Consider the following 112,926-nt stretch of genomic DNA (forward strand, 5'->3'; position numbering starts at 1 on the left):
GCACCGGCATGGCGCCACCCCGCGTGATAGCGGCTTGTCCGGCGAACCGGACCATGCCGCGCGTGCTTTGAGCCTGGGGCAACACGACTGCCACCCCACCCAACCTCCCCTGCACCAACCACTCGTCATGATCTCGCTTCGGTGCAGCGGACGAGGGGGAGAATCGCATGGGTGCGGAGTGAGGGGGACAAAATTCTGCGCGCCACCGACAAGCCACTGATATTCCAGTCACTCTCGGTGTCATCCCCGCGAAAGCAGGGACCCAACGCGCAGCCCGCGCCGGTGGAGAGATGGATCCCGGGTCGAGCCCGGGATGACAGCAGTGGGTGGGGCTGAATGGTGCACCACACTGGTGTCATTCCCGCGAAAGCGGGAACCTAGTGCGATGCGTCAGGGCTCACTGGCCGTGGAGACATCCCACTGGGTTCCCGCTTTCGCGGGAATGACGCCGGGTGGAGCTTGGTCCTCGCGGCAGCGAGGCCTGACGCAACTGGGTGGGGTGGGGCATTGCCTGTGCAACGACGAGGGGGGAGGGTCGTTCCCACACTCGGTGTCATCCCGGGCTTGATCCGGCATCCATCTCTCGGCCGGCACCGATCCCCACATTCACTGGGCTGGCTTGGGACGCCAGCTGCGCAAGCGGTGAGGATGGTGGAGGGCCGCCGGCCATGCGGCGCAAGCTGCATTGCCCCCTCGTCTCCAAACTTGTAGATCGGGGTCCGGGCTCCCACTTTCGTGGGCAAATCCAACGCACTCGGACCCTCACATCCATGACCGATCTCAAGCTTATCGCGCTTGACAGCGAAGACCTCGACGTCATTTCGGCCACCACGCAGGACGCGATCGTGCGGGTCGGCGACATGGGATTTGCCAAGGCTGACAAGCGCTTCGCGCTGCTGATGAACCGCTATGCGTGGGAAGACGGCAAGGCCGGCAAGGCGGGGATACGCAAGCGCGCGGCGCTGCATTTCGACCATGTCGCGTCGGTCAAGGTGGCCGGAATCGACACCAATTCGGTGGAGGGAGCGCTCGAGCTGCTGACCATCCGGTTCACCCAGGGCGAAGCGCCAAGTGGTTGGATCGACTTGGCTTTTGCCGGCGGCGGGACGGTTCGACTGGAAGTCGACGTGCTGGAGGCGCGGCTGGCGGACCTGGGGTCGGCCTGGGCGGCCAAGGCCAAGCCCGAGCACGCCGCCTGATGCCGGTCCGTCTCGACAGCCGGGATGCCGGCTTTGCCAAGTCATTCGAAACGCTGTTGAATTCGAAGCGCGAGGCCTCGCAGGAGGTCGGCGATGCGGTGGCCGCGATCCTCGCCGACGTGAAGGCGCGGGGCGACAAGGCGGTCGCCGAATACACCGAACGCTTCGATGGCCACGCTGGAACTCAGGGCTCCTTTCGAGTCGAAGACCACGAAATAGCTACCGCAAGATCACGAACTTCCGCTGGAGTTCTGGACGCGTTGACGATCGCGCATGACCGCATCAGGGCGCACCACGAAAAGCAGCGGCCGCTCGACCAGATCTACCAGGACCACCTCGGGGTCACGCTGGGGACGATCTGGACCCCGGTGGAGGCGGTCGGCGTGTACGTACCCGGCGGGCTGGCGGCCTATCCCTCGTCGGTGCTGATGAACGTGGTGCCGGCCAAGGTGGCGGGCGCGAGCCGCATCGCCATGGTGGTGCCGACGCCCGGCGGGCAACTGAACGACGCCGTGCTGGCGGCGGCGAGCATTGCCGGGGTCACCGAGATCTACCGGATTGGCGGGGCGCAGGCGATCGGCGCGCTGGCCTACGGCACCGAGACGATCGCGCCGGTGAGCAAGATCGTCGGGCCGGGCAACGCCTATGTGGCGGCCGCGAAGCGCCAGGTCTTCGGCACGGTGGGCATCGACATGATCGCCGGACCGTCCGAAGTGCTGGTGATCGCCGACGGGTCGGCCAACCCGGCCTGGGTGGCGGCGGACCTCTTGGCGCAGGCTGAACATGGCGGGGGCGCCCAGTCGATCCTCGTCACCACCGACCAGCGTCTCGCCGACCTGGTGGAGGACGAGGTGTGGCGGCAGATCGAGCTGTTGCCGCGCGCCGAGATCACCCGTGCCGGCTGGGAGGAGTTCGGCGCGATCATCACCGTCGCCTCGCTGGACGAGGCGGTGGAGCTGGCCAATCGCATCGCCTCCGAGCATGTCGAGCTGGCGCTCGATGATCCGAAGGCCCTGCTCCCCAGGATCCGCAATGCCGGTGCGATCTTCCTCGGCCATCACACGCCCGAAGCGATCGGCGACTATGTCGGCGGCTCGAACCATGTGCTGCCGACGGCGCGATCGGCCCGCTATGCGTCCGGCCTCGGCGTGCTCGACTTCATGAAGCGCACATCGGTGCTGGGATGCGACCCGTCCTCGCTGGCCGAACTGGCCCCGGCGGCGGTGACGCTGGCCGAGACGGAAGGCCTGCAAGCGCATGGCCGCTCGGTCTCGATAAGGCTGAACCGGTAGCATGGCCCCTTCACCGCGACAGTTCGATCCCAGAACCGATCACATCGTCGCCGTGACGCTCGACCCCAACACCATCACCTCGGCCAATCCCGACGAGGTGCATGAGTGGCGGATCGCCATCTATGACCTGGTCGAGGAAAACCTGTTCGCCCCGGCACGGGTGAAGGCCACCGGCCCCTATGCGCTGCACGTCTCGATCGTCGGCAACTACATCGTGCTCGACGTGCGCAACCCGGATACCTACGAGCCGATCGCGGCGCACTATCTGTCGCTCACCCCGTTCCGCCGCTTGATCCGCGACTACTTCCGCATCCGCGAAAGCTACTACGACGCCATCAAGACCGGCTCGAGCTACCAGATCGAGACCGTCGACATGGCGCGGCGGGGCCTGCACAACGAGGCGGCGGAGCTGCTGCGCACCCGGCTCGACAACAAGCTCGGGATGGATCTCAACACGGCACGCCGGCTGTTCACCCTGATCTGCGCGGTGCAGCCATTCGCGAGCCGTATCGACGAGCGGGAATCGAACCTGCCGACGGTGCTGTTCGTGTGCTCGATGAACTCGGTGCGCTCGCCGATCGCGGCCGCGCTGGCGCGCAAGTTCTTCCCCGGCCGGCTGATCGTGCGCTCGGCCGGCGTGCGCTCGGGCAAGGCAGACGGCTTCGTCGAGGAGGTGATGGAGGAGATCGGCATCGACATGAGCGTGCATACGCCGCACACCATGGACGAACTGGTCGCCAACCATTTCGACCTCGTCATCACCCTGTCGGCCGACGCCCCCGAGGCGTTCCGGCGGCGCGGCATCGAGGCCGGCGCCATCGAGCACTGGCCGTTGCCCGACCCGACCGAGACCGAGGGCAATCGCGAGGCGGTGCTGAGCGCCTATCGCACGCTGCGCGACACGCTGCAGCAGCGGGTGCGCGAGCGGCTGGAGCAGCTGGTGGCGGGGACGCCGAATGCCGCTTGAGGTTGCAGTCTGGTGGCAAATATGCCACCATGTTGCCGATGGCAATTCGGCAAACTCGCATCATTTCGTGGATCAAGGCTGCTCGGAAAGACTTCGATGCCTTCCCTCGGCCCGCTCAGGACGATGTCCTGTCGGCCTTGACCATGGCAGCAGATGGCGGATTTCCGACGACTGCCAAACCCATGAATGGCCTCGGCGCAGGGGTTTATGAGATCGCGCTGCGTCATCGCACCGACGCCTACCGCGCGGTCTACACCTTGCAGTTCAAGGACACGCTCTGGGTGGTTCACGCATTCCAGAAGAAATCGAAGACCGGCATCAAGACGCCGAGTGCGGAGATAGACCTGGTGGCACAGCGGCTAAGGCGGCTCAAGGAGATGTTGAAATGAGCGATGATGATATCGAACTGGTCCATGGCAGCGGCAATGTCTTCCGGGACTTTGGCCGGGCCGATGCAGACCTGCTACAGGCCAAGGCTCTGCTTGCAGCCGAAATCGCGCGAGTTCTCGACAGTCGGGGATGGACGACCCGGCAGGCGGAAGATGCGACAGGAGTGAGCCACGCGGATTTTTCGCGTGTCCGGGGTGCGCGGCTGGAGCGCTTCACGCTCGATCGGCTGATGGGCATCCTGGGAAAGCTCGGGCAGAAGGTCGAACTCTCGGTGAGCGTGCGCCCGGCGGCCTGATCCTCGGGCATTGCGACAACGCCACGCCATCCCCATATAACCCCCGTCCTCACCCCAACTGGTGGTTCACAAAGCGGGTGGCTTGCAGTATAGCTGCCCGCCAATCTCGCCCCCGACATTGTCAGTAGCGTGTTTCGTGGGGCCGTCTCAGGAGAGAGAATGGCTAAGGAAGAAGTGCTCGAGTTTCCGGGCGTGGTGACGGAACTGCTGCCCAATGCGACCTTTCGGGTGAAGCTCGAAAACGAGCACGAGATCATCGCGCACACCGCCGGCCGCATGCGCAAGAACCGCATTCGCGTGCTCGCGGGCGACAAGGTGCTGTGCGAGATGACGCCCTACGATCTGACCAAGGGCCGGATCACCTACCGCTTCAAGTAAGGGCAGACATGGCCAGCCGTCCCGAGCTCATCCTCGCGTCCGCATCGCCGCGGCGGTTGGCGCTCCTCAACCAGATCGGCATCGAGCCAGAGCACCTGGTTCCCGCCCATATCGACGAAACGCCGGAAAAGAACGAGCTGCCGCGCAAGCTGGCGCAGCGCCTCGCCGACCAGAAGGCGATGACGGCACAGCACAAGGCCAAGACCTCGGGCATTGCCGGCAATGCGCTGGTGCTGGCCGCCGATACGGTGGTGGCCGTGGGGCGTCGCGTGCTGCCAAAAGCCGAGACGATGGAAGAGGCCTCCGAGTGCCTGAGGATCCTCTCGGGCCGCTCGCATCGCGTGTTCACGGCGGTGACGATGATCACCACTTCGGGGGCGATGCGGAAGCGGCTGGTCGAGACGCGGCTGCGCTTCAAGCGGCTGTCGGCGCGCGAGATCGAGAGCTACCTCGCCAGCGCCGAGTGGCGCGACAAGGCCGGCGGCTATGCCATCCAGGGCATTGCCGGGGCATTCGTGCTGAAGCTGCAGGGTTCCTATTCCGCCGTGGTCGGCCTGCCGCTCAACGAGACGGTGTCGCTGCTCGCCGGCGAGGGCTACCCGGTGCATTTCAACTGGCTCAACCAGTCGAGCCTGTCGGCAGTCTGAGACGCGGCTGCGGCAAAGCAAAATCCACGGAGTCATTCCCGCGCAAGCGGGAACCTCGGTTTTCGTCATTGGCGACCAAACGGAGATCCCCGCGTTGGCGGGGATGACCCGGTGAGAAGGGGAAGCCCGAGACAAACTCGTGCAGACGAGTTGGTCCGCTGCATCAGACAGGACGCCGCAAATGGCCGAAGTCATCAAGCTCAGGAAACCGGTCCCCTGCCCGATCTGCGGCAAGCCATCGAGCCAGCAGTTCCATCCGTTCTGCTCGGCGCGCTGCCAGGACATCGACCTCAACCGCTGGCTGAGCGGCAGCTACGTGATTCCGGCCCGCGATGACGAGGACGAGGTGCTGCCGCAGGAGGATGGCGGAGACGAGGAATAGGCGGCCCGGCCGCTGCCCCCTCGCTGGCGAAAGCCCTGAACCCCGCCGCAGGGCACCGGGCTCGAAGGGGCGACCGGCGTGCCATGGCACCGCGCCCTGCCCTGCCGTTTTCCACAGGCGGCGAGATGGCAAAACGCGCTTGCGCACCCCGGCAATGCCCCCTATAAACCGCCCGACTTAGCGCCCTCGGGCGCCACGGTTGCCCGGGTAGCTCAGTTGGTAGAGCAGCGGATTGAAAATCCGCGTGTCACTGGTTCGATTCCGGTCCCGGGCACCATTCTTCACACACAATAGCTGCACTGTTGTCGCTCAGGGCGTCGTGGGCGTGGCGAGGAAGCGGGCTTTGCCGGCTTCGTTGTAGTAGCGCTCGGTGCTACTGCGCTCGCACAATTGCGTGGCTTCGCGCGTGACGGCAGAGGCGGCGGCGGCGACGCCGTAGCGATTGGCCGAGTCGAGCGTCCAGCCGCGCGCCAGGGCGAGGGTGAGCGCAGCGACATAGCTGTCGCCGGCGCCGACCATGCTGCGTACGGAGACCTCCGGCGGAGCGATGGTGAACTGGCTGTCGCGGGTGGTGACCAGCGAGCCCTTCTCGCCCAGGGCGAAGACGACGACCTCGGCCATCCCGGTGGCGACGAGGCGGGCCGCGCCGGCGGGCAGATTGTCGCTGCTTTCGCCCGTCAGGTCCTGCGCCTCGGCCTGGTTCAGCCGAACCAGGAAGGGCCGGCCGGCGATGCCGCGCACGAGGGCTTCGCCATGGCTGTCGAGGATGAGGCGGGCGTCGTGCCGGCGGACAAGCTCGCCGAGGCGGGCGTAGAGATCCACGGCGATGCCGGGCAGCAGGCTGCCGCTGGCGACCACGTAGCTGCCGGCGTCGATGATCCGGTCGAGTTCGGCGAGGATCCGGTCGCCGAGGCCGGGGTCCTGCGCCGGGCCGGGCAGGACGAAGCGGTAGTGGAGGCCGGTGTCCTCCTCCATCACGGTCATCGAGGTGCGCGTCTCGCCGGCGAGGCGATACTCGATGCACTCGACCCCGGCGGCCTGCAGCAGGTCGATGTATGCGCGTCCCGTATGGCCGCCGAGCGCGACAAAGGCGCGGCTGGTGCCGCCGAGCTCGCGGATGGCGCGCGAGACATTGGCGCCGCCGCCGCCGGGATGCAGGATCGCCGGGCTGCAGCGGAGCTTGCGCTGCGGCTCGAGCCGGGCCACCGACGTGGTGGTGTCGAGCGCCGGGTTGAGGGTGACGGTGAGGATCGCGGCCTGGGTCATCGGACCTGTCCGGCCGTGGCGGCGGCGATATGCAGGGCGGCGATGCGCTCGAGCATGGCGAGGGCTTCGACGCGCGGGCGCTGGAAGGTATTGCGGCCGACGATGGAGCCGTGCCCTCCGCCCGCCGCGATGGCGCCGACTTCGGCATAGACCGCATCGAGATCCTTGGCCGGGCCGCCCGAGAAGACGACGAGGCGGCGGCCGGCGAAGGCGGCGTCGCGCACGTGGCGGACACGATCCTCGAGGCGGGACAGGTCGGCGGTATAGGCGGGGCGGGCCTGGGCCGTCTCGATGCGGGCGGTCGGCGGCTTGACCTTGATGATATGGGCGCCGAGCTGGGCGGCGATCTGCGCGCCCCAGGCGACGACGTCGAGGGCCGTCTCGCCCTCATGGCTCAGGGTGCCGCCGCGCGGATAGGCCCAGATGACCACGGCGAGGCCGCTGGCCTTGGCCTCGGCAGCGCCGGCGCGGACTTCCTCGAACATTTCGTACTGACGGTCGGAGCCGGGATAGATGGTGTAGCCGATGGCGCTGCAGCCGAGCTCCAGCGCATCGCGGACCGTGGCGGTGACCGCTTCATCCTTGATGGCGCCGAGGCCGTTGGCGTTGTTGGCCTTGAGGATCAGCGGCACGGCGCCGGCATAGCGGTCGGCGCCGACGGCGAGGAAGCCGAGCGGGGCGGCGAGTGCGCTGACCCCGGCTTCGATCGCGAGCTCGAAATGGTAGCGCGGATCATAGGCCGGCGGGTTGGGGGCGAAGCTGGCGGCGGGGCCGTGCTCGAAGCCCTGGTCGACCGGCAGCACGAGCAGGCGTCCGGTGCCGGCGGTCCGCCCGTGCATGAGCAGGCGGGCGAGGCTGGCCTTCACGCCGGGCCTCTCCCCGTCGTACCAGCCGAGCACGTGGCGCACGGGTTCGGGGATATGCATGGTCCCGCCCCGTCAGGAGGCAGCGCGCGAAACCGGACGATGCGCCGGTGCCGCAGCCTGCAGGGAGCGGGCCATGGCCAGCGCCGCGCCGCGCAGGCCGGCATCGGCGGCCGTCTTGATCACGTAGACCGGCACCTTCGAGATGTACTCCGAGCGCAGGCCGCGGTGCTCGAAGGCCTCGCGGAAGTGGCCGGTCTGCAGGGCGGGGATGGTGTTGGCGATCATGCCGCCGCCGAGATAGAGCCCGCCTCGCGCCCCATACAGCAGGGCAATGTCGCCGGCGACCCGGCCGAGCCAGGTCGCCATCACCTGCAGGCTTCGCGCGGCCACCGGGTCCTTGCCGGATAGGCCGGCCGCCGCGATCTGCCGGGCGCCGGCCGCAGCGGCGGGAGCCTTCTCGGCGGTGGCGAGGGCGCGGTAGAGGGCGACAAGCCCCTTGCCGGTGAAGATGTCATTGCAGCTGAGATAGCTGCCGGGGGGAAAGGTGTCGCCGAGATCGACGCCATCGGCGGCGGCCGGCGCGAAGCGCATGAAGCCGCCTTCGCCGGCAACCGGCATCCAGCTGTCGCCGACGCGCACCAAGCCGGCGATGCCGGCGGCGGCGCCGGCCATCAGAACGGCCTTGTTGCCGTAGGGCCTGGCCTTGCCCGGGATGAGCTCCTGCACGTCGTAGGCGGAGAGGTTGGGCAGGGCCAGGGCGGTCGCCTCGATGTCGTTGATGAGGCAGACGTGATCGGCACCGGTGGCGGCGCGGACATCGTTGCGGGTGAGCGTCCAGTCGCGGTGGGTGAAGGTGGCCCCGTCGCCCTCGACCTCGCCGGCGAGCGCGATCGACACCTTGTTGGGGCAGCGGGGAATGGAGGTGAGGTAGCGCTCCACGGCCTGCATGGGCCGCTCGAAATCGGCGGTGTTGAGGAGGGCGAAGCTGGACACCGACAACTCGTCGATGTCGGCGATGGCAAGGCTGATATAGGTGGCGCCGAACGCACCGACCAGCGCCTGCCTCGAATGTTCGGTCATCGGGAGTCCTCCTCAAGCTGCACCTTGGGGGCAGGATGACGCCGATGGCGGGCGCCGATTTGATCTGGATCATTTGACGCCGATCAATGAGAGCCCCCGCGCGGCGCGCCAGCATCGAACGCCCGAGGCCCTTCCGGGTCTCGCCCCACAGGAGCGCTCCGATGCTGCAGCCGACCGATCAGATTGCCTGGTTCGAGACCCTTCGCCGCAGCGATGTCGGGCGCGTGGGCGGCAAGAATTCGTCGCTGGGAGAAATGGTGCAGGCGCTGGCGGCGAGCGGCATCCAGGTTCCGGCCGGGTTTGCGACGACCGCCGATGCCTATTGGGGCTTCATCGAGGCCAATGACCTCAGGAGCCGGATGACCGAGTTGCTCGCAGCCTGGGACGACAAGCGGGCCAGCCTGGCCGAGACGGGCGAAGCGATCCGGCGCCTGTTCCTCAAGTCGGCGTGGCCCGAGCCGATCGCGCAGGCGATCCGCGCCAGCTACCGCGAGCTGTGCCGGCGCAGCGGCGGCGGCGAGATCGACGTCGCGGTGCGCTCGAGTGCCACTGCCGAGGACCTGCCCGATGCGAGCTTTGCCGGCCAGCAGGAAACCTTCCTCAACATCAAGGGGGAGGACGCGCTGCTGGCGGCGTGCCGGCGCTGCTACGCCTCGCTGTTCACCGATCGCGCCATCAGCTACCGCAAGGCGAAGGGCTTCGACCACATGAAGGTGGCGCTGTCGATCGGCGTGCAGCGCATGGTGCGCGCCGACCTCGGCGCCTCGGGCGTGATGTTCTCGATCGACACCGAGACCGGGTTCGACAAGGTGGTGCTGATCGACGGCGCCTGGGGCCTGGGCGAGAACGTCGTGCAGGGCGCGGTCGATCCCGACGAATACGTGGTGTTCAAGCCGTTCCTCGGGCGGGACGGGGTGGTGCCCATCATCGAGAAGAAGCGCGGCACCAAGGCGATCAAGATGATCTACGCCGCCGGCGAGACGCCGACGCGCAACGTGCCGACCTCGAAGGCGGAGCGCGCCAGCTTCGTGCTGTCGGATGCCGAGATCGTCCGGCTGGCGGGCTGGGCGGTGGCCATCGAGCAGCACTACGGCTGCCCCATGGACATGGAGTGGGCCAAGGACGGCCGGACGGGCGAACTGTTCATCGTGCAGGCGCGGCCGGAAACGGTGCAGGCGCGGCGCGGCAGCGGCGTCCTCAGGTCGTACCATATCCGCGAGCACGGTCGCACGCTGCTGACCGGCCTCGCCATCGGCGAAGCGGCGGTGAGCGCCCCGGTGTGCCTGCTCGAAAGCGCCAAGGACATCGACCGGTTCATCGATGGCTCGGTGCTCGTCACCTCGACCACGGACCCCGACTGGGTGCCGATCATGAAGCGGGCCGCCGCCATCGTCACCGACCACGGCGGGCGCACCTCGCACGCGGCCATCGTCAGCCGCGAACTGGGCCTGCCGGCAATCGTCGGCACGGGCAAGGCGACCGAACTGCTGCATGACGGCCAGGAGGTGACGATCAACTGCGCCGAGGGCGACGAAGGCGCCATCTACGAGGGCCCGGCGGACATCGCGATCGAGACGCTGGACCTTCAATCCCTGCCGCAGACCGGCACCAAGGTGATGCTGAACCTCGCCAACCCGGGCGCGGCGTTCCGCTGGTGGCGCCTGCCGGCCGACGGGGTCGGCCTGGCGCGCATGGAGTTCGTCATCTCCAACGCCATCCGCGTCCATCCGATGGCATTGGTGAAGTTCGACCAGCTGCGCGACGACGCGGCGCGGCTCGAGATCGAGCGGCTGACCACCGGCTACGAGAGCAAGACGGAGTACTTCGTCGACCAGCTGTCGCGCGGCCTCGCGCGGATCGCGGCGGCGGCCTATCCCAAGCCGGTCATCATCCGGATGAGCGATTTCAAGACCAACGAATATGCCGGCCTGATCGGGGGCGCGGGGTTCGAGCCGCTCGAGGAAAACCCGATGATCGGCTTCCGCGGCGCATCGCGCTACTACTCACCGCGCTATCGGGACGGCTTCGCGCTCGAATGCCAGGCGATCGCGCGGCTCAGGAAGCAGCTCGGCTTCGACAATGTCGTGGTGATGATCCCGTTCTGCCGCTCGGTGATCGAGGCCGACCGGGTGCTCGAGGTGATGGCCGGGAACGGGCTCAGGCGTGGCGAGGACGGGCTGCAGGTCTACGTGATGTGCGAGATACCGTCCAACGTGGTGCTGGCCGCCGAGTTCGCCAAGCGTTTCGACGGCTTCTCGATCGGCTCGAACGACCTGACCCAGCTGACGCTGGGCGTCGACCGCGACTCCGAGGAACTGGCCGGGCTGTTCGATGAGCAGGACCCGGCGGTCAAGTGGATGATCGACAGCGTGATCAGCGCCGCGCACAAGGCGGGCGCGAAGGTCGGGCTGTGCGGCCAGGCGCCCAGCGACCACCCGGAGTTCGCCCGCTTCCTGGTCGAATGCGGCATCGACTCGATGTCGGTGAGCCCCGACAGCTTCGTCGCCGTCAAGCACCAGGTGGCCGCCGCGGAGGCGGCAAGGAAACCATGACCCCGAAGGACCCCGCAAGATGAACGATCTCGACCACCGCGAGCAGGCCCAGCTTGGCCTCAAATACATCGAGGACTCCGTCGTCAACCTGCTGACGCGGCACCCCAAGGGGCTCAGCGCGCCGGCGATCGCCGAAGTGCTGGGGCTAAGCGCGGAGCTGGCGCCGAAGCATCGCGACATGATCGCTTCTGGGGTGCTGGAGCTGCTGGTGCGCTCGGGCCGGATCCTGTGGAACGAGGCCAGCCGCACCTATGTCGACAACCCCGACAAGTCCTGACAGCGGGGCACCGGAACATCCCGCATCTCCGCAATCGCGCCCGCGAAAACTGAGGCCCCGCTGCCGCGGGGATGACCGGTGGTGGGCGGCAATCGCCTGTGATCCGCGTTCACGGGAAAGGCCCCCTCACCCGGCCTTCGGCCGACCTCTCCCCCAGAGGGAGAGGTGAAGGCCACCCTCGTGTGCCGTACGTGCCGACGGCGTCATATGCCGCCGGTGGGGTGGGCGGCGGGAACGCGGCTGGCGGTGCCTCAGAGGACGGTGATGCGGTTGTCGACCTGCGTGACGCCGGGAACGCACCAGGCGGTGCTTTCGGCCAGCCCCTTCTCGTGCCACGAGGTGACTTCGCCGGCGAGCGTGACCTTGCTGCCCTCGGCCGTGACACGGATGCGCTCGGCGTCGAGCGGGGCAATGTCGGCCAGCGCCCGCTTGATCTTCTCGTGCACCTTCTCGGCCTGGATCGGCGGCCGGATCTGGGCGTCGCTGCGGATCTCACGCACTCCCTCGAGGGCGCGCAGGTCGTCGATGGCGGCCTGCAGCTGGAAGTGCCAGTCGACATCGCCATGCAGCGTGATGGTGCCATCCTTGACGGCGAAGTGCAGCCGGTCGAGCGGCACCGACACGTTGGAGGCCAGGCGGGCATAGGCGCGCTCCGCGATCTGCTCGTCGGAGGTCCGGTTCTCGCCGGCGAGGTCGACGAGCAGTTCGTTGATGACGGCCTTCACGCCCTTGACCTGGCCTGCCGCCCGCTCGGCACTGGAGCGTTCCAGCAGGCTCGGCACATGACCCGAGATGGTCACGATCCCCTCCCGGGCACCGACACCGATCCGGCTCGAATTGATGGCCGGATCGAAATCGAGGCGCGACTGTACGGCCGCCTGCAGCTTGTGATCTTCACGCATCTGGTGCTCCGAAATCCTGTGCCCGCCACGCTATATACGCCGCCGCTGCCGGGTTTGACCAAGCTCAAACGGCATGACCCGCGGCGCGTGAGGACGAGGCGGGGCGTTTCGGGTGCAAAGGCACCGGCGGTGACGTGCTAGTGCGACATGAAGACCGGGAGGCGCCGTTCGTCGAGCACGCCCCGGGTGGCGCCGCCGAGGATGAATTCGCGGACCCGGCTGTGCCCATAGGCGCCCATCACCATCAGCCCGGCCCCGCTTTCGATCGCCGCCTGCTGCAGGGCCGCGCCGACGGGCTGCTCCGCTCGGGTGAACAGCCGTGCCTCGGCGTCGATGCCGTGGTGGCGGAGCTGGTCCTGCAGGTGGCCAACCGAGGTCGGGCCGATCGTCTTGTCATCGGTGGCGCACAGGATCGTCACATGCCCCACCGTCTCGAGCATCGGCATGGCGTCGCGCACCGCCCGCGCCGCGGCGCGCCCTCCGTCCCAGGCTACGGCCGCGGATTCGAGATGCGCCGTCGCCTCGCCGTCGGGGAAGACCCAGGCCGGTCCTCCCGACTGGAACAGCACCGCCTCGGCGACGGCGGCCTGGTCGTCGCTGGCGCGCGCCGGCATCAGCAGCGAACAGTCGAAGGTCCTGGCCTCGCTCGCGACGAGAGCGGCGGCAGCATCGGGGCGGGTCCTTGCACGGCGCACGGTCAGCGGAATGCGGAAGCGGCGCGCCAGGTGCTCGAGTTCGACCGTCAGTTCCGCCGCCGCGGCATGGCTGCGCGCTTCCGCGGCGGCGATCATGGCGGATACGTCGATCAGCATATGGGCGAAGGCGCTGCGGACCTCTTCGATATCCACCTCGTGCACGAGTGCCGTGACCTCACCGCCCAGGCTGGCCGCCATGTCGACGGCGCGCAGCAGGCCCGCAGTCGGCGTCGGGTCGGGATAGGTGCTGACCGGCAGGAAGAAGGTCATGGGCATGCCGGCCTCCTAGACGGCTTCGGGAGCCGGCGGAATGGCGGCTGGTGCCGGCTGCTGGTCGCGGGGGCGGAACCGGCCCAGAATGACGCTGGCGACGACGCCAAAGCCGAAGCAGAGGATCACGAGGGTGAGCAGCCAGCCGATCACCGGGATCATGCCAAGCAGCCCGGCCACAACGATCGACAGGGCCAGGACGACGATGCGCCTGAGATTGGTTTCAAGCGTCACCAGCCCCCTGGCGATGCCGGCCCCGAGGAGGTAGGCGCCGGCGAGATAGGCCAGGGCCCAGACGATCACGACGAACAGGACGGCGAAAGGAACGAGGAAGATGCCGACAAAGGTCATCACGAGGACCGGGACGAGGCCGATGACGGCGGCAAGGGTCACGAAGCCGAGGCCGAGGCGCCGGAACGGGTGGGCGCGGGCGGCCGACTCCAGCGCCTGGGTCAGGCGCGGCAGCAGGGCGATGAAGACGACGCCGACGACGAACAGCAGCAGCCACCAGATGCCTGTCGCCCACACGGCCGGCCAGACGCCCCGGATCACATGCTCGGCGGTCTTGCCGGCCTCGGCCGAATAGTCGGGGGTGACCAGTTGCTCGAACTTGACGCGATCCGCCGACGCCACCGAAGCGGGAACGGCGATCTGGCGCGGAGCATGGATGGTGACGGTGCCGTCGACGCGGGCATCAGGGCCGAAATTGAGATTCTCGCCGACGAAGTTCAGGTCGCCCTTGACGGCTCCCCCGAGGGTCAGCGTCTGGGCGGTGACCAGTGCGGCGCCGTCGATCCCGGAGGAGAGGGTCACGGTCTGGCCCGCGATGCGGACGTTGCCGCCGACGGGTTGCGCGGAGGTCACCGACACGGAGTTGCCCATGGCGGTGACGTCGCCGCCGACATTGCCGGTGACGGAGACGCTGTAGCCTGCCGCATAGAGGTCGCCGACGACGTCGGCCCCCTGGCTGACGTTGAAGCCGGCCAGATGGGCATCGCCGCTGACCGGGGCCCGCAGCGCGACGTCGTAGCCCGCCGCGAAGACATCGCGCGCCACCGGTGTGTCGACCAGCGCGGATTGGCCCGCAATGAAGTGATCACCGCCGAACGTCATCTGGTTGGTAGCCGGCGGGCCGTCCTGGGCCTGCGCCTCCACCGACAGGACGAGCAGGGCGGCTACCAGCAGCATCAGCACCGATCGCATGGCGATCTCCTCGCGTTTGGCCAAGTCTGATTGACACCGGTCGGATCGGAAAACATGCCGGCAGGTGCCGATGCGCTACAGAACCGCAGCCGGCGCGGCGTTGATCTGCGTCAACCGTCCTGTCGCGGCGGAGGTGCGCTGGACCAGGCGCTGGCCCGGGTGGCGAGAGCCCGCTTCACCGCCTCCGACAGGGCGGGCCCGAGGAACGGCTTGGTCAGCGTCCGGAAGGTGTAGCCCGCCATGGGATGGGCGGGAGTATTGGCCAGCAGCACCACCGGCTCGAACTCCTTGAGAAACCTTCGGCTCTCGGATGTGAACGACGTGAGCCCATGGTGATCGACCACGGCGCAATCGAAACTCGCCGCCGGCTCGTCCAGATCATCGACCGAAGTCACCGCCGTCACGGTGTAGCCTTCTGCCTCCAGCGCGAACCGGAGCGAATTCCGCAGCGATGAGCTTGGCGCAACGACCAGCAGGTGGACCATTTTGGTCTCTTTCCCTCTGCATCGAACGGGAACGATGCAGCCCAACCGTAGCGCCGGCCCTCGCGACTTTTCTTGCTGTAGATCAAGCGAGATGCTCGCGATTGTGCGGTTGGCAGAGATCCCCGGCCATCAGCCCTCTGGCTGGCAGTCAGGCGGCGCGGGCGACCGCGCGCCGGATGGAGCGGATGATCGCGTCCTGGCTGAACGGCTTCTCGATGAAATCGATCGCGCCGTTCTGCATCGCCTCGGCTGCCATTTTTGCGTCGCCATGCCCGGTGACGACGATGGCGGGTAACAGCGTCCCGGCCGCCCTGAGACGACGCAGCAGTTCCACGCCGTCGATGTCCGGCATGCGCAGGTCGGTGACGAGGCAGCCGTTGCGGACCTCGGCGGCGATGTCGAGGAACGCCTGCGCCGTGGCATAGGTGCGCACGACAAAGCCGGCCGTATCGAGCAGGAAGGCGAGCGAGCTGCGCACCGATTCCTCGTCGTCGACGATGTGGACGGCGACATCGGCACTGGTCATGGCGCAGCCTCCTCGACGATCGGGAGGTCGAACGTGAAGGTCGCGCCACCCCTGTCGTTGCGGGCGACAGTGATAGCGCCTCCATGTGACGCAATGATGCGCCGCGAGATCGACAGGCCGATGCCCATGCCGTTGGCCTTGGTGGTGACGAAGGGCTGGAACAGGTGCGCGGCGAGATCGTCGTCGATGCCCGGCCCGGTATCCGCCACCTGCACGACGACGCTATGCCCCTCCTTGCGGGTGCTGACGCTCAACTCCTTGACCTCGCTGTCCTTCATGGCTTCGACGGCGTTGCGCATGAGGTTGGTCAGGACCTGCTGGATCTGCACCCGGTCGACCAGGACCCGGGTGTCGCCGGAGCCGAAATCGAAGGTCGAGCGGACCCCGCCCTGGCGCGACCCGATGAGGGCAAGCGTCCCCGCCTCCTCGACCAGGCGCTTGACGTCCTCCGGCTGCTTCTCGGTGTTGCCATGGGTGACGAACTCCCGGAGGTGGCGGATGATCTCGCCCGCCCGCAACGCCTGCTTGGCGGCCTCGGTGAGCGCGCCCCGCATCTTGACGGCGTATTCCTCGCCGACCTGGTCCAGCATCAGGGCACAGCCCTGGACGTAGTTGGCGATGGAGGCCAGTGGCTGGTTGAGCTCGTGCGCCAGGGTGGACGCCATCTCGCCCAGTTCGTTCACGCGCGCCAGGCGAGCGAGCTCGGCCTGCGCCTCCTCCAGTTGCGCGGCGCGCTCCTGGCGTTCCGTGAGGTCGCGAATGAAGCCGGTGAAGTACCGCTTGCCGGCGGTGCTCGTCTCGCCGACGGCCAGCGTCATCGGGAAGGTCGACGCATCCTTCCGCCGGCCCACGACCACGCGGTCGACGCCGATGATCCGCTTCTCGCCGGTGGCGAGGTAGCGCTCGATGTAGCCGTCATGCTGCTCGCGATAGGGCGAGGGCATGAGCATGCGCACGTTCTGGCCGATGACTTCGCCGGGTTCGTAGCCGAACTGCCGGACGGCGGCCTTGTTGAACGTGATCATCGTGCCATCCACCTCGATGACGATCGTCGCATCGGGCACGGTATCCAGCACCGACTGCAGATGCGCCTCGCGAACCTGCAGGTCGGCGAGCGCCTGCCGATTGCGGACCAGCGCGCGCTGCAGCAGGCCCCCGAGCCAGGCCACCGTTGCGCCGACCAGCACGAACAACGCGATGTTGACCCCGATCGACAGCGCCTGTTCCGACCGCGCGGCCAGGAAGTAGTAGATCGCCGGCATGGCGGTCAGCGTGGCGAAGACGCCGGGCAGCAACCCACCCATGATCGAAGCCACGAGCACCGCCGGAACGAAGACGAGGCCGACAGCCGAGCCCGCCAAGAAGCCGTGGATGAAAAAACGAAGAAGAAAGGCCGCCAGCACCAGCATCAGGGCGGCGAGATACGGTGCCCAGGGGCTCCTGGAAAAGCCGAACACAGGCCTAGCCTGGTTGGGTTCGGCGGCGAGAACCATCTTCTGGCTCCTTGCGTTGGCTCGCAATTGTCGGGGACTATGCGTTCCCGGCCCGCATGAGCGGGCTCACCTGTGTCCGGGCTCAACTGTACTGCGCGCGCACGCGTTTGACACTGCCCAAAGAGGATTACATCGGACTTTCTGCGTCACGACTTCGAGCGCTCGGACCGACGGGTTGGCACCATCCAGAAGACGGGGGACTGTCCAGAAGCAGATCCGGCCTAGCGGCCTGCCGCAAGGCCCGGGATCGCGACCCTGACAGCCGCGGCAAAGGCCTCCACCTTCCCAGCCAATGCCGGACCGCGAAGGTCCGCCTCGCGGAAGACCTCTGTCGCGGCGATCGGCCTCGCCGCAGCCGCCTGCATCTCGGCGAGAGCCGGCTCGGGTGGCGAGCCAGGGTTGTCGCCCCTGCACGTCACGAACAGGGCCACGGCCCCGGCGTCGGGCAGGTGCCCGATCCCGCTCAGGACCGGAGGCGCGGCGCGAGCGGCCCAGACCGGCCCGCCGACCAGCACCAGGTCGTAATGCGCATGCTGCGGGGCGACGACAATGACCGGCGGCCGGTGGCGGGTGAACACGTCCCAGGCCATGGCAACGGGGCCGTACCAGCGCAGGTAGGTCTGGCAGGTGATTTCCGCGAGTTCCGCGCCAAGGCTGTCCGCCAGCGCCTGGGCGACCTTCCGGGTGTTGCCGGTGTTGGAATAGTAGAGAACCAGTACGCGCATCCTGCACTCCTCGCCGCGCGGACCTGAGCATGGCCCGGGCCCGGCCGCGTTGATCTGGCTCAAGCTGCCAAGCCCCCGCCGTGACATCGTCGCCCGCGCAAGGCAAGCTGCACCGATGCCGCTTGCCCCCAACAGCCAGGCCAGACATGACGATACGCAACCTCGACCAATGCTTCCGCCCCGGTTCCGTCGCTGTGGTCGGAGCCTCGCCCAAGCCGCAGTCGGTCGGTTCGATCGTGCTGAACAACATCCGCTCCGGCGGCTTTGCCGGCCCGGTCTACCCGGTGAACCCCAAGTATGACCGGATCGACGGGCTCGCCTGCTATGCCAGGGCGTCCGACCTGCCCCAGGCCCCGGACGTCGCCATCATCGTCACGCCGCCGCAGGTGGTGCCGGGGGTGATCGCCGAACTGGGCGCGCGCGGCTGCACGGCCGCCGTGGTGATCACGGCCGGGGTCGGCGCAGCCAGCGGCCTGCGACAGGCCATGCTGGACGCGGCACGACCGCACCTGATGCGCGTCGTCGGCCCCAACACGATCGGCATGCTGTCGCCGCTGGTCAGGCTGAATGCCAGTTTCGCCCACCTGCCCGCCCAGGCCGGCAAACTGGGGCTGATCTCGCAGTCGGGCGCGATCGTCAGTTCCATCCTCGACTGGGCGGCGGCGGACGGGGTGGGCTTTTCGCAGCTCATCTCGCTGGGCGACATGGCCGATGTCGACGTCGGCGACTGCCTCAACTGGCTGGCGGCGGACGACGCGACCTCGACGATCCTGATGTACCTCGAGTCGGTGCCGGAACCGCGCAAGTTCATGTCGGCCGCCCGCGCCGCGGCGCGGATCAAGCCGGTCATCGCGGTCAAGCCGGGTCGCCATGGCGAGGCAGCCCAGGCGGCGATGACGCATACCGGCGCCCTGGCCGGCTCGGACACGGTGATTGAGGCGGCGCTGCACCGGGCCGGCGTCATCCGGGTGCGCAACCTGGAGCAGCTGTTTTCGGCGGCCGAGGTGACAACGCGCTTCCGGCCCCTGACCTCGGGACGCCTCGGCATCGTGACCAACGGGGGCGGCGCCGGCGTGCTGGCGGTGGACGACCTGCTCGACCTCGATGGAACGCTGGCGACGCTGTCGCCTGAAACCCTCACCGGGCTCGATGCCGCCCTGCCCGCCACCTGGTCGCATGCCAACCCCGTCGACATCATCGGCGACGCGCCGCCGGAGCGCTATGGCGCGGCGGTGGCGGCGGTGGCAGCCGATGCCGCGGTCGACGCCCTGCTCGTCATGAACTGCCCGACGGCGCTGTCATCCCCGCTGCAGGCCGCCGAGACCGTGGGACGGCTGGCGACGAACGGGCTGATCGGCGGCAAGCCGACGGTCGCCTGCTGGCTGGGCAAGCAGACGGCCGAGCCGGCCCGGGTGGTGCTGCGCGAGGCGGGGATCGTCGCCGTCGACACGCCGGCGGCGGCGGCGGAGGCGGTGGATTTCCTGACCCGCTGGTCGCGGCTGCGCCAGCGGCTGGAGCGCGTTCCGCCAAGCGCCGGAGCGGTCCGGGGCGACGCCGAGCGGGTGCGGGACATCCTGGGACAGGTGGCGCGGGATGGCCGCACGCTGCTGACCGAGCCGGAGGCGAAGGCCGTCATCGCCGCCTACGGCATCCCGGTGCCCGAAACCCATGTCGTCGTGAGCGACGAGGAGGTCGGGACCGCAGCGGCCGATCTGCTGACGCGGCACGAGGCCGTGGTGGTCAAGCTCTACTCGCGCCAGATTTCGCACAAGTCCGACATCGGCGGAGTGGTGCTCGACATCACCAGTCGCGAACAGGCGATGGTAGCGGCCGCCGGCATACGCGACCGCGTGAAGGCCGCCGGCCTCGGGGCGTTCGAGGGGTTCACGGTGCAGCCGATGATCACGCGCCGCCATGCGCACGAACTGCTGCTGGGCCTCAAGACCGATCCCAGCTTCGGCCCGGTCATTGTCTTCGGCGCGGGGGGCGTGGCGGTCGAGGTGGTGCGCGACACGGCCACCGGGCTGGTGCCGCTCGACGAGGTGCTGGCCGGCGACCTGATCGACGGAACCCGCATTGCCCGGCTCCTCGCCGGCTATCGCGACCGGCCGCCGGCGGCACGGGAGTCCGTCGTCGCCGCACTGCTGGCGCTGTCGCAACTGGCTGTCGAGCAGCCGGCGATCGTGGCGATCGACGTCAATCCGCTGCTGGTCGACGACAAGGGGGCCATAGCCCTCGATGCGCGCATCGAGATCGACGGTGGGCGGCTGCGCGAGCCTGCCCCCAACCACAGGCTCGCCGTGCGGCCCTACCCCTCGGGCTGGGACAGCCGCGCCGACTGCGAGGGCCGATCGTTCGAGCTCAGGCCCATGCGCCCGGCGGACGCGGCGCTGTATCCCCGATTCCTCGAGCGCGTCTCGGCGGAGGACATGCGGTTGCGCTTCCTCGTGCCGACGCAGCGGCTGTCGCGGGAGGTGATCGCCCGGCTCAGCCAGCTCGACTACGACCGCGACATCGCCTTCGTCGCGCTGGAGGCCGACACTGGCGACCTGGCCGGGATCTGCCGCTACAGCTCGGATCCCGACCACGAGCGGGCCGAATTCGGCATCCTAGTGCGCAGCGACCTGCAGGGGATCGGGCTGGGGAGCGCGCTGATGCGCCGGCTGCTCGACTATGCCAGGGCCGACGGCCTCAGGCGGATCGACGGCCTGATCCTGCGCGAGAACCGGGACATGCTGGACCTCGCGGCGCGCATGGGCTTTGCCGCGGTGCCGCAGGCGACGGCCGGCGACCCGATCAGGATGTCGCTTTCGCTCTGACCGGCCAGATCAGCCGCTTGAGCAGTTCCGAGGCGACGGCGTAGGCGACGACGATGCCCATCAGCATCAGGATCAGGCCGGGCGGCAGCGGCACGAAGCCGGTGATGCTCCCCAGCGGCAGCATGACCAGGACGATGCCGCACAGCGCCGAGAAGGCGGCAATGCCGATCAGCCAGCCGCTCGGCCGGCTGTCGGTGAGACGCAGCCGCGTGCGCATGACGAAGATGATGGCCAGTTGCGTGAGCAGCGACTCGAGGAACCACCCGGTCTGGAAGATGGCGGGGGTCTCGCCGGCCAACCAGAGCAGCAGGCCGAAGGTCAGCACGTCGAACAGGGAACTGACGGCGCCGAAGGCCAGCATGGAGCGCGTCAGCTGCCTGAAGTCCCACAGGCCGGGCCGCCTGAGGATATGGGCGTCGACCCGATCGGTCGACACCGCGAGCAGCGGCAGGTCGGCGAGGAAGTTGTTGATCAGGATCTGCTTGGAGAGCAGGGGCAGGAAGGGCAGGAAGATCGACGCCAGCGCCATGCTGATCATGTTTCCCAGGTTGGCGCTGAGCGTGATCGAGACGTATTTGAGCGTGTTGGCGAAGGAGGCGCGACCGATGACGATGCCGCTGAGCAGGACATGCAGGTCGCGGTCGAGGAGCACGATGTCGGCAGCCTCCCGGGCCGCGGCCACGGCGTTGTCGACGGACAGGCCAAGGTCGGCGGCGCGCAGTGCGGGGGCGTCGTTGATGCCGTCGCCGAGGTAGCCGACAACCTTGCCGGCGCGGCGATAGGCCTCGATGATCCGTTCCTTCTGGTCGGGCGTGACTTCCGCGAACACATCGGTATGGGCGAGGCGGCGGGCGAGGGCGCGGCGGTTCATGCGGCCGACCTGCTCGCCGGTCAGTACCGCCTTGGTGGACAGGCCCATGGCATCGGCGACATAGGCCGCCACATGCCGGTTGTCGCCGCTGATGATCTTGAGCTTGACGCCGTGCTCGCGGAGTTGGGCGACCGTCTCGGCCGCGCCCTGCTTCACCTGGTCCTCGAACAGGACGTAGCCGACGAGGGTCAGGCCGGCCTCGTCTTCGGGCCGCAGGGCGGCTTCGGCCGGGATGGGGCGGGTGGCCACGGCGATGCAGCGGATGCCGTTGCCGCTCCACTGCTCCAGCCGCTTCAGTTCCTGGGCGCGGCGGGTCGCATCGAGCTCGACCGTGCTGCCGCCGACCATGATGTGGGAGCAGCGGTCGAGGACCTGGGGCACCGCCCCCTTGCAGACGAGTTGCGCTCCCTCTCCGACGCTGACCGCCACCGACAGGCACTTGCGCTCGAAGTCGTATGGCAGTTCGCCCAGCTTTTCGACCGGCTCCGACAGGGCCGCCGTTCCCTCCATCAGGGCTTGGTCGAGCGGGTTGTCGAGCCCGGACTGGAACTGGGCGTTGATCCGGGCCCAGCGCTCGACGCGGGCGCCGTCGCCATCGTCGACAAACCTGGCGACGCGCAGGTTGCCTTCGGTGAGGGTGCCGGTCTTGTCGGTGCACAGCACGTCCATGGCCCCGAGATTCTCGATGGCGACGAGGCGCCGGACCAGCACGCCGGCGGCCGCCAGCTTGCGGGCGCCGCGCGACAGCGTGACGGTGACGATGGCGGGCAGCAGTTCGGGGGTGAGGCCAACGGCGAGGGCGGCGGCGAAGAGGACGGATTCGACGAGCGGGCGCCCGAGCAGCACGTTGACCGGCAGGATGATGAGCACGATGACCACCATGGTCCGGGTCATCATCATGCCGAAGCGACGGACGCCGCGGGCGAAGCTGGTTTCGGGCTCGAGCCGCTGCGCGTGCTGCGCGATCTCGGCGTACTGGGTGGCCGCGCCGGTGGCGGTGACGACCATCCGCCCGGTGCCGCTGCGCACCGAGGTCCCCATGTGCATCAGGGTGTCCGGGCCGGGCTCGGCCCCGGCGAAGGCGGACTTGGCGACCGGGAAGGACTCGCCGGTGAGCGGCGCCTCGTCGACGTGCAGGCTGTTGCATGCGAGCGCCACGCCGTCGGCCGGGATCATGCTGCCGGCCTCGAGCAGGACGATGTCGCCGGGGACCAGCTCGGCGGTCGCGACATCTACGGTGCGGCCATCGCGGACCACCGAGGCGACGCTGCGCAGGCGCGCGCGCAGGGCGGCGAGGGTGTTGGCGGCGCTGTACTCCTGGAAGAAGCCGAGGGCGGAACTGGCAAGAACGATGGCGGCGATGATCAGCCCTTCCTGCACCTCGCCGATGACGAAGGAGAGGCCGGCCGCGGCAAGCAGGATGAGCACGAAGGGGGAGCGGAACTGCTCGAACAGCACTGCAAGCGGCAGTCGGGCGGCGTCGCTCCTGAGCTCGTTGCGACCATAGAGCCGGAGCCGATCGGCGGCGACGGCGGCGACGAGGCCGTGCGGGTCGACGGCCTTGAGGTCGATCGGCGGCGACGGCTTTGCAGGCGCGGACTCGGACACGGCGGGATCGCGCCGCAACACGGCTAGAACCCCGCCGGCAGGTCGCCGGCCGGCTCGCGCGCCTTGGGCTCGTCGGGCACCTCGGTCATGGTCGCCTCGGTCAGCAGCAGGGTGCTGGCCACGCTGACCGCATTCTCGAGCGCGACGCGAACCACCTTGGTGGGGTCGATGATGCCGGCCTCCATGAGGTCGACATAGGTCTTGCGGGCCGCATCGAAGCCGAGCGCGCCCGAGCCCTCGAGCATGCGGGCCACGACCACGCCGCCATCGACGGCGGAGTTCTCGGCGATCTGCCGGGCCGGCGCCTCGAGGGCCCGGCGCAGGATCTGCAGGCCGGTGCGCTCGTCGCCCTCGCTCGCGGCGATCTCGGCATCGACGGCAGGAGCGCAGCGCAGCAGGGCAAGGCCACCGCCGGGCACGATGCCCTCGGCCACGGCGGCCTTGGTCGCGCTGATGGCGTCGTCGAGTGCGTCCTTCCTCGACTTCATCTCGGCCTCTGTGGCGGCGCCGACGCGGACGACGGCGACGCCGCCGGCGAGCTTGGCCAGGCGCTCCTCGAGCTTTTCGCGGTCGTAGTCGCTCGTGGTCTTCTTGATCTCGCGGCGCAGCTGCTCGGCGCGGCCGGCGATCGCCTGCTTGTCGCCCTTGCCGCCGACGATGGTGGTGGTGTCCTTGTCGACGACGATGCGGGCGGCCCGGCCGAGCATTTCGAGCGTGACGTTCTCGAGCTTGATGCCGAGATCCTGCGAGATCACCTGCCCGCCGGTGAGGATGGCGATGTCGGCCAGCATCGCCTTGCGGCGGTCGCCGAAGCCGGGCGCCTTGACGGCACAGTTGCGGAAGGTGGCGCGCAGGGTGTTGACGATGAGGGTCGCCAGCGCCTCGCCCTCCACCTCCTCGGCGACGATCAGCAGGGGCGCGCCGGACTTGGCCACCGCCTCGAGCAGGCCGAGCAGGTCGGCGAGGGTGCTGACCTTGCCGTCGACGATCAGGACGCAGGCATCCTCGAGCACCGTCTCCATGCGCTCGGGATTGGTGATGAAATACGGAGAGATGTAGCCGCGGTCGAACTGCAGGCCCTCGACCACCTCGAGCGAGGTCTCGGTGGTCTTGGCCTCCTCGACGGTGATGACCCCCTCCTCGCCGACCTTGTCCATCGCATCGGCGACGATCTTGCCGATGCCGGCGTCGTTGTGGGCCGAGATCGCGGCCACCTGCTCCTTCTCGCCGCGCTTGCGGATCGGCCGGGACAGCTGCCTGAGCGCCGCGACCGCCGCCTGCAGGCCACGATCCAGGCCGCGCTTGATGTCGATGGCGCTGGCCCCGGCGACGACGTTGCGCACGCCGTCGGCGAACATGGCGTGGGCGAGGATGGTGGCGGTGCTGGTGCCGTCGCCGACGATGTCGCCGGTCTTTTCCGCCGCCTGCCGCAGCATGCGGGCCCCGAGGTTCTCCTCGGGATTCTTCAGGCTGAACTCCTTGGCGATGGTGACGCCGTCGTTGCAGACGATGGGAGCGCCCCACTTCTTCTCGATGAGCACCGATTTCGAGCGCGGCCCCAGGGTGATGCTCACGGCATCGGCGAGCTGCGCGGCGCCGCGCAGGACACGTTCGCGCGCCTCGGACCGGAACAGAACCTGCTTGTACGCCATGACGACAGTCTCCCTGCCAGACCGGGCAAGTCTGCCGGGACGCGGGGCCCGTCACTTTGATCCGCGTCAATCCGGCCTTGCCCGGAGGCCTTGACCTGCATCAACATCGATCGCGGCTCGGGCGATACCGTCGCCACGTCGAGACACTGCCGGAGGGTGAGCGTGGAGATCGTACCGCCTGAGGCCGGCCTCGAGTTGGGGCTTGCAACGGTCGAAGCGCAACGGCGCCTGGCGGCGATCGGGCCCAACACCCTGCCCTCCGCCAAGCCGGTTACCGTCTGGGGCCGGATCCTGCGCCTCGCCAGCGAGCCGATGCTGATCCTGCTGCTGCTCGCCGCGGCGATCTATTTCGTGCTGGGCAGCCTCACCGAAGGCATCATGCTGATGCTGTTCGCGCTGTTCTCCATCTCGCTCATGCTGTTCCAGGAATGGCGCAGCGACAATGCGCTGGCGGCGTTGCGGCAACTGTCGGCGCCGCTGGCGCGCGTCCGCCGCGACGGCGAGGAAATCAGCCTGCCTTCGGCCGATCTCGTGCCGGGCGACGTGGTAGTCCTGAACGAAGGGGAGCGCGTGCCCGCGGACGGGGTGCTGCTGACGGCGAGCCAGCTGGCGGTCGACGAGTCGCTGCTCACGGGCGAGAGCGTGCCGGTGAGCAAGGCGGCGGACGGCGCCATCCCGTCCAGGCCGGCCGGCGTCTATGGCGGCACGCTGGTCGTTGCCGGCCACGGGACGGCCCGGGTGACCGAGACCGGAGCCCGCACCGAGGCCGGCAGGCTCGGCGCCTCGCTCTCGGCCATCGCCGCCGATGAAACGCATCTGCAGCGCACCACCGGCCGGCTGGTGCGCGTGTTCGGCGTGCTGGCGCTGGTGGTGTGCGGCGCGCTGACGCTGTACCAGGGCCTGCTGCTGGGCAATTGGCTGCAGGGCATCCTTTCCGGCATCGCGCTCGGGATGGCGATGCTGCCGGAGGAGTTTCCCGTCGCCCTCGCCATCTTCCTCGCCATCGGCAGCTGGCGGATGGCAAGGGTCGGCGTACTGGTGCGCCGGGCCGCGGCGGTGGAAGCGCTCGGCGCGGTGACCTGCCTGTGCGTCGACAAGACCGGCACCATCACCGAGAACCGCATGCGCTTGCGGTATCTCGACAGCGATTCCACGCGCCTTGACGTGCGTGACACCGGCACGGTCCCGTCCGGCTTCGTGCCGCTGCTGCAAGGCGCCTGCCAAGCGTCGCGGCGCGGGAGCCACGACCCGATGGACCGCGCGGTGTTCGACGTGGCCGACGGCGCGCTCGGGGTGGAGGTCGAACAGGGCTGGACCCTGGTGCGGGAATACGGGGTCACGTCAGAATTTCTGGCCATGGCGCAGGCCTGGCGTGGCAGCGGCGACGGCCTGCTGGTCGCCACCAAGGGGGCGCCCGAGGCGATCACCGCGATGTGCGCCATGGACCCGGCCGCCGCGCAGGCGATCGTGGATCGCGCCCGCGGCCTCGCCGGCGAGGGATTGCGGGTGCTCGCCGTCGCCGACGCGGCCTGGACGGGGGAGGCGTTGCCGGACGATCCCCGCCAGCTGAGCTACCGTTATCTTGGCCTCATCGCGTTCGAGGATCCGGTGCGGCCCAGCGTCCCCGCCGCGGTGGCCGCGGCGCACACGGCCGGCATCAAGGTGAAGATGATCACCGGCGACTTTCCCTCGACGGCCCGCGTCATCGCCCGCGCGGCGGGAATACCGCACGAGTTGGTCGTCACCGGCGACGAACTGCGCTCGGCCGGGAGCGAGCAGGTGCAGGAGTGGGTCCGCACCGCCAGCGTCTTTGCCAGGGTGCGGCCGGAGCAGAAGCTCCAGCTGATCGACGCGCTGCAGGCAATCGGGGAGACGGTCGCGATGACCGGCGACGGCGTGAACGACGCGCCGGCCCTCAAGTCGGCCGACATCGGCATCGCCATGGGCAAGCGCGGAACCGACGTGGCCCGGGAGGCGTCCGATATCGTGCTGCTGGACGAGGATTTCGGCCGCATCATCGACGGCGTGAGGCTGGGCCGGCGCGTCTTCGACAACCTGCGCAAGGTCATCATCTACATTGCCGCCATCCACGTGCCGATCGCCGGCCTGGGCCTGCTGCCCGTGCTCCTGGGCATGCCGATCGCCATCTGGCCCCTGCACGTGGTGGTGCTCGAGATGCTCGTCGACTCGATGTCCTCGATCGCCTTCGAGGACACGCCGGCCGAGCCCGACGTGATGCGCCGCCCGCCGCGGCCGCGCGGGGAACGGGTGGCGGCGTTGCCGCAGCTGATCTTCGGCCTGGTCCAGGGCGCCGCCGTGCTCGCCGCCGCGTTCGGCCTCTATGCCGGCGCCCTGGCGCTGGGGCTGGACGAGGACGTCGCCCGGGCGATGACGCTGCTGACCACGGTGCTGGGCAATCTCGGCCTTGTCCTCAGCGACGCGAGCCAGCGCTCGGTGCTGGCCGGGGCGCCGCTGCGGCCGCAACCGCTGTTCCTGCCGATCGCCGCCGCGGTGCTGGCGCTGATGCTCTTGGCGATCTACGTGCCCGGGCTCGGCGAGATCTTCCAGTTCGGTGCGCTCACTTCCGAGCAACTCCTGATCTCGGCTGCTGCCGCGATCGCTTCGTGGCTGCTGGTGGAAACGGCCAAGCTGCTGCCGCCGGTGCGCCACATCCTCGGCGCCGCATAGCCCGCCGGAGCCTTCGGTCGCTCACTCGAAGGCGGGGGGGTAGACGCCGGCCGGGCCCTCGCTGCCATCGCAGCGGGCCCGGCGTCGAGGCCTCACCGACTGTCGCCGAACCCGTACACGAGCCGATGGGTCTGCATCTGGTGACCGAGCGTCAGGAGCAATCCGACGCGCAGGCTCGCATCCTCCACCGAGCCGATGGCGGCGAGAGCATGGGCCACCACGTCATCAGCGCGGGCCCCCGCCATGCCGAACGCAGTCCCCGCCGCAAAGGCCTGGTGGAACAGCGCCGGCGTGGAGGAGCCCATGGGCCTGAGCACCTCCGCTTCATCGCCCGCGGCCATGCGGAAGCCGTCGAGACTGAGCGACAGCAGGTCGACTCCCTGCGGAACGGCGAGCATGGTGCCGCTCTGCTCGATCGCCTCGAGCCGCGCCTGCAGGGTCTCGAGGTCGCGCCGGCTGCTCTCCAAATCGCCCAGGGCCACCCGGGAGAAGGCGCTGGCGAAGGCGGCGGCGAAGTACTCCTGCGGGTCGACGTCGATCCAGCGCGTCGAATCCAGCCAGTAGCGCGCATCCCGCGTCGTCGCGCCATCCCCCGCGAGCGCAGACTCCGTCGTCACCGCCGCGAGGGCATTGAGCCGGACCCAGGGTTCGGGGATGGCGGTCGCCTGCTGCAGCGCCTGCCCATAGCTGCCGTCGCGCAGCAGGCGCTGCACGAGGGCCGCGCGCGCGACGCTCTGCACGGGGCTGCCGACCACGTTGAGCACCGCGAGGAGATTGTCGGCAGCGACCGACGGAACGACCTCGACGAGGGCCCTCGCCTGCTCCGGCGCGGTAAGCGACAGAAGCGAGGAGCGCGCCAGGTCCGGCCATTTGCGGCGCAGGAACGACTTGAAGATCTCGACCGTTGCCGGCTGCTTTAGAGCCATGTCGAAAGTACTGATCAGCTGCAATGCCGGCGACGTCTGGTCCTGCCTCGCATAACCAGCCGCGACCTCGACTCGCGCGGCGGACAGCACTGCCCGAGACCTTCGCCGACACATCCTCGGCCATGGCAGGGTCGCCGATGGCCAGCGCCGCGCGCATGACGGCGAGGGCCAGCTCGGTGCGGGAGTCCTCGTCGAGGCCGCCGAAGGCCGGTGTTGCGAGCGCCCGCCGGGCCGTCCCGACCGAAGCCAGCGCCGGATCATGCACGCCAGCCGCCTCGCACAGGCGCACGATGGCCAGCCAGCGCGCCAGCGCGGCGCGGCGCTCGGCGGCCGACGCGGACGTCAACGCGGGCCAGCCGGCGAACGGATCGAGCAGGTGCAGGCTCTCCTCGACGAGCGGCCGGATCGCCGTCGTCCGCGCCAGGGCGGGAGCCCGGCCGGCGGCATCGAGCAGGATGGCGGCGCGTTCCTCGGCGCTGCTGGCGGCATTGCGCACCACTGCGACGGCACGCTCGCCGGCCCCGGCCTCGACGAGGCCGACGACGGTCTGCACCGCGAGCCGCAGCAGCGCGGGGCGCTCGACATAGGCCAGCAGCTGGTCGCCATCGGTCCCGGTCCCGATCGCGATGGCATCCGCCGCAAGGCCGAACACGCACTGCGGCGTGGGAGTGGCGGCGCAGGCCTCGAAGGCGGGGATGGGTTCGGCCGCCACCCCCGGCAAGGCCGGCATCGAGAACAGCGCCACCAGAGCCACGCCCAGCGTGGATCGACGACATGCATTGCCCGTCCTCGGCATCATGGCGCGCCTCCCAGGAGGTTGTGGAATGGTCGTGATGCCGAAATGCCCCGATCAGGCAGCTGGCCCGAGCCGATGCGGCAGTCGAGCGGTGTGTAGGAGCGGTCCTTGGCCTCGAGCACGAGTTCGGACAGGCGCGGATCGGGGCGCCACATGGTCGCGTCGGCCGAGAGCACGGCGCGGCAGAGCAGCCCGAAGGGAACAGACGAGAAATCCGCGGTCGAAGGGGGAACCGTGACGTGGTCGATCCGACCGAGCGTCGAGACGAGCGCGGCGTGCAGCGCCAGGTCCTGCCCCAGCTTCGCGCGCATGGCGGCAATGTCCCCTGCCCCCGCCTTCAACCGGACCTGGGCCGACTGCAGCAGGATGGCGCCGCGCAGATCCTGAAGGGCGGCGGGCAGATCGTCGCCTTCCGTCGCCGCCCGGGCGCGGATCGTCGCGGGGTAGTCGGGTGCGGCTGCGAGCACCGTCGAGAGCTCCCGGTCGGCCAGCGCCGCATAGCCGCTGGCGTCGACCAGCATGGCGAGCCGCAGGTGATAGGCCGGGCTATCGAGGTCGAGCGGCTGCCACTCGCTGTCGCGATGGCCGTCGGCGCACGTGACACGGTCGACGAAATTAGTGCGGCCGACACAGAACAGCCTGTCCTTCCAGGCCGGACGGTTGTCGGCCATGAGCTGGGTCAGCGCGACGATGCGATCGCCGGTTGCCGGATGGGTGGCGAAATAGTCGCGCAGCATGTCGGAAACGCCCACGAGCACCTCCGTCACCGGGCCGCTCGCCCTGGCGGGGGTCGTCGCTCCTCCGAGGCCGGCCTGCTGCACGGAGGCGAACATCTCGATGGCCTCGAGCGGCGAGTAGCCGGCCTCGGCCATGGCCAGCAGCCCGGCGCGGTCGGCCTCGCTTTCCTGCTGCGTGCTGTAGGAGACGTTGACGAGGCCGTAGCCGAGCCGGACGATCGCGCCCAGGTCGCCGACGATGCGCCGCAGCGTGATCTCGTACTGCAGCCGCTCCACCACGTGCCGCAGGTCGACATGGGCGATCTCGTGCCCGAGGATGGAGGCCAGTTGCGCCTCGCTCTCCATCATGGCGACGAGGCCGGTGGTGACGAACACATGGCCGCCCGGCAGGGCCCAGGCGTTGGCGTAGGTCGTGTCGAGGACGTGGAACTTGTAGACGACATCCTTGCGATGCAGGCCGCCAGCCTCGACCAGCCGCTCCCCGACGGCCGACACATAGGCGGTGAGCCCGGGATCGGTATCGAGGCCACGCGGATAGAATTCGGCAACGATGGCGTCGCCGATGCTGGTCTCCTCCTGCGTCGACAGGCGCGTGACGACGAGCCCGATCCGGTCGGCGTCGCGGGCGAAGTCGGCCCAGATGGCGAGCACGCTGTCGAACCCGACCCGATAGTCGCTGCGGCTCATGGAGATCGCGGCGGCCGAGGCGAGGCCGAGCCCGAGCAGGACGACGACGACGATGTTGCGCACGGCACCGTTGAGCATCACAGGTACTTCTCGATGAGGCCGCGGTAGCGGGTGTAGCCAACCGAGGCCGCCAGCAGGATGAGGCCGAGGATGATGAACGAGGCGATGCGATAGATCTCCTCGACGCCGGCAAGATCGACGAACACGGCCTTGACCAGCGTGGCGAACAGCAGCAGCAGGCCGAGCACGCGGTAGCCGCGCTCGCGCAGCACGAAGCCGCTCACGAGGACGACCAGGCCTTCGAGCGCGAGCCCGATCGACACGAAGTCGGCCGGCAGCTCGTAGTAGAGCAGGACGCCCAGGAAGGCGGCGCCGAGGGCCGCGAAGTAGGTGACGGCGTGCTGCTCGGCAAAGCCGATCAGGCGCACGATCCGGCCGGCCGGCATGGGCGCAGCGGTCGCGGCCGGCCCCGGAGCGCCGCGGCAGAGCAGCGAGGCGGCCAGCAGGGCAACGATCATCGGCAGCGTCGTCGACAGGCGCTCGTCAAGGCCGAGCCAGAGCCCATCGAGATAGATGTTGGTGGACCAGCCGCGGAACAGCGCATAGGCGCCCAGCACGTAGCTCTGGAACCGCAGGTTGCGATCGTCGAGGCGACGGCCGAGGTAAAGCATGGCGAGCAGCAGCGGGGCCCAGGCGGCCACCGTGTGGGCGCGGCCGAACTCGAAGCGGAAGAGCATGACGACGAGGATGGCGCTGGCCCAGGAATAGAGGCCCGCCGCGAGTGCCGGCTCGCGACGGAGCAGCGCCGCGACGAGGCCCTTCGGCTCCGGCTGGGGGGCGGCGGGGACCTGGTAGCGCAGGTAGATGAGGATCAGGATGACCGGAACCACGGTCAGCAGCCGGAAGGAGACGCCGGCGAGGTCGCCATCGACGACGAGGTTGGCCATGAACAGGCGCACGAATACGGCCGCCATGGCGATGTGGGCCTGCACCCGGAGCAGCGGAGACTGGAAGCGCGGCGCGGCCTCGAACAGCATGAGGCCGAGCACGGCCCAGACCGGGGCGACGGCGAGCGAGGGCAAATCCTTCCAGGTGGCGAGCGCAACCAAGAGGCTGGCGAGCGCCGCAGCGGCATCGCCGGCCCAGGGCACCAGCCTCGGTGGCACGGCGGCGTCCCGGCTCCGCACGAAGTAATAGAAGAGTCCGGCCGCGACGACGACCGAGGGGGCCCAGCCGGGCAGCCACGACGGCATCGCCGCCCCGTCGTCCAGCCCGGCACCGTAGAAGTTGACCACCAGCGCGGCGCCGGCGGCGAGGATCATCAACGCATAGCCCTGCAGCTCATGTCCGCTCCTGCGGCGCAGGCCGAGCTCGAGCAGGGCCAGGCCCAGGGCCATCCAGACGGGCGCGGCCAAGGCATGCGGGACGTGTATCCAGACGAGGCCGGCCAGCATGAGGGCCGCGGCAAGCCCGAACAGTCGCGCCGGGTAGCCGAGGTCGAGGTTGTCGCGCCGCAACAGCTCGGCGGCCACCTGGAAAGCGGCGATGGTGGCCAGGGTCGCGAACCATAGCACATCGATGCTGGTCGCGTCGGGTTCCCAGAACCTGACCAGCATCACGTTGAGGAAAGCAATTGCGCTGGCCGCGTAGCCGGCGAGGCGCAGCAGCAGTTCCCTGGTGCGCAGGCCGACGACGACGGTGACGAGACCGCCGGCCGCGAGGTAGGGCGCGACCCAGCCCCAGTGCCAGCCGTACTCCTCGATCGCGAGCGGCAGGGTAGCGCCGAAGGCGGTGAGCGACAGGGCGGCGTTGGCGAGGAACAGCAGCCGCTGCTCGAGGCGCCGGTCGATGAATGCAAGCCCGGCGCAGGCGATTGCCACCGGCGCGGTGACGGCCCACAGGTAGTGCGCGCCGAACGCGTAGTGCACCTGGGTGTAGAGCAGCGCCACGAGGCCCAGGGTATTGGCGACGCTGACGACCAGGTAGAGGGAGGCGTCGGCACCCCGGTTGTCACTGACCCGGCGCAGCGAGGCCCAGGAAAACAGCAGCCAGTAGAACACGAGGATGCCGCAGCTCAGCCAGAACACGGCCTCCGGCGGCAGCGCGGCGTCGAGCCAGTTGCCGGCGACCGGAGCCGTCGCCACGGGGGCCGGGGCGGCGACCTTCTGCAGCCAAATCCAGTGGTTGGCGTAGGTGCCCGCCACGCCGACCACGGCAAGGTAATGCCAGGACAGGACGCGTGCGACCGCGACAAGACCGGCGGCGAGCACGGCGGCGGCAACAAGGCTGGCGACGGTGACGGGGGTCAGCACGATGGCGAGGAAGGCAAGGCCGAAGGCGAGCGCCGTCACCAGCTGGGCGCGATAGCGCAGCGAATGGGCGATGACGCCCGCCGCCACCACGACCAGCACGACGAGCGCCAGGCCGGGACTGTCGATCACCTTGGCCTGCTCGACATTGTAGGCAGCATAGGCGTCGAAATAGGCGAGTGCCCAACCGCCGCCGATCAGGGTACGGCCGATCCAGCGATAGGCTTCGCTGCGCTCGAGCAGCATCCCGCCGACCAGCATGGCAAAGGCGAGGCCGGCGCCGAACGCGACCTTGCCCAGCGGCGGCAGGTAGAGCAGCGCCTGCTGCGACAGGAGCGCGATGCCGACGACGAGGACGAGCATGCCGAGCAGGTTCAGCCAGCGTCCGCCGACCATGGCCTCCCAGTTCACCGGCTCGCCTGCCTTGAGGCCGAGGATACGGCCGAGGGCCTGGGTGAACGCGGCCAGCCCGCGGCGGATGAAGCCGGGCTGGCGCGGCCCCGGCTTGGGCCGCTTGAACGGGATCGTGCCCCAGGCCGGGGGCTGTTCCGGGACGCCGATGGATACGAGCGGCTCGGGCTGCTCGGGACCTGGCACAGGGGCCGGCGGTGCGGGCAGCTCCGCCGGCGGGGGGAGTGCCTCGGGCAGCGCCTCGGCGATCCCGGCCGGGGCGGCCGAGATGGTCGGTGCGGCAACCATGGCAGCCTGTCTGGCGCGCCGGCGAACCGTGGCGGGGGCAGGCGCCGCCGCACCGGGGACAAAACCGGCGGAAGACATCTGCCGGTGCATCTCCTCGATCTGGCCGGTGAGGCGGCCGACGGTGGCGCGCAGGTCGGCAAATCCGTTCTCGAGCGCCTGCAACTGCTCCCGCTGGTGCCGGCGTCGCCGGACTGTCCTGACCCGGCTCACGATTGCGAGGACTATGACGAGAACCAGAACAAGAAGTACAAATGAATAGAAATTCATGTGCCCCTGCCTCCAGTACGGCATCATGAGCCGCCTCGCGACGGCAGGGTTGACGCAGATCAAACCCGATCCACGACGGGCCAGGACCGCCGCCACTATCGGCAGTTCGGATCACGCCATTTGCTGCAAATCAATCGCCTCTTCGGCGGTCATGCAAGACTATCATTCGATCGGGACAGTCGCCTGTCCGCCACGGCAATGTGAGGTCGACATGAGACGGGTGCTTTACTGGCTTGCGGGTCTCGCCGTGGTCTTGGTCGTGGGATACGTGGCCGTGATCGCCTATTTCTACATACGGCAACGAGATTTCCAGTATGATCGGGAGGGCAAGGTCTACGCGATCGCGGAGACGACACTGCAGAGGACGCAGGTCGTCTCGATCAGGACGGCGGACGGGTCCGGCCTGCTCGGCTGGTACGCGCCGCCGACCGCGAGCCTCCCGACGATCCTCTACTTCCGCGGCAAGACCGGCAGCTTCTCGCGCGAATACGCGCGGTTCGAGGCTTTCGAAGCGGCGGGCTACGGCTTCCTCGCCTTCGACTATCGCGGCTTTCCGGGGTCGCCGGGCGAACTCACGGAGGAGAACGTGCTGGCCGATTCCCTCGCGGCGTTCGACTGGCTGCAGCCGAAGGGCGGCAAGATCGTGCTATGGGGCCGCTCGCTCGGCTCGGGACCCGCGACCTATGTCGCGAGCGAGCGCGATGCCGCGGCGCTGGTGCTGGAATCACCGTTCCGGTCGGCCGTTGCGGTGGCCGAGAAGAGCTACGGCTGGCTTCCGGTCAGTCTCATCATGCTCGACCAGTATCCGGTCGAACGCTGGATACGCGCGGTGCAGGAACCGGTGTTCGTCGGCCACGGCACGCTCGATCCCGCGATCGACGTCAGCAACGGCAGGCGGGTGTTCGAGCTGGCGCCGCACGGCGTGACGCTGTGGATCGACCCCGAGGGCGATCACGACAACCTGTGGGATCACGGCATCTGGCAGCAGGCCCGGGCGTTCATCGCCAGTTCCACCTGAGCGGCGCCGGGGCCGGTCAGCCCGGGTTGGCGGCGATGACCGGTGCGGCCGGGGCATCGGGCGCCGCTTCGGCCCGGCGCAGCGCCGGGAAGTCATCGGGAGTGATGACTTCCTTTTCGAGCAGCAGGTCGGTCCCGTTTCTCAAAGCATCCATCCGCCCCTCGAGGATGCGCCGGGCCCGGTCGAAGGCCTCGGCGATCAGGTCGCGGACCGCCACATCGAGCTCCCGCGCCGTCGCCTCGGAATAGTCGCGCGACGCCTTGGCGAAGGGTGACTCCAGATAGGGCTGGGCGACCTGCTCGAGCACCGAATGGCCGATCGTCTCGCTCATGCCGAAGCGGGCGGCAAACTGGCGCGCGATGTCGGTGGCCTTGGCCAGGTCGTCGGAGGCGCCGGTGGAATAGTCCCCGAAGGTGAGGTGCTCGGCGGCGCGACCGCCCATCAGCACGGCCATGCGATCCTTCAGCTCGCCGGCGGTGATGACGTAGCGATCCTCGGTCGGGCGCTGCATCGTGTAGCCGAGCGCGCCGATGGAACGCGGGATGATCGAGACCTTGTGCACCGGGTCGGCGCCGGGGATGGCGGAAGCGACGAGCGCATGGCCCAGCTCGTGGCAGGCGACGCGGCGCCGTTCCTGGGGCTGCAGCAGGCGGCTGCGCCGCTCCGACCCGGCGACGATGCGTTCGACCGCGGCGGTGAAGTCCTGCATCGCGACATCGGTGCCGCCGCGGCGTGTCGCCGTGATCGCCGCCTCGTTGCACAGGTTGGCGAGGTCGGCCCCGGTGAAGCCGGGCGTGATGGCGGCGATCTGGTCGACATCGACGCCGGCGGCGAGGCGGATCTTCTTGAGGTGCACGGCGAGGATAGCGGCGCGTCCCTTGCGGTCGGGCCGGTCCACCGTGACCTGGCGGTCGAAGCGCCCGGACCGGAGCAAAGCCGGGTCGAGGATCTCCGGGCGGTTGGTGGCGGCGAGCAGCACGATGCCGACGCGCGGATCGAAACCGTCGAGCTCGGCGAGGAGCTGGTTGAGCGTCTGCTCCTTCTCGTCGGCCCCACCCATGCTGCCCATCGGCGTACGGGCCCGGCCAAGCGCATCGAGCTCGTCGATGAAGATGATGCATGGCGCCGCCTTGCGGGCCTGCTCGAACAGGTCGCGGACGCGCGCCGCGCCGACGCCGACGAACAGCTCGACGAATTCGGAGCCCGAGATCGAGAAGAAGGGCACCCCGGCCTCGCCCGCGACCGCGCGCGCCAGCAGCGTCTTGCCGGTTCCGGGCGGGCCGACCAGCAGCACCCCCTTGGGGATGCGGGCGCCGAGGCGACCGTAGGTCTGCTTGTCCTTGAGGAAGGCGACGATCTCCTGCAGCTCGGCCTTGGCCTCGTCGACGCCGGCCACGTCCGCGAAGGTGACGCCGGTGTCGGTCTCGACATAGACCTTGGCCTTGGACTTGCCGATGGCGGTGAGGCCGCCGAGGCTGCCGCGATCGGCCAGGCCGCGAAACACGAAGTACCACAGCCCGACCAGGATGAGCGCCGGGGCCACCCATGAGATGATGGTGCTCAGCCAGTTCTGGTCGCTGCCGCCGGAGATGTCGACGCCGGCATCGGTGAAGATCTGCACGAGCTGGGGGTCGACGCGGCGCGAGACGAAGTAGTCGTAGCCGTTCTGGGTGGTCTTGTAGCGCCCCTCGATCATCGACTCGGTGATCGTCACTTCGGCGATCGTGCCGGCCTTCAGCCGGTCGAGCAGCTGGGAATAGGTGACGGTCTCGATCGACCGGTAACTCATCCATAGCTGGAAGGCGCCAAACAGCAGCATGGCGACGACGAAGTACCAGAGGTTGTAGGTCCGACGCTTGTCCATGCGATGTCTCCGCTGCGCCGGCTGAGAGTAGGTGGCGGGGCCGGCGCCCCGGTTGACGAAGGTCAAAGCGCCGGTGGTCCGGTGGGTGCCCGGCCTGGTTTGAGCCAGATCAAAGTCCCGTGGACCCCAGGCGACAGACTGCCGCCGGTGCAGGCACCGGAGGATGAGATGAAGGACAGCGCGCTGCGGCAGGACATTCTCGACGAGCTCGAGTTCGCGCCCAACATCGACGCCAACGACATCGGGGTCGCAGTCGAGGACGGCATCGTGACGCTGACCGGCCATGTCCCCAACTTCAGCCAGAAGCAAGCGGTGGAGCGGGCCGTGGCCCGGATCAAGGGGGTGCGCGCCATCGCCCAGGGCATCGAGGTGCGCTTCCCGACGAGCGAGAGCGACGCCGACGACGAGATCGCGCGGCGTGTTCTCGATACGCTCAAGTGGAGCACGCTGGTACCGGACGAGCGCGTGCAGGTGAAGGTGGAGGATGGCTGGGTGACGCTGTCCGGCAACCTCGAATGGAACTACCAGAAGGTGGGGGCGGCCGACGCCATCCGCCACATCGCCGGGGTGCGCGGGGTGAGCAACGCCATCGCGCTGGCGCCCAAGCCCGCCTCGGGCGACGTGAAGAAGCGCATCGAGGACGCGTTGCGGCGGCATGCCGAGGTCGAGGCCCACAACATCCGGGTCGAGGTGAGCGGCAACAAGGTAACGCTCACCGGCACGGTCCGGGCCCTGGCCGAGCGGTCGGCGGTCGAGGACGCCGCCTGGGCGACGCCCGGGGTCCATTCCATCGACGACCGCCTCATCGTCTCCTGACGCTTTCGGAAGGCCAATGGTGATCGATGCTCCGCACAACCAGGGGACCGAGGTCGCGACCTGGGAGAAGGTCCGCTTCCTCAGTTCGCCCGAGGCCTATCCCGGCCATCCCGCGGTGACGGTGCTGGAGACCCACATGTCGTGGGTCTTCCTGGCCGGCGACCTGGTCTACAAGTTCAAGAAACCCGTCCGCTATCCGTTCCTCGACTTCACGTCGCTGGCCCGGCGTGAGCGCCACTGTGCCGCCGAGCTGAGGCTTAACCGGCGGCTGGCGCCGCGCGTCTATCGCCGGCTCGTTGCCCTGCGCCTCAAGCGAACGGGGGAACTCGCCCTGGGCGACAGCGGGGAGCCGGTCGAGTGGCTGGTCGAGATGGAGCGCCTGTCCGAAGGCGACATGCTCGATCGGCGGATCAAGGCAAACACCGTGTCGACCGAGGCCGTGGTGGCCATCGGGGACAAGCTGGGCCGGTTCTACGCCGCGGCGCGCTCCGAGCGGCGCCGGGGCCGCGCCTATCTCGAGCATCTCGTCACCGAGACCGCGGTCAATCGCAAGCTGCTGCTGCTCGAAGGCTGCCCGGTACGCCCGGGCCGCGCCGAGCCGCTCCTCGCCCGCGTCGAGAAGCTGCTCGAAGCGCACGCGCCGGCCATCGCCGCCCGGACCGCGGACGGCCTGATCGTCGAGGGGCACGGGGACCTGAGGCCGGAGCACGTGCATCTTGGGACCGAGCTCGACATCATCGACTGCCTCGAGTTCGACCGGACGATGCGCCTGCTCGACCCCTATGACGAGGTGAACTATCTCGGCCTCGAATGCGAATTCCTCGGGGCGGGCTGGATACGGCCAATCCTGCTCCAGGTGGTCGACGACCACCTCGGCGGCCACCGGCCCGCGCCTCGCCTGCTGGCGACCTATGGGGCGTTCCGCGCCGTGCTCAGGGCCCGCATCTGCGTCGCGCACCTGCTCGATCCCGAGCCGATGGAAGCGGAACGCTGGCCGGGCGAAGCCGAGCGCTACCTCGAGCTCGCCGAGCGGGAGTGCGCTACGGCAGAGGATTGAGCAGGCGGCGGATCGAGCCGCCGGCGTGCAGGCGCTGGATGGCGTCGGCCAGAAGCGGGGCGCAACTGACGATCTCGAGCTTGCCGAAGGCGCCCGGCTCGAACGACAGCGGCACGCTGTCCGACACGGTGACGGTGTCGATCTCGGGGGCGAACAGGACCTCCGACGTGGTGGTCATCAGTCCATGCGTCGCCATCGCGTGAACATGGCGGGCGCCGCGCTCGCGGCAGGCCTTGGCGGCACGCACCATCGTGCCGCCGCTGGCGATCATGTCGTCGAAGACGAAGACCTCGGCGCCCTCGACATCGCCGGCGAAGAGTTCGCCGGTGACGACGTCGCCGCTGCGGTGCTTCTCCATCATCGCGAGGCCGACCGGAGCGTGCGCGTGGGCGGCATAGGCCTCCTGCAACAGCCCGACGCGGCGCATGCCACCGGTATCGGGGGACAGCAGCACTACGCGCCCGCCGCGCGCGAGCGCCTCGATCCTGGGCAGGAAGGCATTCCGCAGGCTGAGCAGCGTGCTGTGCCGGAAGCCGTTCTGGAAGGCGGCGACGTTGTGGACGTCGACCGTGACGACCATGTCGGTGCCCACCGCGTCGAACAGCTGCGCGACATAGCGGGAAGTGACCGGGTCGCGCGGCTTGGTCTGCTGGTCCTTGCGCATGAAGGCGAGGTAGGGCGTCACCGCCGTGACGCGGGCCGCGCCGTTCTCCTTGCAGGTGGCGATGAAGAACAGCAGCCGGGTCAGCCGGTCGGCGGCCGATTGCCCGCCGCCATGCAGGGTGTGGAGAACGAAGACGTCCTCGCCGCGGACGCTGACCAGCGGGCGCGACTTGTGCTCGCCATCGGAGAATTCCCGCTCCTCCAGGGCGTCGAGCTCGACGTTCAGCGAGGACGCGACGGCGGCGCCCAGGCGGTCCGATCCACGTAAGGCGAACAAGCGCATGGCATTTGCTCCACGATGCTGGCGGGCACCATGCGCGACCGGCCGCGCGGCCGCGTTGACGCGGATCAAGCCGACATCCGTTTGACCGGTGTCAAAGGCCGCGCCGGCCGAACCCCTAGGCTGGCGGCATCAGAACGGGAGGTTCCCATGTCCGTCGGCATCTCAGTACTGGATGGCGCCCCGCAGCAGGCCGGGATCTGGATCGACGAGGTCGACCAGGCAGCGCGCTGCGACGACAGGCAGCACGCCTACCGCCTGCTCCGCGCGACGTTGCATGCGCTGCGCGACTGGGTCGAACCGAACCAGGCCGCCGATCTAGGCGCCCAGCTGCCGGTGCTGATCCGGGGCATCTATTACGAGGGATGGAACCCCTCGAGCACGCCGAAACACCCGCACGGCAAGGATGAGTTCGTCGCCGCGGTGCAGGCGAACTTCTCCCGCGACCCGCTGCACAATGCGGACATGCAGATCGCGGCGGTCCTTTCCGTGCTCAACCGGCATGTCTCCCCCGGACAGGTCGAGCAGATGCGCAATGCCCTGCAGAAGCCGCTCCGCGCCCTGTGGCCGGAGCCGACGGACAACACCTGAGGCAACTCCAGATGGAAATTCGCGAAATCCTCGTGCACCTCGACATCGACCAATTCTCGCCGGCGCTGGTCGATTGCGCCGTCGACCTGGCCCACCGCTTCAAGGCCGCGCTGGTCGGGCATTCGGCCGCCGAACCCGCCACCATCGGCGCCGGGTATGACGGGGCTGCCGCCGTTGCCGTGTACTACGAGCACGAGCAGCGGGCGATCGAAAGCCGTCTCGAGGATCTGGAGCGCCAGTTCCGCAGCGCGGTGCCGAGCGACATCCAGGTCACCTGGCGCGGCCGCACCGCGCAGCCCAATGCCAGCGCCGCCATGACGGCCCGGTGCGCCGACCTGATCGTCACCGGCTCCAATTTCGGCGCGCGCAATCCCAACCCGCAGCGCTCGATCGACACCGGCGAGCTGCTGGTGAAGGCCGGGCGTCCGGTGCTGATCGCGGGCATGGGGCTCGAGCGGATCGCGGCGGACACCGTCATCGTCGGCTGGAAGGACAGCCGGGAGGCGCGCCGCGCCGTGGTCGACGCGCTGCCGTTCCTCAAGACGGCGAAGCAGGTCACGGTGGCGACGATCCACGAGGGCGACTTCGCCGACGAAAAGACCAGCCTCGACGATGTCCTCGCCTGGATGCGCCGCCATGGCATCGAGCCCAGGGGCGACGTGCAGCCGGCGACGGCCGGCGGCGCAGCAGAAACGCTCGAGGCACTGGCCAAGGAGCGCGGCGCGGACCTCATCGTCACCGGCGGCTATGGCCACGGCCGGATGCGCGAGTGGCTGTTCGGCGGCATGACCCGCGACCTGCTAAGCGACAGGACCGTGCACCGCTTCATGTCGAACTAGAGAGCTGCAAGGGCGCTGTCGGTCTGGTTTGCGCGTACGACAGCGCCCTTCAGGGGCTCGCACCGGCCGGCGGCCCGGCCCACTGGCTGGCCGGATCGGCCTCGAGTACGGCCATCACGTTGCCCTCGGTGTCCTTGAAGGTCACCAGTTGGCCAACGCCGGGAATGGCGGTCTTGGGGATGACGATGGAGCCGCCGGCTTCCACGATGGTATTCGCGGCGGCATCGGCATCGGCGACATCGATGGTGGGCACCGTCCTCTGCCAGGGCTCGCTCCGCTGTCCGATACCGGCGCCGAGCGCCGTCGGGTCGGCGGGATCGACGGCGACCAGCCAGTACGGCATCGGCCCGGGCAGCCTGGTGACGACCCAGCCAAAGGCCTGCCGATAGAATTCGGCCGCCCGCTCCGGATTGTCTGCTGCAATGTCGATGTGGACAAACCTGGGCATCGTGTCCTCCCCGTTTGGAACAGGCCCGCACGATGGCAGCCATCGCCGACGGCGCGTTTGACCGGGATCAAAGGCCCGGCGACTGGGCGGCGCATGTTCATCTCGATCGAAGGCCGCCATGCGACGGCAGGATTGGCGCAGGGAACGAACGAAATGCAGGTCCCGACCGAAATCGTCTTTCAGAACTGCGAGCCCTCCGAGACGTTGCGCGCGGAAGTCGAACGGCAGGTGGCGCGCCTCGAGAAGTTCAGCGGGCGCATCACCAGCTGCCGGGTGGTGATCCGCGCCCCGGAGACGCGCCATCGCCACGGCGACGCCTACAGGATCGAGCTGCGGATCGCGCTGCCGGCGCACCAGGACGTCGTGGTCAATCGCACCCATGGCGACGAGGAAGAGGACGAACACCCGCTCGTTGCCGTGTCCAAGGCCTTCGCCGCCGCGCAGCGGCAGATCGAGGACGCCATGCGCGAGATGCGCGGCGACATCAAGGAGCACGTGGCGCCCGACCACGGCCGCGTGGCCCGTTTCGTCGCCGGGGAGGACTACGGCTTCATCGAGGCATCCGATGGGCGCGAACTCTACTTCCATCGCAATGCCGTGCTGAACAACGCGTTCAACTCGCTGGCCGTCGGTGACGAGGTCCGCTTCGTGGAGAGCGAGGGCGAGAAGGGCCCGCAGGCGAGCAGCGTGAGGCCGATCGGCAAGCACCACCTCACCTGAAGGGGCCGGCGATGAGCTTCAGGGACCGCAAGGACGCAGGACGCCGCCTCGCCGCAGTGCTGATGCGCTACCGGGACGAGCGGCCGATCATCCTCGCGCTGCCGCGCGGCGGCGTGCCGGTCGCCGCCGAGGTCGCCGAGGCCCTCGATGCGCCGCTCGACCTGCTCATCGTGCGCAAGATCGGCGTGCCGCAGCAGCCCGAACTCGCCGCCGGCGCCGTGGTCGACGACACGAAGCCCATCGTCGTGCGCAACGAGGACGTCATCCGCATGGCCGGTGTATCCGAAGCGGATTTCGAGCGCGTCAGGACGGCCGAAGTCGCCGAGATCGGCCGCCGCCGCTCGCGCTATCTCGGCGACCGACCGCATCCGGAATTGAAGGATCGCACGGTGATCGTCATCGATGACGGCATCGCCACGGGGGCGACGGCGCGCGCGGCACTCGAGGCCCTGCGACGGCGCCATCCGCGCCTGCTGGTGCTGGCGACCCCGGTCGCGCCCACCGACACGCTCGAGATGCTCGGCAAGCAGGCGGACCGGGTCGAATGCCTCGAGTCGCACACGATCTTCGGCGCCATCGGCAACTTCTATGACGACTTCCGCCAGGTCTCCGACGAAGAGGTGATCTCGGCCCTGTCGCGGATCGGCCCCAAACGCAGCTGAGGCCTCGCCGCCGGCTGCTTGACATGCATCAAGCCGGGCAGCGCGGCAGCGTGCTCAGTGGCGTGGTCGACTTGCACTGGAGGTCAAGATGAACAACATCCTCGTCGCCACCGACGGCTCAGTCATGTCGAGCCGGGCCCTGGGCAAGGCTATCGAGCTCGCTCGGCAGTCCGGCGCCAGGCTGACGATCGTGAACGTTCTCGACATTCTACCCGTGGGCCCGTCGTTCCGCCGCTTCGCGCAGACCGAGCTGCGCGGCGGCACGGCGACGACGCTGGCGCCCATGCCGATCCGCCTGCCCGGAACGCTCGGCCTCGACACCACGGAGTCCCTCGAGACCCTGGACCAGCAATCACGCGCCGTGGCGCAGCTGGTCTCCGACCGCGTCCTGCTCGAGGCCAAGGCGGTGGCAGAGGCAGCGGGGCTGACCGGTGTCGAGACCGTCTCGGCCGACGGAGACCCGGCGCAGCAGATCGTCGCGACCGCCAGGTCGATCGGCGCCGATCTCGTGGTGGTGGGGCGCCGCGGCCTCGGCGGACTGGACGAGATCCTGCTCGGCAGCGTGTCGCAGAAGGTCCTGCATCGCTCGCCGACGGACGTCTATATCGCGGCCTGACCCGACGGCACGCTGTGCCGGCGCCAGCTTCGCCGGGCGCCGGGGCCATGCTAGACCTGTGCCCGCGCCGCGACAGCTGCGGTGCCGGCATCGGCGGGTTGACATGGCAGACGCACAGATACGTTTTTCCGACGGCGCCAGCTACGACGCGATGATGGGCGCCTGGAGCCGGAGCGTGGGCGAGATCTTCCTCGACTGGCTGCGGCCGCCCGGAGGGGCCGACTGGATCGATGTCGGCTGCGGCAGCGGCGCGTTCTCGAGCCTTGTCATCGAGCGCCAGGCCCCCCGATCCATCCTCGGCATCGATCCATCGGAAGCCCAGATCGACTTCGCCCGGCAGAGGGGGCTGGGACCCCTCGTTCGCTTCGAGCGCGGCGATGCGATGCAGTTGCGGCTGGCCGACCGCTCCGTGGACGTCGCCGTGGCGGCGCTCGTCGTGCACTTCATGCCGGAGCCGGCGACCGGCGTCGCCGAGATGGCGCGGGTCACGCGCCCGGGCGGCCTCGTCGCGGCCTATGCCTGGGACCTGGCGGGCGGAGGCTTTCCCTACCAGGCCGCACACGAGGCGATGCGCGATTTCGGGCTCCGGGCTCCCGATCCGCCGCATCCCGAGGCGGCCAATGCCGACGAACTGCTGCGGCTGTGGACGGGCACCGGCCTTGCCGGCGTCGCGCAGCGCCAGATCCACGTCACCCGAAGGTTCATCGACTTCGACGACTACTGGCTGATGGCCACGCGCTCGCGGCGCATTGCCGAGGTCGTCGAGCGGCTCGATGCGCAGGCCAGGTCGAAACTCATGGAAGCGACCAGGGCGAGCGTGCCCTCGGCCCCTGACGGCAGCGTCACGCCCGCAGCGCGCGCCAATGCAATCCTGGGCCGCGTGCCGGCGCCGTAGTCCATCCTGGAGCCGGCACGACGTCGGCGCCGCCGCCAATACATTGACCCGCATCAAGGAACGAGCGGCCCGGACTTGCTGCTGTGTCCATCGCCAACAATTGGAAACCCATCATGGACCAGACTGCGACCGATAGGCTGAAGACGGCGCTGATCGCGCTGGCGATCGGGGGACTGGTGCTGGGGCTCGTGCTGCAGTTCTCCGGATTCCCGGACCTGGCCAGGCTGGCCTGGACCGTCGGGGTGGTGCCGGTGCTTCTCGCCCTGCTGGGCGAGATCATCGTCAGCCTGCAGCGCGGCGAGGTCGGGCTCGATATCGTGGCCGCACTGTCGATGGCCGCGGCGCTCGTTGCCGGGGAGACCCTGGCGGCGGCGGTCGTCGCCGTCATGTACTCGGGCGGCACGTTCCTCGAGAGCTTCGCTGAAGGGCGCGCCCGGCGCGAGATGCACGACCTGCTGTCGCGCGTGCCGCGCACCGCGACCCGGCATCGCGATGGCGGCCTCGAGGAGTTGCCGCTCGAAGCAGTCCGGCCGGGCGACAGGCTGCTGATCCGGCAGGGCGACGTGGTTCCGGTCGACGGCACCGTGGCGTCCGATACCGCCTTTGTCGATACCTCGGCGCTGACCGGCGAGCCGCTGCCCGTCAGGCTCCGGCGGGACGAGGAGGCGATGAGCGGCTCGACCAACGCTGGCGATGCGTTCGACCTGCTGGCCACCCGAAGGGCGGAGGAAAGCACCTATGCCGGCATCGTGCGGCTGGTCGAGTCGGCGCAGCGCTCCAAGGCGCCGATGTCGCGCCTGGCCGACAAGTGGTCGCTCGGCTTCCTCGCGGTCACGGTGGCGATCGCCAGCGCCGCGTGGGCCCTGACCGGCGATCCGATCCGGGCCGTGGCAGTGCTGGTCGTCGCCACCCCCTGCCCGCTCATCCTCGCCGTGCCGGTGGCACTGGTCGCCGGGCTGTCGCGGGCGGCGCATTTCGGCGTGCTGGTGAAGGGTTCATCGCCGCTCGAGACCATGGCGCGGATCAAGACCCTCGTACTGGACAAGACCGGGACGCTGACCGAAGGAAGCGCGCAGGTGGTCTCGATCGACCGCCACCTCGAGCTGCCGGAAGCCGAGATCCTGCGCCTCGCGGCCTCCCTCGACCAGGTGTCCAAGCATCCGGTGGCCCAGGCGATCGTCGCGACCGCAAGGGACCGCGACCTCATCCTGACCGTGCCCCAGCAGGTCGTCGAGGTTCCCGGGGACGGCGTCGAGGGCATGGTCGGGAATACGCACGTCATCGTGGGCGGACACCGGTTCGTGGAGCGCCGGATCGATGGCGACGGCAGCGACCATCCCGCGCTCGCGGCCGGATCGGTGCTCGTTGCCGTTGCGGTGGATGGCCGGCTTGCCGGACACATCGTGATGAGCGATCCCCTGCGCGGCGATGCCGAGGCGGTTCTCGATGGACTGCGCCGGGAGGGCGTGAATCGCATCCTGCTCGCCACCGGCGATCGCGAGCAGGTCGCACGGGAGCTCACGGCAGGCCTCGGCCTCGACGGGATCCGGGCCGGGCTGACGCCCGACCAGAAGGTGCTGGTCGTGCTCAGCGAGCGCAAGGGCGGCCCGGTGATGATGGTCGGCGACGGGGTCAACGATGCGCCGGCCCTGGCCGCCGCCGACGTCGGGGTGGCGATGGGGGCCCGCGGCGCGGCGGCCTCGGCCGAGGCGGCCGATGTCGTCCTGCTCGTCGACGAACTGGGACGCCTCGTGGCGGGCATGGAGATTGCGCGGCGCGCGCGGCGGATCGCGGTCGAAAGCGTCGTCGTGGGGATCGGCCTGTCCGTGCTGGCCATGATCGCGGCGGCCTTCGGCTACATCACGCCCGTGCAGGGCGCGGTGTTCCAGGAAGTCATCGACGTCGCGGTGATCCTCAACGCGCTGCGGGCGCTGCGCCTCAATCCGCGCGATATCCAGGCCCGCCCGCACGCCGCCGAGGCAGAGTAGTGCCGCAGCACCGGACAGTATTGGCGTGTGATCCAGATCAATCACGCCGGATGACCTCGCCGTATTGTTGAGGCCGGCTCACAGGAGATGCTGGCGATGGTGCAGGTTGTCGTACTCGGAGCAGGTCTGGGCGGCACGCTGATGGCTTACGAGCTGCGTGACGCGCTCGGCCGCGAACATGGCGTTGCCGTGGTGAACAAGGGGACCCACTACAGCTTCGTGCCCTCCAACCCGTGGGTGGCAGTGGGCTGGCGCGAACGCCAAGCCGTGGAAGTCGACCTGCGGCCGGTATTCGAGCGCCGTGGCATCGGATTTCACCCGCAGGGGGCCAGGCGGCTCAACCCGGCCGAGAAGCGCATCGAGCTCAACGACGGCTCGAGCGTTCCCTACGACTATCTCGTCATCGCTACCGGCCCCGAGCTCGCCTTCGACGAGATCGAGGGATTTGGCCCGGCGGCGCAGACCCAGTCGGTCTGCCATATCGACCACGCGCTCGGCGCCAAGGCGGCCTTTGACCGGCTCGTGGCCAAGCCCGGACCGGTCCTTGTCGGGGCCGTCCAGGGCGCCTCCTGCTTCGGGCCGGCCTACGAATTCGCCTTCATCCTCGACAAGGCGCTGCGCGACGCCAAGGTGCGCGACCGCGTGCCGATGACCTTCGTCACCTCGGAACCCTATATCGGCCACCTGGGACTGGACGGGGTCGGCGATACCAACGGGCTGCTCGAGAGCGAGATGCGCCAGCGCCATATCCACTGGATCACCAACGCCAAGGTGGACCGGTTCGAAGACGGCAAGGCCCATGTCAGCGAGATCGCCGCGGACGGCAACGTCAAGCAGGCCCACGAGATCCCGTTCGTCTATGCCATGATGCTGCCGGCCTTCCGCGGCGTCGAGGCGGTCCGCGGCATCGAGGGGCTGACCAACCCGCGCGGCTTCATCCTCGCCGACAAGTACCAGCGCAACCCGGCGTTTCCCGAGGTGTTCTCGGTCGGGGTGTGCGTCGCCATCCCGCCCCTCGGCAAGACGCCGGTCCCGGTCGGCGTGCCCAAGACCGGTTTCATGATCGAGTCGATGGTCACCGCGGTGACGCAGAACATCGCCAGCCTCGTCGCCGGCGGGCCGGCCACGGCGGTGCCGACCTGGAACGCGATCTGCCTCGCCGATTTCGGCGATGGCGGCGTCGCCTTCGTCGCGCAACCGCAGATACCGCCACGTAACGTCAACTGGTCGAGCTCGGGCGCATGGGTGCACGCCGCCAAGATCGGCTTCGAGAAATACTTCCTGCACAAGATCCGGTCGGGGACATCCGAGCCGTTCTACGAGAAGCTGGCCCTGCAGATCCTCGGGATCGACAAGCTCAAGGCCGTGCAGCAGGACACGGCGCCATGAGGCCAGGGCAACGACGCCCGGCGCCGCCTACCGGCTGAACGGGACCGAGGCCGTGAGGATGTGGCCCGAATTGTTGAACTCGACTTCGAAGTCCACGATGATCGAGTTCGGAACCAGGGTAATGCGCGAGCCGATGCGGACGTCGTTGCCGCCGCGATCGACCTGCTTCTCGCTCAGGTCGAAGCTGATGCCCTGGCCCCGCTTCTGCCCGACGGCGAGGCCGGTGAATCCGGCATTCGAGCTCATCACCGCCATATAGTGGCGCGACGCCTCGTCAAAGGCGATGGTGCCGCTTACCGACAGGTTCATGCTCACGAGGCTGCAGCGGCCGGCATAGTTGATCTTGGCCTGCTTGCCGCGGGAGATGTTGAGCCGGCAGCGGAACGGCTCGGGCTTGTCGCCTCCGACCAGCGCCCCTGCCCCTTGCCAGCCGCCGACATAGGACAGCAGCAAGTCGAGTTCGGGCGCCGCGGCACGCGCCGGAACGGCCGCAAGGCCAGACAAGGCGGCGATAAGAAGCGCCACCAGCGAAAAGCGTTTCCACATTTGTTTATCCGTCTTGCGTAGCCGATGGTCGGTGATCAATCTGCAGAACCCTGACTGTCCCGGGCGCTGTCGATTCTCGCGTCCGCAGCAGTCATCCCTTGGAATCGATACTTACCGCAAGTCCCTCGCACGATGCTTGACAAAAAGACCGCCACCGCAATGCAAGGAACGGCGCCAATCATCGCTGCGACCGGCGTCGGCTATACGCTGGACGTCGCTTCGCGGCCGCTGCAGATTCTCAAGGATGTCAGCCTTCGGGTGCAGCCGGCCGAAGTGGTGGCGATCATCGGCCCGTCGGGCAGCGGCAAGACCTCGCTGCTCATGCTGCTGGCCGGACTCGAACAGCCGACGGCGGGCGAGATCGTCGTCGCCGGGCAGCGGCTGAACGATCTCGGCCAGGACGAGCTGGCCCTGTTCCGGCGCCGCAACGTGGGCATCGTGTTCCAGAGCTTCCATCTCATTCCGTCGCTCTCGGCGCTCGACAATGTCGCCCTGGCGCTGGAGATCGCCTCGCCGCGGCTCGGGCTGGCCCAGAGCCGGGCTGCCGCGGGCGACGCGCTGAAGGCCGTGGGCCTGGGCGATCGGCTGACGCACCGGCCGTCGGCCCTGTCGGGCGGCGAGCAGCAGCGCGTCGGGCTGGCGCGCGCCATGATCGCGGAGCCCAAGCTGCTGCTGGCCGACGAGCCGACCGGCAATCTCGACCAGGCCTCGGGGGCGGTGGTGATCGACCTGATGTTCGATCTCGCCCGCACGCGCCGGACCGCGGTGGTGCTGGTGACGCATGATGCGACGCTCGCAGCCCGGGCGGACCGGGTCTTTTCCATGACGCGCGGGGAACTGACCGAGACCACCGGGACGCACGCCTGATGCGCGGCCTGATCGCTGCCATCCATGTCGGCCTGCTGGACATGCGCGGCGACCTGCGCCGCTTCGTGCTGCTGATCGCCTGCCTCGCGGTCGGTACGGCGCTGATCGCCGGGGTCAGTTCGGTCGGGGCGAGCATCCGGCAGGCGGTCGAGGAAGATGCGGCGCTGCTGATGGGCGGCGATGTCGAAATCTCGCGCACCGACCGGGTCGCGACCGCGACCGAACTGGAGCAATTGCGCGCCTTCGGCGAGGTCACCAGCGTCGTCGACACCAATGTGCGGGCCCGCGCCAACGACAAGGATGCCTTCGTCGACCTGATCTCGATCGGGCCAGGGTACCCGCTGCTCGGCCAGATCGGCAGTCCGGCGCTGGCGCCGGGCGATTCCGCTTACGAGCTGCTGGGGTTGCGCGATGCCACCTTCGGCGCGCTGGTCAACCCGCTGATGCTGGACCAGCTCGGCCTCGCGGTGGGCGACCAGATCGAACTGGGCGGTACGCTGCTCGACGTCCGCGGCGTGCTGAACGGGGTGCCGGACGGAGCCGTGCGCGGCTTCCGCCTCGGGCTGCCGGTCCTCATCACCACCGATGCGCTCGCGGTACTTTCCGACCGCACCTCGCCGCTGCCCGGTCTGGGCACCTACTTCCGCTACAAGGTGCTGCTCGACAAGCTTGCGCCGGAAGCGGGGCGGGCGGCGATCGGGGAGCAGTTCGGCAAGTCCGGCTGGACCGTGCGATCGGCCCGCGAAAGCCTGGGGCCGATGGTGCACTACTATGACCTGTTCCTGCGCTTCCTGGTCATCGTCGGGCTCGCCTCGCTGCTGATCGGCGGGGTGAGCGTGTGGACGTCCATCTCGGCCTATGTGGCCGAGCGCTCCAACGTGGTGGCAGTGCTGCGCAGCATGGGGGCCACCCGGGCCCGCGTGTTCATCCATTTCTTCGCCCAGATCGCCGCACTCACCGCGATCGGCGTCGGCATCGGCGTGGCCGTGGGCGCCGGCGTGGCGCAGCTGGCGCTGCCGGTCGTGGGGCGGGCCGTGGGCATTGCACTGCCGGCCGGGATGCATGTCCTGCCGCTGCTGGTGGCGGCGGGAATCGGCGCGGTGACGGCGTTCGCCTTCTCCTACGTACCGCTGCAGCAGGCCATGAGCATCCAGCCCGTCAGCCTGTTCCGCGCCAAGGGGCTGGCGGCGCCGCCAGTCGACTGGGGGGCGCTGCTGCGCTCGCTCAGCGTCATTCCGCTCATCCTCAGCGGCGTTGCCTTCGTGTGGCTGGCGACGGTGATGACCGACGACTTCATGCTGGTCGCGGCGTTCACCCTGGTGGGCGCGATCGCGGTCGTGGTGTTCCGGATGTCGATCACGGCGGTCCGGCGCCTGCTGGCGCGCTCGCCCGAGCCGTCCAACCACCTGATCCGCTATGCGTTGCGCGGCATTTCCGGCCACGGGTCCGGCGCGCCGTCCGTCGTGGTCTCGGTCGGCATGGCGCTCGCCATGCTGGTGGTGGTGCTGGTGCTGCAGGTCAACCTCGGCAATGAGTACCTGGGCGCCTCCGTCTTCGACGCCCCCACCCTCGTCGCTTCCGACCTGTTCGAGGACGAGGTCGCGACGATCGAGACCATGCAGGCGGAGGGGGACGATATCGCGGCCTTCACCACTACGCCGATGCTGCGTGGCCAACTGCTCCAGATCAACGGCAATCCGGTCACCGCGGAACAGGCGCGGGGATCGGAGGCGCTGTTCCTGCTGTCGGGCGAGGTGCCGCTGACCTACCGCCAGGCCTTGCCGGCCTCCTCCAAAGTCGTCGAGGGCAACTGGTGGGCCGACGGCTATGCCGGCCCGCCGCTGCTGTCGCTTCACGAGAGCCTCAGGTCCGGGCTGGGCCTGAAACTGGGCGACAGGCTGACCTTCGACATCTTCGGCGACCAGATCACCGCCGAGATCAGCAATTTCCGCGAGTATTCGTGGCAGGGCGGCATCGACTTCCTCGCCACCTTCTCCCCCAACGTGCTCGAGGACTATCCTTCGACGCTGCTGGCGGCGGTGACGGCGGTGCGCGGCAAGGAACAGGCGCTCGAGGCCCATCTCGCGACCGCCCTGCCCGACGTGCGCTTCATCGCCATCGGCCAGACACTGGAGCTGATCACCTCGGCGCTGACGCAGCTGTCGCTGGCCACGTCGCTGGTGGGCGGGCTCGCCGTCGGCAACGGCCTGCTGGTGCTGATCGGAAGCCTGGCCGCCGGGCAGCAGCAGCGCCAGGCCGACGCGGTCATCAACAAGGTGCTGGGGGCATCCCGGCTCGAGATCGTCGCCGTGACGGTGCTGCAATACGCGTTGATCTCGCTGTTCGCGGCGGTGATCGCGATGGCGCTGGGCGTGGCGCTGGCCCGCATCCTGACCGGCGTGCTGCTCGACGTGGAGTTCACCGTCAGTGTGCCGGTGGTGCTGGGGGTCAGCGCCTGCGCCGTGCTGCTGACGGCGCTGCTGGGTGCGCTGTCGATCCGGCGTGCCCTGTCGTCGCGGCCGGCCCTGCTGCTGCGGGCGATGGGCAACGGCTGAACGGGTCGCGGGCACGCGAGGGTTTGACCCTGATCAAAGCTGCGGCGGCCCGGCGGGCCATGATCCTCCACGCCAGTAATTGGAGGATTCAATCATGGCTGAGACAGTGACCAGGCTTCCTGTGAAATCCGAAGGCAGGAAGACGACACCCGTGGCGCCGTGGCACCCTCTCGAGGATCTCCGTCGCGAGGTTGACCGGCTGTTCTCCGACTTCAACGGCGGATGGCTGAGCCCCCTGTCGACGCGCATGGCCGGCTTCGACCCGATGCGGGTCGAATGGAACGCGCCCGCGGTCGACGTGGTCGAGAAGGACAAGGCCTTCGAAATCACCGCCGAACTGCCGGGGATCGACGCCAAGAACGTCGAGGTGACGCTGCGCAACGGCAACATCGTCATCAGGGGTGAAAAGCAGGAGGAGAAGGAGGAGAAGTCCAAGGACTACTACCTGCAGGAGCGGCAGTTCGGCTCGTTCGAGCGCTCGTTCGCCCTGCCGGACGGCATCGACACGGACAAGATCGATGCCAGCTTCTCCAAGGGCGTGCTGACCGTTACCCTGCCCAAGTCGGCGGCGGCGCAGAAACCGGAGAAGAAGATCTCCGTGAAGGCCGCCTGACCCCGGGGCTGCGGCCCCTCCCCCAGGGCCGCAGCCGCCGCATCGACGGGACGCCCCTGCCGGGCTGGATCGCGGTCCAACCCGGCCTGCCGTGCGCAACGCACATGATTGGAGATGATTGAGTTGGAACGCATTCACATTACCCAGCACACCTCGCTCGGCGCGCTGTGGTTCGCCGGCTGGCTGTTCACCATCGGCTACCTCAAGCTGCAGTTCTGGATGGGCCTGCTCGGGCTGATCATCTGGCCGTATTTCCTCGGCAGCCACTTCGCGCCGCAATAGGAGACGGCCGTGATCAAGGATATTGCGGTCCACCTGACCGGCTCGCCCGAGGATGCAACGCGACTGGCCCATGCGGCCGGCGTGGCGCGGGTCTTCGACGCCCATGTGACGGGCCTGCAGCTGCATGAGCTGCCGGAACTGCTGGCCATCACCGACCCGAGCGGATCGGAGTTCCTGCGCCAGCTGATCGAGCAGTCGAACCAGCGGGCCCAGGCGGTCGGCGCGGTGATCGAGCGCCAGTGCGACGAACTGGGCCTGCGAAACGAATTGCGCCGCCTCGATGCCTATCCCGGCCGGGCCGGACAGGTGCTCGCGGCGGCGGCGCGGCAATCCGACCTCTTCCTCGGAACCCGGCCGTACGGCGATCCCGGCAAGGCCGAGTGGATCGAGGAGACGGTGATGTTCGAGTCGGGCCGGCCCTGCCTATTCATCCCGCCTGGCTACCCGGCAGGCGCGGAGTTCCGGAACATCCTGGTGGCCTGGAAGGACACGCGCGAGGCGGCCCGGGCGGTCGCCGACGCCCTGCCGTTCCTGCGCAAGGCCGGTTCGGTGGTGGTCGCCATCGTCGAGGAAGGCCCCGCCTCGGAACGGGAGGGCAGGGCGCCGGCAGGAGATATCGGGCGCTACCTGAGCCGGCATGGCGTCAAGGCCGAGGTGCATGTCGTCAACGGCTGGAACAAGGTTGGCGACGCCATTCTCAACGAGGGGGTGCGGACGGGCGCGCACCTGATCGTCATGGGCGCCTACGGGCATTCGCGGGTGCGGGAGTGGATCCTGGGCGGCGCGACCCGCGAGGTCCTCAGCCATGCTTCGATCCCGGTGCTGGTGGCGCACTGAACCATGCGCGCCATGCGGCTGCACGGGCAGAGCCGGTCCCTCGTCCTCGATGAGGTGCCGGTGCCTGAACCGATGCCCGGCGAGGTGCTGATCAGGGTGCTGGCCTGCGGGGTATGCCGCACAGACCTGCACATCGTGGACGGCGAGCTGCCGGCGCATCGGCTCCCGCTCGTGCCCGGGCACGAGATCGTCGGCGTGGTGACGCAGGCCACGGAGGGGACCGGGGACCTGGCGATCGGGGACCGGGTGGGCGTGCCCTGGCTGGGCGGGACCTGCGGCCATTGCCGCTATTGCCTCGCCGGCGAGGAAAACCTGTGCGACACCCCCCAGTTCACCGGTTATGACCGCGACGGCGGCTATGCCGAATATTGCGTCGCCCGCGCCGCCAACTGCGTGCGCCTGCCGCCCGAAGGCGACGCCGCGCATCTGGCGCCGTTGCTCTGCGCCGGACTCATCGGTTTCCGATCCTACCGGCGCACGGGCAGGCCCAGGACCCTCGGGCTGATCGGTTTCGGCGCGGCGGCGCATATCATCGCGCAGGTGGCACGGGACGACGGCGTCGCCGTCCATGCCTTCACCCGGCCCGGCGACACGCGCACGCAGGCCCTGGCCCGGCGGCTCGGAGCACATTGGGCGGGTGGCAGCGACGAGCGGCCGCCCGAGCCGCTGGACGCGGTGATCATCTTCGCGTCGGCGGGCCAGCTGGTTCCGCTCGGGCTGACGCTGGTCCGCAAGGGCGGGCGGGTGATCTGCGCGGGCATCCACATGAGCGACATCCCGGCGTTCCCCTATGCACACCTGTGGGGGGAACGGGAGATCGCCTCGATCGCCAACCTCACGCGCGCCGATGCCGCGGACTTCCTGGCCCGGGTCGCGGCCCATCCGATCGTCACGGAAGTGACGACCTATCCCCTCGAAGAGGCCAACGCCGCGCTCGCGGCGCTGCGCAGCGGCGACCTAGTGGGCGCCGCGGTCCTGGTGCCCTGAAGCGACGGCGTCGCGATGCACGATCCCGGCCGCACGTACATCTTTCCTGTTCGTTCCATATAGCGGAACCGCATCTTCTTCTCAGTCCCGCTAAAATGGGTCACTTTTGCTCTGAAAACGCACACTGGCCGTCAAACGCCTATGCAGTGTGCAGGACAACGATGTGCAATTGAAACACGCATTCTACATTGTGGAACATTCCGGAGCGGGTTGCGCGGCGCTCACGGAGACAACCGGCACAGTGGGGATGACCGCGCGAAATTCTACCAGGGACAATCGGAAGGGACGATTCGACATGCAATTGAAACGCACGTTCGCACGTAGCCTCGGCGGCATTGCCGCGGCTGCGATCATGCTGGCGGCCTTCGGGGGAGCCGAGGCGATGGCCGCCTCGCCGCGCGCCGCCGAGAACAAGGTCGTGCTCATCGCGCGGCAGGATCCCGGCACGCTGGACTACGTGACGAGCGGCCTCACCGCGGTGCGCCTGTGGATTCCGGCCAACGTGGTCGAGCCGCTGGTCTATTTCAACAAGGACGGCTCGGTCGACCCGGGCGTTGCCGAGTCCTGGACCATCAGCGACGACAAGCTCACCTACGAGTTCAAGATCCGCAAGACCAACTTCTCGGACGGCACCCCGGTGACGGTCGAGGACGTGATCTACTCGCTGAACACGATGAAGACCTCGCCGGTCTCCGACTACGCGGCGGCGTACAATGCCGTGTCGGCCATCGAGAAGGTGGACGACTCGACCGTGAAGGTGACGCTGTCGCGTCCGAGCCAGGCGTTCTGGGCCGGCATGGGCGGGCTGCCGGGGCTGATCCAGCCCGAGCATGCCGCCGCCGACCGCGCCACCAAGCCGATCGGCACCGGCCCGTACGTGCTCAAGTCGTACACCACGAACTCGTCGTTCGAGTTCGAGGCCAACCCGAACTACTGGGGCGAGAAGCCGTCCATCACCTCGGCCACCGTGCGCGTCGTGACCGACGGCACCGCCGGCCTCAACGCGCTCGAAGCGGGTGAAGTCGACGCCGTCCCGGTGATCACGATCGACCTGTGGGAACAGCTGACCAATCGCGGCCTCGACAAGAAGTTCACGCTCGTCACCTATCCGCAGATCGGCGAGCCGACCTACGCGGTGTTCAACCAGAAGCTCGACCCCGAGCTGCGCAAGGCGCTGGCGATGACGCTCGACCGCCAGGCGTTCAACGATGCCTACGGCGCCAGCTGGGGTGCGGAGAACACCTGCACGTTCGCTCTGCCCAACCGTCCCTGGTACGAGCCCGAGAACGCGGAAAGCTGCCCGTATCCGTATGACTACGAGAAGGCGACCGCCGAGGCTGCAAAGTTCGCCTCGACGCCGCTCGAGTACGCCTCGCTGAGCGACGTTCCGGACCTGTCGCTGCCCGCCGACATCATGATCCCGGTCATGCAGGGCGCCGGCTTCAACGTCACCCGTAACGCCATCGACCTGGCGCGCTACAGCCAGCTCATCTTCCAGGGCCGTCCGCCGCAGTTCGACATCACCGTGATGTCGGGCCCGGATGATCCGGCACAGTGGGCTTGCCCGTCGCCGGACAAGGCCGGCTGGTCGACCTACTGCAGCCAGCCCTACACCGATGCGCTCGCCGCCGCCGACTCCGCTCCGACCCAGGAAGAGTACCTGGCCAAGATGAAGGAAGCCGCCAAGATCCTGCGCGACGACGCCGTCATCGTGCCGCTGATCGCCAAGAAGGGCGTCGGCCTGTTCGACCCCGAGCTCAAGGGCTTCCTCGAGCCGCGCGTGCTGGTCGCGATCGAACTCGCGAAGCTGCACTGGTAAGAACTGACTATTGAACCCGCGGGCCGCCGGCTCCACGCTGGCGGCCCGCAGACTTGGTGACTTCGGAGTAGGCGACATGGTGATCTACGTACTGCGCAAGCTCGCGTTCTTCATCGGCGCGGTGTTCGTCGCCTCGGTCGCCATCTTCCTGTTGCTGCGCGCCGCCGGCGGCAACGTCGCCGCCATCGTGCTGGGCAAGGACGCGACCGCCGAGGCGATCAACGCGCTGGCGCACAGTTGGGGCCTCGACCGTCCGTTGCCGATCCAGTATTTCGACTGGATCTTTAAGATGTTCACCGGCGACCTGGGGCAATCCTTCCGCACCAAGGAAGCCGTCGCCAGCCTGGTGACCGACCGGCTGAGCGTCTCCATTCCCCTCGCCCTTTCCGGCCTGCTGCTTGGCCTCGTCATTGCCATTCCCGTCGGCACCTACGCCGCGCGCAACGTCGGCAAGCCCTCGGGCGCCGTGCTGGCGCTGCTGAGCCAGATCGGCGTCGCGGTCCCGGTGTTCTGGGCCGGCATCCTGCTCTCCGTGCTGTTCGGCGTGCGGCTGGGCTGGCTGCCCACCGGCGGCTGGATCGACTGGTCGCAAAGCTGGGTGGGCGCCATCCGCTCGCTGGTGCTGCCGGTGCTGTCGCTCGGCCTCATCATGGCGGCGGTGCTGATCCGCTACGTGCGCTCGGCCGTGCTCGACGTGATGAACCAGGACTATGTCCGCACCGCCCGCGCCGTCGGCATGACGCGCACGCAGGCGCTGCTGCAGGTGGGCCTGAGGAACGCCGCGCTGCCCATCGTCACGATTGTCGGCCTGCAGATCGCCGAGTTGATCGGCGGCACCGTGATCATCGAGATGGTGTTCTCGCTGCCCGGCCTTTCCCGCATGATCCTGGCCAATGTGGCGGCGCGCGAAGTGATCGTGGTGCAGTCGACGGTGATGCTGATCATCGTGTTCGTGATCTTCGTGAATTTCGTGGTCGACCTGCTCTACGGCATTCTCGACCCGCGCATCCGCAACGCCGCGTGAGGAGGCAGAGATGACCGATACCGCTTCCCCAGCCGTTGCCGCAGCCAGCCCGCGTCGGCGCGTCGAGATCAACGCCTCGCTGGTCGTCGGACTGGTGCTGACCGTCGGTTTTCTTGCCGTCGCGCTGGTCTCGTTCTTCTGGCTTCCCTCGAACCCGAACATCCCCAACATCAAGGCGCGCATGCTGCCGCCGTTCCTGCCCGACCACTGGCTGGGCACGGACGGGCTGGGCCGCGATATCGTCGCCCAGCTGATGGTGGGGGCCCGCACCTCGATCCTCGTCGGCGCCGGCGGCGCGTCGATCGCCCTGCTGATCGGCACCGTCGGCGGACTGATCGCGGCGGCCTACGGCAAGCTCGCGGACGAGACGATCTCGCGCGGCGCCGACATCATGCTGTCGATCCCCGGCATGGTGACGGCGCTGGTGCTGGCGGCGACGATGGGGTCGGGCGCCTTCACCACCATCCTGGCGCTCACGGCCTTCTTCACGCCGTCGTTCATCCGGGTGATCCGCTCGGCCGCGATGGCCGTGCTGCAGGAGGACTTCATCACCTCCGCCAAGCTCTACGGGCGCGGACGGCTGTTCATCCTCGCCCGCCATGTCATTCCCAACATTGCCGGCGTCATGATCGTGCAGTTCACTCTCTATTTCGCCGCCGGCATCCTTACCGAAGCGGGCCTGTCCTATCTCGGCGTCGGGGTCACCCGCCCCTCGATCTCGTGGGGCATGATGCTCAACGAGGCGCAGCAGACGGTGGGCATCTCGTCCCCGCTCGCCATCTGGCCGGGCCTCGCCATCGTGTTCGTGGTGCTCGGCCTCAACCTGCTCGGCGACGGGCTGCGCGACGTGCTCGATCCCAAGCTCAAGCGGAGGAGCGCATGACCGGCTCCGCTCCAGCCATCGAGGTCAAGGACCTCAGCGTCGGCAACGGCGTCGTCACCGCGGTGCGTGGCGTCTCCTTCACCATCCCACAGGGCGGCCGCATGGGCCTCGTGGGCGAAAGCGGCTCGGGCAAGTCGATGACCGCGCTGGCGCTGATGGGCCTGCTGCCCATGGGCTGGTCGACGCACGGCTCGGTGCTGCATGACGGGGTCGACCTGGTCAAGCAGTCGGACCGTGCCTTCTCCAGCCGGCGCGGACGCACCATCTCGATGGTGTTCCAGGATCCGCTGAGCTCGCTCAATCCGGTGCGCCGCGTCGGCGAGCAGATCAGCTGGGTGATCCGGCGCCATACCGGGGCCGACAAGAAGGCGGCCGAGCAGCAGACCATCGAGCTGATGACGCAGATGAAGCTGCCGCGGCCCGAGCAACTGGTGCGCGCCTATCCGCACGAGATTTCGGGCGGGCAGCGCCAGCGCATCATGATCGCCATGGCGCTCGCCTGCTACCCGCAGCTGATCATCGCGGACGAACCCACCACGGCGCTCGACGTGACCGTGCAGAAGCAGGTGCTGCGCCTGCTCAACGGCGCGGTGAACGAGCGCGGCTCGGCCCTGCTGATGATCACCCACGACCTGCCGATCATTGCCGCGATGTGCGACACGGTGGCGGTGATGTATGCCGGCCGCATCGTCGAGATGGGACCGGTGCAGGAAGTCTTCCGCAATCCGCGCCACCACTACACGCGCGGGCTGCTCGACAGCCAGCCGACCATGGACAACATCGCGCTCGACGGCTCGGCACGGCTCGTGTCGATCCCCGGCATGGTGCCGCCGCTGCACAACCTGCCGACCGGCTGCGCCTTCAACCCGCGCTGCCCCGCGGCAACCGACAAGTGCCGCACGGTGATGCCGGAGCTCGCGGGCGAGGGCCTGCAGGCGGCCTGCTGGCACCCCGTCGACAGCGCCAGCGAGGTGGCCGCGCAATGACCGCCGTCACTCCCTTCCCGGCCGATGGGCGCCCGCTGCTCGAAGTGCGCCAGCTGAGCCAGCAGTACTTCCTGCGCCGGCAGAAGCTGTTTGCCCCGCGGCCGATCCTCAAGGTCCTGCAGGACATCGATTTCGCCGTCCGTCCGGGCGAGGCCGTCGGCCTCGTGGGCGAGAGCGGCTCGGGCAAGACCACCCTCACCCGCATGCTGACCGGGGTCGAGAAGCCGCATGAGGGGCACGTCGTGTTCGACGGCGTCGACGTCTGGTCCGGAGGCGAGGCGCATCGCAGGTTGTTCCGGCGCTCCGTGCAGGTGGTGCTGCAGAACCCGCGCTCCTCGCTCGATCCGCGCATGCGGGTCGGGACCTCGCTGCTCGAACCGCTGCGCAGCCTCAAGATCGAGGGCGACCACGCGGCACGCGTGCTCGAGGTGCTCGACCAGGTCGGGCTGCAGAAGAGCGCGCTGGAGCGCTTCCCGCACGAGTTCTCAGGCGGACAGCTGCAGCGCATCGCCATCGCCCGCGCGCTGATGCCCAATCCGCGCGTACTGATCGCCGACGAACCGGTGTCGGCGCTCGACGTGTCGATCCAGGCGCAGGTGCTGAACCTGCTCAAGGACCTGGTGCGCGACCTCGGGCTGGGCCTCGTCTTCATCGCCCACGACCTGTCGGTCGTCGCCTACACCACGAGCAAGGTCTACGTGATGTCCTCGGGCAAGATCGTCGAGGTCGGCAAGCCGCTCGACCTGTTCCGCAATCCCTCGGCCGAGGCGACGCAGAACCTCGTCGGCGCGGTACTGAGCGTCGAGAGCGGCCTCGCCGGGAATGCACTGGCATGACCCAGTGCGTCGCCATCACCGGCTCGACCACCGGCATCGGCTACGCCATGGCGGAGGCGTTTGCGCGCGCCGGAGCCCGGCTGGTCATCAACTCGCACCTTGCTGACGATGGCGGGGCGGCGGAACGCCTCGGCGCGCTGACTGAGTGCCACTTCGTGCAGGCCGATCTGTCGACGGTGGCCGGTGCGCAGGGCTTCGTCGCGGCGGCGCGCGCGAAACTTGGTCGGCTCGATACGCTGGTCAACAACGCCGGCACCTACCTCGACACCACTTTCGACGACCTCACCGAGGCCGTCTTCGACCGCACCTTCAACCTCAACGTGAAAGGCTACCTGTTCGCCGCGCAGGCCTTCGTCAAAGGTCTGGCGCCGGGGCAGGAGAACCCGAGCATCATCTGCACCGGCTCGACCAACTCACTGGCGGCCGAAAAGAACAGCGTCGTCTACGACACCTCGAAGGGCGCCGTGCTGATGCTGGTCCGCAACCTTGCGGTCACGCTCGCCGAGCGCGGCATCCGCGTCAACGGCATCGGGCCGGGGATCGTCGAGACGCCGCTGTCCGCGAAGGGGCTGGCGACGCCCGGCGTCCGCCCTGCCCTCGAGAAGCAGATCCCGCTCGGGCGGGTCGGCATGCCCGACGAAATCGGCGGCGCCGCCGTGTTCCTCGCCTCCCCCGCCGCCCGCTACATCACCGGGCAGATGCTCTATGTCGATGGCGGCATCCTCGCCAACCAGATGTCGTGGGCGCCGCAATCGTGATCAACGTGCCCCGACCCCTCACCCGTCCCGGCTTCGCCGGTCCACCCTCTCCCCGACGGGGAGAGGAACACCCAGTCGCGCCGTCGGCGCTCTGTTCTTCTCCCCGTCGGGGAGAAGGTGGCGCGCAGCGCCGGATGAGGGGTTCGGCCACCCATCCATCCATCATTCGGGCCCAAAGATGAAATCTCGCTGGACCAACGTCACCGTCGTCACGCCAAGTGCTGAAGTCGCCGCCGACCTGCTGATCGACGGGGAGCGCATTGCCGGGCTCGTGCCCGCCGAAACCAACGTCGGCGACGACTGGCAGGTGATCGACGGGGGCGGCGCGATCCTGTTTCCCGGCAGCATCGACCTGTTGCAGCACGGCTATGGCGAGCACCTCTACAACGACACCGAGCAGGGCGCGGTGGCGGCCAACTCGCAGGTCCTGCTCCGGAACGGCGTGACCGGCTTCCTGCCCTCGATCTCGTGCCTGCCCCCCAAGGACATGGAGCCGACCTTGCGCCGGCTCGCTGCCCAGACCAGGGAAGCCACCGGCGCCCGGGCCCTCGGCGTCCACAGCGAGGGGCCGGTGTTCGGCTCTCCGGGCGCGCACAACCCGGAAAACATCCAGCTGCCCAGCGTCGAGCTAGCCGAGCGGATGCTCGCGGCGACGGACGGGCGGCTCAAGGCAGTGACGCTGGCGCCGGAAAAGCCGGGGGCCGAGGGCTTCATCCGGACGCTCAAGGCAGCCGGCGTCTCGATCCATTTCGGCCACAGCATGGCCCGGCCCGAGGATATACCGCGTTATGTCAGCTGGGGGATCGACGCGGTCACGCACATGTACAACGTGATGCCGACCTATCCGCCGGGCAACATGGGCGTGCACGTGGTGTCGCTGACCGACGCGCTGATCGCCGAACCGACGCTGGCGCTCGGCCTCGTCTGCGACGGCATCCATGTCGAGCCGCAGATGGTGCGACTGCTCGCGCAGCTCCCGGCGGACCGGGTGTTCCTCGAGACCGACGCGATGAAATATGCCGGCACGCCCGGCGCCACCTTCGAGTTCTATCCGGGCTATTTCGTCACCAGCGCGCCGGGCAAGGCGGTGCGCGAGGCCAAGAGCGGCGGGCTTTGCGGCTCGTCGCTGACGCCGGACGAGGCGCTGCGCAACTACCTCAGGTTCTCGGGCAAGGACCTGGCCCGCGTCGCCAACGCCACCAGCCTCGTTCCGGCCCGCGTGCTCGGCATGGAGCGCGACCTGGGCAGCCTCGAACGTGGCAAGCTGGCCGATTTCGCCGTGCTCGAGCGGGCGACGCTCAAGGTCGCCGCGACCTGGGTCGGCGGCAAGGAAATGTGGAGGGCCTGATGGGCGAGAAACTGCGCTATGCCGAGGAAGGCGAGGTCCATCTCGATTTCCATGGCGCCACCAATACGACGATCGACTTCATCATCGACCGCTTCGGCGTCGAGGCGATGGACGAGATCTTCAGGAAGGTCGGGCGCGACGTCTATCGCTCGATCCACGAGGATCTCGTGGCCGGCGACACCCGGCAACTGGTCGAGCACTGGCGGCACTTCTTCACGCGCGAGGACTGCGACTACGATATCGAGATCGGCCGCGACGAGATCGTGCTGACCGTGCGCCGCTGCACCGCCTGGCACCATGTCGCCAGGCTGGTCGGCACGCCATCGCCGCACTTCTGCGACCAGACGATCCGCACCAACGAAGCGCTGGCCGAGGGCTCGCCCTTCGCATTCGAAACCACGATCACCGGCCCGGGCGCGTGCCGGCAGGTGATCAGGAGGCGCTGATGATCCCGTCCGACCACTTCACCCGCTTCTACAACGAGGTGTTCAAGTTCCTCGAATCCCAGGGCGAGGCCGAGCTCGAGGCCTACTTCCTCGCCATCTCGAAGAACCAGGAAAAGCACATCCTCGAGCTCATCCAGACCAAGGGCCTGGCGGGGATGGAGGAGTACTGGTCGCATATCAAGGTCGAAGAAAACTGCGACATGGACATCGACCGCTACGATGACCACATCGAGCTCAGGATGAATGTCTGCCCCAGCCTCTCCAAGGTGATGGACAACGATGCCGAGCCGATGGGCCGCTACTGCGACCACTGCGCCGGCTGGATCGGGCCGATCCTCGACAAGACCGGCTATCACCTGGTCTACGACGTGATCAGCCGTACCGAGCCGCGCTGCGTGATGCGGGTGTTCAAGGACGCAGCGAAGGCCAGGGAAGCCGAAAAGGATGTGAAGCTGCTTATGGGGTGGCCCGGGCACAAGGTTTAGGGGGCGGCGCGTGGGCCCCACCCCCACCGAGCTGCGCTCGTTCGCTCCGCTCACAGGGGCGGGTCAGGCTGCCAGTTGCTGGGAGATCCGCGACGCCGCGACCTTGAGCGCTTCGGCGGCCTCGCTCGTCCGCTCGGGCCGCATGCGACGCTCTGGGGCGGACATGCTCATCGCGGCGACCGGATGGCCGGCGCGATCGAGGATCGGCACGCCGATGCACATCAGCCCGTCCTCGTTCTCACCCACCTCGACGGCGTAGCCGCGGCGGCGCACGTCCTCGGCCTGGCGACGCAGCTTGGAGACTTCGGTCAGCGTCTTGATCGTCATCTGCTCGAGCTCGCCGCCCGGCAGGCGGTCCACCACCTCGGGCAGGAAGGCCAGCATGGCCTTGCCAAGCGAAGTCGAATGGGCCGGGTGGCGCAGGCCGATCCTGGCGCTGGCGCGCAGCGGCCGGGCCGGCTCCAGCATGTCGATATAGACGATGTCGCTGTCGTCGAGGATGGCGAGGTTGACCGTCTCGTTGAAGGTGGCGACCAGCTGGCGCATCTCGGGCTGGGCCAGTTCGCGCAGGCCCGAGAGGTCGTTGTCGACCCGCGCCAGTTCGCGGAAGTTGGCGCCGACGCCATAGCGGTCATGCCAGACGTCGTGGGCGAGGAAGCCGGTGGCGGACAGCGTCTGCAGGTAGCGGAACACCGTGGTCTTGGGGAGCTTGAGCTCGTGGACGATCTCGGTGAGGGTCACCATGTGGCCCTGGCGCGCCACGTAGTCGAGCACCTGCAGTGCCTTGACCACGGGCTGCACCATGTAGTCGCCCTCGAGCTTGTCCATCGCCTTCACCCCGTTCGCTTGTCCCTTTGGCTAGAAGAAGGTCTTGAGCGCCTCGGTGACGCGGTAGTCCGCGTCGACCAGAAGCAGCATCTGCCATTTGTCGAAAGTCGTGCACGGATGCCCGATCCCGAAGGCCACCATATCACCCGGCCGGAGCGGACTCGAGGCCGGCACTTCCATGTGCCCGTGCTGGTCGTTCAGCGCCACGATCTTGTGGCCGGCCGGCACCGGTTCCGGCGCTTGCATCGTGCCCGGCCGGTACCAGTGCAGCGGCACCGGCATGCCGGCATCGAAGCTGATGTCGCGCTTGCCCATGGTGACGATCAGCCGCCCGTCCTCGGGGCGCGACTGCACATAGGCCCAGACCTCGAGCGCGGCTTCGAGCCGCCCCTCGGGCAGCTTCAAAGTCGTCTCGGAGAGGATGCGCTCGTAGGCGGCGGCATAGGAAATGGAATCGTGCGTCAGGTAGCAGCCGGAGCGCAGCACCTTGACCACCGGCCGGCTGAAGCTGGTCGCGTTGAAGCGCTCGCCGACCCGGTCGAAGAAGGCCGTGCCGCCGGCGCTGACCACCACCGGGTGGTCGGCGGCGAACAGGCCCTCGGCCAGCGCCATCTGGGCCAGCGCGGCGACATCGTCAATCAGACCGTCGGCGGCCTCAGGAGTGGGAAGCAGGCCCTCGAAGCACTCGAAGCCGCCCAACGCCAGCCCATCGGTCGCCACGACCTTGCGCGCCACGTCCATGGCGGTGTCGCGCGAGCGGGCGCCGGCGCGGCCGCCGACGAACCCCATCTCGACCAGCACGCGCAGCGGGTTGCCGACCGGCGGCGGGTTGCGCCGGGCGCCGTCGGCCAGCATGGCGACGCCGTCCGCGCCGTCGGCGAGGCAGTAGAGCTCGAAGCCGGGCACATGCAGGGCGCGGAAGCAGGCGTCGATCGCCTGCTGCCCGATCGGCTGGTTGGCGATGATGACGCGCCCGACGCCGAACCTCAGGCAGACCTGCAACTGCTGCACAGTGGCGACGGTGATGCCCCAGGCGCCGTCGGCAACCTGCAGGTCGAACAGGACGGGCGACATCGTGGTCTTGCCGTGCGGGGCAATGACGAGGTCGTTGGCGGCGGTGAAATCGCGCATCCAGGCGCTGTTGGCGCGCAGCACATCCTCGCGGATCACCGCCAGCGGCAGCGGCAGGTCGCCGGCCAGCACGCTCCAGCCCTGCTTGCCGACCTCGCCGACCTTCAGCGGCTCGGCGTCGAAGGGCAGCCCCTTGGTCAGCGGATCAAGCGGCTGGTCGGCGAGCGAGGCCAGATCGAGGCGGGGCAGGAAGGGCATCGTTCAGAATCCATCATTCTACAATATGGAACACCAACCAGGCGTTTGTGACAATCTAACGTCACCGCGATCAGGCCTGTCAACTGCCACGCATGCCGCACCGCAATGGAACGCTTGCATCACGCTCGGGGCTGATATCATATCGCTGAGCCGCAGCGACTCCGCGCTGTCGTTCTATATTGTGGAACAACCTTCAAACGGCGACCTCCCAGCGATGCCCAGAGCTGCAAGCACCGGAAAGACCACGCTGGCCGCCCCGACCGCGGATGCCCGCATCCAGTCGGTGGCGCGCGCCAAGGCGCTGCTCGACGCGATGTCGGGCGGCGAATGGGTAACGCTGCGGCTGCTCGCCGAGCGCACCGGGCTGGCCAAGACCACGGCGTTCAACCTCGTCACGGCGCTGGTCGATGTGGGGCTCACCGAGCGCGACGCCAGGGCCGGGGCCTACCGGCTCAGCATGCAGCACCTGGTCTACGGCAAGGCGGTCGAGCGACGGCTCGACATCACCGAGATCGCGCGGCCGCACCTGATCCGGCTGTGTGCCACAACGCGCGAAACGGTGAACCTCGCCATCCCCGGCCCGACCGATGCGATGATCATCGAGAGCCTCGAGGGAACCCAGTCGCTGCGCCTATCGTCCTACGCCGGCACGCGTGCCGCCTATCACTCTACGGCCTGCGGGCGCGCGCTCCTCGCGCACCAGCCGGAGAGCTTCCGCAGGCTGGTCTACTCGATCGGCCACCTGCCCGCCGCGACCAACCGCACCATCACCGACCCGGACACGCTCGAGGCCATCCTCGAGCGCTGCCGCAGCATCGGCTGGACCACCGAATTCGAGGAGAATGAGACCGGCGGCGCCTGCGTTGCGGCTCCGATCTTCAACCGCGACGGCGAGGCCGTGGCGGCCGTCAGCATCGCGGGCCCGTCGAGCCGGTTCGAGCCCGAGGCCATCGAGAGGCTGGGGCGGCTGCTCGTCGCCAGCCTCGCCGACATCACCCAAGACCTTCCCGACCACTACGCCCCACCTGGTTCCAGCAAATGACTCAAAGCCGCATCCTGCTCGCGGGCCTCTTCCACGAGACCCATACCTTCGTCGATGAAGTGACGGGGCTGAGCGAATACACCATCAACCACGGGCCGCGGATGCTGGCCCGGCGCGGCGACGGATCGACCATCGACGGGTTCCTCGAGGTGGCCGACCGCGAAGGCTGGCTGGTGGTGCCGGTCTGCGATTTCTCGGCGCTGCCGTCGGGGACCACGGACCACGCGGTGTTCGAGCTGTTCTGGAAGGAACTCGAGCAGGGCATCCGCGCGGCGCTCGCGGAGGGCGGCCTCGACGGCATCTGGCTGGCGCTGCACGGCGCCATGGTGACCACCGAGAGCGTCGACCCGGAAGGCGAACTGCTGGCCCGCATCCGGCGCATTCCGGGCATGGCCGAGCTGCCGCTGTTCGGCGTGTTCGACCTGCATGCGACCTTCACGGCGGCCATGGCGGCCGGGGCGAGCGGACTCGTCGCCTATCGCGAGAACCCGCATATCGACGCGCGCGACGCCGCGGTGCGTTCGGCGGACCTGCTGGCCCGGGCGCTGCGGGAGGGACGGGCGCCGCGCATGTTCGCGCGCAACGCCCCGATCATCTGGCCGCCCACCGGCACCGGAACGGCCGACCGGCCGATGCGCGACCTCGAGGCGCTGGCACGGCAGATCGAGGCCGAAGATCCCGACATCTGGACCGTCAATGTCGTGGCCGGATATTCGTTCTCGGATGTGCCCGACGCCGGCGTTGCCTTCTCGGTGACGACGGTCGGCAGCGAAACCGACGCCATGGCGGCGCTCGACCGGCTCGAGGCCCTCGCGGTCGAGTTGCAGCCGCTCGGCCTGCCGCAGGAGTGGTCGCTCGACGCGGCGCTGGAGGAAGCCCGGCGCAGCCCCGACGGGCCGAGCATCATCGTCGAGCCGAGCGACAATATCGGCGGCGGCGCCCCGGGCGACGGCACGGCGGTGCTGCGCGGTTTCCTCAGGCACGGCATCCGCAACGCCGCCGTGGCCATCGCCGATCCGGCGGCAGTGACCGCCCTGACGGTCGTCCCGATCGGCAGTACGGCCCGTATCTCGATCGGCGGCAAGGGCAGCCGGCTCGACGAGGGCCCGGTGGAGCTCGACGTGACGCTGATCAGCCGCAGCGACGGCGCGTTCACGCTCGAGGATCGCAACAGCCACCTCGCCGCGATGCAGGGCGTCTACATCAGCATGGGGCCATCGGCGGTGGTCGAAGCCGAGGGCATCAAGATCCTGCTCACCAGCATCAAGACGCCGCCGTTCGACCTCGGGCAGTTCCGCTCGCAGGGCATCATCCCGGAGGAGCTGTCGGTGATCGGCGTCAAGGCGGCGGTCGCGCACCGCCGGGCCTACGACAAGATCGCCAAGCGCAGCTTCACGGTGACCACGCCCGGCCCCTGCACCAGCGACCTCAGGAGCCTGCCCTACCGCCGGCTGCGCCCGAACGTCTTTCCGCTGGTCTAAGTCGGCCCGCTGCCGACGCAGCCCCGTCACTTCTCCCTTTCACCGGGTGTCATCCCAGCGAAAGCTGGGATCCAGCTCACAGCTGGCGCGGGCGGAGAGTTGGATCCCTGCCTTCGCAGGGATGACAGCCAGTGGAGGGCGGCAAGAATCGAACTTACACATCCCAAAGGAGCCCATCATGATCGAGTATCCCAGCGCGCCGGATACCCCGCGCTCGCACCTGCCGTTCAGCCCCGCCACCAAGGTTGGCGACCTGATCTTCGTCTCCGGCCAGGCTTCGGTGGATGCGACCGGCAAGATCGTGTCGGGCACGTTCGAAGAGGAGATGCGGCGCTCGATCGAGAACCTCCGCAAGGTGCTCGAGACGGCGGGCAGCGACCTCAAGCATGTCGTCCAGACCCGCAACTATGTGCGCGACAATGACGACCTGCCGCTGTTCAACAAAATCTACCCCGAGTACTTCGCGGCGCCGTTTCCGGCACGGACGACCATTACCAATTGCCTCGGCCCGCAGTTGCGCTACGAAATCGAGTGCATCGCAGTTGTGAGCAAGCCGGGGAGTTGAGCCGGCGCCAGCCGTTTTTCCGTGTCGCGAAACCGGCGAGCATTTACAGTTCATGGTCTCGTAGGGCCTCTTGCGCGACAAGAACCTAAGGAGTCCGCCTTGTCCGTCCCCAACGCCACCACGCCGCACACCGATGACGCAGCGGAGCTCCTGAGCTTCGACAAATCGGTTGCGGCGATCCGCAAGCACGCGCAGTGGATCTCGGGCGGAGTGAACAGCAACTTCCGGCTCAACATCTCGCCCACCCCACTGGTGTTCGAGCGTGGCGAAGGCCCCTACCTGTTCGACGTCGACGGCAACCGGCTGATCGACTACTACCTCGGCATGGGCCCGATGATCCTCGGCCACAAGCCGCAGGCGCTGGTCGATGCGGTGAAGTCGCAGATCGACAAGGGCATCCTGTTCGCCGGCCAGACCGAGATCGAGGCCGAGGCCGCGCGGCTCGTGTGCGAGATGGTGCCGTCGGCCGAGCGGATGCGGTTCGGCTCGTCCGGTTCGGAAGTCGACCAGGCCGCCATCCGCCTCGCCCGCGCCGCCACTGGCAAGCGCAAGATCATCAAGTTCGAGGGGCACTACCACGGCTGGTTCGACAACGTGCTGTGGTCGACCGCCCCGGCCGTCGCCTCGGCCGGCCCGGCCAACGCCCCGACGCCGGTGATCGGCTCCAAGGGCCAGCTGCCCGAGAGCGCCGACGACCTGACCGTGCTGCCGTGGAACGACCTCGAGATCCTCGAGGCGCACCTCAAGGAGGGCGACGTCGCCGGCGTCATCATGGAAGCGGCGATGTGCAACCAGGGTTCGATCCACCCTGCCGCCGGCTACCTCGAAGGCGTGCGCGCCGCCTGCACCCGGCACGGCGCGATCCTCATCTTCGACGAGGTGATCACCGGCTTCCGCCTCGCCCCCGGCGGCGCGCAGCAGCTGTTCGGCGTCACGCCCGATATCTCGACCTTCGGCAAGGCCATCGCCAACGGCTTCCCGGTGGCAGCGATCGCCGGCCGGGCCGACCTCATCGACATGTTCACCAATGGCGGGGTCGTGCATGGCGGCACCTACAACGCCCAGCCGGTGGCAATGGCGGCGACGGCGGCGACGCTGCGCTCGCTGACCCCTGCCGTCTACGACAAGATCGGCAAGTCCGGCACGGCGCTGATGGAGGGCTTCCGCGAGGTGTTCGCGCGCCATGGCGTCACGGCGCAGGTGGTCGGCTTCGGCCAGGTGTTCCATGTCGCGCTTGGCCTCGACGCACCGGCGAAGAACTATCGCGACCTCGCGCGGATGAACAAGCCGGCCTATGTCGCGCTCACCACCGCCCTCCTCCGCCGCGGCGTGCGCGCGCTCGAGCGCGGCGCCTGGTTCCTGTCGAGCGAGCATGATGCCGGCGTCATCGACGAAACCGTGGCGGCGATGTCCGATGCGGTACGCGAGCTCAAGGCCGCCGGCACGCTGTAGCACCGGCGCGACAATGCGCCCTCCCCTCTCCCCCAAGGGGAGAGGGCCTTGTGGCACTGCCCGCGCTCTTCGTGTATTCCCGCACGCATGAAGCTGGCGTCCCGGAAAGTACTCCTGGTCATCGGCGGCGGCATCGCCGCCTACAAGTCGCTCGAGCTGATCCGCCGGCTGCGCGACGAAGGCGCTGCGGTGCGCTGCGTGATGACGGCTGCGGCGCAGCATTTCGTGACACCGCTGTCGGTCGGCACGCTGAGCGCCGACCGGGTGTTCACCGACCTCTTCGACCGCAGTGACGAGCACGATGTCGGGCACATCCGGCTATCGCGCGAGGCCGACCTGATCGTGGTGGCGCCGGCCACCGCCGACCTCATGTCGAAGCTGGCGCACGGGGCGGCGAGCGACCTCGCCAGCGCCGTGCTGCTGGCGACCGACAAGCCGGTCTTGCTGGCGCCGGCGATGAATCCCAGGATGTGGAACCATCCAGCGACGCAGCGGAACCGCGCGACGCTGCTCGCGGACGGCATCAGCTTCGTCGGCCCCAATCGCGGCGAGATGGCCGAGGCGGGCGAAGCCGGCGAGGGCCGCATGGCGGAGCCTGCCGAGATCGTCGCAGCCGTGCTCGCACGGCTGGGCACGGCCCCCCTGGCTGGCAAGAAGATCATCGTCACGTCCGGGCCGACGCACGAGCCGATCGACCCGGTGCGCTACATCGCCAACCGCTCGTCGGGCAAGCAGGGCCATGCCATCGCGGCGGCGCTGGCGCGGCTGGGAGCAGAGGTGCGGCTCGTCACCGGCCCTGTCGCCCTCCCCGATCCGGTTGGTGTCGGCACCACCCATGTCGAGACGGCGGCCCAGATGCTCGCCGCGGTCGAGCGAGCGCTGCCGGCCGATGCGGCGGTGTTCGTCGCCGCGGTGGCGGACTGGCGCGTAGCCGAGGCCGCGGCCGAAAAGATCAAGAAGGTGCCGGGCACGGCCTCGGCACCGGTGCTGCACATGGTCGAGAACCCCGACATCCTCGCCACCGTCGGGCACAATGCCCGGCGCCCCCGCCTCGTCGTCGGCTTTGCCGCCGAAACGCAGGATCTCCTTGCCAACGGCACCCGGAAGCTGGAACGCAAGGGCGCCGACATCATCGTCGCCAATGACGTATCGACAGGTACCGGCGTGATGGGCGGCGAGCGCAACCGGGTCACCATCCTGTCGGGCGACGGTGCGGAGGAATGGCCGGAGATGAGCAAGTCCGAGGTGGCCGCCCGGCTGGCCCGGCTGATCGCGGACCGCCTGGCGTAAGTCCAGCCTACCCGCGTGCCAGCGAACTTAACCGCCTCTCCCGACACGGCAGCGCCCCGCTTCGCAGGAGCGGAGCAAGGGGTCAGACGAGGACCAGGCCTTCGCGCAGGATGATCGACACCGCATCGGCCCGATTGCGGGCGCCGAGCTTGTCGAGGATGGCGGTGACGTGGAACTTGGCGGTGTGCACGGAGATGTCGAGGGCCCGTGCGATCACCTTGTTGGAGGCGCCGTCGACCAGCAGCTCGGCCACCTGGCGCTCGCGCTGGCTCAGCGCCGGAAACGAAGCATTGCTGCGCGGGCGAGCTTCGCCGGCGTCGCGTTCGAGCGCGTAGCCCGCCCCGATCAGCGTGGCTGCGGCGAGGACCAGAGCGGGGTCGAGACTGTCGATGGCGTTGCGGCGGGCCTCGTCGGCACCGATGCGCAGCACGCGGTGCGTGTCGGTGGCACCGCCAAGCGCGGCAGGACGATCGGTGATGGTCACCGCGGCCTCGCCGGCATCGGCCTCGAACAGGTCGGCCCGTTGCGCCACGCGGTCGCGCAGCACCTGCTCGAGTGCCGGGTCAGTCAGGTCGAAGGCCACGCCCAGTGCCAGCCCGCCCAGCATCGAGGGCGCCACCGCGCCGCCCGCGTTTGCCGATGCTGCTCTCGAATTGAAGTAGACCACTGCTTAGCACTCCCGGTTCCGGCTCGATGCGACAGTGCAAGCCGCCCGAACCGATGTCCATACAATGTGGTGGCGAACTTGGCCTGAAAGAAGGCCCTCAAGGTGACCGCAAGCCCGTCGCACGCGTCGCAAGGCGACGATGGCGCGCCGGGCCATGCGCCCGATAGCTCCCCAAATGGGCAGTCTCGCGCCGTCGTGCAAGCGCGACCACATCTTCGGGCACGATGGCCGCGCAATCCCTTCACGTTCCCGATACCGTGCTTCTCGATGCCTATTCGCTCAGCGTCTCGCAGGTTGCCGAGACGCTCGGGCCGGCGGTCGGCATGGTGACCACCGACGGCAAGGGGCACGGCTCGGGCGTGGTGCTGTCGCAGGACGGGCTGGTGGTCACGAACGCGCATGTCGTGGGCAGTCACCGGGACGTCCACCTGGCGCTGCCGGACGGGCATCGGTTGGCCGGGCGGGTGCTGGGCGCCGATCCCGATACCGACCTCGCCATCCTCAAGGTCGACGGCTCCGCCCTGCCGATCGCGACGCTGGGCGACAGCTCCGGGCTCAGGCGCGGGCAGATCGCCATCGCCATCGGCAATCCGCTCGGCTTTGAATCGACCATCACCGCCGGCGTCATCTCCGCCCTCGGGCGGAGCCTGCGCTCGCCTTCGGGCCGGCCTATCGAGGACGTGATCCAGACCGACGCGGCGCTGAACCCCGGCAATTCCGGCGGCGCGCTGGCCGCGAGCAGCGGCGAGGTGGTGGGTATCAGCACCGCGATGATCGCCGGCGCGCAGGGCATCTGCTTTGCCGTTGCCAGCAATACGGTGAAGCTCGTGCTCGGCGAGGTGCTGCAGCACGGCGGCGTGCGCCGCGCCTGGCTGGGCGTCGCCGCCGACACCGTCAATCTGCCGCGCCGTGTCGCGGATGCCGCCCATGTCGGCAGCCGCTCGGGCGCGGTGCTGCACTCGATCGTCAAGGATGGCCCAGCGGACCGGGCCGGCGTGCGCGAGGGCGACGTGCTGCTGGCGCTCGACGGGCGGCCGGTCGAAGGTCCGGGGCCGCTGCTGCGCATGCTCGGCGCCGACGCCATCGGCAGGCAGGTCCGGCTGCAGATCCTGCGCCAGGGCCGGCTGATCGAACTCGACGTCGTGCTCACCCAGCGGCCGACCGTACAGGGCTGACCCGACGCTTGCTCCGGATCGCTTCGCCCCTATGATGCGCTCCGGTGACCCGGGAGTATCCATGCAGAAGCTGCTCGTCCTGCAATCGCTGTGGACCATGGTCGGCCTCAGGGGCGCACCGCCCGAGCGTCCGCTCGAGACCAATATCGAGATGATCGCCGGGGCCGGCTTCGACGGGCTCGGAACGCTATGGATCGACCGGGAGGAGGCGCAGCGCACTGCGGGCCTCGCGCGGTCTGCCGGGCTTGTGGTCGAGGGACTGTGCTTTCCCACCGACATCGACAGCCTGAAGCCGGCGCTCGAATGGGGCGCCGCGTTCGGCCTGCACCACCTCAACATCCAGCCCAACCTCAGGCCGCGGCGGCTCGCCGACGCGGTGCGCGTCGCGGAAGGCTGGCTCAGGCTGAGCGAGGAGGTGGATTTCCCGGTCTATGTCGAGACGCATCGCGATCGCATGACCAACGACCTGCTGTTCACGCTCGACCTGATCGCCGAGGTGCCGGAACTCAGGCTTCTCGCAGACCTGTCGCACTATGTCGTCGGCCGCGAGATCGTGTTGCCGGTGGCGGACGAGATCGAGGCGCAGATCGCCACCATCCTCGCGCACGCCTGGGCCTATCACGGCCGCGTGGCGAGCAGCGAGCAGGTGCAGGTGCCGCTCGGCTATCCGCAGCACCGGCCGTGGGTCGAGCAGTTCGGCCGCTGGTGGCAACTCGGCTTCGCCGACTGGCGCCGGCGGGCCGGCCCGGATGCCGAACTGACCTTCCTGTGCGAACTGGGCCCGCAGCCGTACGCGATCTCGGGAGCTGACGGGGCCGACCTCACCGACCGGTGGGCGGAGTCGCTGGAGCTGCGCGCCATGGCGCGGGCCGCGTGGGCGGCCGCCAGCTGATGGTTCAGTCGGGCTGGCGGTCCAGCCTGGCCTTTGGCACCGGGCAGTTCATCTTGCCGGTGAACGGGTCCATCGTGCAGGTCGGCCAGATGTGGCAGACCAGCTTGTGGGTGAACGGGTCGAGCGTACAGTTGGGCGGGATGGACTCGCCGTTGTTGCGCCCGGCGAGGGCGGGCGTCGCGGCGAGGGCGGCGGCGACGAGGGCGGACAGCAGGACGATGCGGAGCATTTGGATGGTCCCTTCGGCTGGTTCCTATGCCCCGATCGTGCTCGCGGGTACCTGAACCGGGCCTGAGCAGCCGGTTCAGGAGGAACCAGTCCGCCGCCGGCGACATTGACTCTGCGGCTTGAGGGAGAGGAACGGAATGGCAGAGGTGCCGTCAAGACATGAGCCGACCGTCGCGCAGGTCGACCGGCTGATCGACGAGAATGGCGCGCCGATCGAGATTCCTGAGGACAGCGAGCTCAAGCTCACCCACGCGGTCGAGGAGTCGGTCGGGGGCACCGGCCCCACGGCCTGGTGGCGCGCCGGCCTCATCGCGCTGGCGATCGTGGTGGTGATGCTGTTGGCGTTCCACCTGCTGCTGGGCAAGACCGGCACCGACATGGTGCCCGGGACGCCGACCGCGGCAACCCAGCCGGCGCAGCCATGAAGAAGGCCCGGGAAAATCCCGGGCCTGCAAGGGTGCTGTTGCGATCTCAGCCCTGGATGGGCGAGAGCTGGATTTCGACGCGGCGGTTCTGGGCGCGGCCCGACTCGGTGCCGTTGGAGGCGATCGGATCGGCCTCGCCCTTGCCGGTGATGTAGAAGCGGCGCTGGTCGACGCCCTGGCTGGCGAGGATGGTGGCCACGGCCACGGCGCGCTTCTGGCTCAGTTCGAGATTGTAGCTGTCCGAGCCCTGCGAGTCGGTATGGCCATAGACGTCGATGACGGTCTTGTTGAACTTCTTGAGCACGAGGCCGACCGAGACCAGCGTCTCGTTGAACTGCGGCTGCACCGTCGCGGAGTCGGTGGCGAAGGTGATGTTGGATGGCATGTTGAGGATGATCTGCTGGCCGACGCGGGTCACCGACACGCCAGTGCCCTGCAACTGGGCCCGCAGCTCGGCTTCCTGCTGGTCCATGTAGTTGCCGATGGCAGCGCCGGTGAGGCCGCCGACGCCGGCGCCGATCAGGGCCGCGACACGCGGGTCGGACCCGGTCGCGGCACCAATGATGCCGCCGACCACGGCACCGCCGCCCGCGCCGAGCAGCGCGCCGCCGGTGGTGTTGGAAAGCTGGGTCTGGCCCGTGTAGGGATTGACCGAAGTGCAGGCGCTCAGCGACAGGGCTGCCAGCCCGGCGATCAGAATCTTGGATTTCATCAATTACCCCCGGAGGTTCGCCGCCGTTCTCACCAGCGAATGCGGCACAAAGGTGTCACATCGTGGCATCGGCGCCACCGCGGGCGATTATTAGACAAGGACGGCGCCCGGGGGAAGCAGTTGATCCCCTGCCCGGGGGGCGGTCGCGGCGCCGATCAGCCGTGCCGCCCGCCGCCGACGACGACAGCAGGTCATGGGGAATCCCCCGCCCCGCCTGCGGTCAGGCCGCCCTCCGCGTCCGTTTCCGTGGGTTCGCCACCGGGTCGGTCGGCACCGGCAGGAGCCGCCACAACGGGTGACACCAGAATCTCCATGCGGCGATTCTGTTCGCGCCCCGTCGCAGTGTCGTTGGATGCAACAGGATATCGCGAGCCCCTGCCGTGCGCGGACAGGCGCCCATTGTCGATCCGCTGAGAGCGCAGGTACATCGCAACAGAGTCCGCACGACGCTCACTGAGCGGCTGGTTGATCTTGTCCGAGCCGGTATTGTCTGTGTGGCCGGTCACTTCGATGAGCGTCTGGTCGTATCGGTCCAGCACGCGGGCCAGCGAATTCAGCACTGGAAAAAAGTCCGAACGGATGTCGGCATTGTTGGTGTTGAAGGTGACGTTGCCGGGCAGGGTCAGCAGAATCCGCTCGCCGATCCGGGCCACACTGACGCCGGTGCCTTCCATCTCCGTCCGCAGGCCCGCTTCCTGCCGGTCCATGTAGCCGGCGGTCTCGCCAGGTGGAAGGCCGACCGGCCCGGGTCCCAGCCACAGCCCGACGGGCCGGCCGTCGGATCTCACGAGGGAATCGGATACCGCCGATGTCGCCGCCCTGGTGACAGGGCTCGTCGCACAGCCGCCCAAAGCCAGTGTCGCGGCAACCGCGACCAACATGACTGCCTTCAACCGGAGCCCCCGCCCAGTCGGCGCGGCGCTGCGAAAGGCAGCCAGGTGATCACGCCGGAAGCGATGCTAGCCGTGCGCCCAGCCGCCGTCGACCAGGAAATCCTGCCCCGAGATCATGCGGGAATCGTCGGCAGCGAGGAACAGCACCATGCGGGCGATATCCTCGGGGTAGAGGCGGCCGGCCAGTGGCTGGTCCTCGGCCAGGCGGGCCAGCGCCTCGGGCGTGGCCCACAAGCTGAGCTGCCGCTCGGTCATGATCCAGCCGGGCACCAGCGTGTTGGTACGGATGCCGTGCTTGCCGTACTCGCGCGACATCGAGCGCGACATGCCATGCGCCGCCGCCTTGGCGGCGGTGTAGACGGTGAGCTGGGACGAGTTGGTCATCCAGCTGACCGAGCCGAAATTGACGATCGACCCCTTCCCCGCGGCAATCATGCCCGGGGCCACCGCCTGCGCGGCAAAGAAGGCGTGCTTGAGGTTGACGGCGATGTTGCGGTCCCACGCCTCCGGCGAGACGTCCGCGATACTGTGACGCTGGTCGTTGGCGGCGTTGTTGACGAGGGCGAGCGCCGGGCCGTGCGCGGCCTCGAAGCCCTTTATTGCAGCCTGGTAGGCGGCGATGTCGGTGATGTCGCAGGGGGTAAACTTCACCGTGGCGCCGGCCGCGTCGAGTTCGGCCGCGAGCTTGTTGCCGGCCGCTTCGGCGATATCGACGAAGCCGACCTTGCTGCCCTGTGCGGCGAAGGCGCGCACGATCCCCTCGCCGATGCCCGAGGCGCCGCCCGAGACAATGACGGGCATGCCCTGCAGGCTGGGATAGGTGGCGTATGCGAACATGAAGTCCCCCGGAAACTGATGATCGGCGCGGGATTTAGCGTGGCCGAACCGCCGCGGCAAGGCGGGTTTGTTCCACGGCGCACGCAAGGCGCCGCACTGTCACCCGAACGACATGCAGCGCCGCTAGGCAGTCGCCTCATCGCCACGCCAGCAGTAGATCGCCACAATGTCCCTCGACCTCGTCAAACCCGCCCAGACCGCCGCGCTCTCGGGACCGCCGCAGCAGGAACGCGACCGGCTGGCGACCCTTGAACGCACCGAGGCCAACCACGCGGCGGCGCTGGCAGGCCTCGCCTGCCTGCAGCGCGTCGAGGCACCGGCGACCGTGCCCGGCGCCCCCCTCGCCTTCCCCCTCACGGTGGCCACCTGGAACCTCGAGCGCTGCTATGCGGTTGAGAAGTCGGCGGCGCGGATCGCCGAGCAGGGCGCCGGTCTCGTGCTGCTCTCCGAAGTGGACAACGGCATGGCGCGGACTGGCCAGCGCCACACCTCCCGCGACGTCGCCGCGGAGCTGGGCATGAACTACGCTTTCGGCGTCGAATTCCTCGAACTCGAACTGGGCGCCGAGGTCGAGCTGGAGTTCTGCACCGACGATTTCAACCGCCACGGCTTCCACGGCAATGCGCTGCTGGCCCATACGTCGCTGCAGGCGCCGGTGATGATCCGGCTCGAGGCGCATGGCCACTGGTTCACGCCCGAGACGCCGGCGAAGCGCATCGGCACCCGCTGCGCCATCGCGGCGGCCGTCATGACCGAGGCCGGGCCGCTCTACGCCGTGTCGGTACATCTCGAGAACCGTGGCGACGCGACCTATCGCGAGACGCAGGTGCGCGGACTGATCGACGCGATCGACCAGCTGGCCGGCGACATTCCGGTGATCATCGGCGGCGATCTCAACACCGGCCTCGCCGACAATGGCGACTTCGAGAAGGAAACGCTGTTCGCGCACGCCTCGGACCGGGGCTTCGAGCGGCATGGCGGCCCGATCGGGCAGATGACCACGCGACCGAGCCGTGTCAGCCGCAATCCGCGCGGTACCTGGAAACTCGACTGGTTCCTGACGCGCGGCGTGGAAGTGACGTCGAGCCGCATCGTGACATCGGTGGCGCCCGATGGCGAGGTGCTGTCCGACCACGACATGGTGGTGCTGGAAGTGGCAGGGCTGAAGTAGGAGCAGGTCGGGCCCCGAGAACCGAGCACTCCCGCGCAAGCGGGACCGGGGGACTCCCCGTTGCCGGGCCGGCCGGAACCGGAATCCCGTCAAGCGCGGGGCTGATGCCGTCGAGAGACGCGATGCGGGGACGGGCCAGGCGGCCCTACAGACCCTCGTCCTCAACGACGGCCCGGCCCGTCGGCGCGACGTCCATCGCCTCGACCTTGGCCAGCAGCGCCTCGATCTTGTCGACGTTGGGCAGCAGCCGCTGCTCCATCGAGAAGTTCAGCGTGACGTATTCGCGGCCGGGGCAGAAGGTGCAGATGTTGGCGGCCGGGTGCCAGGCGCCGCAGTAGATGGGCTCCATCAGGCCATGCGTCATCGGACCGTAGGTGCGGTGCGGCGGCACCAGCGTCAGCACGATGTGCATGCCGCCGTTGAAGCGCCAGAAGCGCTTGCCCGGCAGCCCCTTCCAGAACCTGTTCAGCCCACGCAGGGTCTTGAACATGGAGTTCATCATCACCTGGAACCTGGTGATGTCCTTCTGCTCGATGTGGGCGACGGTCTCGTCGATCTCCCGCGCGAACGCGACGAAGTCGTCCTTCACCTTGAACTTGGCCTGCAGCGCACGGACACGGAAGAAATCGTCGTCGGCGTCGTTGCGGCGGCCGTCGAGCATGGTGTAGGCGGCGCCGATCACCTTCCTGGACATGTGTTTTTCGGCGCCCTCGCCGTTGAGGGCATAGGTGACGAGCGCGAACATCAGCGAGCGCTGGCGCACGCCCAGCTTGTTGGCGAGCAGGCGCAGGCGGTGGCGCTTCAGCGCCAGCGTCTTGAAGCCCCAGGGCTTTTCGGCCGGCGACAGCAGGTTGGCGAGGATCACGTAGGTCCAGGTCATCGACCAGCCGCGCAGCTTGCCGGCGAGGCGCGACTTCAGCCCGACCTTGTTGGACTTGTCGCTCATCACGCCATGGCTGGCCGAGGCCGAGCGGGTGAGCAAAGCCGAATCGGAGCCCTCGAGCAGGGCGTGGCTGGAGCGCACCTGGATCATCGAAGCGCGGCCCTCGGCATCCGGACCACCCCGGCGCACCAGGGCGGAGACGCGGAACAGCGGCAGGTCGTCGCGGACGAAGATGTCCTCGGACTTGCCAAGCCAGTTGTCGGGATAGCCGTCGAACTCGTCGACCAGCTCGACATGGGTGATGGCCTCAAGCAGGTGGCTGGGGAAGGGCTGGCCGGGCCGGGCGCCAACGAAGCCGTGCGTCAGCTGCGGGGCCAGCGCCACCATGTCGGCGACGAGGTTGCCCAGGCTTTCCTTGGTGAAGCTGTTGCGGGACGCGGCGGTGAAGAACACCGTGTCACGCGCCTCGTAGAGGAACCACTGGAAATCGGTGAACAGCGCCTGCGGATGCTTGCTGACGGCCGCGAGGGCCAGGTCCAGCAGTTCTGCATGGTCGTTGGCGAAGCTGGACGACGAAAAGCTCTTCATGCCGGATCCCCTCATCCCGTTGCGTCGATACTAGCGTTCGCCCAAGCTGGGTCAACGGAAAGGCGCGGCTGGCGTTAACTCGCGGCGAGGCACTGGCACGGGCCGGCTGAACCCATTCTGAACGAGCCGCATGGCGAGCCGCCCCCTTGATCACGACGGTGTCCGATTGGCAGCGGCCCCGGCATTGTTTAGGATGGTTCCAAGGTTCGCGGCCGAGCCGCAGGTGCGCCAATGGGTTGTATTGCGTGGCCGCGCGTCGAATTGACCTATGTCAATGGCCATTGGGCGGGACTAGCTATCGCTCGCCATATGAGGTCGCCAGCAGGCGCGGTGCCTGCGCATCAGAGTGGAACTTATGGATTATCGCGGGTTTTTCGAGGATGCTGTCGACACGCTGCGGCAGGAGAAGCGGTACCGCGTCTTCGCCGATCTCGAGCGGATCGCCGGCCGGTTTCCGCGCGCCATCTACCGGGACGCCTCCGATAACCAGCGCGAGATCACCATCTGGTGTTCCAACGACTACCTGGGGATGGGCCAGCATCCGGTGACCATCGCCGCCATGCAGGATACGGCCGCCAAGCTCGGCGTCGGCGCCGGCGGCACCCGGAACATTTCGGGCACCAACCGGCCGCTGGTCGAGCTCGAGCGTTCGCTCGCCGACCTGCACCGCAAGGAAGCGGCGCTCGTGTTCACCTCGGGGTTCGTGTCCAACGAGGCGGCGATCTCGACCCTGGCGCGGCTCCTGCCCGACTGCGTGATCTTCTCCGACCAGCTCAACCACGCCTCGATGATCCAGGGCGTGCGCCAGTCGGGCGTGGAAAAGAAGATCTTCCGCCACAACGACGTCGCGCACCTGCGGGAGCTGCTCGCCTCGGTCGACCGGAAGCGCCCCAAGCTGATCGCCTTCGAGTCAGTCTACTCGATGGACGGCGACGTCGCGCCGATCAAGGAGATCTGCGACCTCGCCGAGGAGTTCGGCGCGCTCACCTATATCGATGAAGTGCATGCCGTCGGCATGTACGGTCCGCGCGGCGGCGGCATTGCCGATCGCGAGAACCTGATGGGCCGGATCGACATCATCGAGGGCACGCTGGCCAAGGGCTTTGGCGTCATGGGTGGCTACATCGCCGCCAACCGCGCCATCATCGATGCGGTGCGCTCCTATGCGCCCGAGTTCATCTTCACCACCGCCCTGCCCCCGGCGCTGTGCGCGGCGGCGCGCGCCTCGATCGAACATCTCAAGTCGTCCGACATCGAGCGCGCCGGCCAGCAGCGCCAGGCGCAGCTGACCAAGGACATCCTCGCCGATGCCGGCCTGCCGGTGCTCAAGACCGACACGCATATCGTGCCGGTGATCGTCGGCGACGCGCGCCTGTGCAAGGCGGCGAGCGACATGCTGCTCGACAAGCACAACATCTATATCCAGCCGATCAACTACCCCACCGTGCCCAAGGGCACCGAGCGGCTGCGCATCACGCCTACCCCGCTGCACACGGACGAGATGATCATCGAGCTGCGCCATGCGCTGGTGAGCGTGTGGGCCAGCCTCGAGCTGCCGCGCGAGCGCCCGGTGGCGCAGGTCAGCGCCGACAAGCTGGTGAGCGGCGACCTGACGCTGACCTCCGCCGGCGGCTGACCGGCGGTTTGATCCCGATCAAGCCACGTCCTCCCATAGCTGCCAGTCTGCAGTGACCGGGACAGTGCGGAGGCGCCGATGCGGATCGCCATCATCTACGACAGCGTGTTCGGCAACACTGCGCACATCGCCGAGGCGATCGGTCGGTCGGCCCACAGTCTGGGCGAGGTCACCATGTTGCCGGTGCGCGACGCCCATTCGCTCGATCCCGCGGCATTCGACCTGCTGGTGATCGGCTCGCCGACGCGTGGATTTGCGCCGACTCCGGCGATTGCCGAGTTCACCGCGAGCCTCGCCACGGGCACCACCCGTGCCGCAGCCTTCGACACCCGCCTCGATCCCGACCATATCCAGCCGGCTCCGCTGCGCTGGGTGATCCAGGTCGGAGGCTACGCGGCCAACCGCATTGCCGAGGGCCTGCGCCACCGCGGCTACGAGGTGGTGGAGCCGCACGGCGATTTCCTCGTCGAGGGCGCCGAGGGCCCACTCAAGCCCGGCGAGATCGAGCGCGCCGAAGCCTGGCTGCGACAGGTCGCGGGCAGCAGTCCGGCGGCCTGAGCCATCCACCTCCTGCCTGAGCCTCGGATGCGGCCGGGCAGCGGCCACCGCGCCGGAACGACATGCCGGACTGGCGGGAGCGCTTCAGGTCGTCCGCTGGAACGTTTCACCGTCTGCCTGAAACGCTGCCGCCTTCCCGCCGGCTGTCATCCCTGTGCAAGCAGGGATCCAACTCAGAGCTGGCGCGGGCGGTGGCTTGGATCCCTGCTTGCGCAGGGATGACAGCCTATGCTGGGGCAGCAGAGTGCCTTACGGCGATGACTGCGGCTCAATTCGGCCGTTAAATGCGCCACATGCTCAGCTCGTCAGCACGATCCGCATCAGGTCGGCAGTATTGCGGGCGCCGAGCTTTTCCATCACGCGGGCGCGATGCACCTCGATGGTGCGCGGCGAGATGCCGAGCTCGCGGCCAGCCTCCTTGTTGGACTGGCCATTGGTGATCAGTTGCAGCACTTCGCGCTCGCGCGGGGTCAACTGGTCGAAGCCGCGGACCTCGACATTGCGCCGACCGTCGCGGTCGACGGCGCCGACCTGGATGTCCTGCCGCAGGGCATCGCGCACGGCTCGCACCAGGCGCTCGGAATCGATAGGCTTGGGGAACACGTCGGCCGCCCCCGCCTTGATGGCCAGCACGGCGGAATCGACCTCGGGCTGGTCCTCGAGGATGAACACCGGCGTCCCGGTGCGCAGGGTCTTGAGGCGCCTCAGGATCGCCAACCCGTCCTCGTGGCCGATGTGGATGTTGACCAGCGCGACGTCGGGCGGACGGCGCTCCGCCGCGACAAGGAAGCTGGCCGCGTCGATGGCAAAGGCGGCCTGGAAGCCCTCCAGCCGGAACAGCACGCTCAGCGCCTCGCACGTTTCTGCATCCGAATCGAGAATGTGCACGAGCCGGTCGCGATGCAAGAAGGATGGATAGTAGAACCGTTCCGTCATGACGTCCTCCCGCAACAAAAGGGCGATGGCAGACCATGCGCTGGTGTCGGCCGAGAATCTCGTCGGCACAACCGGCACGTCGAATACCCATCTGATCTTGCCAGTATTCGACCCGCCCCGGTCGCACCGAAATATCGGCGCACAGCATGCAATAACTGAGGCGGCTCTCCGATTAGAGAAACTACGTATGCGCGAGCCCTTAGCACGGACAGGCATAAATGCCTATCCTGTTGCTGTCAAGGAAAACTATCCTATAAACGCTCGCTCCACCTCGCGCAGGGCAGGACTGCGGAACGGGCGGAGCTGGCGTGTCGCCATTGGCCGGGCCCCTTGCCGTCGTCCACGGGGGAAGACGGCAAGGGGGCCTCTTGCTCATGCCGTCATTTGGCCTGCGACTTGATGGCGTCGCGGATTTCCATGAGCAGCTTTTCCTCGGCCGTGGGCGCCGGCGGGGCGGCAGGGGCGGCGGCTTCCTTCCGGCGCAGGCGGTTGATGCCCTTGACCACGAGGAACAGCACGAAGGCGATGATGGCGAACTTCACCACGGCATTGATGAACAGGCCGTAGTTCAGGGTCGCGACGCCCGCGGCCTTGGCGGCGGCGACCGACGGGACCGGGATGTTGTTGGGGTTGCTGATGACGACGAACAGGTTGGAGAAATCGATGCCCGACAGGATTAGGCCGATGATCGGCATGAAGATGTCGTCAACGATCGAGGAGACGATGGCGCCGAAGGCGGCGCCGATGATCACGCCGATGGCAAGGTCGATGACATTGCCCTTGAGCGCGAAGTCGCGGAATTCCTTGAACATGCTGCTTCCCCTTTTGCCGTGCGGCACGGGCCGCCGCCGTTTCGGCGGGATGACCAAGCCGTGCCCACTGTTCAATTTTTCGCTTTTCCTGCGGCAAAGCAACTCATATCCGGCCGGGCGGCCAGACGGCCCCCGACTTTGTGCGACCTTGCAGGGGCCCGGGGGGAGGCAGATATTCTGGCCAGGTTCATGAGCAAGTCATGGTCGAGACGCAGACCGACGCCACCCATTCGCTGAGACAGGCGATCGACTTCATCCCGCAGGGCATCGCGGTCTTCGACCGCGACCTGCGCCTCGTCACGTCCAATGCACGCTATGCCGAGCTGCTCGCCGTGCCGCCGGATCTGCTGCGGCCCGGCACCCCGCTCTATGACCTGGCGCTGCATGTGGCGCGGCGCGGCGACCTGGGACCCGGCGATGCCATCGCGCTCGCCGCGCAGCGGGTGCAGACACTGACGCAGTCGCACGCCACGGTGAGCCAGCGGCTCGGCGCAGAGGGCCAGGTGCTGGAGTTCCATTCGTCGCGGCTGCCGGATGGCGGCCTCGTCATCAGCTTTGCCGACGTGACGGCGCGGGTGCAGGCGGAAACCGAGCTGGCGACCATCAACCAGTCGCTCGAGGGGCGCGTGGCCGAGCGCACCGCGGCGCTCATCCAGGTCAATTCCGAGCTGGAGGTCGCCCGCGCCAAGGCGGATGCCGCCAACCGCGACAAGACGCGCTTCTTCGCCGCCGCCAGCCACGACCTGCTGCAGCCCTTGAACGCGGCCCGGCTCTATACCTCGACGCTGGTCGAGCGGGCCGGCGGCACCGGGCTGGACGAGCTCGCCCATTCGATCGAGGCGTCCCTGTCGGCGGTCGAGGAAATCATGGCGGCGCTGCTCGACATCTCGCGCATCGACGCGGGCGCGCTGAAACCGGCCTCGGTGCCGTTCCAGGTGCGCGACCTGCTCAAGAAGATCGACGTCGAGTTCGCGCCGCTGGCGCTGAAGAAGGAAATCTCGCTCAAGCTGGTCGACACCTCGCTGGCCGTGCTGGGCGACCGGGCGCTGGTGGCGCGCATCATCCAGAACCTCGTTTCCAACGCCATCAAGTACACGCGCCCCGGCGGCCGCGTGCTGGTCGGTGCGCGGCTGCGCGGCGCGCGGGTGCGATTCGACGTGATCGATACCGGCATCGGCTTCAACAAGGACCAGCACGCGCTGATCTTTGCCGAGTTCAGCCGGCTCGAACACGGGGCACGCATGGCGCAGGGGCTGGGCCTCGGGCTGTCGATCGTCAAGCGCCTCGTCTCGGCGCTGGGGCTCACCATGGAGCTCGACAGCCGGGAGGGGCGTGGTTCGCGCTTCTCGCTCTACCTGCCCTACCACCGCTCGCTGAAGATCTCGCCCGAACTCGAGCCTGCGCGCGAGCCGGTCTCGAACCTCACGGGCCTGCGCATCCTTTGCGTCGACAACGAGCGCGCCATCCTCGACGCGATGGAGGGGCTGCTCGGCGGCTGGGGCTGCGACGTGCGCTCGGCCCGCTCGCTCAAGGACATCGACAAGGACGGCCTGCTGCTCGGCTGGCTGCCCGACCTCGTGCTGATGGATTACCACCTCGACCAGACCTCGGGCCTCGATGCCGTCGAGTGGCTGCGACACAATGTCGGCGGGCACCTGCCGGCGGCGCTGGTCACCGCCGACCGCAGCGCCGCCGTGCGCACGCTCGCCGAGGAACGCGGCATCGCGGTGGTCACCAAGCCGGTGAAGCCCGGCGCCCTGCGCGCCACCATCGGTCAGCTGTCGGGACAACGGGAGCGCAAGCGCGTCGAGGCTTAGGGTCTCGCCCCCCTATCCACCGTCATCCCCGGGCGAAGACCCGGGGACCCAGCGATGTCGCGCCATCCCATGGGTCCGCGGGTCAAGCCCGCGGATGACGACCGGGAGTGGCCCGGCCACCTGGAGCATTTCACGGCTTGTTTGAACCGGCCGGTCTATTGCCTCACCACCGGCTGTCATCCCAGCGAAAGCTGGGATCCAACGCTCAGCTGGCGCAGGTGGAGAAATGGATCCCGGCCTGCGCCGGGATGACACCGGGGATGGGAGCAGTTCCACCTTGAAATGCCTTCAGCGATACCGCCCCTGCCCGACGACAACAGACCCAGGCGGCTCATTTGGCCGCCTCATCAGCGGACGCCGTGGATGGGCAACCGCCCGCCCCTAAGCCCCGCTCAACAACTCGTCGAACTGGCCATCCTCGATCTTGCTGGCCGCGATCACCGCCTGGGTGCGGCTGTCGACGTCGAGCTTCTGCAGGATGGCTGAGACGTGCGCCTTCACCGTCGCTTCCGAGATCGAGAGCTCGTAGGCGATCTGCTTGTTCATCAGGCCATCGGAAAGCATCATCAGCACGCGCACCTGCTGGGGGGTGAGCGTGGCCAGCCGGCGCATCAGCTGGCTCTGGCTGTCCTCGGCCGGGAACTCCATGCCTTCCGGCACATAGACCTCGCCCGACAGCACGGTCTCGATGGCGCGGCGGATGTCGGCCGGGCCCACCGATTTGTGCAGGTAGCCCGAGGCGCCGAGCTCGAAGGCGCGGCGGATGGTGCCGCCATCCTCGACCGCGGTGACGATCATCACCGGGATTTCGGGATACTGGGCACGGAGCAGCAGGAGGCCCGAGAAGCCGCGCGTACCTGGCATGTTGAGATCGAGCAGCACCAGGTCGCAGTCGCGATCGGCCTCGAGCGCGGCGGTCAGCTCGCTGAGGTCGCCGGCTTCCTCGACGGCGATGGACGGATCGCCACCGGCGAGGGTCTGGCGCAGCGCGGCGCGGAACAGCGGATGGTCATCGACGATGATGATGCGTCGCTTGGTCATGAAACCCCTGAACTCCTGGCGGCCCTACCTACCAAGTCGGTCTTGCCTTTCATATCCCACTTAAGGCGGCGCACCGCGATACCTCCGATTCGCAAAATGCGAGACGGCTTAACGTGATCTTTACCATGTTTTCCCAAGAGTAACCGGATTGCGATGGCCACCAATGGCCGCGCCACATGTTCCAGGTGCTTGGGATCGACCGATGGCCCGCGCGACTTCCACGTTCCACCAGGCAGATTACGGCCAGCCCGGCTCGGGCGAATGGCAGGAGTTGCGTGGCGAGCTGGTGGCGCTGCTCGACCAGGTAGAGACCCAGGTGGCGCGTACGGTGCGTCCCGAGCCGGCCTATGACGGCCTGGCCGAACGGATGCGCGACCTGCGCCATCGCGTCACCGAGGTGGAGCCGGACACCCGGCATCGCGAGGCGCTGCGCTCGGTGCAGCGCGCCATCGACAAGTTCAGCGATCGCGACGGCGACGAGCCGGCGACCCAATCCAACCCGCGCGACACGCTCGAGGCGGCGATCCAGCAGATCCGGTCGCGCCACTTCCAGCCCCAGCCGGCGGCCACTGCGGCCCGGGCCGCGCCGCAGACGGCGCCGCGCTTCGATGAACTGGCCGAGGCGGTGGGCGGCATTTCCGAGCGGCTCGAGCGGCTCGAGGGCGAGCTCAAGGTGCAGGCCAGGGGCCAGACCGCCAACGTGCGCGAGATCGCCGACCAGATGGGCCAGTTGAGCCACGTGGTCGAGCTGCTGGCCGGCGCGGTCGGCGAGACCGGCCAGGTCAAGCGCCTCGAGAGCCACATCGCCGGCATCGCCACCCTGATCGCGGACGGCCCGAAGGTGGATGTCGAGGCCCTCAACCGGCGACTCGACGATGTCACCGCCACCGTATCCAAGCTGGCCGAGCTGCAGAAGCACTATGCCGACCGCGCCGACGTCAGCGGCATGACGGCGCGGCTCGACGACGTGAGCGCCACGGTCGGGCGGCTCGCCGACCTGCAGGTGCAGTTCGCCAACAGGGTCGAGACCCCGCGCGACGACGGCCTCAAGGCCTCGATGACGGCGATCGAGGACGGCCTGCGTGGCATCTACGACCGCATCGACGCGGTCGAGCGCAGCATGGCCGTACCGCCGGCCGAGATCGAGAAGATCACGGCGGAGCTGGCGCGCGTGGCGCAGGCGATCAAGGCGCCGCAGCAGCCGCAGGGGCTGATCGAGCTCATCGACGCGCTCAACGACCGCATCTCCGACATCGAGGCGCGCAGCAACGAAGTCGGCGAACTGAAGCTCGACATGGAGGCGTTGCGCAACACCGTCGTTCTGGCGCTGGAGCCGCGCTTTGCCGCCATCGAGACGCAGATCGAGGCGCTGTCGGACCGGGTCGGCGAGCGCCCCGGCGACCCCGGCATCGCCCAGCTCGAGGCCCAGGTGCGCCAGCTCGTGGCGCGCATGGACCAGACCGGCGAGCAGCTGACCGGTCTCGCCAAGCTCTATGCCGCACCGGGCGACATGCCCGACATGGGCGCGATCGCCGACATGGTGGCCGAGCGCACGTCCGAGGCGATGAAGCGCACTTCCCCGGCGACGGGCCTCGACGAGGCCGGCTATGCCGAGATCGAAAAGCGCATCGCCAAGGTGGTGAAGGCAGCGGCCCGCGCCGAGCCGAGCGAAGAGACGGTCGCGCTGCAGGCGACGATCCGCGAGGTCGCCGACCGCCTGCAGCGGCTCGAAACCTCGCTCGAGCCGCGCGAGGCGGCGTCTGATCCCGCCCCTGTGGCGGCGGCACAGCCGGAGGTCGCAGCGGCCGGCCCGGCGCCTGCCACCCGGCCTGCGGCCGGTATTGCGTTCATTGCCCCGGTGCTCGACGACGAGCCGCTGCGCCTCGCCACCACGATCGACCCCGCCGACAGCATGCCCGCCGCCCCCGGCGCGGATGCGCCGCTGATCGCACGGCCGTTTCCGCCGCCGACCAGCGTGACCCCTGCCCTCGAGCCGACGCTCGGCCCGGTGAAGCCGGCGCGCACGGCCGGGGCCCCGTCCGCCCAGCCGGTCGAAGGCGATCCAAAGCCGATCTTCGACCCCAGCCTCGCCGAGCGGCCACCCCAGCCGCCGTCGACGCTCGACCTGCCCGACGAGGACGTGTTCGTCGCCACCCGCGACATTGCCGGGAGCAGGCCGACCGAGCCGGCGATGGACGAAAGCCCGCTCCCGAACCGCAATACCTTCATCGAGGCGCACCGGCGTGCTGCCCGCCAGGCGACCGCCACGCGGTCCGCCATGCTGCCGCCGGTCGACGGCAACTCGCTGATCGGCCGCGCCTTCGCCCGCTTCCAGGCCAACCGCACGGCCGCGGAGACGGCCCCCGTCCCGGTGAGCGATGCGCCCGCGGGCGTGCCGGACGAGCCCCGGGCCAAGGCCAGGGCCGCGAAGGCCGCCGCGGCGCTTGTCGAGACCGACGAGCCCGCAGTCGGAAAGAAGAAGCCCGGCCGCTTCTCCCTGCTCGGCAGGGCTAAGGCTGCGCGGCAGCCGGCCGGCGACGAGCCTCCGACGAGCCAGTGGCGGCCGGAAGAGCCCGCCGCGGCGCGGGTGCTGCCGGTCGCGCCGGAGCCGAGCGCCGTCGCCCTGGGTGCCGAGGATACCAGCCCGCCCGCCGATCACGCCGCGTCGAGGCGCGACAGCTTCCTGCTCCGCCACAAGCAGCCGATCCTGCTGGCGGCGAGCGTCGTGGCGCTGGCCTGCCTCACCATCAACCTGATCAACCAGCGCATGAAGACTGCGCCGGACGCGCCCGTGGCCCAGAGCAAGGATGTGAGCGATGCCACGCTCGCCCCGGTGCCGATGGCCGCCCAGGGCTTCGATGCGAGCAGCAAGCCGCGCGTGGTGCTCGACACGCTGACCACGTCATCGATCGATGGCGGCGTGGCGCAGAAGTTCGTCGCCGGCACGCCTGCTCCGCCAGCGCTGGCCTTCGCGGCTGCGACGCAGGTGGCCGCTGCTGCTCCGGTCGGATCGGCCAGCCTGGGCGATGCCGTCCAGCCGCTGCCGAGCGCGCTCGAGAGCCCGGTGAAGGTCGAGCGGCCGCCGGCTGCCGTCGGTCCGGCGCCGCTGCTCGATGCCGCCGCCGACGGCGATGCGCGGGCCCAGTTCGAGGTCGCCGCGATCTATACCGAAGGCCGGGCCGTGCCCGAGGACCTCAAGGCCGCCGCCATGTGGTACGAGCGCGCCGCCAGCCAGGGCTTCGCGCCGGCGCAGTACCGGCTCGGCAACCTCTACGAGAACGGCCGCGGCGTCGAAAAGGACATGGCGCAGGCGCGCCTGTGGTACCAGCAGGCGGCCGAGGCGGGCAACCGCATGGCCATGCACAACCTCGCCGCACTCTACGCCGGCGGCAGCCTGGGCACGCAGCAGTTCGACGCCGCCGCCAAGTGGTTCGAGGAAGCCGCCAACCGCGGCATGAAGGACAGCCAGTTCAACCTGGGCATGCTCTATGCCCGCGGCCTGGGCGTGAAGCAGGACCTGTCCGCCTCGTTCAAGTGGTTCTCGCTCGCCGCCAATCGCGGCGACCAGGACGCCGCCAAGGCGCGCGACGACGTCGCGGGCTCGCTCGACGCGGCGACAGTGCAGGCGCTCATCGCCGAGGTCGCCGCGTTCAGGCCGCAGCCGATCGACTTCGTCGCCAACTTCGCCCCGATCGGCACCTGGAGCGACACTTTCGACCCGGGCGCACCAATCACCGACACGCGCGTCGTCACCGGCGTGCAGAAGGCGCTCGCCCTGCTCGGCTTCGACATCGGCACCCCCGACGGCGTCGCCGGCGACAAGACCGCCGAAGCGATCAAGAGCTTCGAGCGCCAGACCGGCATGAGCGAGAGCGGCAGGATCAACCCGCGGCTGCTCGCCGTTCTGGGCAGCCAGCCGGTCTAGCGTATCGGCCGCGGGACGTCCGGCCGCGGCCTAATGAACGGTTGCACCAGGGGTCTATTGGTGCATCATGCGCCGGCGGGGGCATCGACTGGAGTTGCTGCTGTGGTCGCTATCCTTGACATGCTCAACATTGCTGGTGCCGTGGCCCTGTTGCTGTGGGGCACGCACATGGTGCAGACGGGGGTGCAGCGCGCCTTCGGACCGCGCCTTCGCACCTTCCTGGCGAGGACGCTCAAGAACCGCCTGGCGGCGCTGCTGGCGGGCATCGGCGTCACGACCCTGCTGCAATCGAGCACCGCGACCGGGCTGATGGCAACCGCCTTCGCCGCCGACGGGCTGGTCCCGCTGGTTCCGGCCATGGCGATCATGCTCGGGGCCAATATCGGCACGGCCCTCATCGTGACGGTGCTTTCCTTCAACATCGCCATCCTGGCGCTGCCGCTGGTCCTGCTCGGCGTGCTGCTGTTCCGGCGCGACACCAGCGCCATGCTGCATGACCTGGGCCGCAGCTTCATCGGCCTTGGCCTGATGATCCTGGCCCTGCACCAGATGCTGACGCTGCTGCAGCCGTTCGAGCAATCGCGAGAGCTCGTGACGATGCTGGGCCTGATCGCGACCGCCCCGCTGCTCGCTATCGCGCTCGGCGCGGCGGCGGCATGGGCGACCCATTCCAGCGTCGCCGTGGTCCTCTTCGTCATGTCGCTCGCGGCCAGCCGGGTCATTCCAATCGAGCCGGCGCTGCTGCTGGTGGCGGGTGCCAACCTGGGCAGCGCCCTCAATCCCCTGCTCGGGGCAACGGCCGGCGACCCGGTGGCCCGCCGCCTGCCCCTGGTCAACCTGGGCAACCGTGTCGTTGGCGTCATCCTCGCCTGGCTGCTGGTCGCACCGATCGCGGAGGGGCTTGCCGGGCTCCATCTCGCGGGCGCCCCCGCGGTCGCGGCGTTCCACCTCGCCTTTAACCTTGTCCTCGCCCTCGTCGCCCTGCCCTTCCTCGCGCCGCTGGCCCGGCTCGCCGAGCGGCTCGTGCCAGCCCGTCCGGATGCCGAGCACCCGGGCCAGCCGATCTATCTCGACCGTTCCGCCCGCGAGACTCCGATCGTCGCCATCGGCGGGGCGGCGCGCGAGGCGCTGCGGCTGGCCGACGCCCTCGAAGTCATGCTCATCGGGGCCCGGGAGGCGCTGACGCGGGGCGACCGCAAGCTCATCGCCGAGACCCGCGCCAAGGACGACGTGCTCGACAGCCTGAACAACGCCATCAAGGAGTACCTGAGCGCTTTCGACCCCGAGGATCTCAGCGACAGCGACCAGCATCGCCTGCAGCAGATCCTGGTGTTCGCGATGAACATGGAGCAGGCAGGGGACGTCATCGACCGCAACCTGCTGCCCCACGCCAGCAAGCGGCTGAAGCGCGGACTGCTTCCCGATGCCGGCAACGAAGCCGAGCTGGTGGAGATGCTGGATCGGCTGATTGCCAACACGCGCACCGCCGCTTCGCTGTTCGTCACCGAGGATGCCCGCATCGCCCGCAGCCTGGCCGAGGAGAAGCTGGCCTTCCGCCGCGCCGAGCAGATGGCGACGACCAGCCATTTCGCGCACATGCGGGATGGGATCAGCGCAGCCTCGCAGTCGAGCGCGCTGCATCTGGACCTGATCCGCGACATGAAGCAGGTGAACTCCCACATCGTCGCGGCGGCGGCGTACCCGGTGCTCGACCGCGTCGGCGAATTGCTGCCGACCCGGCTCGCCTCGCCGGCGGAGTGACCGCGCGCAATTGCCGACCCATCCGGTAGGCTAACCTCGCCTTTGCACTTTGCTGCTAAGGGTCAGTGGTATTTTGCGAAAACCCGTCGCATTTCCGTCGCGTCGACGCGCTAAGCCCGGAAATGCCCTGAGCCCACCGGACGCCTCCCGTGCAGGTCTATCTGCCGATCGCCGAGCTTTCGATGAACCTGTTCTTCCTCGTGGGGATCGGGGGCGCGGTCGGGTTCCTGTCGGGGCTGTTCGGCGTCGGCGGCGGCTTCCTGCTGACCCCGCTGCTAATCTTTTCCGGGGTTCCGGCGTCGGTGGCGGTGGCCTCGGTCACCGGCCAGGTGGTGGCGGCATCCACCTCCGGGGCGCTCAGCTACTACCGGCGCGGACAGATCGACCTGCACATGTCGCTCTATCTCGTGCTCTCGGGCATCCTCGGCGCCTTCGGCGGCGTCGCCACCTTCCAGGTGCTGCGCGCGGCCGGCCAGCTCGATCTCGTCATCTCACTGGGCTTCCTGCTGCTCCTCGGTTTCGTCGGCACGCTGATGCTGATCGAATCCGGGCGCGCCATCCTCAAGCGCCGTGCGGGTATCGTCGTGCGCGAAAAACTGCCCAACCAGCACAACTGGTTCCACGGCCTGCCCTGGCGCGTGCGGTTCAAGAAGTCGCGGCTCTACATCTCGGTGATTCCGGTGCTGGTGCTCGGCGTCGCCATCGGGTTCGTCGGCTCGCTGCTGGGCATCGGTGGCGGCTTCATCCTCGTGCCGGCGCTGGTCTATATCCTGCGCATGCCCGCCACGATGGTGATCGGCACCTCGCTGCTGCAGGTCGTGGCGATGATGGCGGCGACCACCATCCTGCACGCGGTGCAGAGCCAGAGCGTCGATATCCTGCTCGCCTTCTGCCTGATGGTCGGCGGCACCATCGGCGCCCAGTTCGGCGCCTCGGCCGGAAAGTACCTGCGCGGCGAACAGCTGCGCGCCCTGCTCGCCATTCTCGTGCTGGCGGTGGCCATCCGCTTCGGCCTTACCCTCGTCATCGCGCCAACCGACGCGTTCTCGACCGCCGTGATCGGCGCGGCGGGAGTGATCTGATGGTTCGGCTGCTGCTCGCCCTGTTGCTCGCCCTGCCGGCCCTGCCGGCCATGGCCGAACGGCTCGTGACGCAGGTGAGCCAGGACTCGGTGTCGATCACCTCCAGCTTTGCCGGGCAGACGCTGACGCTGTTCGGGACCATCGAGCCGGATCCCGGCGCCACCCAGCCGCTGACCGGGCCCTACCATGTCGTCGTCACGATCACCGGGCCGCTGCAGAACCGCATCGCGCGGCGCAAGACCAATGTGTTCGGCATCTGGCTCAACACCTCGCAGGTCGAGTTCGTAAACTTCCCCTCGTTCTACCAGGTGCTGAGCGACGCGCGCCTGAGCGAGATCACCAACCCGATCACGCTGGCCGAAAAGTCGATCCCGCTGCTGAAGCAACCCGAGGCCCGGCAGGGGGAGAGCTGGTACGATGCGCTCGTCTTCGGCCCGCAACTGGTGCGCCTGATGCAGGACAACGGCATGTTCAGGCTCAATGAGAGCGGCGTCACCTTCCGCTCCAACACGTTCTACTTCGCGCAGGTGGCGCTGCCCTCCGATGCGCCGCCCGGCTCGTACCTGGCGCACACCTACCTCTTCCGCGACGGCGAGCTGATCGCCGACCGGTCGGAAGGCTTCTCGGTGCGCACGATCGGCTTCGAGCGCTTCCTCGGCCAGGCCTCCCGCCAGCAACCGCTGCTCTACGGCCTCGTCTGCGTCATGCTCGCGCTGTTCACCGGCTGGCTCGGCGGCGTGGTGTTCAGGCGGTAGGGGTCGACGGTCAGGAGGCTTCAGGATCCCGCGCGCCGGGCGATCACGAAGAACGGGGTTGCGCCACCGGCCCATGGCTTGCCCGATCCCACCTCAACCGGCGCGTCGACGGCGTAGCCGGCATCGGCCAGTTCCGCGGCGATGCTGTCGGGCGTGAAGTACTGCATCCAGTTGAACACCTCGAAGCTGCGCTGCGCGCTGGCGACGAGGAACCGCTCGAGGCTCACCAACCGGTCGGCGTACAACGCGGTCCGCTTGAAGGCATAATAGTCTTCCTCGGCCCAGAACCCGTTCATGTAGCGGTGGCCGAACTCCAGCCCCTCCGCCATGGCGGCCATCTGCCCCGGCGAATAGACGTCGAGGACGAAGTGCCCGTCGGGCGCCAGGGACGCCGCAACGCTGGCCAGCAATGTCCGCCGGCGATCCGGTGACAGGGCGCAGTAGTCCCCGTAGATCAGGGTAACGAGATCCGCCGGGCCGGGTAGCGCGTCGGTCAGGTAGTTGCCCTCGACATAGCGCAAGTCGGCGCCTGCCGGGACGTTGGCCCTGGCGTAGGCCATCGACACCGGGGAGAAGTCGAGGCCGGTTACACGAGCGCCGCGCGCCGCCATGCGGGTGGCATAGAGGCCCGGACCGCAGCCGAGGTCGAGCAGGCGCTTGCCGCGCAATCCGAAGCGCCGGTCCAGCCAGTCGACGGTGGCCTTGATCGTCGTCGCCTTGCGCGACGCGGCATCGTGGTCGGGATCGAGATGATAGCCGAGCATCTGCCGCCCGATATGCGGATCGGTCCACAGCGTATCGACGGTGTAGCGCGAGAACGGCTCTGGCGGGCGGTCGCAATCTGCCAGCTGTCGATAGAGGGTCGGTTCCATGGCGCGCAGTTCGGCCAGAATCCACTCCCGTGTCAACGATACGGAAGCGCCGGCCTCACCACGCGTCATACCCCCGCACCAGCCGCTTCGGGCTCACCGGATAGACCCGGCCGCGCCCGATCATCGCCACTTCCAGCGTCGGCCAGTGCAGCAGCCCGACGAACGCCGGCGACAGGATGTTGAGCGTGCCGGTCGCCGCGCCGTAGGCCGGCAACACCATTACCCGGCCATCATGCACGAAGCACGGGCGCCGCACGGAACGGCCGTTCATCGCGATATGCGCGGCGGGGTGCAGGTGGCCGGCGATGAGGCCTCCCCCTCCCTCCCCCTTGAGGGGAGGGATCGAGGGAGGGGGTGGTGCGGTGGCCCGCGATGGACCCCCACCCCCGGCCCTTCCCCTCAGGGGGGAGGGGAGCGCATCCACGCGCTTCGGCTCATGCGTCAGCGTCAGTCCCGCCCGCTCGAGTCCCGGCACGCAGGCGCCGCCGAGCGCGTGTGGCGCGGGATCGTGGTTGCCCGAGATCCAGGTCCAGCGCGCCCTGCCCATCAGGCTCGCAAGCTGCAGCCGGTCGGCATCGAGCAGCGTCGTCGTGCCCTCGTCGCGGTGGAAGCTGTCGCCGAGCGCGATCACCTCGGCCGCTCCGGTGCGTTCGATATCCACCTCGAGGCGCCTGAGCGTCAGGCCGGTATCGTAGGGCGGCAGCAGCGAGCCGCGCCTGGCGTATGAACTCAGCTTCTCGAGATGGAGGTCGGCGACCAGCAGCGCCTGCTCGGCCGCCCACCACAGGGCGCCCGAGGGCAGGGGCTCGAAGACATGGCCGGCAAAAGTCAGCAGCACGGGGGTGCCTTCATCGTCGATTTGGGCCGTCCGCATGGCCCAGGCAGAAGTCAATTCGCCCGCTTCCTCTGTTCGGCCCCGATGCCCATGGCCTCGGCGATCAGCTCCTCGGCGGCCTCCGCCATGGTGCTTTCGCGCGCCTCGCCCATCACCGGGACCTTGCCGATGTCGAGCATCACCGGTACCGCCAAAGGCGAGATTCGGTCGAGCGGCTTGTGCACGATGTGGCGCCTGATGCGGGCCAACATGTGGCCGAGCCGCTCGATGTCGAGCAGTCCGCGCGCCGCATCGCGCCGCGTCGCCTGGATCAGGATGTGGTCGGGCTCGTGCTGGTAGAGCACGTCGTAGATAATGTCGGACGAGACCGTGATCTGCCGCCCGGTCTTTTCCTTCTGGCCGGGATGCCGGCGCTCGATCAGCCCGGCGATGATGGCGCAGTTGCGGAAGGTGCGCCGCATCAGCTGGCTCTCGTCGAGCCAGGCCTCGAGATCGTCGCCCAGCATGTCCTCGTCGAACAGGTCGTCGAGCGACAGCCGGCCGGTGCGGATCAGCGCGTTGAAATCGCCCAGCCCCCAGACCGCCAACGCGTAGTCCGACGCCACGAAGCCAAGCGGGCGGGCCCGGGCGCGTTCGAGCCGGCGGGTCAGCAGCATGCCGAGCGTCTGGTGCGCCAGCCGCCCCTCGAACGGGTAGCAGACGAGATAGTTCTGCGCGCCGCGCGGAAAGGTCTCGACCAGCAGCGACTCCGGCGCCGGCAGCACCGAGGCTTCCTGCTGCAGCCGCAGCCAGTCGCTCACCTGGTCGGGCAGCAGGTGCCACTCGTCCGGATGCGCCAACAGCTTGCGCACCCCATCGGCGAGGAAGGTCGAAAGCGGGAACTTGCCGCCCATGTAGGACGGGATCTTTGGATCCTTGCCCTGCGAACGGCTGACATAGGCCTCGTTCTCGAACATGCCCTCGAAGGCGACGATCTCGGAGCCGAAGAGGAAGGTGTCGCCCTTGGCGAGCGTGGTGAAGAAATACTCCTCCATCTCCCCCAGCACCCGCCCGCCCCGCCCGATCGGGCCGGTGGTGGCACCGCGGGTGAAGCCCCGGCCCCGCACCAGCCGCACCTTGACCATCGGCTCCTCGACGATGGTGCCGATATTGAGGCGGTACTGCTGGGCGATGCCGGGATGGGCAATGCGGAAGCGGCCGTCCTCCATCTTCCTCAGCTTGGCGTAGCGCTCGTAGGCGCGCAGCGCGTAGCCGCCGGTGGCGACGAAATCGACGACGCGCTCGAACGTCTCCCAGCTCAGTTCGCGATAGGGCCAGGCGCGGCCGATTTCCTCGTACAGCGCCACGGGCGCGATCGGCATGGCGCAGGCCGTGCCGAGCACGTGCTGGGCCAGCACGTCGAGACCGCCCGAGACCGGATCCTCGCTGTCCTGCGCATTGCGCTCGACGGCTTCGAGCGCCGCCTCGCATTCCAGTACCTCGAAGCGGTTGGAGGGAACGAACAACGCTTTCGACGGCTCATCCAGCCGGTGGTTGGCGCGGCCGATGCGCTGCAGCATGCGGCTCGCGCCCTTGGGCGCGCCGACCTGGACGACGAGATCGACATCGCCCCAGTCGATGCCAAGATCGAGCGTCGAGGTACAGACCACGGCGCGCAACCGCCCCTCGGCCATCGCCGCCTCGACCTTGCGCCGCTGCTCCACGGCCAGCGAACCGTGATGCATGGCGATGGGCAGCAGCTCGTCGTTCGCCGCCCACAGCTCCTGGAACAGCATCTCGGCCTGGCTGCGCGTGTTGACGAACAGCAGCGTCGTCCGGTGCGCCTTGATCACCTCGTAGAGTTCAGGAATAGCATAGAGAGTCGAGTGCCCGGCCCACGGGATGCGTTCCTCCGAGCGCAGGATCTCGATATGCGGCCTGGCTCCCCCCTCGCCGATCAGCAGCCGCGCCTCGGCGTCCGGCACCGGGCTCGCGATCCAGTCGCGCAGCAGGTCCGGCCGCGCCACCGTGGCGCTGAGCGCGGTGATGCGCAGCCCCGGCGCCAGCGTTCCCAGCCGCGCCAGCCCGAGCGACATCAGCTCGCCGCGCTTGTGCGTCACCATGGCGTGCAACTCGTCGAGCACCACCCGCTTGAGCCCCCTGAACATGCGGTCGGCATCGGAGTGCGACAGCAGCAGTGCCAGCTGTTCCGGCGTCGTCAGCAGGATATGCGGCGGCGAAGTGCGCTGGCGCTGCCGCCGATGCGACGGGGTATCACCGGTTCGCGCCTCGACCTTGATCGGCAAGCCCATCTCCTCGATCGGGGCGGTCAGGTTGCGGTGCACGTCGACCGCCAGCGCCTTCAGCGGCGACAGGTAGAGCGTGTGCAGCCCCTCCCTGGGGTTCTCGATCAGGTCGTTGAGCGTCGGCAGGAACCCGGCCAGCGTCTTGCCGGCGCCGGTCGGGGCGATCAGCAGCGCCGACGCTCCGGCCTCGGTCGCCTCGAGCACGCTCAGCTGATGCTTCCGCGGCGCCCAGCCTTTCGACGCGAACCAGCCGGTGATTTCTGGGCGGAGGGGCAAGGAACGTTCCCGGTTTGTGCGCAGTATGGGGTTTGGCCATCACGGCCGCAAGTGACTGCCGCCCCACCCCCTCCCAGCCTCCCCCATCAAGGGGGAGGGGCCGATCGAGTTCCTGACTTCGATCGCGCCAAGGGCAACCGGCCGGACACCTCCCCCCTTGTGGGGGAGGCTGGGAGGGGGGTGGGCCGCAAGCGCGAAATCCGCTACCCAACTCCCCGGAGGACAAGAATGAACGACAACGAACCGCAGGTGTTGCACCTCGCCCCCGAGGCGGCGCTCGACTGGCTGGTGGCGCAATCGACGGAGACGCTCGCCAAGCTCGGCCGCCGCGTCGCCATTGGCCTCGCCGGCGGTCCGGGCGTCGGCAAGTCGACGCTGGCAGTGCAACTGGTGGAGCGGCTCAACGCCGCCCGTCCGGGCATCGCCGCTTACGTGCCGATGGACGGCTTCCACATGCTGCACGCCAAGCTCGAGCGCCTCGGCACGGTCCGGGACAAAGGGGCGCCGCATACGTTCGAAGGGGGTGCCTTCGCCGATTTCCTCGACGGGCTGAAATCAGCCACCGGCCCGGTCAGCGGCCCGGGCTATTCGCGCGAGATCGAGGACGTGGTGCTCGACGCCTTCATCGTTCCCGCCGAGGTGAAGATCCTCGTCGTCGAGGGCAATTACTTGCTGCTCGCCAATGCCCCGTGGTGGCGGATCAAGCCGCTGCTCGACCTGGCGGTGTTCATCGACGTGCCGCGCGACAAGGTGCGCGCCCGCCTGCTCAAGCGCCATGCCGAGCACGGGCTGTTCAGCGAGGAGCGCAACCGCGAGCATGTCGAGCGCGTCGACCTCGGCAACTACGACACCGTGCAACGCTCGAAGGGCCGCGCCGACGTGGTGGTGGAGCTGGTGACGGAAGCATAACCCCACGCACTTCTTCCCTTCTCCAGAAAGGGGAGGAGGCGATCGCGGCAAGTGACATTCCTACAGCCGGGCCCGGCCCGCCGCCCACTCCGCCGTGGTCTTGCCCTTGAGCTCGGAGACCGATCTGAGCCCCCTGCTCCGCACCGCCGCCACCAGCCCGCGCTTGATCCGGTCGAGCAGGTCCAGCCCGCCGAACACCAGCGCCGAGTAGAGCTGGATGGCGTCGGCGCCGGCTTCGAACTTCGCCACCGCGCTTTCGGGCGAATGGATGCCGCCCACCCCGATGATCGGCAGGTTGCCGACGCGCTGGCGCACCTGGGCCAGCTTCTGCGTCGCGAGGTTGAACAGCGGCTTGCCCGAGAGGCCGCCGGTCTCGGTGGCGTTCTCCATGCCCAGCACCGGATCCCGGCTCACCGTGGTGTTGGAGACGATCAGCCCGTCGAGATCGGTCGCCAGCACCACTTTCGCGATGCCGTCGAGCGCCTTCTCGTCGAGGTCGGGGGCGATCTTGAGCAGCACCGGCACCCGCACGGAGGCTTTCGAGCGCGCCTTGAGCACTGCCGCCAGCAACCGTTCCAGCGCCTCGTCGGCCTGCAGGTTCCTGAGCCCCGGCGTGTTGGGTGAGGAGATATTCACCGTCAGGTAGTCGGCCACCTCGGCGAAGCGGGTGACGCCCTTCACGTAGTCGGCGACGAAATCCTCGGAATCCTTGTTGGCCCCGATATTGACGCCGAGGATGGCGCCGACATGCGCGCCCTTGAGCCGCGCGAAGGCCGCCTCGTGGCCCTCGTTGTTGAAGCCCATGCGGTTGATCACGCCCTCGGCGGCCGTGACCCTGAACAGGCGCGGCTTGGGATTGCCCTGCTGCGGGCGCGGCGTCACCGTGCCGACCTCGACCATGCCGAAGCCCATGCGGGCGAGCGGCTTGGGCACCTCGGCATTCTTGTCGAAACCGGCGGCCATGCCGACGGGGTTGCGGAGGTCGAGCCCGCACAGCGTCGTCCGCAGTTCGGGCGGGTCCGTCCCCTCCTGCTCCGGGGCAAGCCCCAGCCGCAGGGCGGCGATGGTGGCGCCATGGGCGATTTCGGGGTCCATCTTCAGCAGCGCCTCGCGCGTCAGCCCGGAAACGGCCGGCAGGCGCAGCAGCGGGGACAGGCCCGAAAAGATCATTTCACCCACTCCGGCAGGGCTACGATCCCGTCGGCGGGTACGTCGAGGTCGGCCATCTGCGTCACGCTCGACATCGGCAGCTCGGCGTACAGGTGCGGGAACAGCTCGCCGCCGCGCGAGGCTTCCCACTTCATCGCCGCCCCGAAGGGAGCGACCGGCACCGCGAACAGCACCTGCCCCTTGAGGCCGGCGAAGTAGAGCCGGATGGTTTCCCCAAGCTGCGCCGCCGTCGAGAAGTGGATGTAGCCGTCCTGCAGGTCGATCGGCTGGCCGACGAACGTCCCCTCCTCCTGCGAGGCCTCGTAGATCTCGCGGCTCGCAACCTTGTAGACGTGGTCGGGAACAGGCACCGGCAACTCCTTGGTCGATCGGGCCGGAACCTAGGGGGATTCAGCTTGTGAGGGAAGCCATGCGGCCTCCTCCCCGTGCGCGAGCAGGTGGCGTGCCGCGGCGCTGCAGCCGATCACATCTTCCCCATCCAGCTTTACAGACTCCGCGGCACCACCTAGATAGGATAAGTTTCCGAACAGAGACTAATTTCCTCTGCAGCGAGGCTCATCCGGGGATGCTCTCGCATCGTGACATCTGGGACGCGATCGATGCGATCGCCGAGCGGCACGGGCTTTCGGTGTCCGGCCTCGCCCGGCTTGCCGGCCTCGATGCCACCGCCTTCAACAAGTCCAAGCGCATCAGCAAGGACGGCCGCGAGCGCTGGCCGTCGACGGAAAGCGTCGCCAAGATCCTCGAGGCGACCAACGAGACGTTCGATGCCTTCCTCGCCGGCGGCGGCGCCTACGTGCAGACCGCCTCGCAGTCGCCGCCGCGCGCCTTCGTGCCGCTGCTCGGCCTCGGCCAGGCCGGCTCGGGCGGGTTCTTCGATCCGGCCGGCTTCCCGCAGGGCCAGGGCTGGGACGAAGTTGCCTTCCCCTCTTCGCCCGAGGACGGCAGCTATGCGCTCGAGGTCTCGGGCGACTCCATGCTGCCGCTCTATCGCGACGGCGACGTCATCGTGGTTTCGCCCACCGCGCAGATGCGCCGCGGCGATCGCGTCGTGGTGCGCACGCGGGATGGAGAGGTGCTGGTCAAGGTGCTGCACCGGCAGACGCCCAGGCTGGTGGAGCTGCACTCGCTCAACCCGGCGCATCCGCCGCGCGTGCTCGAGGTCAAGGACATCGAGGGCATGGGCCGCATCATCTGGGCCAGCCAATAGGGCCGGCCTGGCGCCAGAAGCCGTTCAGAATGCGTTCATCTCCGGGGCAGCAACGCGGCGAAACTGGGTAAGCCATTGTGACGCAAGCGTCGGACGCCCACCCCGCCCGATGCCGGGAGCCCCGGAAATCCAAGTATCTCCAAGTATTCATACCCGCCGACGGAGGCCGTGCGATAATGGTGAGGTTGCGAGAAGGAGTGGGATCGGAGATGCGAATTTCGGGCGAATTGAACGACCGTGCCGGCATCGTTCAGCCAACACAGTCGAGGATCACGCGCCTCCTGCCTCTCCCCGTGCAGAAGACGGCAGTCCTGATCGAAAGTCTCAGGCCGCCTTCAGCAACTTTCCCGCCAGTGCATCGGCGATCAGCTGGCGCGTCTCGGCGACGCCGTAGAGCGCGATGAACGAGCCGAAGCGCGGGCCCTGCTCGGCGCCCAGAAGCACCTGGTAGATGGCCTGGAACCAGTCCCGCAGCGGCTCGAACTGGTGGGTCTTGCCGACCTCGTAGACGAGGTTCTGCAGTTGCTCGACATTGTGCAGGCCCTCATAGGGCGCGAGCTGGTCGGCGAGATCCTGCAGCGCGGCGCGCTCCTTGTCGGTCGGGGCGCGGAAGCTCTTGGTCGGCTTCACGCGGTCGTTGAAATAGCGCACGGCGTAGCTCGCGAGCCGGTCGAGCTCGGGCTCGGTCGCCGGCGTCGCGCCGGGGACATAACGTGATATGAAGCCCCACAACACATCCGTGTCGTGGGCATTGGAGGCCGAAGTGATGTTCAGCAGCAGGCTGAACGTGATCGGCATCGTCGCCGCGGGCGGATGGCCGGCGTGGATGTGGAAGGCCGGATTCTCGAGGCGCGCCGAGGCATCCTGAGCGTGATAGGCGTCGACGAACTGGTAGTACTCGTCGACCGCGCGCGGGATGACGTCGAAATACAGCCGCTTGGCGACCCGCGGCTTCTGGAACATGTAGAGCGCAAGGCTCTCCTCGCTCGCGTAGGTCAGCCACTCGTCGATGGTGAGCCCGTTGCCCTTGGACTTCGAGATCTTCTGGCCGACCTCGTCGAGGAAAAGCTCATAGACATAGTGCTCGGGCGGCGTACCGCCCAGGATCGAGCAGATCTTGTCGTAGACGTGCTGGTTGGTCTGATGGTCCTTGCCGAACATCTCGAAGTCGACGCCCAGCGCGGCCCAGCGCATGCCGAAATCCGGCTTCCACTGCAGCTTCACGCGGCCGCCGGTGACCGGGATCGTCGTGTCGCGCCCATCCTCGTCGGTGAAGGTGATGGTGCCGTCCTTGGCGTTCACCTCCTTCATCGGCACGTAGAGCACCCGCCCGGAAATCGGCGAGATCGGCAGGAACGGCGAGTAGGTCGCCTGGCGCTCCTCGCCAAGGGTCGGCAGCATCACCTTCATGATGTCGTCGTAGCGCTCGGCAGCGCGCAGCAGCACGGTGTCGAAGCGGCCGGCCTTGTAGTACTCGGTGGCGCTGGCGAACTCGTAGTTGAAGCCGAACGTGTCGAGGAAGCGGCGCAGCATGGCGTTGTTGTGCTCGCCGAAACTCGCGTACTCGTTGGTCCAGGGGTCCGGCACGGCCGTCAGCGGGCGCTGCAGGAAGGGCTCCAGGAACGCCTTGGACGGCACGTTGTCGGGAATCTTGCGCATCCCGTCCATGTCGTCGGAGAAACAGAGCAGTCGGGTCGGGATCTGGTCGCGCGTCAGCAGGCGGAAGGCGGTGCGAACCATGGTGGTGCGCGCCACTTCGCCAAACGTGCCGATGTGCGGCAGGCCCGAGGGACCGTAGCCGGTCTCGAACAGCACTTCCTCAAGGCCCAGCCGCTCGACGCGGGCCACCAGTTTCCGGGCTTCCTCGAATGGCCAGGCACGCGCGGCCTGCGCGGGCTCGAAAAAGGCGGGATCGAGGGTCGGAAGCGGCGCGGGCACGGCGGGCCTCAGGGCAAGGTGGGAGTGAGGCGCTCACTTGCACCAGCCGGACGGGTGCGTCAATGCCGACGCAGCCCCGCCCGCTTGCCAAGTCGCTGGCCGGTGCCTAGTTATGCGGGACTTTTGCTCCCCCGGGGATACACGATGGCACTTTCGGTCCAGGACGCTCTTATTCACCTCATGGTGGTCACCGCCTCCTCGGACGAGGGTGTTTCCGATCGTGAACTGGGCATCATCCGCCACCTGATCGAGCGCTCCCCGGTGTTTGAGGGCTACGATCTCAGCCAGCTCGAGACGGTCGCCAACGCGGCGGTCGACAAGACCAATTCGGCTGGTTTCGAGGGCGTGCTGGACCAGGCAGCGGCGGCCATTCCCGAGCGCCTGCACGACACGGCCTACGCGCTGGCGGTCGAAGTCGCGGTGGTCGACGTGCAGTTGCCGCAGGAGGAGCTGCGCCTGCTCGAGATGGTGCGCGACCGGCTCGACCTCGACAGCCTGGTCACCGGCGCCATCGAGGCAAGCGCGCGGGCCCGGATGCGCAAGGCGTAGGCGGCTCCGAACAGGCTCCAAACCTGGCGTCATCCCCGCGAAAGCGGGGATCTCCGTTACCGGCAGGCACCGCAGACGGATGTTCCCGCTGTCGCGGGAATGCCCCCGTGGCATAGCGACGTGCGATCTCTCAGTAGAAGCTGACCGGGAACCACCTCAGGTACAGCTCGTCATAGACGCCCGAGCGCTTGAGCCGGGCGAGGCCGTAGTCGAGGGCGAGCCGGACGGCGTCGTGGCCGGCGGGAAAGGCGATGGCGAGGCCATCGCCGAACAAGTCGGGCCGGAAGTAGGGTTCGCCGGCAAACTCGCAGCAGCCCACGTGCTCGTTAAGCCAGAACGAGGCGCGCATGGCGTCGCCGAAATAGGCGTCGGCCTCACCCTTGGCGAGCCCGTCGAGCGCCGCAACCTCGCTGTCGAACGGCACCACGCTGGCACCCGGCAGGTAGCGGCGGACGAAGTCGGCGTGGCTCGAGCCGCGCCGCACCGCGACGCGCTTGCCCTCGAGGCTCCTGGGGTCGAAGCTGGCCCCGGCTCCGACGGGGGTGACGAAGCGGCCCGGCAGCATCAGGTAGATTTGCGAGAAGTCGAAGAGCGCCCCGTTTTCGGGCGTGATGGCAAGGCCGGCTATCAGGGCATCGCCCTGATTGTCCTCTAGGGCCTGCGCCGCCTGGTTCCACGGCCAGGCCTGCACGGTGCAGGTGATCTTGAGGTCGGTACACAGCGCCCGTGCCAGGTCGACATTGAAGCCGACCAGTTCGCCGTTGCTGTCGCGGAAGTTGAACGGCGGGAAGTCGGCGGTGGTGAGGAAGCGGATGGCTGGCACGGCCGTGAGGTTCGGCACGATTTCGGGGGCGCCCGGATCGATGTGATAGGGCAACGCCTGGGCCAGCACCGGCGCCGGAGCGGCAAGCAGCAGGGCAAGGGCGAACAGTAGGGCGCGCATGGCGTTCCGGCGGGGATCGTCACCGGCTTATGACCCAATTCGCCGGCAAAGGCGAGACCGCGAGGCAGGCGATCCCCGTCGCGATTCCGCATTGACGATCACGGCGCGGCGACCACTAATGCCGGATGTATTATCGGGGCATTCCGAAGTCATCGTGGTGAGGGGCAGTGGCGGAGGCGGGAGCGCTTCTTCACGCAATACTTGCCGGACAAGTTGACGGCGAGACAGAAGCTTTGCTCCACCTCGATGCAGCGCTGGCTCTCGAGGTAGATCCGCTCGACTACTGCGCCAACCGCCTTGGCCTCGGCCAAGACCTCGTCCTGCAGCGCGCCGCCGATTGGGCCGGCCTCACCTTCGCAGCGCGCGTCCCCCGCACGCGCCCGGGCAGCCTCGTGATCGATCGCATTGAGCGCCTGGGTGAGATCAGGACCATTCGCGCCAAACTGTTCGAGCACGAAATCGTCTATAGCGCACCAAGGTTTAGCGACTTCCTGCGGCTCAGGCTGGCGGCCCGTGACCCCGCCTTTCGCTCGCGGTTCTGCGTCGTGCCGCTGGCCAGCATCCGTTCCGAGCTCGCCTCGACGGGCGCGGATGCGCTACTGATCGAGGCGCGGCAGCGACTGGTGCGGCGCTGGCCCAACGCGAGCGGCAGCGTAAGTGCGCCGAGGTCGCGCCGCATCGCCTTCGCGGTGTCCATGCTGCTGCTGATGGTCTTCATCCTGGCCGCCCCCACCCTCTTCGAGGCGGCCTTCCTGCCCATCGTGGCGGCCCTCTTGCTCATCCCGGCACTGATGCGCCTGTGGGCGGCGGTCAGCCGGCGCCCGCCGCGTTCGCCGCCCGCAATGCTCTCAGACGCTGAGCTGCCGACCTATTCGGTGCTCGTGCCCCTGCGGGACGAGGCTCAAATGGTGCCCCAACTCGCGCTCGCGATGCGCGGCCTCGACTTTCCACCCGAAAAGCTCCGCGTGCACTTCATCGTGGAGGAGACCAGCGGCGCCACTGTCGATGCCGTGCGGCGCGAACTCAGCGATCCGCGGTTCGAACTGATCGTCGTCCCGGACGCGCTGCCGCGGACCAAGCCGAAGGCCCTCAACTATGCCCTGCCCATGGTCACCGGCCAATTCCTCGTCGTCTACGATGCCGAGGACATCCCGGAAGCGGGGCAGTTGCGCCTCGCCGCGTCCACTTTCGCCGAACAGCCCGACATCGGCTGCCTCCAGGCCGAGCTCGTCGTCGACAATGCCGACGAGAGCCTGCTGACGGCCCTGTTCGCCGGAGAGTATGCGGGCCAGTTCGGGCTGATGTTGCCGCTCATTGCACGCCTCGGCCTACCGATGCCGCTTGGCGGGACCAGCAACCACTTCCGCGTCGCAGCGCTGCGGGGCCTGGGCGGCTGGGACTCATTCAACGTCACCGAGGATGCCGACCTGGGCGTCCGTCTGGCCCGATACGGGCTGCGCACGGCAACCATCGCAAGCCAAACGGGCGAGGAGGCGCCGGTGACGATGCGGCCCTGGCTCAAACAGCGCACGCGCTGGATGAAAGGCTGGATGCAAACGTTGATCGTCCACAATGGCGATTGGCGGCAACTGCTGAAGGACCTGGGATGGCGGGGCTTCCTCGGCTTCCAGATCTATGTGGGCAGCATGGTGCTGTCGGCGCCGCTTCATACCGCCTTCATGTTGTCGCTGCTGATCGGCCTTGGCGCCGGCGGGATTGGGCAGCCGCTCGATCTGCTCGACCTGGTTGCTGCCGTGACCTTCCTCATCGGCTATGCGGGGCCGGCGCTGCTGGTGGTCATGGGCCTGCGCCGGTTGGGGCGACGAGACCTGCTGCTCAGGCAACTGGCCCTGCCGCTGTACTGGATCCTTCACTCCGTGGCCGCGATGCTCGCGCTCGTCGAACTGGTGCGCATGCCGCATTTCTGGGCCAAGACCAACCACGGCGAGACTAAGCGCCCGCGCCGCGCGGTGGGCGCGGCGGCGCCGTCTCAGGCCGAGTAGCGACTGAGGTCGAGGTCGCCCGCCTCAATCTCCGGTGCCCGGCCGGAGAGGATGTCGGCGAGCACCCGACCAGAGCCGGCCGCCATGGTCCAGCCGAGCGTGCCGTGGCCCGTATTGAGAAAGAGGTTGGGAATCGGCGAGCGGCCGAGCACCGGGGTGCCATCCGGGGTCATGGGCCTGAGGCCGCACCAGAAGCTTGCCTGCGATGCATCACCAGCGGTGGGGAAGAGTTCCCGCAGCGAGCGATCGAGCGGACCTCGGCGCGAGGGGTGCAGGGTCGTGTCGTAACCCGCTATCTCCGCGGTCCCCCCGACCCGGATGCGGTCGCCCAGGCGCGTTGTGGCAACCTTGTAGGTCTCGTCCATCACCGTCGACACCGGAGCGGTCGCCTCATCGACGATCGGAACGGTCAGCGAGTATCCCTTGATCGGGTATACCGGCAGGCTGATGCCGAGTGGACGCAGCATCAGCGGCGAGTAGCTGCCCAGCGCCATGACATAGGCGTCGGCGTGCAGCAGGCCGAGGGAAGTGGCAACGCCACTCACCCTGCCGCCGTCGACGACCACCCGATCGATCGACGTGCCGTACCGGAACTCGACGCCGTCGGCCGCTGCCAGGGCGGCCAGGGCCTGGGTGAACATGCGGCAATCACCGGTGTCGTCGTTCCTTAGCCGCAGGCCGCCGACAAAGGGTACGGAGGCGGTCGCTAGGCCCGGCTCAGCGGCGATGCACCCCTTGGGATCGAGAACCTCGTAGGTCACACCGTACTGCTCCAGCACGGCGATGTCGTCGGCGGCGTGGTCAAGCTGCTTCTGCTCGCGGAAGAGCTGGACGGTGCCCTGCTCCCGGCCGTCGAAGGCAAGGCCGGTCTCGGCGCGGAGCGCTATCATCTGATCGCGCGAGTACTCGGCGAGACGGACCATCCGCCCCTTGTTGGTGGCGTAGGCGCGCTCGGTGCAGTTGGCCAGCAGCTGCAGGCCCCATATCCACATGCGCGGGTCGAGCTTGGGCCTGAGCACCAGCGGTCCGTCCTGCATCAGCAGCCACTTGATGGCCTTGAGCGGAATGCCCGGCCCGGCCCACGGTGACGCGTAGCCGTAGGAGAGTTCGCCGGCATTGGCAAAGCTGGTTTCGAGGCCCGCTTGCGGCTGGCGGTCGATCACCGTCACCTCGTGGCCTTCCCGGTTGAGGTAGTAAGCCGACGTTGTGCCGATCACGCCGGCGCCGAGGATGAGTATTTTCATGCTGCCATGTTCCTGACCGGTGCGAGAAAGGCAAGATGGCTCACATGCCCGATCCGGCGACCTCCACCCTTGCACTCGGCCTGCGCTCTCGGCATGTTCGGGTGAGGGGGCTCGCGACGGACCGTCCAGGGGAACTACGGTGAGAATAGCGGCTCTTGTGTTCGGCGTAGCGGCTGGGCTGTTCGTGCTGCTGGCGCCCGGCGCGCTGCGCACCGATCTCATTTCGCCGTTCCTCGGACTTTTGTTTGCAGGTCCAGGCGAGCGACTGATCGGCACCATCGTCTGGTACGCGATCCCAGCCGCCGCGATTGCAGGCGGGCTGCTCGCTGCGATCCTGCCCGGACTGGCCTTCTTGCCGCTTGGCCTTGCTGCCATGGGCTGGATCGGCATCGGCCTGGTGACGCCCGGCCCGTTCGATTTCAAGCTGCTGGCCCCGGCGATCGGGGCGGGGCTCGCCGCGGGGCTCGCGCTCGTCGCGGCGGAGATGGCGACCCGCCGCCGGCGAATGCGGCGCAGGCAGCGCAACTCGCGTAACGACACGGCGTCGCAGACCGAACAGATCGCGCGCGAGGCTGCGCTTCGCATGGACCCGGCGGCCATCGCACGCAGCACCGTCCCCGTTCAGCCGAGCCGGGTCATTCCACTCACGCTCGACGATGTCGCCGTCAAGGCGGAGCGGCCGTCGAGTCCGCCCCCTCGGTGGCAAGATCTCGATGCGCCATCGCAACGACAGGAGCGCCCTGACATCTGGGGCGAAGCGATACGACCCGAACCGAGCCGTGTGCTCGAGCCGGAATATTTGCCCGAGCCGGAACCGGTGCTGCGGGAGTCCGAATTCGAGGTCGAACCGGAGCCCGCGCCGCCCCGTGGTTTTCGCTGGGACCGTGCCGACGCCCCAGCGGGACATGGCTTCGAAGCACTCGCTGGATCGGGGCCGCGCCTCGTGCCGCGTCCCGCGTCGAACCTAGAGGCCAAAGCCGAGCCGGCAGCGCGGCGGCAGCCTGAGCCGCGCGTGCCTGTTCCGCCAGCCTCCCAGAAGCCGGAGGGGACACGGCCGGCCCCCGACAGTTGGCCGCGGGCCCAACTGGAGCCGCGCTGGTTACCACCGGACGCGCCGCCTGGCCGCGGCCTGGTTGCCGCGCTTTCGGCAGTGGTGGCAGTGCTCGTGCTCGGCATGCTGGTTACTGGCGGCTATCTTGCCTACCGCGAAGGCTGGGTCGACCGGTTGATCGGCTCGGTGCCGCCAGGGGCAAGTGGGACAGCGAGCACCGTTGCACAGGTCCCTGACACTCTTCGGCAACTGCCCCGGCCGAAGCCGGAGGGGCCGGCGATATCTGAGCCCCCTGCTGCGCTGCCGAGCCGACCTGCCGCGCAGGTCGCGGTGCCGACCAACGGCTCAGGTACCAGCCTGGCCGATACAAGTGCGGCAGCGCAGCTATCGGCGACCGCCCCCTATACGGACCCGTTCGCCTATTGCAGGGCGGTGCGCACGGTGGACTATGTCGATGATCGCTATCGCGGACAGATGGTGATCGCGCCGATGACGCGGGCGCTGGCGCTGCCCGAGAATGCGGCGCGCGACCGCGTGCATTGGCGCTGCGTCAACGGCGTGGTCCTGGCCTGCGCCTCCTACGTCGGTCCAGTGTGCGACATGGCGCCATCGGCGGAGGAGATGCAGGCCTACTGCGCGCGCTACCGGGCGGCGCCGCAACTCATGGCGCCGGGCGGAGCATGGTCATGCGTCGATGGCCGGCCGCAGCTTCCGGGGAACACCGAATGGTCCGTTGACGCGCGCGGATTCAGGGCTGAGAGTTGGGTGGTCGTCCCGCCACCGGCCGCGCCGGCCGGCTGACCGGACGGAACCGACGCGACGAGGGGAACGTTCCACGCCGTGCCTGGCCAACGGGAGGATCGAGGAATGATCAGGATTACGATTGCCGTCGCTGCCGTCATGCTGAGCCTGACCGGCGCCATGGCGCAAGGCGATCCAACAGCCGGCGAGCAGGTGTTCAAGAAGTGCGCGGCTTGCCACGCGGTGGGCGATGGCGCCCAAAACAAGGTCGGCCCGGTCCTCAACGCCGTCATGGGCCGAACGGCTGGCACCCTGGAAGGCTACAACTATTCGCAGGCGATGAAGGATGCCGGCGCGGGCGGACTGGTGTGGACGCCGGAGACGCTGGCCAAATACCTGCCCAAGCCACGAGACCTGGTGAAGGGCACCAAGATGACCTTCCCTGGACTGCCCAACCCCGACGATGTCGCCAACGTGATTGCGTACCTCGCGACGTTCTCCCCCGACTTCAAGCCCGCGCTGCCCCAGCAATAGGCCGGATTCGGCATCTTCGCTGCACCAGGCGTGCGAACCCGGCGCATTCGGGACCAGGCCGAGCGCCAACTCTAGCTTGTTCGGGGCCCGCGCGATCGATAGTCTGTTGAGGCCTCAAGGCGGGTAGCGTGGGCCACCCCCAGCGGGCGTCAAGAGATGCGCGATGCAGACCTGTCCACGGTGTGGCTTCGAGAACGCAGGCGCGGCCAAGTTCTGCGCCAACTGCGGTGACGCGCTGACACCGGCCAAGCCCGTGGAGGGCGAGCGCCGGTTCGCCACGGTGCTGTTCGCCGATGTCGCCCGCTCGACAGCAATGGCCGAGCAACTCGATCCCGAGGACTTTGCCACGATCATGAACGGCGCCTTCGCCTTCATGAACAAGTCGGTATCGCAGTTCGGAGGCACGGTTTCGCGTCTCATGGGCGATGCGGTGCTGGCCCTGTTCGGCGCACCGATCGCGCACGAGGACGATGCGGAGCGCGCGGTGCGTACCGGTCTCGAGATGCAGCAGGCGGCCAGGCGCTACGCCGCCGGCATCAAGGCGCAGCATGGCGTCGATTTCGAGCTGCGCGTAGGCATCAACACCGGTACAGCCGTGCTGGCCTTCGTGGGTGACGCCATCCGGACCGAGTACACCGCGCTCGGCGACACCGCCAATGTCGCCGCGCGGCTGCAGTCGGCGGCAGAACCGGGGACCGTCCTGATCAGCGCCGACACCTACCGGCTCGTGCATCCGCTGTTCGACTTCCGTCCGCGGGGCACCATCGCGATGAAGGGCAAGTCCGAGCCGGTCGAGTCCTACGAGGTGACGGGGGCGAAGGCGGTGCCAGGTTCGACCCGCGGAGTCGAGGGCCTGAGTTCGCCACTTGTCGGTCGCGATCGCGAGATCGGGCTTCTCGCCGACCGCCTCGCCGACCTGGGCAAGGGGCTGGGGTCGGTCGTGGCGGTAATCGGGGAAGCCGGCCTCGGCAAGTCACGCCTGATGGCCGAACTCAGAGACCGCCGCGACGCTTTGCCGGAACCGCGTCCACTCTGGCGCGAGTCACGCGCGATCTCCTACGGGCAGGCAATCCCGTACTATCCCTGGCGGCAACTGGGCCGACAGATCGTCGGAGCCGACGACATGGATGCGGCGCCGGTGGTGCGCGACAAGATCGCGGCCTGGGTCGAGCGCCTTGGGCTTAACCCCACCGATATTCCCTTTTACGAAACCATGCTCGCGGTCGAGGGCGAGCAAAGCCGGCTGGCTCTGGCAGCCATGACCGGCGACAGCGTGTCCGGCGGCGTCGGTTCGGCGATCGTGAACGCGATCAAGACGGCAATGCATGCGGGCGGCGTAACGACACCGTACGTGATGGTAATGGACGACCTGCACTGGTCGGACAGCGCCACGCTGGAACTGATCGCCCAGGTGGCGACGCTTGCCGCGTTCGAACCGATCCTGCTCGTCGTGATCCTGCGTCCCGACCGCAAGGCGGCGAGCTGGCCGCTGGTCGATCGGCTGCAGGCCAGTCTCGGCTCGAGCTTCTCGCGCATCGACCTCGAGCCGCTCGACGCCACAGCATCAGGGGAACTGCTCGGCAACCTCCTCCATATCGAGGACCTGCCCAACTCCATTCGAGCCCAGATCCTGGAGCGATCGGAGGGCAACCCCTTCTATCTCGAGGAAGTGCTGCGCTCGCTGATCGATGGTGGCCAGGTGGTACGCGAGGGCGAGCACTGGCGCGCCACGCGCTCGATCCTCGAGGCAACCATTCCCGACACGCTGGCCGGCGTGCTGAGCGCACGGATCGACAGGCTGCCCGATGCGACCAAGCGCGTAGCGCAGACCGCCGCGGTCATCGGTCGAGTATTCCAGCACCGCGTGCTGCAGACAGTGTGCCGGGAGGCGCCGGCAGCCGAAAGGATCGAGCATGTCGAGCCGCACCTGGCGACACTGAGTTTCGAGCAACTGGTGCGCGAAAAGGCGCGTGACCCTGAGCGCGAGTATATCTTCAAGCACGCGCTGACCTGCGAGGCCGCCTACGACCTGCTGCTCCGCTCGCGGCGGCGCGACCTTCACGCGCGATGCGGCGAGGCGCTCGAAGCCCTGTTCGCGGAACGGCGCGACGAGTTCGCGGCGGTGCTGGCCCATCATTTCGACGAAGCGGGAAACCTCGCCCAGACGCTCAAATACGCGCGCATTGCGGCCGACAACGCGCGACGGCTCTACGCCGTGCGCGAGGAACTGGAGCATCGCGACCGCATCCTCGCCACCCTCGACAAGATGCCGGACGCACGACCCCAGGAGGTCATCGATGCGATCCTCGAATGGGCATGGGTGCGCAATCGCCGCGCCCAGTACGAGGGCATGCTCGAGAAGATCGAGCGCGCGGTGCAGATCGCGCGCGAAATCGGGGACAAGCGTCGGCTCGGCCTGGCGCTGAGCTGGACCAGCAACGTGCATATGGTCACGGGCTTTCCGTCGCGCGGCTTCCCGTATCTCGAGGAAGCGCAGGCGATCGCCACCGAGATCGGG

General features: G+C 68.5%; 101 protein-coding genes and 1 tRNA gene (1 of these 102 only partly in view). 63 read left to right on the forward strand and 39 right to left on the reverse strand.

From position 1 onward, the window contains the following. Window positions 1-770: 770 nt before the first annotated feature. From J0I99_RS13350 to J0I99_RS13395, 9 genes are all read left to right on the forward strand, one after another. The gene (locus J0I99_RS13350) at window positions 771-1,199 is read left to right on the forward strand and encodes a DUF2948 family protein (RefSeq protein ID WP_291393891.1); all 429 of its coding nucleotides are present in this window, start codon (window positions 771-773) and stop codon (window positions 1,197-1,199) included. Continuing rightward, on the forward strand, window positions 1,199-2,491 hold the full coding sequence (gene hisD, locus J0I99_RS13355; RefSeq protein ID WP_291398211.1) for a histidinol dehydrogenase: 1,293 nt from the start codon (window positions 1,199-1,201) through the stop codon (window positions 2,489-2,491). The genes J0I99_RS13350 and hisD overlap by 1 nt, the downstream gene beginning before the upstream one ends. Before the next feature lies 1 nt (window position 2,492). Then, window positions 2,493-3,458, forward strand: a complete 966-nt coding sequence (locus J0I99_RS20315; protein WP_367115419.1) for a UPF0262 family protein — start codon at window positions 2,493-2,495, stop codon at window positions 3,456-3,458. A 29-nt stretch (window positions 3,459-3,487) separates the two neighbouring features. Next, a complete protein-coding gene (locus J0I99_RS13370; protein ID WP_291398213.1) occupies window positions 3,488-3,847 on the forward strand; it encodes a type II toxin-antitoxin system RelE/ParE family toxin in 360 nt (119 codons plus the stop codon). Further along, window positions 3,844-4,143: a helix-turn-helix transcriptional regulator gene (locus J0I99_RS13375; RefSeq protein WP_291398215.1), complete on the forward strand. Its 300-nt coding sequence runs from the start codon at window positions 3,844-3,846 to the stop codon at window positions 4,141-4,143. The genes J0I99_RS13370 and J0I99_RS13375 overlap by 4 nt, the downstream gene beginning before the upstream one ends. A gap of 159 nt (window positions 4,144-4,302) precedes the next feature. After that, the gene (gene infA, locus J0I99_RS13380; protein ID WP_035082742.1) at window positions 4,303-4,521 is read left to right on the forward strand and encodes a translation initiation factor IF-1; all 219 of its coding nucleotides are present in this window, start codon (window positions 4,303-4,305) and stop codon (window positions 4,519-4,521) included. An 8-nt stretch (window positions 4,522-4,529) separates the two neighbouring features. Beyond that, window positions 4,530-5,168 carry a Maf-like protein gene (locus J0I99_RS13385; RefSeq protein ID WP_291398217.1) on the forward strand — a complete coding sequence of 213 codons (639 nt, stop codon included), beginning with the start codon at window positions 4,530-4,532 and terminating at the stop codon, window positions 5,166-5,168. Window positions 5,169-5,349: 181 nt separating this feature from the next. Next, on the forward strand, window positions 5,350-5,550 hold the full coding sequence (yacG, locus tag J0I99_RS13390; RefSeq protein ID WP_291398219.1) for a DNA gyrase inhibitor YacG: 201 nt from the start codon (window positions 5,350-5,352) through the stop codon (window positions 5,548-5,550). A 201-nt stretch (window positions 5,551-5,751) separates the two neighbouring features. Further along, window positions 5,752-5,827, forward strand: a tRNA-Phe gene (locus J0I99_RS13395). Window positions 5,828-5,859: 32 nt separating this feature from the next. Here the strand turns inward: J0I99_RS13395 and J0I99_RS13400 are convergent. From J0I99_RS13400 to J0I99_RS13410, 3 genes are read right to left on the reverse strand one after another with little or no spacing between them, the layout of a single operon-like run. Next, window positions 5,860-6,816, reverse strand: a complete 957-nt coding sequence (locus J0I99_RS13400; protein ID WP_291398221.1) for a 1-phosphofructokinase family hexose kinase — start codon at window positions 6,814-6,816, stop codon at window positions 5,860-5,862. After that, window positions 6,813-7,742, reverse strand: a complete 930-nt coding sequence (locus tag J0I99_RS13405; RefSeq protein WP_291398223.1) for a class I fructose-bisphosphate aldolase — start codon at window positions 7,740-7,742, stop codon at window positions 6,813-6,815. The genes J0I99_RS13400 and J0I99_RS13405 overlap by 4 nt, the downstream gene beginning before the upstream one ends. A 12-nt stretch (window positions 7,743-7,754) precedes the next feature. Next, on the reverse strand, window positions 7,755-8,762 hold the full coding sequence (locus J0I99_RS13410; RefSeq protein ID WP_291398225.1) for a glucokinase: 1,008 nt from the start codon (window positions 8,760-8,762) through the stop codon (window positions 7,755-7,757). Between the two features lie 161 nt (window positions 8,763-8,923). Between J0I99_RS13410 and ppsA the strand changes: the two genes are divergently transcribed. After that, window positions 8,924-11,314, forward strand: a complete 2,391-nt coding sequence (gene ppsA, locus J0I99_RS13415; protein ID WP_291398228.1) for a phosphoenolpyruvate synthase — start codon at window positions 8,924-8,926, stop codon at window positions 11,312-11,314. A gap of 19 nt (window positions 11,315-11,333) precedes the next feature. Further along, window positions 11,334-11,591, forward strand: coding sequence for a hypothetical protein (locus J0I99_RS13420; RefSeq protein WP_291393414.1), 258 nt, complete (start codon window positions 11,334-11,336; stop codon window positions 11,589-11,591). A gap of 251 nt (window positions 11,592-11,842) precedes the next feature. Here J0I99_RS13420 and J0I99_RS13425 read toward each other — a convergent pair whose 3' ends face one another. The 7 genes from J0I99_RS13425 to J0I99_RS13455 form a co-directional block, all read right to left on the reverse strand. After that, window positions 11,843-12,493, reverse strand: a complete 651-nt coding sequence (locus tag J0I99_RS13425) for a BON domain-containing protein (RefSeq protein ID WP_291398230.1) — start codon at window positions 12,491-12,493, stop codon at window positions 11,843-11,845. A gap of 137 nt (window positions 12,494-12,630) precedes the next feature. Next, complete coding sequence (locus J0I99_RS13430) at window positions 12,631-13,464, reverse strand: universal stress protein (RefSeq protein ID WP_291398232.1); 834 nt, start codon at window positions 13,462-13,464, stop codon at window positions 12,631-12,633. 9 nt (window positions 13,465-13,473) lie between these two features. Further along, window positions 13,474-14,661 carry a hypothetical protein gene (locus tag J0I99_RS13435; RefSeq protein WP_291398233.1) on the reverse strand — a complete coding sequence of 396 codons (1,188 nt, stop codon included), beginning with the start codon at window positions 14,659-14,661 and terminating at the stop codon, window positions 13,474-13,476. 110 nt (window positions 14,662-14,771) lie between these two features. After that, complete coding sequence (locus J0I99_RS13440) at window positions 14,772-15,146, reverse strand: hypothetical protein (protein ID WP_291398235.1); 375 nt, start codon at window positions 15,144-15,146, stop codon at window positions 14,772-14,774. 148 nt (window positions 15,147-15,294) lie between these two features. Further along, window positions 15,295-15,672, reverse strand: a complete 378-nt coding sequence (locus tag J0I99_RS13445; RefSeq protein WP_291398236.1) for a response regulator — start codon at window positions 15,670-15,672, stop codon at window positions 15,295-15,297. Next, the gene (locus tag J0I99_RS13450) at window positions 15,669-17,165 is read right to left on the reverse strand and encodes a PAS domain-containing sensor histidine kinase (protein ID WP_291398237.1); all 1,497 of its coding nucleotides are present in this window, start codon (window positions 17,163-17,165) and stop codon (window positions 15,669-15,671) included. Before J0I99_RS13450 ends, J0I99_RS13445 begins: the two co-directional genes overlap by 4 nt. 221 nt (window positions 17,166-17,386) lie before the next feature. Then, on the reverse strand, window positions 17,387-17,890 hold the full coding sequence (locus tag J0I99_RS13455) for a hypothetical protein (protein WP_291398238.1): 504 nt from the start codon (window positions 17,888-17,890) through the stop codon (window positions 17,387-17,389). Between the two features lie 146 nt (window positions 17,891-18,036). On the opposite strand from J0I99_RS13455, the gene J0I99_RS13460 reads away from it, so the two are divergent. Beyond that, window positions 18,037-20,709, forward strand: coding sequence for a bifunctional acetate--CoA ligase family protein/GNAT family N-acetyltransferase (locus tag J0I99_RS13460; RefSeq protein ID WP_291398239.1), 2,673 nt, complete (start codon window positions 18,037-18,039; stop codon window positions 20,707-20,709). On the opposite strand, the gene mgtA is transcribed toward J0I99_RS13460, so the two are convergent. Beyond that, window positions 20,687-23,188, reverse strand: coding sequence for a magnesium-translocating P-type ATPase (gene mgtA / locus J0I99_RS13465; protein WP_291398240.1), 2,502 nt, complete (start codon window positions 23,186-23,188; stop codon window positions 20,687-20,689). The genes J0I99_RS13460 and mgtA overlap by 23 nt on opposite strands. A 23-nt stretch (window positions 23,189-23,211) precedes the next feature. Continuing rightward, window positions 23,212-24,840 carry a chaperonin GroEL gene (gene groL / locus J0I99_RS13470; RefSeq protein ID WP_291398241.1) on the reverse strand — a complete coding sequence of 543 codons (1,629 nt, stop codon included), beginning with the start codon at window positions 24,838-24,840 and terminating at the stop codon, window positions 23,212-23,214. Between the two features lie 162 nt (window positions 24,841-25,002). Here groL and J0I99_RS13475 point away from each other — a divergent pair, with 162 nt between their 5' ends. Continuing rightward, window positions 25,003-27,528, forward strand: a complete 2,526-nt coding sequence (locus J0I99_RS13475) for a cation-translocating P-type ATPase (protein ID WP_291398243.1) — start codon at window positions 25,003-25,005, stop codon at window positions 27,526-27,528. A 92-nt stretch (window positions 27,529-27,620) separates the two neighbouring features. Here J0I99_RS13475 and J0I99_RS13480 read toward each other — a convergent pair whose 3' ends face one another. Continuing rightward, a complete protein-coding gene (locus J0I99_RS13480; RefSeq protein ID WP_291398245.1) occupies window positions 27,621-28,454 on the reverse strand; it encodes a hypothetical protein in 834 nt (277 codons plus the stop codon). A 259-nt stretch (window positions 28,455-28,713) separates the two neighbouring features. Here J0I99_RS13480 and J0I99_RS13485 point away from each other — a divergent pair, with 259 nt between their 5' ends. Beyond that, window positions 28,714-29,349 carry a hypothetical protein gene (locus J0I99_RS13485; RefSeq protein ID WP_291398247.1) on the forward strand — a complete coding sequence of 212 codons (636 nt, stop codon included), beginning with the start codon at window positions 28,714-28,716 and terminating at the stop codon, window positions 29,347-29,349. Here J0I99_RS13485 and J0I99_RS13490 read toward each other — a convergent pair. Beyond that, the gene (locus J0I99_RS13490; protein WP_291398248.1) at window positions 29,250-30,752 is read right to left on the reverse strand and encodes a M48 family metalloprotease; all 1,503 of its coding nucleotides are present in this window, start codon (window positions 30,750-30,752) and stop codon (window positions 29,250-29,252) included. The genes J0I99_RS13485 and J0I99_RS13490 overlap by 100 nt on opposite strands. After that, a complete protein-coding gene (locus tag J0I99_RS13495) occupies window positions 30,752-33,949 on the reverse strand; it encodes a DUF2339 domain-containing protein (protein WP_291398249.1) in 3,198 nt (1,065 codons plus the stop codon). Before J0I99_RS13495 ends, J0I99_RS13490 begins: the two co-directional genes overlap by 1 nt. A 211-nt stretch (window positions 33,950-34,160) precedes the next feature. Between J0I99_RS13495 and J0I99_RS13500 the strand changes: the two genes are divergently transcribed. Next, window positions 34,161-34,967, forward strand: a complete 807-nt coding sequence (locus tag J0I99_RS13500) for an alpha/beta hydrolase (protein ID WP_291398250.1) — start codon at window positions 34,161-34,163, stop codon at window positions 34,965-34,967. A 16-nt stretch (window positions 34,968-34,983) separates the two neighbouring features. Here the strand turns inward: J0I99_RS13500 and ftsH are convergent, their stop codons facing one another. Beyond that, complete coding sequence (gene ftsH / locus J0I99_RS13505; RefSeq protein ID WP_291398251.1) at window positions 34,984-36,831, reverse strand: ATP-dependent zinc metalloprotease FtsH; 1,848 nt, start codon at window positions 36,829-36,831, stop codon at window positions 34,984-34,986. A gap of 168 nt (window positions 36,832-36,999) precedes the next feature. Here ftsH and J0I99_RS13510 point away from each other — a divergent pair, with 168 nt between their 5' ends. Together J0I99_RS13510 and J0I99_RS13515 are read left to right on the forward strand one after the other, a co-directional pair. After that, a complete protein-coding gene (locus tag J0I99_RS13510) occupies window positions 37,000-37,647 on the forward strand; it encodes a BON domain-containing protein (RefSeq protein WP_291394189.1) in 648 nt (215 codons plus the stop codon). Between the two features lie 16 nt (window positions 37,648-37,663). Beyond that, window positions 37,664-38,704 (forward strand): hypothetical protein, encoded by a 1,041-nt coding sequence (locus tag J0I99_RS13515; protein ID WP_291398252.1) that lies wholly within the window; start codon window positions 37,664-37,666, stop codon window positions 38,702-38,704. On the opposite strand, the gene J0I99_RS13520 is transcribed toward J0I99_RS13515, so the two are convergent. Continuing rightward, window positions 38,688-39,650, reverse strand: a complete 963-nt coding sequence (locus J0I99_RS13520) for a ribose-phosphate diphosphokinase (RefSeq protein WP_291394187.1) — start codon at window positions 39,648-39,650, stop codon at window positions 38,688-38,690. The genes J0I99_RS13515 and J0I99_RS13520 overlap by 17 nt on opposite strands. A 147-nt stretch (window positions 39,651-39,797) precedes the next feature. Between J0I99_RS13520 and J0I99_RS13525 the strand changes: the two genes are divergently transcribed. Both J0I99_RS13525 and J0I99_RS13530 read left to right on the forward strand, forming a co-directional pair. After that, entirely contained in the window at window positions 39,798-40,238 is a 441-nt protein-coding gene (locus J0I99_RS13525; RefSeq protein ID WP_291394186.1) for a DUF2267 domain-containing protein, read from the forward strand. Between the two features lie 11 nt (window positions 40,239-40,249). Further along, window positions 40,250-41,077, forward strand: coding sequence for a universal stress protein (locus J0I99_RS13530; protein WP_291398253.1), 828 nt, complete (start codon window positions 40,250-40,252; stop codon window positions 41,075-41,077). A 49-nt stretch (window positions 41,078-41,126) separates the two neighbouring features. Here J0I99_RS13530 and J0I99_RS13535 read toward each other — a convergent pair whose 3' ends face one another. Continuing rightward, window positions 41,127-41,525 carry a VOC family protein gene (locus J0I99_RS13535; protein ID WP_291398254.1) on the reverse strand — a complete coding sequence of 133 codons (399 nt, stop codon included), beginning with the start codon at window positions 41,523-41,525 and terminating at the stop codon, window positions 41,127-41,129. A 93-nt stretch (window positions 41,526-41,618) separates the two neighbouring features. Between J0I99_RS13535 and J0I99_RS13540 the strand changes: the two genes are divergently transcribed. From J0I99_RS13540 to J0I99_RS13565, 6 genes are all read left to right on the forward strand, one after another. Beyond that, window positions 41,619-42,245: an HPF/RaiA family ribosome-associated protein gene (locus J0I99_RS13540; protein ID WP_291398255.1), complete on the forward strand. Its 627-nt coding sequence runs from the start codon at window positions 41,619-41,621 to the stop codon at window positions 42,243-42,245. Window positions 42,246-42,256: 11 nt separating this feature from the next. Then, window positions 42,257-42,907 carry a phosphoribosyltransferase gene (locus J0I99_RS13545; protein ID WP_291398256.1) on the forward strand — a complete coding sequence of 217 codons (651 nt, stop codon included), beginning with the start codon at window positions 42,257-42,259 and terminating at the stop codon, window positions 42,905-42,907. Between the two features lie 88 nt (window positions 42,908-42,995). Continuing rightward, complete coding sequence (locus tag J0I99_RS13550) at window positions 42,996-43,523, forward strand: universal stress protein (RefSeq protein ID WP_291398257.1); 528 nt, start codon at window positions 42,996-42,998, stop codon at window positions 43,521-43,523. Window positions 43,524-43,626: 103 nt separating this feature from the next. Further along, entirely contained in the window at window positions 43,627-44,418 is a 792-nt protein-coding gene (locus J0I99_RS13555; RefSeq protein WP_291398258.1) for a class I SAM-dependent methyltransferase, read from the forward strand. A gap of 113 nt (window positions 44,419-44,531) precedes the next feature. Beyond that, window positions 44,532-46,406 (forward strand): heavy metal translocating P-type ATPase, encoded by a 1,875-nt coding sequence (locus tag J0I99_RS13560; protein ID WP_291398259.1) that lies wholly within the window; start codon window positions 44,532-44,534, stop codon window positions 46,404-46,406. A gap of 96 nt (window positions 46,407-46,502) precedes the next feature. Beyond that, the gene (locus J0I99_RS13565) at window positions 46,503-47,795 is read left to right on the forward strand and encodes an FAD/NAD(P)-binding oxidoreductase (RefSeq protein WP_291398260.1); all 1,293 of its coding nucleotides are present in this window, start codon (window positions 46,503-46,505) and stop codon (window positions 47,793-47,795) included. A gap of 27 nt (window positions 47,796-47,822) precedes the next feature. On the opposite strand, the gene J0I99_RS13570 is transcribed toward J0I99_RS13565, so the two are convergent. Beyond that, window positions 47,823-48,341, reverse strand: coding sequence for a hypothetical protein (locus J0I99_RS13570; protein WP_291392814.1), 519 nt, complete (start codon window positions 48,339-48,341; stop codon window positions 47,823-47,825). A gap of 132 nt (window positions 48,342-48,473) precedes the next feature. Between J0I99_RS13570 and J0I99_RS13575 the strand changes: the two genes are divergently transcribed. The 15 genes from J0I99_RS13575 (at window position 48,474) to J0I99_RS13645 (ending at window position 63,067) form a co-directional block, all read left to right on the forward strand. Further along, window positions 48,474-49,208 carry an ABC transporter ATP-binding protein gene (locus J0I99_RS13575; protein ID WP_291398261.1) on the forward strand — a complete coding sequence of 245 codons (735 nt, stop codon included), beginning with the start codon at window positions 48,474-48,476 and terminating at the stop codon, window positions 49,206-49,208. Next, window positions 49,208-51,763: an FtsX-like permease family protein gene (locus J0I99_RS13580; protein WP_291398262.1), complete on the forward strand. Its 2,556-nt coding sequence runs from the start codon at window positions 49,208-49,210 to the stop codon at window positions 51,761-51,763. Before J0I99_RS13575 ends, J0I99_RS13580 begins: the two co-directional genes overlap by 1 nt. A 94-nt stretch (window positions 51,764-51,857) precedes the next feature. Continuing rightward, entirely contained in the window at window positions 51,858-52,376 is a 519-nt protein-coding gene (locus tag J0I99_RS13585; protein WP_291392819.1) for an Hsp20/alpha crystallin family protein, read from the forward strand. 123 nt (window positions 52,377-52,499) lie between these two features. Further along, entirely contained in the window at window positions 52,500-52,658 is a 159-nt protein-coding gene (locus tag J0I99_RS13590) for a hypothetical protein (protein ID WP_291392821.1), read from the forward strand. Between the two features lie 9 nt (window positions 52,659-52,667). Continuing rightward, entirely contained in the window at window positions 52,668-53,495 is an 828-nt protein-coding gene (locus J0I99_RS13595) for a universal stress protein (protein WP_291398263.1), read from the forward strand. Between the two features lie 3 nt (window positions 53,496-53,498). Continuing rightward, entirely contained in the window at window positions 53,499-54,482 is a 984-nt protein-coding gene (locus J0I99_RS13600) for a zinc-dependent alcohol dehydrogenase family protein (protein WP_291398264.1), read from the forward strand. 295 nt (window positions 54,483-54,777) lie between these two features. Further along, window positions 54,778-56,301, forward strand: coding sequence for an ABC transporter substrate-binding protein (locus J0I99_RS13605; protein ID WP_291398265.1), 1,524 nt, complete (start codon window positions 54,778-54,780; stop codon window positions 56,299-56,301). Window positions 56,302-56,377: 76 nt separating this feature from the next. After that, window positions 56,378-57,325, forward strand: a complete 948-nt coding sequence (locus J0I99_RS13610) for an ABC transporter permease (protein WP_291398266.1) — start codon at window positions 56,378-56,380, stop codon at window positions 57,323-57,325. 10 nt (window positions 57,326-57,335) lie between these two features. Beyond that, window positions 57,336-58,208 carry an ABC transporter permease gene (locus J0I99_RS13615; protein WP_291398267.1) on the forward strand — a complete coding sequence of 291 codons (873 nt, stop codon included), beginning with the start codon at window positions 57,336-57,338 and terminating at the stop codon, window positions 58,206-58,208. After that, on the forward strand, window positions 58,205-59,194 hold the full coding sequence (locus J0I99_RS13620; protein WP_291398268.1) for an ABC transporter ATP-binding protein: 990 nt from the start codon (window positions 58,205-58,207) through the stop codon (window positions 59,192-59,194). Before J0I99_RS13615 ends, J0I99_RS13620 begins: the two co-directional genes overlap by 4 nt. Continuing rightward, complete coding sequence (locus tag J0I99_RS13625; protein WP_291398269.1) at window positions 59,191-60,030, forward strand: ABC transporter ATP-binding protein; 840 nt, start codon at window positions 59,191-59,193, stop codon at window positions 60,028-60,030. The genes J0I99_RS13620 and J0I99_RS13625 overlap by 4 nt, the downstream gene beginning before the upstream one ends. Then, window positions 60,027-60,788, forward strand: coding sequence for an SDR family NAD(P)-dependent oxidoreductase (locus tag J0I99_RS13630; protein ID WP_291392473.1), 762 nt, complete (start codon window positions 60,027-60,029; stop codon window positions 60,786-60,788). Before J0I99_RS13625 ends, J0I99_RS13630 begins: the two co-directional genes overlap by 4 nt. Before the next feature lie 178 nt (window positions 60,789-60,966). Further along, window positions 60,967-62,136 carry an amidohydrolase family protein gene (locus J0I99_RS13635; protein ID WP_291398270.1) on the forward strand — a complete coding sequence of 390 codons (1,170 nt, stop codon included), beginning with the start codon at window positions 60,967-60,969 and terminating at the stop codon, window positions 62,134-62,136. Further along, window positions 62,136-62,582: a hypothetical protein gene (locus J0I99_RS13640; protein ID WP_291398271.1), complete on the forward strand. Its 447-nt coding sequence runs from the start codon at window positions 62,136-62,138 to the stop codon at window positions 62,580-62,582. The genes J0I99_RS13635 and J0I99_RS13640 overlap by 1 nt, the downstream gene beginning before the upstream one ends. Beyond that, the gene (locus tag J0I99_RS13645) at window positions 62,582-63,067 is read left to right on the forward strand and encodes a hypothetical protein (RefSeq protein WP_291398272.1); all 486 of its coding nucleotides are present in this window, start codon (window positions 62,582-62,584) and stop codon (window positions 63,065-63,067) included. The genes J0I99_RS13640 and J0I99_RS13645 overlap by 1 nt, the downstream gene beginning before the upstream one ends. A 63-nt stretch (window positions 63,068-63,130) precedes the next feature. Here J0I99_RS13645 and J0I99_RS13650 read toward each other — a convergent pair whose 3' ends face one another. Both J0I99_RS13650 and J0I99_RS13655 read right to left on the reverse strand, forming a co-directional pair. Then, window positions 63,131-63,895 (reverse strand): IclR family transcriptional regulator, encoded by a 765-nt coding sequence (locus J0I99_RS13650; protein WP_291398273.1) that lies wholly within the window; start codon window positions 63,893-63,895, stop codon window positions 63,131-63,133. 30 nt (window positions 63,896-63,925) lie between these two features. Then, a complete protein-coding gene (locus tag J0I99_RS13655; protein WP_291398274.1) occupies window positions 63,926-65,224 on the reverse strand; it encodes an amino acid aldolase in 1,299 nt (432 codons plus the stop codon). A gap of 214 nt (window positions 65,225-65,438) precedes the next feature. Between J0I99_RS13655 and J0I99_RS13660 the strand changes: the two genes are divergently transcribed. The 5 genes from J0I99_RS13660 (at window position 65,439) to coaBC (ending at window position 71,054) form a co-directional block, all read left to right on the forward strand. Then, entirely contained in the window at window positions 65,439-66,266 is an 828-nt protein-coding gene (locus tag J0I99_RS13660; RefSeq protein ID WP_291392493.1) for an IclR family transcriptional regulator, read from the forward strand. Further along, a complete protein-coding gene (locus tag J0I99_RS13665; protein WP_291398275.1) occupies window positions 66,263-67,747 on the forward strand; it encodes a M81 family metallopeptidase in 1,485 nt (494 codons plus the stop codon). The genes J0I99_RS13660 and J0I99_RS13665 overlap by 4 nt, the downstream gene beginning before the upstream one ends. Window positions 67,748-67,925: 178 nt before the next feature. Then, complete coding sequence (locus tag J0I99_RS13670; protein ID WP_291398276.1) at window positions 67,926-68,312, forward strand: RidA family protein; 387 nt, start codon at window positions 67,926-67,928, stop codon at window positions 68,310-68,312. A 99-nt stretch (window positions 68,313-68,411) separates the two neighbouring features. After that, on the forward strand, window positions 68,412-69,764 hold the full coding sequence (locus J0I99_RS13675; protein ID WP_291398277.1) for an aspartate aminotransferase family protein: 1,353 nt from the start codon (window positions 68,412-68,414) through the stop codon (window positions 69,762-69,764). 87 nt (window positions 69,765-69,851) lie between these two features. Continuing rightward, window positions 69,852-71,054 carry a bifunctional phosphopantothenoylcysteine decarboxylase/phosphopantothenate--cysteine ligase CoaBC gene (coaBC, locus tag J0I99_RS13680; protein ID WP_291398278.1) on the forward strand — a complete coding sequence of 401 codons (1,203 nt, stop codon included), beginning with the start codon at window positions 69,852-69,854 and terminating at the stop codon, window positions 71,052-71,054. A gap of 82 nt (window positions 71,055-71,136) precedes the next feature. Here coaBC and J0I99_RS13685 read toward each other — a convergent pair whose 3' ends face one another. Continuing rightward, entirely contained in the window at window positions 71,137-71,721 is a 585-nt protein-coding gene (locus J0I99_RS13685) for a LuxR C-terminal-related transcriptional regulator (RefSeq protein WP_291398279.1), read from the reverse strand. Window positions 71,722-71,945: 224 nt separating this feature from the next. Here J0I99_RS13685 and J0I99_RS13690 point away from each other — a divergent pair, with 224 nt between their 5' ends. Continuing rightward, window positions 71,946-72,896: a trypsin-like peptidase domain-containing protein gene (locus J0I99_RS13690; RefSeq protein ID WP_291398280.1), complete on the forward strand. Its 951-nt coding sequence runs from the start codon at window positions 71,946-71,948 to the stop codon at window positions 72,894-72,896. A gap of 61 nt (window positions 72,897-72,957) precedes the next feature. Beyond that, window positions 72,958-73,788 (forward strand): sugar phosphate isomerase/epimerase, encoded by an 831-nt coding sequence (locus J0I99_RS13695; protein WP_291398281.1) that lies wholly within the window; start codon window positions 72,958-72,960, stop codon window positions 73,786-73,788. 4 nt (window positions 73,789-73,792) lie between these two features. On the opposite strand, the gene J0I99_RS13700 is transcribed toward J0I99_RS13695, so the two are convergent. After that, entirely contained in the window at window positions 73,793-74,017 is a 225-nt protein-coding gene (locus tag J0I99_RS13700; RefSeq protein WP_291394329.1) for a hypothetical protein, read from the reverse strand. Between the two features lie 136 nt (window positions 74,018-74,153). On the opposite strand from J0I99_RS13700, the gene J0I99_RS13705 reads away from it, so the two are divergent. Then, window positions 74,154-74,441, forward strand: a complete 288-nt coding sequence (locus tag J0I99_RS13705; RefSeq protein WP_291398282.1) for a hypothetical protein — start codon at window positions 74,154-74,156, stop codon at window positions 74,439-74,441. A 46-nt stretch (window positions 74,442-74,487) separates the two neighbouring features. On the opposite strand, the gene J0I99_RS13710 is transcribed toward J0I99_RS13705, so the two are convergent. The 3 genes from J0I99_RS13710 to J0I99_RS13720 all read right to left on the reverse strand — a co-directional run bounded on the left by J0I99_RS13710 (window position 74,488) and on the right by J0I99_RS13720 (window position 76,883). Further along, the gene (locus J0I99_RS13710; RefSeq protein WP_291398283.1) at window positions 74,488-75,153 is read right to left on the reverse strand and encodes an OmpA family protein; all 666 of its coding nucleotides are present in this window, start codon (window positions 75,151-75,153) and stop codon (window positions 74,488-74,490) included. A 191-nt stretch (window positions 75,154-75,344) separates the two neighbouring features. Next, window positions 75,345-76,046 carry an OmpA family protein gene (locus tag J0I99_RS13715; RefSeq protein ID WP_291398284.1) on the reverse strand — a complete coding sequence of 234 codons (702 nt, stop codon included), beginning with the start codon at window positions 76,044-76,046 and terminating at the stop codon, window positions 75,345-75,347. Window positions 76,047-76,112: 66 nt separating this feature from the next. Beyond that, window positions 76,113-76,883, reverse strand: coding sequence for an SDR family NAD(P)-dependent oxidoreductase (locus J0I99_RS13720; RefSeq protein WP_291393012.1), 771 nt, complete (start codon window positions 76,881-76,883; stop codon window positions 76,113-76,115). Window positions 76,884-77,049: 166 nt separating this feature from the next. Here J0I99_RS13720 and J0I99_RS13725 point away from each other — a divergent pair, with 166 nt between their 5' ends. Continuing rightward, entirely contained in the window at window positions 77,050-78,054 is a 1,005-nt protein-coding gene (locus tag J0I99_RS13725; protein ID WP_291398285.1) for an endonuclease/exonuclease/phosphatase family protein, read from the forward strand. A gap of 145 nt (window positions 78,055-78,199) precedes the next feature. On the opposite strand, the gene J0I99_RS13730 is transcribed toward J0I99_RS13725, so the two are convergent. After that, the gene (locus tag J0I99_RS13730; RefSeq protein WP_291393015.1) at window positions 78,200-79,525 is read right to left on the reverse strand and encodes a hypothetical protein; all 1,326 of its coding nucleotides are present in this window, start codon (window positions 79,523-79,525) and stop codon (window positions 78,200-78,202) included. A 355-nt stretch (window positions 79,526-79,880) separates the two neighbouring features. Between J0I99_RS13730 and hemA the strand changes: the two genes are divergently transcribed. Both hemA and J0I99_RS13740 read left to right on the forward strand, forming a co-directional pair. Next, a complete protein-coding gene (gene hemA / locus J0I99_RS13735; RefSeq protein WP_291398286.1) occupies window positions 79,881-81,161 on the forward strand; it encodes a 5-aminolevulinate synthase in 1,281 nt (426 codons plus the stop codon). A 78-nt stretch (window positions 81,162-81,239) separates the two neighbouring features. After that, the gene (locus J0I99_RS13740) at window positions 81,240-81,719 is read left to right on the forward strand and encodes a flavodoxin family protein (RefSeq protein ID WP_291398287.1); all 480 of its coding nucleotides are present in this window, start codon (window positions 81,240-81,242) and stop codon (window positions 81,717-81,719) included. A gap of 297 nt (window positions 81,720-82,016) precedes the next feature. Here J0I99_RS13740 and J0I99_RS13745 read toward each other — a convergent pair whose 3' ends face one another. Next, window positions 82,017-82,655: a LuxR C-terminal-related transcriptional regulator gene (locus tag J0I99_RS13745; RefSeq protein ID WP_291393020.1), complete on the reverse strand. Its 639-nt coding sequence runs from the start codon at window positions 82,653-82,655 to the stop codon at window positions 82,017-82,019. 380 nt (window positions 82,656-83,035) lie between these two features. Continuing rightward, complete coding sequence (gene mscL, locus J0I99_RS13750; protein WP_291393031.1) at window positions 83,036-83,467, reverse strand: large conductance mechanosensitive channel protein MscL; 432 nt, start codon at window positions 83,465-83,467, stop codon at window positions 83,036-83,038. Window positions 83,468-83,667: 200 nt separating this feature from the next. Here mscL and J0I99_RS13755 point away from each other — a divergent pair, with 200 nt between their 5' ends. Continuing rightward, the gene (locus tag J0I99_RS13755) at window positions 83,668-85,284 is read left to right on the forward strand and encodes a PAS-domain containing protein (protein ID WP_291393033.1); all 1,617 of its coding nucleotides are present in this window, start codon (window positions 83,668-83,670) and stop codon (window positions 85,282-85,284) included. Window positions 85,285-85,665: 381 nt separating this feature from the next. Here the strand turns inward: J0I99_RS13755 and J0I99_RS13760 are convergent, their stop codons facing one another. Then, window positions 85,666-86,325, reverse strand: a complete 660-nt coding sequence (locus J0I99_RS13760; protein WP_291393035.1) for a response regulator transcription factor — start codon at window positions 86,323-86,325, stop codon at window positions 85,666-85,668. A gap of 202 nt (window positions 86,326-86,527) precedes the next feature. Between J0I99_RS13760 and J0I99_RS13765 the strand changes: the two genes are divergently transcribed. The 4 genes from J0I99_RS13765 to J0I99_RS13780 all read left to right on the forward strand — a co-directional run bounded on the left by J0I99_RS13765 (window position 86,528) and on the right by J0I99_RS13780 (window position 93,848). Next, on the forward strand, window positions 86,528-90,250 hold the full coding sequence (locus J0I99_RS13765; RefSeq protein ID WP_291398288.1) for a peptidoglycan-binding protein: 3,723 nt from the start codon (window positions 86,528-86,530) through the stop codon (window positions 90,248-90,250). A 102-nt stretch (window positions 90,251-90,352) separates the two neighbouring features. Beyond that, complete coding sequence (locus tag J0I99_RS13770; RefSeq protein ID WP_291398289.1) at window positions 90,353-92,011, forward strand: Na/Pi cotransporter family protein; 1,659 nt, start codon at window positions 90,353-90,355, stop codon at window positions 92,009-92,011. Between the two features lie 149 nt (window positions 92,012-92,160). After that, a complete protein-coding gene (locus J0I99_RS13775) occupies window positions 92,161-93,093 on the forward strand; it encodes a sulfite exporter TauE/SafE family protein (protein ID WP_291390597.1) in 933 nt (310 codons plus the stop codon). Then, entirely contained in the window at window positions 93,093-93,848 is a 756-nt protein-coding gene (locus J0I99_RS13780) for a TIGR02186 family protein (RefSeq protein WP_291390596.1), read from the forward strand. The genes J0I99_RS13775 and J0I99_RS13780 overlap by 1 nt, the downstream gene beginning before the upstream one ends. 20 nt (window positions 93,849-93,868) lie before the next feature. Here the strand turns inward: J0I99_RS13780 and J0I99_RS13785 are convergent, their stop codons facing one another. From J0I99_RS13785 to J0I99_RS13795, 3 genes are read right to left on the reverse strand one after another with little or no spacing between them, the layout of a single operon-like run. Then, entirely contained in the window at window positions 93,869-94,720 is an 852-nt protein-coding gene (locus J0I99_RS13785) for a bifunctional 2-polyprenyl-6-hydroxyphenol methylase/3-demethylubiquinol 3-O-methyltransferase UbiG (protein ID WP_291398290.1), read from the reverse strand. A gap of 55 nt (window positions 94,721-94,775) precedes the next feature. After that, window positions 94,776-95,612 (reverse strand): metallophosphoesterase, encoded by an 837-nt coding sequence (locus J0I99_RS13790; RefSeq protein ID WP_291398291.1) that lies wholly within the window; start codon window positions 95,610-95,612, stop codon window positions 94,776-94,778. After that, complete coding sequence (locus tag J0I99_RS13795; RefSeq protein WP_291398292.1) at window positions 95,609-98,116, reverse strand: ligase-associated DNA damage response DEXH box helicase; 2,508 nt, start codon at window positions 98,114-98,116, stop codon at window positions 95,609-95,611. The genes J0I99_RS13790 and J0I99_RS13795 overlap by 4 nt, the downstream gene beginning before the upstream one ends. A gap of 228 nt (window positions 98,117-98,344) precedes the next feature. Between J0I99_RS13795 and J0I99_RS13800 the strand changes: the two genes are divergently transcribed. Next, complete coding sequence (locus tag J0I99_RS13800; RefSeq protein WP_291398293.1) at window positions 98,345-99,025, forward strand: nucleoside/nucleotide kinase family protein; 681 nt, start codon at window positions 98,345-98,347, stop codon at window positions 99,023-99,025. A 60-nt stretch (window positions 99,026-99,085) separates the two neighbouring features. Here J0I99_RS13800 and J0I99_RS13805 read toward each other — a convergent pair whose 3' ends face one another. Together J0I99_RS13805 and J0I99_RS13810 are read right to left on the reverse strand one after the other, a co-directional pair. Continuing rightward, a complete protein-coding gene (locus J0I99_RS13805; RefSeq protein ID WP_291398294.1) occupies window positions 99,086-100,195 on the reverse strand; it encodes a quinone-dependent dihydroorotate dehydrogenase in 1,110 nt (369 codons plus the stop codon). Further along, window positions 100,192-100,545, reverse strand: a complete 354-nt coding sequence (locus J0I99_RS13810) for a DUF952 domain-containing protein (protein ID WP_291398295.1) — start codon at window positions 100,543-100,545, stop codon at window positions 100,192-100,194. The genes J0I99_RS13805 and J0I99_RS13810 overlap by 4 nt, the downstream gene beginning before the upstream one ends. 215 nt (window positions 100,546-100,760) lie before the next feature. Here J0I99_RS13810 and J0I99_RS13815 point away from each other — a divergent pair, with 215 nt between their 5' ends. Further along, window positions 100,761-101,405, forward strand: a complete 645-nt coding sequence (locus J0I99_RS13815; RefSeq protein ID WP_291391384.1) for a helix-turn-helix transcriptional regulator — start codon at window positions 100,761-100,763, stop codon at window positions 101,403-101,405. 324 nt (window positions 101,406-101,729) lie between these two features. On the opposite strand, the gene J0I99_RS13820 is transcribed toward J0I99_RS13815, so the two are convergent. After that, window positions 101,730-103,343 carry a lysine--tRNA ligase gene (locus J0I99_RS13820; protein ID WP_291398296.1) on the reverse strand — a complete coding sequence of 538 codons (1,614 nt, stop codon included), beginning with the start codon at window positions 103,341-103,343 and terminating at the stop codon, window positions 101,730-101,732. 144 nt (window positions 103,344-103,487) lie between these two features. On the opposite strand from J0I99_RS13820, the gene J0I99_RS13825 reads away from it, so the two are divergent. Further along, complete coding sequence (locus J0I99_RS13825) at window positions 103,488-103,892, forward strand: tellurite resistance TerB family protein (RefSeq protein WP_291391382.1); 405 nt, start codon at window positions 103,488-103,490, stop codon at window positions 103,890-103,892. 130 nt (window positions 103,893-104,022) lie between these two features. On the opposite strand, the gene J0I99_RS13830 is transcribed toward J0I99_RS13825, so the two are convergent. Together J0I99_RS13830 and J0I99_RS13835 are read right to left on the reverse strand one after the other, a co-directional pair. Then, window positions 104,023-104,835: a transporter substrate-binding domain-containing protein gene (locus J0I99_RS13830; RefSeq protein WP_291398297.1), complete on the reverse strand. Its 813-nt coding sequence runs from the start codon at window positions 104,833-104,835 to the stop codon at window positions 104,023-104,025. Between the two features lie 149 nt (window positions 104,836-104,984). After that, complete coding sequence (locus J0I99_RS13835; RefSeq protein ID WP_291398298.1) at window positions 104,985-105,290, reverse strand: hypothetical protein; 306 nt, start codon at window positions 105,288-105,290, stop codon at window positions 104,985-104,987. Between the two features lie 90 nt (window positions 105,291-105,380). Between J0I99_RS13835 and J0I99_RS13840 the strand changes: the two genes are divergently transcribed. After that, a complete protein-coding gene (locus tag J0I99_RS13840) occupies window positions 105,381-106,838 on the forward strand; it encodes a glycosyltransferase (protein WP_291398299.1) in 1,458 nt (485 codons plus the stop codon). Here the strand turns inward: J0I99_RS13840 and J0I99_RS13845 are convergent. Next, window positions 106,826-108,082: a D-amino acid dehydrogenase gene (locus tag J0I99_RS13845; RefSeq protein WP_291398300.1), complete on the reverse strand. Its 1,257-nt coding sequence runs from the start codon at window positions 108,080-108,082 to the stop codon at window positions 106,826-106,828. The genes J0I99_RS13840 and J0I99_RS13845 overlap by 13 nt on opposite strands. Before the next feature lie 139 nt (window positions 108,083-108,221). Between J0I99_RS13845 and J0I99_RS13850 the strand changes: the two genes are divergently transcribed. From J0I99_RS13850 to J0I99_RS13860, 3 genes are all read left to right on the forward strand, one after another. After that, on the forward strand, window positions 108,222-109,934 hold the full coding sequence (locus tag J0I99_RS13850) for a hypothetical protein (protein WP_291398301.1): 1,713 nt from the start codon (window positions 108,222-108,224) through the stop codon (window positions 109,932-109,934). Between the two features lie 66 nt (window positions 109,935-110,000). Beyond that, window positions 110,001-110,408 carry a cytochrome c family protein gene (locus J0I99_RS13855; protein ID WP_291398302.1) on the forward strand — a complete coding sequence of 136 codons (408 nt, stop codon included), beginning with the start codon at window positions 110,001-110,003 and terminating at the stop codon, window positions 110,406-110,408. Window positions 110,409-110,571: 163 nt separating this feature from the next. Further along, window positions 110,572-112,926, forward strand: the 5' portion of a protein-coding gene (locus J0I99_RS13860) for an adenylate/guanylate cyclase domain-containing protein (RefSeq protein WP_291398303.1). The gene runs 882 nt beyond the window's last position; only the first 2,355 of its 3,237 coding nucleotides appear in the window; it begins with the start codon at window positions 110,572-110,574; its stop codon lies beyond the right edge, outside the window.

The sequence above is a fragment of the Devosia sp. genome (genome assembly GCF_017307495.1).
Classification (GTDB): Bacteria; Pseudomonadota; Alphaproteobacteria; order Rhizobiales; family Devosiaceae; genus Devosia_A.

What these genes read in the sequence shown, in the direction of transcription:
- J0I99_RS13350 (WP_291393891.1), top strand. Translation starts at nt 771, where the DNA reads ATGACCGATCTCAAGCTTATCGCGCTTGACAGCGAAGACCTCGACGTC.
- hisD (WP_291398211.1), top strand. Translation starts at nt 1,199, where the DNA reads ATGCCGGTCCGTCTCGACAGCCGGGATGCCGGCTTTGCCAAGTCATTC.
- J0I99_RS20315 (WP_367115419.1), top strand. Translation starts at nt 2,493, where the DNA reads ATGGCCCCTTCACCGCGACAGTTCGATCCCAGAACCGATCACATCGTC.
- J0I99_RS13370 (WP_291398213.1), top strand. Translation starts at nt 3,488, where the DNA reads ATGTTGCCGATGGCAATTCGGCAAACTCGCATCATTTCGTGGATCAAG.
- J0I99_RS13375 (WP_291398215.1), top strand. Translation starts at nt 3,844, where the DNA reads ATGAGCGATGATGATATCGAACTGGTCCATGGCAGCGGCAATGTCTTC.
- infA (WP_035082742.1), top strand. Translation starts at nt 4,303, where the DNA reads ATGGCTAAGGAAGAAGTGCTCGAGTTTCCGGGCGTGGTGACGGAACTG.
- J0I99_RS13385 (WP_291398217.1), top strand. Translation starts at nt 4,530, where the DNA reads ATGGCCAGCCGTCCCGAGCTCATCCTCGCGTCCGCATCGCCGCGGCGG.
- yacG (WP_291398219.1), top strand. Translation starts at nt 5,350, where the DNA reads ATGGCCGAAGTCATCAAGCTCAGGAAACCGGTCCCCTGCCCGATCTGC.
- J0I99_RS13400 (WP_291398221.1), bottom strand. Translation starts at nt 6,816, where the DNA reads ATGACCCAGGCCGCGATCCTCACCGTCACCCTCAACCCGGCGCTCGAC.
- J0I99_RS13405 (WP_291398223.1), bottom strand. Translation starts at nt 7,742, where the DNA reads ATGCATATCCCCGAACCCGTGCGCCACGTGCTCGGCTGGTACGACGGG.
- J0I99_RS13410 (WP_291398225.1), bottom strand. Translation starts at nt 8,762, where the DNA reads ATGACCGAACATTCGAGGCAGGCGCTGGTCGGTGCGTTCGGCGCCACC.
- ppsA (WP_291398228.1), top strand. Translation starts at nt 8,924, where the DNA reads ATGCTGCAGCCGACCGATCAGATTGCCTGGTTCGAGACCCTTCGCCGC.
- J0I99_RS13420 (WP_291393414.1), top strand. Translation starts at nt 11,334, where the DNA reads ATGAACGATCTCGACCACCGCGAGCAGGCCCAGCTTGGCCTCAAATAC.
- J0I99_RS13425 (WP_291398230.1), bottom strand. Translation starts at nt 12,493, where the DNA reads ATGCGTGAAGATCACAAGCTGCAGGCGGCCGTACAGTCGCGCCTCGAT.
- J0I99_RS13430 (WP_291398232.1), bottom strand. Translation starts at nt 13,464, where the DNA reads ATGCCCATGACCTTCTTCCTGCCGGTCAGCACCTATCCCGACCCGACG.
- J0I99_RS13435 (WP_291398233.1), bottom strand. Translation starts at nt 14,661, where the DNA reads ATGCGATCGGTGCTGATGCTGCTGGTAGCCGCCCTGCTCGTCCTGTCG.
- J0I99_RS13440 (WP_291398235.1), bottom strand. Translation starts at nt 15,146, where the DNA reads ATGGTCCACCTGCTGGTCGTTGCGCCAAGCTCATCGCTGCGGAATTCG.
- J0I99_RS13445 (WP_291398236.1), bottom strand. Translation starts at nt 15,672, where the DNA reads ATGACCAGTGCCGATGTCGCCGTCCACATCGTCGACGACGAGGAATCG.
- J0I99_RS13450 (WP_291398237.1), bottom strand. Translation starts at nt 17,165, where the DNA reads ATGGTTCTCGCCGCCGAACCCAACCAGGCTAGGCCTGTGTTCGGCTTT.
- J0I99_RS13455 (WP_291398238.1), bottom strand. Translation starts at nt 17,890, where the DNA reads ATGCGCGTACTGGTTCTCTACTATTCCAACACCGGCAACACCCGGAAG.
- J0I99_RS13460 (WP_291398239.1), top strand. Translation starts at nt 18,037, where the DNA reads ATGACGATACGCAACCTCGACCAATGCTTCCGCCCCGGTTCCGTCGCT.
- groL (WP_291398241.1), bottom strand. Translation starts at nt 24,840, where the DNA reads ATGGCGTACAAGCAGGTTCTGTTCCGGTCCGAGGCGCGCGAACGTGTC.
- J0I99_RS13480 (WP_291398245.1), bottom strand. Translation starts at nt 28,454, where the DNA reads ATGGCTCTAAAGCAGCCGGCAACGGTCGAGATCTTCAAGTCGTTCCTG.
- J0I99_RS13485 (WP_291398247.1), top strand. Translation starts at nt 28,714, where the DNA reads ATGCACGCCAGCCGCCTCGCACAGGCGCACGATGGCCAGCCAGCGCGC.
- J0I99_RS13490 (WP_291398248.1), bottom strand. Translation starts at nt 30,752, where the DNA reads ATGCTCAACGGTGCCGTGCGCAACATCGTCGTCGTCGTCCTGCTCGGG.
- J0I99_RS13495 (WP_291398249.1), bottom strand. Translation starts at nt 33,949, where the DNA reads ATGAATTTCTATTCATTTGTACTTCTTGTTCTGGTTCTCGTCATAGTC.
- J0I99_RS13500 (WP_291398250.1), top strand. Translation starts at nt 34,161, where the DNA reads ATGAGACGGGTGCTTTACTGGCTTGCGGGTCTCGCCGTGGTCTTGGTC.
- ftsH (WP_291398251.1), bottom strand. Translation starts at nt 36,831, where the DNA reads ATGGACAAGCGTCGGACCTACAACCTCTGGTACTTCGTCGTCGCCATG.
- J0I99_RS13510 (WP_291394189.1), top strand. Translation starts at nt 37,000, where the DNA reads ATGAAGGACAGCGCGCTGCGGCAGGACATTCTCGACGAGCTCGAGTTC.
- J0I99_RS13515 (WP_291398252.1), top strand. Translation starts at nt 37,664, where the DNA reads ATGGTGATCGATGCTCCGCACAACCAGGGGACCGAGGTCGCGACCTGG.
- J0I99_RS13520 (WP_291394187.1), bottom strand. Translation starts at nt 39,650, where the DNA reads ATGCGCTTGTTCGCCTTACGTGGATCGGACCGCCTGGGCGCCGCCGTC.
- J0I99_RS13525 (WP_291394186.1), top strand. Translation starts at nt 39,798, where the DNA reads ATGTCCGTCGGCATCTCAGTACTGGATGGCGCCCCGCAGCAGGCCGGG.
- J0I99_RS13530 (WP_291398253.1), top strand. Translation starts at nt 40,250, where the DNA reads ATGGAAATTCGCGAAATCCTCGTGCACCTCGACATCGACCAATTCTCG.
- J0I99_RS13535 (WP_291398254.1), bottom strand. Translation starts at nt 41,525, where the DNA reads ATGCCCAGGTTTGTCCACATCGACATTGCAGCAGACAATCCGGAGCGG.
- J0I99_RS13540 (WP_291398255.1), top strand. Translation starts at nt 41,619, where the DNA reads ATGTTCATCTCGATCGAAGGCCGCCATGCGACGGCAGGATTGGCGCAG.
- J0I99_RS13545 (WP_291398256.1), top strand. Translation starts at nt 42,257, where the DNA reads ATGAGCTTCAGGGACCGCAAGGACGCAGGACGCCGCCTCGCCGCAGTG.
- J0I99_RS13550 (WP_291398257.1), top strand. Translation starts at nt 42,996, where the DNA reads ATGAACAACATCCTCGTCGCCACCGACGGCTCAGTCATGTCGAGCCGG.
- J0I99_RS13555 (WP_291398258.1), top strand. Translation starts at nt 43,627, where the DNA reads ATGGCAGACGCACAGATACGTTTTTCCGACGGCGCCAGCTACGACGCG.
- J0I99_RS13560 (WP_291398259.1), top strand. Translation starts at nt 44,532, where the DNA reads ATGGACCAGACTGCGACCGATAGGCTGAAGACGGCGCTGATCGCGCTG.
- J0I99_RS13565 (WP_291398260.1), top strand. Translation starts at nt 46,503, where the DNA reads ATGGTGCAGGTTGTCGTACTCGGAGCAGGTCTGGGCGGCACGCTGATG.
- J0I99_RS13570 (WP_291392814.1), bottom strand. Translation starts at nt 48,341, where the DNA reads ATGTGGAAACGCTTTTCGCTGGTGGCGCTTCTTATCGCCGCCTTGTCT.
- J0I99_RS13575 (WP_291398261.1), top strand. Translation starts at nt 48,474, where the DNA reads ATGCTTGACAAAAAGACCGCCACCGCAATGCAAGGAACGGCGCCAATC.
- J0I99_RS13580 (WP_291398262.1), top strand. Translation starts at nt 49,208, where the DNA reads ATGCGCGGCCTGATCGCTGCCATCCATGTCGGCCTGCTGGACATGCGC.
- J0I99_RS13585 (WP_291392819.1), top strand. Translation starts at nt 51,858, where the DNA reads ATGGCTGAGACAGTGACCAGGCTTCCTGTGAAATCCGAAGGCAGGAAG.
- J0I99_RS13600 (WP_291398264.1), top strand. Translation starts at nt 53,499, where the DNA reads ATGCGCGCCATGCGGCTGCACGGGCAGAGCCGGTCCCTCGTCCTCGAT.
- J0I99_RS13605 (WP_291398265.1), top strand. Translation starts at nt 54,778, where the DNA reads ATGCAATTGAAACGCACGTTCGCACGTAGCCTCGGCGGCATTGCCGCG.
- J0I99_RS13610 (WP_291398266.1), top strand. Translation starts at nt 56,378, where the DNA reads ATGGTGATCTACGTACTGCGCAAGCTCGCGTTCTTCATCGGCGCGGTG.
- J0I99_RS13615 (WP_291398267.1), top strand. Translation starts at nt 57,336, where the DNA reads ATGACCGATACCGCTTCCCCAGCCGTTGCCGCAGCCAGCCCGCGTCGG.
- J0I99_RS13620 (WP_291398268.1), top strand. Translation starts at nt 58,205, where the DNA reads ATGACCGGCTCCGCTCCAGCCATCGAGGTCAAGGACCTCAGCGTCGGC.
- J0I99_RS13625 (WP_291398269.1), top strand. Translation starts at nt 59,191, where the DNA reads ATGACCGCCGTCACTCCCTTCCCGGCCGATGGGCGCCCGCTGCTCGAA.
- J0I99_RS13630 (WP_291392473.1), top strand. Translation starts at nt 60,027, where the DNA reads ATGACCCAGTGCGTCGCCATCACCGGCTCGACCACCGGCATCGGCTAC.
- J0I99_RS13635 (WP_291398270.1), top strand. Translation starts at nt 60,967, where the DNA reads ATGAAATCTCGCTGGACCAACGTCACCGTCGTCACGCCAAGTGCTGAA.
- J0I99_RS13640 (WP_291398271.1), top strand. Translation starts at nt 62,136, where the DNA reads ATGGGCGAGAAACTGCGCTATGCCGAGGAAGGCGAGGTCCATCTCGAT.
- J0I99_RS13645 (WP_291398272.1), top strand. Translation starts at nt 62,582, where the DNA reads ATGATCCCGTCCGACCACTTCACCCGCTTCTACAACGAGGTGTTCAAG.
- J0I99_RS13650 (WP_291398273.1), bottom strand. Translation starts at nt 63,895, where the DNA reads ATGGACAAGCTCGAGGGCGACTACATGGTGCAGCCCGTGGTCAAGGCA.
- J0I99_RS13655 (WP_291398274.1), bottom strand. Translation starts at nt 65,224, where the DNA reads ATGCCCTTCCTGCCCCGCCTCGATCTGGCCTCGCTCGCCGACCAGCCG.
- J0I99_RS13660 (WP_291392493.1), top strand. Translation starts at nt 65,439, where the DNA reads ATGCCCAGAGCTGCAAGCACCGGAAAGACCACGCTGGCCGCCCCGACC.
- J0I99_RS13665 (WP_291398275.1), top strand. Translation starts at nt 66,263, where the DNA reads ATGACTCAAAGCCGCATCCTGCTCGCGGGCCTCTTCCACGAGACCCAT.
- J0I99_RS13670 (WP_291398276.1), top strand. Translation starts at nt 67,926, where the DNA reads ATGATCGAGTATCCCAGCGCGCCGGATACCCCGCGCTCGCACCTGCCG.
- coaBC (WP_291398278.1), top strand. Translation starts at nt 69,852, where the DNA reads ATGAAGCTGGCGTCCCGGAAAGTACTCCTGGTCATCGGCGGCGGCATC.
- J0I99_RS13690 (WP_291398280.1), top strand. Translation starts at nt 71,946, where the DNA reads ATGGCCGCGCAATCCCTTCACGTTCCCGATACCGTGCTTCTCGATGCC.
- J0I99_RS13695 (WP_291398281.1), top strand. Translation starts at nt 72,958, where the DNA reads ATGCAGAAGCTGCTCGTCCTGCAATCGCTGTGGACCATGGTCGGCCTC.
- J0I99_RS13700 (WP_291394329.1), bottom strand. Translation starts at nt 74,017, where the DNA reads ATGCTCCGCATCGTCCTGCTGTCCGCCCTCGTCGCCGCCGCCCTCGCC.
- J0I99_RS13705 (WP_291398282.1), top strand. Translation starts at nt 74,154, where the DNA reads ATGGCAGAGGTGCCGTCAAGACATGAGCCGACCGTCGCGCAGGTCGAC.
- J0I99_RS13710 (WP_291398283.1), bottom strand. Translation starts at nt 75,153, where the DNA reads ATGAAATCCAAGATTCTGATCGCCGGGCTGGCAGCCCTGTCGCTGAGC.
- J0I99_RS13720 (WP_291393012.1), bottom strand. Translation starts at nt 76,883, where the DNA reads ATGTTCGCATACGCCACCTATCCCAGCCTGCAGGGCATGCCCGTCATT.
- J0I99_RS13725 (WP_291398285.1), top strand. Translation starts at nt 77,050, where the DNA reads ATGTCCCTCGACCTCGTCAAACCCGCCCAGACCGCCGCGCTCTCGGGA.
- J0I99_RS13730 (WP_291393015.1), bottom strand. Translation starts at nt 79,525, where the DNA reads ATGAAGAGCTTTTCGTCGTCCAGCTTCGCCAACGACCATGCAGAACTG.
- hemA (WP_291398286.1), top strand. Translation starts at nt 79,881, where the DNA reads ATGGATTATCGCGGGTTTTTCGAGGATGCTGTCGACACGCTGCGGCAG.
- J0I99_RS13740 (WP_291398287.1), top strand. Translation starts at nt 81,240, where the DNA reads ATGCGGATCGCCATCATCTACGACAGCGTGTTCGGCAACACTGCGCAC.
- J0I99_RS13745 (WP_291393020.1), bottom strand. Translation starts at nt 82,655, where the DNA reads ATGACGGAACGGTTCTACTATCCATCCTTCTTGCATCGCGACCGGCTC.
- mscL (WP_291393031.1), bottom strand. Translation starts at nt 83,467, where the DNA reads ATGTTCAAGGAATTCCGCGACTTCGCGCTCAAGGGCAATGTCATCGAC.
- J0I99_RS13755 (WP_291393033.1), top strand. Translation starts at nt 83,668, where the DNA reads ATGGTCGAGACGCAGACCGACGCCACCCATTCGCTGAGACAGGCGATC.
- J0I99_RS13760 (WP_291393035.1), bottom strand. Translation starts at nt 86,325, where the DNA reads ATGACCAAGCGACGCATCATCATCGTCGATGACCATCCGCTGTTCCGC.
- J0I99_RS13765 (WP_291398288.1), top strand. Translation starts at nt 86,528, where the DNA reads ATGGCCCGCGCGACTTCCACGTTCCACCAGGCAGATTACGGCCAGCCC.
- J0I99_RS13780 (WP_291390596.1), top strand. Translation starts at nt 93,093, where the DNA reads ATGGTTCGGCTGCTGCTCGCCCTGTTGCTCGCCCTGCCGGCCCTGCCG.
- J0I99_RS13785 (WP_291398290.1), bottom strand. Translation starts at nt 94,720, where the DNA reads ATGGAACCGACCCTCTATCGACAGCTGGCAGATTGCGACCGCCCGCCA.
- J0I99_RS13800 (WP_291398293.1), top strand. Translation starts at nt 98,345, where the DNA reads ATGAACGACAACGAACCGCAGGTGTTGCACCTCGCCCCCGAGGCGGCG.
- J0I99_RS13805 (WP_291398294.1), bottom strand. Translation starts at nt 100,195, where the DNA reads ATGATCTTTTCGGGCCTGTCCCCGCTGCTGCGCCTGCCGGCCGTTTCC.
- J0I99_RS13815 (WP_291391384.1), top strand. Translation starts at nt 100,761, where the DNA reads ATGCTCTCGCATCGTGACATCTGGGACGCGATCGATGCGATCGCCGAG.
- J0I99_RS13825 (WP_291391382.1), top strand. Translation starts at nt 103,488, where the DNA reads ATGGCACTTTCGGTCCAGGACGCTCTTATTCACCTCATGGTGGTCACC.
- J0I99_RS13830 (WP_291398297.1), bottom strand. Translation starts at nt 104,835, where the DNA reads ATGCGCGCCCTACTGTTCGCCCTTGCCCTGCTGCTTGCCGCTCCGGCG.
- J0I99_RS13845 (WP_291398300.1), bottom strand. Translation starts at nt 108,082, where the DNA reads ATGAAAATACTCATCCTCGGCGCCGGCGTGATCGGCACAACGTCGGCT.
- J0I99_RS13855 (WP_291398302.1), top strand. Translation starts at nt 110,001, where the DNA reads ATGATCAGGATTACGATTGCCGTCGCTGCCGTCATGCTGAGCCTGACC.